General features: G+C 57.0%; 79 protein-coding genes and 3 pseudogenes. 28 read left to right on the top strand and 54 right to left on the bottom strand.

Annotated features, from left to right (window positions below; translation table 11 throughout):
* Window positions 1-1,083, top strand: a 1,083-nt coding sequence (locus ABEH28_RS25280; RefSeq protein WP_346631397.1) for a M10 family metallopeptidase C-terminal domain-containing protein, incomplete at its 5' end; no start/stop codon positions are given.
* Window positions 1,084-1,618: 535 nt separating this feature from the next.
* Here the strand turns inward: ABEH28_RS25280 and ABEH28_RS25285 are convergent.
* The 3 genes from ABEH28_RS25285 to ABEH28_RS25295 form a co-directional block, all read right to left on the bottom strand.
* Window positions 1,619-2,158 carry a hypothetical protein gene (locus tag ABEH28_RS25285; protein WP_346631398.1) on the bottom strand — a complete coding sequence of 180 codons (540 nt, stop codon included), beginning with the start codon at window positions 2,156-2,158 and terminating at the stop codon, window positions 1,619-1,621.
* Between the two features lie 178 nt (window positions 2,159-2,336).
* Entirely contained in the window at window positions 2,337-3,434 is a 1,098-nt protein-coding gene (locus tag ABEH28_RS25290) for an alpha/beta hydrolase (RefSeq protein ID WP_133777130.1), read from the bottom strand.
* Between the two features lie 265 nt (window positions 3,435-3,699).
* Window positions 3,700-5,703, bottom strand: a complete 2,004-nt coding sequence (locus tag ABEH28_RS25295; RefSeq protein WP_346631399.1) for a bifunctional diguanylate cyclase/phosphodiesterase — start codon at window positions 5,701-5,703, stop codon at window positions 3,700-3,702.
* Window positions 5,704-6,041: 338 nt separating this feature from the next.
* Between ABEH28_RS25295 and ABEH28_RS25300 the strand changes: the two are divergent.
* Both ABEH28_RS25300 and ABEH28_RS25305 read left to right on the top strand, forming a co-directional pair.
* A pseudogene (locus tag ABEH28_RS25300) lies at window positions 6,042-6,275 on the top strand (methyl-accepting chemotaxis protein); the annotation flags it as partial.
* 236 nt (window positions 6,276-6,511) lie between these two features.
* Entirely contained in the window at window positions 6,512-6,775 is a 264-nt protein-coding gene (locus ABEH28_RS25305; protein ID WP_346631400.1) for a hypothetical protein, read from the top strand.
* 106 nt (window positions 6,776-6,881) lie between these two features.
* On the opposite strand, the gene ABEH28_RS25310 is transcribed toward ABEH28_RS25305, so the two are convergent.
* Both ABEH28_RS25310 and ABEH28_RS25315 read right to left on the bottom strand, forming a co-directional pair.
* Window positions 6,882-7,229: a hypothetical protein gene (locus ABEH28_RS25310; protein ID WP_346631401.1), complete on the bottom strand. Its 348-nt coding sequence runs from the start codon at window positions 7,227-7,229 to the stop codon at window positions 6,882-6,884.
* Window positions 7,230-7,591: 362 nt separating this feature from the next.
* Window positions 7,592-8,905, bottom strand: a pseudogene (locus ABEH28_RS25315) (PAS domain-containing methyl-accepting chemotaxis protein).
* Window positions 8,906-9,525: 620 nt separating this feature from the next.
* Here ABEH28_RS25315 and ABEH28_RS25320 point away from each other — a divergent pair.
* Both ABEH28_RS25320 and ABEH28_RS25325 read left to right on the top strand, forming a co-directional pair.
* The gene (locus ABEH28_RS25320; RefSeq protein ID WP_133777124.1) at window positions 9,526-9,888 is read left to right on the top strand and encodes a response regulator; all 363 of its coding nucleotides are present in this window, start codon (window positions 9,526-9,528) and stop codon (window positions 9,886-9,888) included.
* Window positions 9,889-9,951: 63 nt separating this feature from the next.
* The gene (locus ABEH28_RS25325; protein WP_346631402.1) at window positions 9,952-11,547 is read left to right on the top strand and encodes a histidine kinase famiy protein; all 1,596 of its coding nucleotides are present in this window, start codon (window positions 9,952-9,954) and stop codon (window positions 11,545-11,547) included.
* 152 nt (window positions 11,548-11,699) lie between these two features.
* On the opposite strand, the gene ABEH28_RS25330 is transcribed toward ABEH28_RS25325, so the two are convergent.
* The 4 genes and pseudogenes from ABEH28_RS25330 to bdcA all read right to left on the bottom strand — a co-directional run bounded on the left by ABEH28_RS25330 (window position 11,700) and on the right by bdcA (window position 16,365).
* Window positions 11,700-11,831, bottom strand: a complete 132-nt coding sequence (locus ABEH28_RS25330) for a DUF6555 family protein (RefSeq protein ID WP_346631435.1) — start codon at window positions 11,829-11,831, stop codon at window positions 11,700-11,702.
* A pseudogene (locus ABEH28_RS25335) lies at window positions 11,817-12,455 on the bottom strand (transposase); the annotation flags it as partial. The pseudogene ABEH28_RS25335 and the gene ABEH28_RS25330, both read right to left, overlap by 15 nt.
* 573 nt (window positions 12,456-13,028) lie before the next feature.
* Window positions 13,029-15,449, bottom strand: coding sequence for an AAA family ATPase (locus ABEH28_RS25340; protein WP_346631403.1), 2,421 nt, complete (start codon window positions 15,447-15,449; stop codon window positions 13,029-13,031).
* Between the two features lie 202 nt (window positions 15,450-15,651).
* A complete protein-coding gene (bdcA, locus tag ABEH28_RS25345; RefSeq protein ID WP_346631404.1) occupies window positions 15,652-16,365 on the bottom strand; it encodes an SDR family oxidoreductase in 714 nt (237 codons plus the stop codon).
* A 72-nt stretch (window positions 16,366-16,437) separates the two neighbouring features.
* Here bdcA and ABEH28_RS25350 point away from each other — a divergent pair, with 72 nt between their 5' ends.
* Window positions 16,438-17,031, top strand: coding sequence for a helix-turn-helix domain-containing protein (locus ABEH28_RS25350; RefSeq protein ID WP_346631405.1), 594 nt, complete (start codon window positions 16,438-16,440; stop codon window positions 17,029-17,031).
* Between the two features lie 252 nt (window positions 17,032-17,283).
* A complete protein-coding gene (locus ABEH28_RS25355) occupies window positions 17,284-17,526 on the top strand; it encodes a type II toxin-antitoxin system ParD family antitoxin (RefSeq protein WP_346631406.1) in 243 nt (80 codons plus the stop codon).
* A 2,790-nt stretch (window positions 17,527-20,316) separates the two neighbouring features.
* Here ABEH28_RS25355 and ABEH28_RS25360 read toward each other — a convergent pair.
* From ABEH28_RS25360 to rpmH, 24 genes are all read right to left on the bottom strand, one after another.
* Complete coding sequence (locus tag ABEH28_RS25360) at window positions 20,317-21,762, bottom strand: ATP-binding protein (protein ID WP_346631407.1); 1,446 nt, start codon at window positions 21,760-21,762, stop codon at window positions 20,317-20,319.
* Window positions 21,755-23,773 (bottom strand): Mu transposase C-terminal domain-containing protein, encoded by a 2,019-nt coding sequence (locus ABEH28_RS25365; protein WP_346631408.1) that lies wholly within the window; start codon window positions 23,771-23,773, stop codon window positions 21,755-21,757. Before ABEH28_RS25365 ends, ABEH28_RS25360 begins: the two co-directional genes overlap by 8 nt.
* Window positions 23,774-23,918: 145 nt before the next feature.
* Entirely contained in the window at window positions 23,919-24,818 is a 900-nt protein-coding gene (locus ABEH28_RS25370; RefSeq protein ID WP_346631409.1) for a TnsA endonuclease N-terminal domain-containing protein, read from the bottom strand.
* Between the two features lie 266 nt (window positions 24,819-25,084).
* Window positions 25,085-26,920, bottom strand: a complete 1,836-nt coding sequence (gene glmS, locus ABEH28_RS25375) for a glutamine--fructose-6-phosphate transaminase (isomerizing) (RefSeq protein WP_346631410.1) — start codon at window positions 26,918-26,920, stop codon at window positions 25,085-25,087.
* A 10-nt stretch (window positions 26,921-26,930) separates the two neighbouring features.
* Window positions 26,931-27,701 (bottom strand): DeoR family transcriptional regulator, encoded by a 771-nt coding sequence (locus tag ABEH28_RS25380; RefSeq protein WP_346631436.1) that lies wholly within the window; start codon window positions 27,699-27,701, stop codon window positions 26,931-26,933.
* Window positions 27,702-27,880: 179 nt separating this feature from the next.
* Entirely contained in the window at window positions 27,881-29,248 is a 1,368-nt protein-coding gene (gene glmU, locus ABEH28_RS25385; protein ID WP_346631411.1) for a bifunctional UDP-N-acetylglucosamine diphosphorylase/glucosamine-1-phosphate N-acetyltransferase GlmU, read from the bottom strand.
* Between the two features lie 121 nt (window positions 29,249-29,369).
* Window positions 29,370-29,795 (bottom strand): F0F1 ATP synthase subunit epsilon, encoded by a 426-nt coding sequence (locus ABEH28_RS25390; protein ID WP_133774003.1) that lies wholly within the window; start codon window positions 29,793-29,795, stop codon window positions 29,370-29,372.
* A 44-nt stretch (window positions 29,796-29,839) separates the two neighbouring features.
* Entirely contained in the window at window positions 29,840-31,216 is a 1,377-nt protein-coding gene (gene atpD / locus ABEH28_RS25395) for a F0F1 ATP synthase subunit beta (protein ID WP_037016914.1), read from the bottom strand.
* A gap of 28 nt (window positions 31,217-31,244) precedes the next feature.
* Window positions 31,245-32,105: a F0F1 ATP synthase subunit gamma gene (gene atpG / locus ABEH28_RS25400; protein WP_037016916.1), complete on the bottom strand. Its 861-nt coding sequence runs from the start codon at window positions 32,103-32,105 to the stop codon at window positions 31,245-31,247.
* Between the two features lie 50 nt (window positions 32,106-32,155).
* Window positions 32,156-33,700, bottom strand: a complete 1,545-nt coding sequence (gene atpA / locus ABEH28_RS25405) for a F0F1 ATP synthase subunit alpha (protein ID WP_065988057.1) — start codon at window positions 33,698-33,700, stop codon at window positions 32,156-32,158.
* 21 nt (window positions 33,701-33,721) lie between these two features.
* Window positions 33,722-34,258 carry a F0F1 ATP synthase subunit delta gene (locus ABEH28_RS25410; protein WP_037016920.1) on the bottom strand — a complete coding sequence of 179 codons (537 nt, stop codon included), beginning with the start codon at window positions 34,256-34,258 and terminating at the stop codon, window positions 33,722-33,724.
* 12 nt (window positions 34,259-34,270) lie between these two features.
* The gene (locus ABEH28_RS25415) at window positions 34,271-34,741 is read right to left on the bottom strand and encodes a F0F1 ATP synthase subunit B (RefSeq protein WP_065988056.1); all 471 of its coding nucleotides are present in this window, start codon (window positions 34,739-34,741) and stop codon (window positions 34,271-34,273) included.
* A gap of 57 nt (window positions 34,742-34,798) precedes the next feature.
* Window positions 34,799-35,056 carry a F0F1 ATP synthase subunit C gene (atpE, locus tag ABEH28_RS25420; protein WP_002555987.1) on the bottom strand — a complete coding sequence of 86 codons (258 nt, stop codon included), beginning with the start codon at window positions 35,054-35,056 and terminating at the stop codon, window positions 34,799-34,801.
* 137 nt (window positions 35,057-35,193) lie between these two features.
* Window positions 35,194-36,063, bottom strand: a complete 870-nt coding sequence (gene atpB, locus ABEH28_RS25425) for a F0F1 ATP synthase subunit A (RefSeq protein WP_074886103.1) — start codon at window positions 36,061-36,063, stop codon at window positions 35,194-35,196.
* A gap of 16 nt (window positions 36,064-36,079) precedes the next feature.
* On the bottom strand, window positions 36,080-36,487 hold the full coding sequence (locus ABEH28_RS25430) for a F0F1 ATP synthase subunit I (protein ID WP_192174384.1): 408 nt from the start codon (window positions 36,485-36,487) through the stop codon (window positions 36,080-36,082).
* Between the two features lie 146 nt (window positions 36,488-36,633).
* A complete protein-coding gene (locus ABEH28_RS25435; RefSeq protein WP_346631412.1) occupies window positions 36,634-37,506 on the bottom strand; it encodes a ParB/RepB/Spo0J family partition protein in 873 nt (290 codons plus the stop codon).
* 9 nt (window positions 37,507-37,515) lie between these two features.
* The gene (locus ABEH28_RS25440) at window positions 37,516-38,310 is read right to left on the bottom strand and encodes a ParA family protein (RefSeq protein ID WP_346631413.1); all 795 of its coding nucleotides are present in this window, start codon (window positions 38,308-38,310) and stop codon (window positions 37,516-37,518) included.
* Window positions 38,311-38,328: 18 nt separating this feature from the next.
* On the bottom strand, window positions 38,329-38,964 hold the full coding sequence (rsmG, locus tag ABEH28_RS25445; protein WP_346631437.1) for a 16S rRNA (guanine(527)-N(7))-methyltransferase RsmG: 636 nt from the start codon (window positions 38,962-38,964) through the stop codon (window positions 38,329-38,331).
* Between the two features lie 5 nt (window positions 38,965-38,969).
* Entirely contained in the window at window positions 38,970-40,868 is a 1,899-nt protein-coding gene (mnmG, locus tag ABEH28_RS25450; RefSeq protein ID WP_346631414.1) for a tRNA uridine-5-carboxymethylaminomethyl(34) synthesis enzyme MnmG, read from the bottom strand.
* 524 nt (window positions 40,869-41,392) lie between these two features.
* Window positions 41,393-42,763 (bottom strand): tRNA uridine-5-carboxymethylaminomethyl(34) synthesis GTPase MnmE, encoded by a 1,371-nt coding sequence (gene mnmE / locus ABEH28_RS25455; RefSeq protein ID WP_346631415.1) that lies wholly within the window; start codon window positions 42,761-42,763, stop codon window positions 41,393-41,395.
* 78 nt (window positions 42,764-42,841) lie between these two features.
* Window positions 42,842-44,521 carry a membrane protein insertase YidC gene (gene yidC / locus ABEH28_RS25460; protein WP_192174389.1) on the bottom strand — a complete coding sequence of 560 codons (1,680 nt, stop codon included), beginning with the start codon at window positions 44,519-44,521 and terminating at the stop codon, window positions 42,842-42,844.
* Between the two features lie 2 nt (window positions 44,522-44,523).
* The gene (gene yidD / locus ABEH28_RS25465) at window positions 44,524-44,769 is read right to left on the bottom strand and encodes a membrane protein insertion efficiency factor YidD (RefSeq protein WP_074886126.1); all 246 of its coding nucleotides are present in this window, start codon (window positions 44,767-44,769) and stop codon (window positions 44,524-44,526) included.
* The gene (gene rnpA / locus ABEH28_RS25470; RefSeq protein WP_192174390.1) at window positions 44,762-45,163 is read right to left on the bottom strand and encodes a ribonuclease P protein component; all 402 of its coding nucleotides are present in this window, start codon (window positions 45,161-45,163) and stop codon (window positions 44,762-44,764) included. The genes yidD and rnpA overlap by 8 nt, the downstream gene beginning before the upstream one ends.
* Before the next feature lie 16 nt (window positions 45,164-45,179).
* Entirely contained in the window at window positions 45,180-45,314 is a 135-nt protein-coding gene (gene rpmH / locus ABEH28_RS25475) for a 50S ribosomal protein L34 (RefSeq protein ID WP_002551315.1), read from the bottom strand.
* Between the two features lie 584 nt (window positions 45,315-45,898).
* Between rpmH and dnaA the strand changes: the two genes are divergently transcribed.
* The 4 genes from dnaA to gyrB are packed head-to-tail and all read left to right on the top strand — an operon-like array spanning window position 45,899 to window position 52,112.
* Window positions 45,899-47,434 carry a chromosomal replication initiator protein DnaA gene (gene dnaA, locus ABEH28_RS25480; RefSeq protein WP_282365444.1) on the top strand — a complete coding sequence of 512 codons (1,536 nt, stop codon included), beginning with the start codon at window positions 45,899-45,901 and terminating at the stop codon, window positions 47,432-47,434.
* A 35-nt stretch (window positions 47,435-47,469) separates the two neighbouring features.
* The gene (gene dnaN / locus ABEH28_RS25485; protein ID WP_192174392.1) at window positions 47,470-48,573 is read left to right on the top strand and encodes a DNA polymerase III subunit beta; all 1,104 of its coding nucleotides are present in this window, start codon (window positions 47,470-47,472) and stop codon (window positions 48,571-48,573) included.
* Between the two features lie 13 nt (window positions 48,574-48,586).
* Window positions 48,587-49,690 (top strand): DNA replication/repair protein RecF, encoded by a 1,104-nt coding sequence (gene recF / locus ABEH28_RS25490; protein WP_192174393.1) that lies wholly within the window; start codon window positions 48,587-48,589, stop codon window positions 49,688-49,690.
* Between the two features lie 4 nt (window positions 49,691-49,694).
* A complete protein-coding gene (gene gyrB, locus ABEH28_RS25495) occupies window positions 49,695-52,112 on the top strand; it encodes a DNA topoisomerase (ATP-hydrolyzing) subunit B (RefSeq protein WP_282365446.1) in 2,418 nt (805 codons plus the stop codon).
* A gap of 65 nt (window positions 52,113-52,177) precedes the next feature.
* Here the strand turns inward: gyrB and ABEH28_RS25500 are convergent, their stop codons facing one another.
* Together ABEH28_RS25500 and ABEH28_RS25505 are read right to left on the bottom strand one after the other, a co-directional pair.
* Entirely contained in the window at window positions 52,178-53,326 is a 1,149-nt protein-coding gene (locus tag ABEH28_RS25500; protein WP_346631416.1) for an acyltransferase, read from the bottom strand.
* A 61-nt stretch (window positions 53,327-53,387) separates the two neighbouring features.
* Entirely contained in the window at window positions 53,388-54,530 is a 1,143-nt protein-coding gene (locus tag ABEH28_RS25505; protein WP_346631417.1) for an acyltransferase, read from the bottom strand.
* A 314-nt stretch (window positions 54,531-54,844) separates the two neighbouring features.
* Between ABEH28_RS25505 and ABEH28_RS25510 the strand changes: the two genes are divergently transcribed.
* Complete coding sequence (locus tag ABEH28_RS25510) at window positions 54,845-56,032, top strand: MFS transporter (protein WP_197984121.1); 1,188 nt, start codon at window positions 54,845-54,847, stop codon at window positions 56,030-56,032.
* 182 nt (window positions 56,033-56,214) lie between these two features.
* On the opposite strand, the gene ABEH28_RS25515 is transcribed toward ABEH28_RS25510, so the two are convergent.
* The 4 genes from ABEH28_RS25515 to glyQ are packed head-to-tail and all read right to left on the bottom strand — an operon-like array spanning window position 56,215 to window position 60,610.
* Window positions 56,215-56,985 carry a lysophospholipid acyltransferase family protein gene (locus ABEH28_RS25515; protein WP_346631418.1) on the bottom strand — a complete coding sequence of 257 codons (771 nt, stop codon included), beginning with the start codon at window positions 56,983-56,985 and terminating at the stop codon, window positions 56,215-56,217.
* A 57-nt stretch (window positions 56,986-57,042) separates the two neighbouring features.
* Window positions 57,043-57,615, bottom strand: a complete 573-nt coding sequence (gmhB, locus tag ABEH28_RS25520) for a D-glycero-beta-D-manno-heptose 1,7-bisphosphate 7-phosphatase (protein ID WP_346631438.1) — start codon at window positions 57,613-57,615, stop codon at window positions 57,043-57,045.
* Complete coding sequence (gene glyS, locus ABEH28_RS25525) at window positions 57,612-59,666, bottom strand: glycine--tRNA ligase subunit beta (RefSeq protein ID WP_282365450.1); 2,055 nt, start codon at window positions 59,664-59,666, stop codon at window positions 57,612-57,614. Before glyS ends, gmhB begins: the two co-directional genes overlap by 4 nt.
* Window positions 59,663-60,610 carry a glycine--tRNA ligase subunit alpha gene (gene glyQ / locus ABEH28_RS25530; protein WP_065988033.1) on the bottom strand — a complete coding sequence of 316 codons (948 nt, stop codon included), beginning with the start codon at window positions 60,608-60,610 and terminating at the stop codon, window positions 59,663-59,665. The genes glyS and glyQ overlap by 4 nt, the downstream gene beginning before the upstream one ends.
* An 82-nt stretch (window positions 60,611-60,692) precedes the next feature.
* Between glyQ and ABEH28_RS25535 the strand changes: the two genes are divergently transcribed.
* Complete coding sequence (locus tag ABEH28_RS25535) at window positions 60,693-61,265, top strand: DNA-3-methyladenine glycosylase I (RefSeq protein ID WP_192174401.1); 573 nt, start codon at window positions 60,693-60,695, stop codon at window positions 61,263-61,265.
* A 39-nt stretch (window positions 61,266-61,304) separates the two neighbouring features.
* On the top strand, window positions 61,305-62,192 hold the full coding sequence (locus ABEH28_RS25540; RefSeq protein ID WP_282365452.1) for a lysophospholipid acyltransferase: 888 nt from the start codon (window positions 61,305-61,307) through the stop codon (window positions 62,190-62,192).
* 4 nt (window positions 62,193-62,196) lie between these two features.
* Here ABEH28_RS25540 and trkA read toward each other — a convergent pair whose 3' ends face one another.
* From trkA to def, 4 genes are all read right to left on the bottom strand, one after another.
* Window positions 62,197-63,570 carry a Trk system potassium transporter TrkA gene (trkA, locus tag ABEH28_RS25545; RefSeq protein WP_172610176.1) on the bottom strand — a complete coding sequence of 458 codons (1,374 nt, stop codon included), beginning with the start codon at window positions 63,568-63,570 and terminating at the stop codon, window positions 62,197-62,199.
* Window positions 63,571-63,617: 47 nt separating this feature from the next.
* Entirely contained in the window at window positions 63,618-64,937 is a 1,320-nt protein-coding gene (gene rsmB / locus ABEH28_RS25550) for a 16S rRNA (cytosine(967)-C(5))-methyltransferase RsmB (RefSeq protein ID WP_346631419.1), read from the bottom strand.
* The gene (gene fmt / locus ABEH28_RS25555; protein ID WP_346631420.1) at window positions 64,934-65,893 is read right to left on the bottom strand and encodes a methionyl-tRNA formyltransferase; all 960 of its coding nucleotides are present in this window, start codon (window positions 65,891-65,893) and stop codon (window positions 64,934-64,936) included. The genes rsmB and fmt overlap by 4 nt, the downstream gene beginning before the upstream one ends.
* Window positions 65,894-66,024: 131 nt before the next feature.
* Window positions 66,025-66,531: a peptide deformylase gene (gene def, locus ABEH28_RS25560; protein ID WP_172610173.1), complete on the bottom strand. Its 507-nt coding sequence runs from the start codon at window positions 66,529-66,531 to the stop codon at window positions 66,025-66,027.
* A 141-nt stretch (window positions 66,532-66,672) separates the two neighbouring features.
* On the opposite strand from def, the gene ABEH28_RS25565 reads away from it, so the two are divergent.
* The 3 genes from ABEH28_RS25565 (at window position 66,673) to ABEH28_RS25575 (ending at window position 69,532) form a co-directional block, all read left to right on the top strand.
* Window positions 66,673-67,698 carry a LysM domain-containing protein gene (locus ABEH28_RS25565; RefSeq protein WP_282365455.1) on the top strand — a complete coding sequence of 342 codons (1,026 nt, stop codon included), beginning with the start codon at window positions 66,673-66,675 and terminating at the stop codon, window positions 67,696-67,698.
* Between the two features lie 124 nt (window positions 67,699-67,822).
* Complete coding sequence (gene dprA / locus ABEH28_RS25570) at window positions 67,823-68,935, top strand: DNA-processing protein DprA (RefSeq protein ID WP_346631421.1); 1,113 nt, start codon at window positions 67,823-67,825, stop codon at window positions 68,933-68,935.
* A gap of 39 nt (window positions 68,936-68,974) precedes the next feature.
* Entirely contained in the window at window positions 68,975-69,532 is a 558-nt protein-coding gene (locus ABEH28_RS25575) for a Sua5/YciO/YrdC/YwlC family protein (RefSeq protein WP_133774050.1), read from the top strand.
* Window positions 69,533-69,560: 28 nt separating this feature from the next.
* On the opposite strand, the gene ABEH28_RS25580 is transcribed toward ABEH28_RS25575, so the two are convergent.
* Window positions 69,561-70,538, bottom strand: a complete 978-nt coding sequence (locus tag ABEH28_RS25580) for an NADPH:quinone reductase (protein WP_346627339.1) — start codon at window positions 70,536-70,538, stop codon at window positions 69,561-69,563.
* Between the two features lie 225 nt (window positions 70,539-70,763).
* Here ABEH28_RS25580 and hemF point away from each other — a divergent pair, with 225 nt between their 5' ends.
* Window positions 70,764-71,684, top strand: a complete 921-nt coding sequence (hemF, locus tag ABEH28_RS25585) for an oxygen-dependent coproporphyrinogen oxidase (protein ID WP_346631422.1) — start codon at window positions 70,764-70,766, stop codon at window positions 71,682-71,684.
* Complete coding sequence (gene aroE / locus ABEH28_RS25590; RefSeq protein WP_346631423.1) at window positions 71,684-72,514, top strand: shikimate dehydrogenase; 831 nt, start codon at window positions 71,684-71,686, stop codon at window positions 72,512-72,514. Before hemF ends, aroE begins: the two co-directional genes overlap by 1 nt.
* A 141-nt stretch (window positions 72,515-72,655) precedes the next feature.
* Here the strand turns inward: aroE and choX are convergent, their stop codons facing one another.
* Complete coding sequence (gene choX / locus ABEH28_RS25595; protein ID WP_192174411.1) at window positions 72,656-73,582, bottom strand: choline ABC transporter substrate-binding protein; 927 nt, start codon at window positions 73,580-73,582, stop codon at window positions 72,656-72,658.
* Window positions 73,583-73,620: 38 nt separating this feature from the next.
* Window positions 73,621-75,126, bottom strand: coding sequence for a choline-sulfatase (gene betC / locus ABEH28_RS25600; protein WP_346631424.1), 1,506 nt, complete (start codon window positions 75,124-75,126; stop codon window positions 73,621-73,623).
* A 114-nt stretch (window positions 75,127-75,240) separates the two neighbouring features.
* On the opposite strand from betC, the gene ABEH28_RS25605 reads away from it, so the two are divergent.
* Complete coding sequence (locus ABEH28_RS25605) at window positions 75,241-76,191, top strand: LysR family transcriptional regulator (protein WP_346631425.1); 951 nt, start codon at window positions 75,241-75,243, stop codon at window positions 76,189-76,191.
* A gap of 193 nt (window positions 76,192-76,384) precedes the next feature.
* Here the strand turns inward: ABEH28_RS25605 and ABEH28_RS25610 are convergent, their stop codons facing one another.
* From ABEH28_RS25610 to trpB, 3 genes are all read right to left on the bottom strand, one after another.
* Window positions 76,385-76,888 carry an anti-virulence regulator CigR family protein gene (locus ABEH28_RS25610; RefSeq protein ID WP_346631426.1) on the bottom strand — a complete coding sequence of 168 codons (504 nt, stop codon included), beginning with the start codon at window positions 76,886-76,888 and terminating at the stop codon, window positions 76,385-76,387.
* 75 nt (window positions 76,889-76,963) lie between these two features.
* Window positions 76,964-77,824 carry a tryptophan synthase subunit alpha gene (trpA, locus tag ABEH28_RS25615; RefSeq protein WP_346631427.1) on the bottom strand — a complete coding sequence of 287 codons (861 nt, stop codon included), beginning with the start codon at window positions 77,822-77,824 and terminating at the stop codon, window positions 76,964-76,966.
* Window positions 77,824-79,050, bottom strand: a complete 1,227-nt coding sequence (gene trpB / locus ABEH28_RS25620) for a tryptophan synthase subunit beta (protein ID WP_192174416.1) — start codon at window positions 79,048-79,050, stop codon at window positions 77,824-77,826. The genes trpA and trpB overlap by 1 nt, the downstream gene beginning before the upstream one ends.
* Before the next feature lie 120 nt (window positions 79,051-79,170).
* On the opposite strand from trpB, the gene ABEH28_RS25625 reads away from it, so the two are divergent.
* A complete protein-coding gene (locus tag ABEH28_RS25625; RefSeq protein WP_346631428.1) occupies window positions 79,171-80,070 on the top strand; it encodes a LysR family transcriptional regulator in 900 nt (299 codons plus the stop codon).
* On the opposite strand, the gene ABEH28_RS25630 is transcribed toward ABEH28_RS25625, so the two are convergent.
* Window positions 80,071-80,394: a DUF883 family protein gene (locus ABEH28_RS25630; RefSeq protein ID WP_037017008.1), complete on the bottom strand. Its 324-nt coding sequence runs from the start codon at window positions 80,392-80,394 to the stop codon at window positions 80,071-80,073.
* A 182-nt stretch (window positions 80,395-80,576) separates the two neighbouring features.
* Here ABEH28_RS25630 and ABEH28_RS25635 point away from each other — a divergent pair, with 182 nt between their 5' ends.
* Window positions 80,577-80,792: a dodecin gene (locus tag ABEH28_RS25635; protein ID WP_065987998.1), complete on the top strand. Its 216-nt coding sequence runs from the start codon at window positions 80,577-80,579 to the stop codon at window positions 80,790-80,792.
* A 161-nt stretch (window positions 80,793-80,953) separates the two neighbouring features.
* On the top strand, window positions 80,954-81,178 hold the full coding sequence (locus ABEH28_RS25640) for a DUF1161 domain-containing protein (RefSeq protein WP_346631429.1): 225 nt from the start codon (window positions 80,954-80,956) through the stop codon (window positions 81,176-81,178).
* 87 nt (window positions 81,179-81,265) lie between these two features.
* Here the strand turns inward: ABEH28_RS25640 and ABEH28_RS25645 are convergent, their stop codons facing one another.
* Window positions 81,266-82,267: an LLM class flavin-dependent oxidoreductase gene (locus ABEH28_RS25645; RefSeq protein WP_192174419.1), complete on the bottom strand. Its 1,002-nt coding sequence runs from the start codon at window positions 82,265-82,267 to the stop codon at window positions 81,266-81,268.
* Window positions 82,268-82,551: 284 nt separating this feature from the next.
* Here ABEH28_RS25645 and ABEH28_RS25650 point away from each other — a divergent pair, with 284 nt between their 5' ends.
* Together ABEH28_RS25650 and ABEH28_RS25655 are read left to right on the top strand one after the other, a co-directional pair.
* Window positions 82,552-82,983: an OsmC family protein gene (locus ABEH28_RS25650; RefSeq protein ID WP_037017022.1), complete on the top strand. Its 432-nt coding sequence runs from the start codon at window positions 82,552-82,554 to the stop codon at window positions 82,981-82,983.
* Window positions 82,984-83,114: 131 nt separating this feature from the next.
* Complete coding sequence (locus tag ABEH28_RS25655) at window positions 83,115-83,348, top strand: DUF1161 domain-containing protein (protein ID WP_192174420.1); 234 nt, start codon at window positions 83,115-83,117, stop codon at window positions 83,346-83,348.
* 75 nt (window positions 83,349-83,423) lie between these two features.
* Here the strand turns inward: ABEH28_RS25655 and ABEH28_RS25660 are convergent, their stop codons facing one another.
* Window positions 83,424-83,840, bottom strand: coding sequence for a hypothetical protein (locus ABEH28_RS25660; protein ID WP_346631430.1), 417 nt, complete (start codon window positions 83,838-83,840; stop codon window positions 83,424-83,426).
* A gap of 109 nt (window positions 83,841-83,949) precedes the next feature.
* Here ABEH28_RS25660 and ABEH28_RS25665 point away from each other — a divergent pair, with 109 nt between their 5' ends.
* Complete coding sequence (locus tag ABEH28_RS25665; protein ID WP_346631431.1) at window positions 83,950-85,014, top strand: aminopeptidase; 1,065 nt, start codon at window positions 83,950-83,952, stop codon at window positions 85,012-85,014.
* A gap of 61 nt (window positions 85,015-85,075) precedes the next feature.
* Here the strand turns inward: ABEH28_RS25665 and ABEH28_RS25670 are convergent, their stop codons facing one another.
* Both ABEH28_RS25670 and ABEH28_RS25675 read right to left on the bottom strand, forming a co-directional pair.
* Entirely contained in the window at window positions 85,076-85,726 is a 651-nt protein-coding gene (locus ABEH28_RS25670) for an HAD family hydrolase (protein ID WP_346631432.1), read from the bottom strand.
* A gap of 8 nt (window positions 85,727-85,734) precedes the next feature.
* Window positions 85,735-86,283 (bottom strand): gamma carbonic anhydrase family protein, encoded by a 549-nt coding sequence (locus ABEH28_RS25675; RefSeq protein WP_346631433.1) that lies wholly within the window; start codon window positions 86,281-86,283, stop codon window positions 85,735-85,737.
* 90 nt (window positions 86,284-86,373) lie between these two features.
* Here ABEH28_RS25675 and prlC point away from each other — a divergent pair, with 90 nt between their 5' ends.
* Complete coding sequence (gene prlC, locus ABEH28_RS25680; RefSeq protein WP_346631434.1) at window positions 86,374-88,425, top strand: oligopeptidase A; 2,052 nt, start codon at window positions 86,374-86,376, stop codon at window positions 88,423-88,425.
* Window positions 88,422-88,709: a YheV family putative zinc ribbon protein gene (locus ABEH28_RS25685; RefSeq protein ID WP_346627330.1), complete on the top strand. Its 288-nt coding sequence runs from the start codon at window positions 88,422-88,424 to the stop codon at window positions 88,707-88,709. Before prlC ends, ABEH28_RS25685 begins: the two co-directional genes overlap by 4 nt.
* Window positions 88,710-88,915 lie beyond the last annotated feature (206 nt).

Genomic DNA, 88,915 nt, shown 5'->3' on the forward strand with positions numbered 1-88,915 from the left:
GACGGTAATGGCAAACATTTTGCCGTGCAGTTTCTGGCCAATAGCGGCCTTATTACCGATGCCAACTTCCAGCCGCTGATCAACGGCACTTCGCACAACGATCTGCTCGAAGGCACACACGCCAGCGAATCCCTGAAGGCCGGCACTGGCCGCGATACCGTCGAAGCAAGTGCGGGCAATGACCGGCTATTCGGCGGCGCCGGCGGCGATACCCTGAGCGGCGGAGCAGGTGCCGACAATTTCGTGTATACCCGGCTCAGCGACAGCTACCGTAATGATGCCAGTGGTAGCTACAGCAGCCGCGACCTAATCACCGACTTCAGTGGCAGCGGCCATGACATGATCGACGTGTCAGCGTTGAGCTTCACCGGGCTGGGCAACGGCTACAATGGTACGCTGAAGGTGGTCCTCAACTTGGCCGGCGATACCACCGCGCTTAAATCGCTGGAGCCCGATGCCAACGGCAACCGCTTCGAAGTTCTGCTCAGCGGGAACCACGTCAGTGAGCTCAATGCCAGCACCGTGCTGTTCGCCCCGCCCAGTGACGCGACCACCGTGACCACCCCGCAGCCGATCACACCCGTGAATCTGGCCGGCGACGACAAGGCGAACATCCTGTATGGCTACTGGGGAAACGACACGCTGGCCGGCGGCGCCGGAAACGACACGCTGGAGGGTAACGCCGGCGACGATGTGCTGACCGGTGGGTTAGGCGCGGACAAGCTCACTGGCGGTACAGGCAACGACCGGTTCGTGTTCACGAGCAGCGCCGACAGCTATGCCGGTAGCAGCGACCTGATCACTGACTTCATCTGGGGCCAGGACAAGCTCGACGTCGCCGCGCTCGGCGTGACCGGTTTGGGAGACGGCCGTGACGGTACCTTGCGCATGACCTACGATGAAAACACTGATCGTACCTACCTGCGCAGCAGCGAAGCGGGGGCCGATGGGCACGCTTTCCAGGTCACGCTAGCCGGATTCGACTACACGCAGTTGATCACCAATGCCGATTTGGTGGTTGCTGATAAGGCAGAGGTGGTCCTCATTGGCCACGCCACTATTGACATTGACCACGTGGGCTAACGCTGCCTGAGCAACTGAGCTATCAGCACGCAACTTTAGCTTACGCAACCGCTACGGTGTGCGTGCTGAACGGCAGCTGTGGGGCGAAAGCGGTCACCCATGACCGACCGCTTTCGACCGTAAGCAGCCACCAGCCGGGGCTGCTGCACGATATCAAGCCAAGGATGATCGTAGGTGCATCAGTATCCTTGTGCATTTGCTACGCAGTTTGCCCCTTGCCAATATCACCACGGCGCGAATCTACGATTGCCGGTAGAACCGACGGAGGAATGACCGGATTACCGACTCTAAAAGGCTAACTACTAATAGAGGAAAACAGTGGTGCCAGCACCTGCTGATGTAAGCAGTTTCCAAAAAGTCCTGTTTATGATTCGCCCAAAGCCAGCCGCTCAGCTATACATTAGAAGAGAAACAGTGCCATCACCGGCACACCTACTGGAGGCTCAATATGGCTAGCAATGAAAAAACCAGCAAAGGCGTAGCGTCAAAAGCAGGTAAGCAATTGAAGGACGATAAATCTTCTGCTGCAGAAAAATCAGTCGCTGGTTCGGCACTGACTCAAACCCCAGACAAAAAGAAAAAGTAGACATTTGCTACTGAACGCGTCTGACCCCAGCATTTTCCCATGTCCGAGTAATCGCTGTAATCCAAGGACACTTGAGCCCTGGATTACAGCGGCCAGCAAGAGGAGCGACACCTTGGGTACCCCTCCCCGGCCTCCCACAATCCCGCAAGAGTGATTGCCAGCTTCGGCCTTGTCATCGTTGTCGGCGAACCGGGCAATCAGATCCACAAAGCTCTGGCTCCGGTAGCTGTCAGTCGCCGCCGTGTAGCGGAACACGTCAGCGTCGTTGGTGCCATTGCGGCGATAGACCGAGAGATTGGGGTCGCCGCCGGCGATCAACAGGTGAGCACCTGTGCCTCCGATGATCAGATCCGAGCCTATGCCGCCGTCTATATGGTCCTTGCCGGCCAAGCCGTAAATGACTTCCGACGTAGCGGTCCCTATGATCACGTCCCTGCCGGCCGTTCCTTCGACGGTGGGGGCCGTGAACACCAGGTTGGGGCTGTTCAACTGCCCCGTCAGGTAGCCTTCGAGCGCCAGTTCATCGCACCTCCTGTTTGGGCCTCATGATGAGGCTTGGAGGTGTCTATGAAACCGGAGGCGACTCATATGGTAGCTACGATCTTACCCAGCTGTAAGCCAAGGTGCTGACTGCTACGGTTTGACATCGCAGCAGCCAGAGGGCTGGTTAGAATGCTGCCTTCAGGCGAGCGCCGGCATAGGCCTGTGCTTCCTGAGCCTTTTCCACCACCGCAGCGGTGCCGAAAAACTCGTGGGTCACGCCGTCATACAGCTTGCGCTCCACGCTTACGCCCTGGTTTCGCAACGCCTGCTCCAGTTGCGCACCGTCATCACGCAGCGGGTCGATCTCGGCATTGATCAGAGTCACTGGCGGCAGACCGTGAAGGTTGGCGTGCACAAGATCCAGACGTGGATCCTTCAGATCGGCAGAGCTTTTGGTCACATTGGCCACGAACCAAAGCATCATGGGGCGATTGAGTGGCTTGGCGTCAGCGTACTTCAAGTACGACTCGGTGTTGGTCGTGGTCTGCCCCACTGGGTACACAGCAATCACACTCTTAGGCGAGGTCAGGCCCTGATCGCGTGCTGCCACAGCAGTGGCGAGCGCCAGATTGCCGCCGGCGCTTTCGCCGGCCAACGCTAGGCGTTTAGGGTCTCCGCCAATGCTAGCAGCGTTGGTAGTGAGCCAGCGGTAGGCAGCAACAGCGTCTAGATGCGCTGCCGGGAATTTATATTCAGGCGCGCGACGGTAGTCCACTGACACCACGATAGCATTGGCCTGCTTGGCCAGGCCGCGGGCGCCACCGTCATACACGGTGCGGTCCGCGATCACCCAACCGCCGCCGTGGAAATACAGCACTACCGGGAATGGTCCGTTACCAGCAGGGGTATAGACGGTTGCTGGCAAGTTCCCTGCAGCACCGGCTACCGTGATCTCATGGGTTGCCACGCCCGGGACCAGTGCTGTGGGGCTGCTGTCACGCTTCTGGTCGGCCAGTACCCGCTTTACGCCATCAGCCACAGTAGGCTGTTTACGGGCTTCCTCCGGCGTGGTTTTTTCAATAGCTTTAGGATCGAACGCCGCTTGGGCGTTAAGCACTTTCTGCATGTCGCTGTCAGTGCGGAACATGCTTTTGGTCGAGCTGACAGCTAATTCCGACAAGGTAGGTTTTTCCGGATCGCGAGCGCAACCGGCCAAGGTTGCCAAGCTGACGGCAGTTACGGTAGCAACCAATGCACAACGTATTGGGTGGGACGAACGCATGGTGAATCCTCGATGGGTGCAGCTATCTCGACGAATGTGGTGGCAGGCGCTGCACAAGCCGCTCCTACGCTTTGTCCGAGGAAAACACGTAGTGTTCAAAGCAAGCAGCAGTCATCCGGATCAGCGGCAGGAAGCTGAATCCAACACTGCGCGAGTCGGGCGATATTAGCTGTACATCTTTATTACGGGCTGCGCTGCGAAGAAGCGTCTAGGACCATTCAAGTTAATGGGTAGTTGGTTTCCGGTTTTGTAAGAGCAAGTCCAGTCAGTTGCCCGAAACTATATGAAGATGACAGTAGGGGTCCAGGGTTTGGGTGGGCGGCAACGTGTTACATGAAAATGTATTGGGTTGAGGACGTCCAAGATAATAGCCTTGAGCGTAGTCATAGCCTATATCACGCAGTAATTCGAGATCCTGGGCGGTCTCAACGCCTTCAGCCAGCACCTTGAGACCAAAAGCATGCCCTAATTTCAAAAGAGCCATCAACACCTGCTCGCGCTGGGATTTGTCTTCGATTCTCAATACCTGACGGTCAACCTTCAAAGAATGGAATGGAAGCTTCAGGAGATAAGCCAGGTTGGCATGACCTTGACCGAAGTCATCCAGAGCCAGTCGCACGCCCAAGTTGCTGAGGCCTGAAACTGTTTTCAATAGTTGATCATCTATGCGCAAAGGCACTCCTTCGGTTATTTCCAATATGAGGCGATGCCCTGCAAGACCCTGCTTGAGTAATGCACCCGCCACTTTCATTGGAAAATCAGGGTTGGCAAGCTGTATAGGTGAAAGGTTTACCGATATGCTCACAGCGTCGTGCCACCGGCTGGCGTGCTCACAGGCTTTATCCAGAACCCAGTCACCTACAGCATGAATCAATCCGCTACGCTCTGCCATTGCGATGAATAGATCAGGCGGAACATTTCCGAGCTTGGGATGCTGCCAGCGAATAAGGCTTTCGTATCCAGTGAGCTGATAAGGTTCGAGCTGATACAGCGGTTGGAAGTACAAACAGAATTGGTCTGTTGCTAAAGCCTCTCGGATATCCTCCGGGGTCAGAAGCGATTCATCGTTCTGTGAAAATATAAATCCCGTGTCCTCCAAACGGTTACGGCCACCTCTTTTAGCTCGATACAGCGCTTTGTCAGCCTGATCCAGGAGTGAGGAGCTATCGGTTAGCTCGATACTCGCACTGTGCGCTAATCCGATGCTGACAGTGATAATGGAGATACCGTCTGTACGTCCGAGGTGGGCGATGTTTAGTTCACGTATGGTCTGCAGTACATGGTGAGCGATCCTACGGGCCTCATCATGAGAGGTATCTGGCAAAACGGCAATAAACTCTTCTCCGCCGAATCGTGCTACGGTACAGGGCGATATGAAGCAACTGCCTAGAGCAGTGGCAACAACTCTCAGGCACTCATCGCCAAGGAGATGTCCATAATGATCGTTATAGCGTTTAAAATGGTCTATATCGATCAATAATACTGCACCCTCGGACTGTCGATTCAAATGGTTTGTCGTAATTGCGTCCAGTTGCGGTTGTATGTGCCTACGGTTAGCCAGTCCTGTCAGCGAGTCGGTCTCTGAAAGACGTTGCAAGTCACTGTTGGCATCGGTGAGACTAGAGGCTCTGGTTTCCTCACGGAGCCAATAAAGATAACGTCGTCTGGCTTCGGCGTTGGACCAGTAGTTACCAAGCAATGAGAAAAAAGATGAAGAGCCTATAGCGGTCATTATCAGGCCCCCGGCACTCAGGGAAATCGGGGCTGTATGCACTCCCCAAGCCGTGATGATCAAGCAAAATATGTTATAGACTAAGGCCACATTGAAAGGGCTTTTCATGCACGTATTAACATACATAAGCATCAGCGGCCAGCAGAACATAAACAGTGACTGCTCGCCCGAAGCAGGCTGTTCACCATTGACCACTACGTTGTAGGCAACTATAAATCCTGTGTATGACGGCAACATGGAGGCGTACTCTCTCCAGCGCTCAGATAATTTCTTTAGAAGCAACACCCCCATTAGAGTGCTAGGTACACATGTTCCGACCATCTGCAAAATTGCTGATACCAGTTCCTTTGGATTTATGACAGCTGTCCATAGTGAAAAACTACTGAATGTGAATCCTCCCAAGATCAAGCATAAGATCAGGTGGCGCCGGCGGGCAGCATGGATATCGCTCTGATAACGTAGTTCCAATTGATCGGAGAAGCGTACAGCGCTGGGTTTTTTCTCGAGTTCTCGGTCAATCTGGCTAGCGTCTAACATAGGGATTCCACAGCTTGCACTAGTGAAGCCTTGGTGATGGCTATAAGCCACCATTCTACCTTGCCGCGAACGTTGAGCCACCAGAATCTGCCCAGCGGTGATTTCTCGAGGTTTGCTGGTGGAAGCTAACCCTCTAGACGATTTCGTGGATCAGCTTGTCGTCTAGGTGTGGACATTCGCGAAAATGCGACGGTTACTTGAGCACCTCGGTGGAGTTGCTGTTGCTCTCGGTCTGTTGGGCCCATTAGCCTGATCCAACAAAGGGGATCCTTACGACGGCTGATCTCCATCTATCGTACAACCCTCGCGCTGCATCTCTCTACTTGCACAAACGCCTTGCTCTGGCCGCCATTGCCCAGTCTTTGTCAGGTATTGACGACCGAAACCTGGTGATCGCCAGCGCGGCCGAAAAGCAGGCTCAGGTGGCCCGCGAGGTTGACCGCAACCTGGTTAGAATTCGTGGTCTCTCGGTCCAGGCGGCAGCCGGGGCTGAACAGACGCGAGCGGCCAGCCAGCAATTGTCGGAACTGGCGTTCGGACTCAACGAACAAACCCGTCGTTTTCGCGTATAGCCTTGGCCTCTTATCCAGACTTTATTTCAAAATCCCCTTCACCGGCAGTGCCAAACAGCCATTTTTAAGAGATTCACAACATGGACAGCTTTCCCGCTGGGACTGAGCAGTTTGTCGTGATCAGTGCCAACGGGTTGAAGTGCCTGACGAACTAAAGACCTTTCGTTTTAGCACAATCGTCTAGCCTCAAAGCGATGAGGTTTTGGAAACCTCGCCTTTCACTCAGGAGTTTCACCATGCGCAAGCTCGTTTCATCTGCCATGATCGCCTTTCTACTAACCGGCTCTCTTATCCCATTTGCATCTGCCGAAGACGATGTGACCAAAGGTATTCGCCATGACAACCGAGAGCTGGACAAAGGCGTCGACCACGACGCTGGGGAAGTCGATAAAGGCGTCAAGAACGACGCCAGTGAGGTTGATAAAGGCGTGAAACATGACAATGACGAACGCCATAAGGCCGACAAGCATTTAGACAAGGAAGCCAAGAAGGATCTCTGAGCCAGGAAGTGGCCTCAAGCTCGTAAGAAGTACTGATGCGCTCACGAATGCGAAGAAGCCCTAGCCAAGTTGGAGACGGCCGTGGAGGGCTTGAGGCTTACACCTCTCAGATAGCGGCGTTAGGCACGGCCTCTCCAGAAAAAACTGCAGCCTGACGCTGGTTAGCATCGGCTTTAGCTTTGAACTGAACCTCGCATTTTTCACGTGCAGCGGCATAACACGCTACTAGATAGTCGGCTTGCCAAAGGGTTAACCGCCCGGCCACATTTAGTCCCAAAGCAAAGCCATCCGCTCGACCGTGCGTCCACTTCAGTTGCTCGAGCGAGTCTGCCATCTGGATTTTGTACAGCAGAGTATCTGCCATGCTGTGCAGCTCCGGGGCGAGCTCCAGAGCGTTGATGTGGCTGGGTGGGAGACTTGGAAAGCCCATGGGCTGTTTGATCTGGTAGGACATGTTCGACTCTCGTTGATTGCGCAGGGCAAGACTGCGGCTTAGCTCAGCTAAGATGTGGCTCGTCTGATTATCAGCATCCATAGCGCTCGAATGCTCAGAGCCATAGTGGCTATTTGATAACGCTAATAGCCAGAAAGTTTCGTCCCCAAAACGTGCAGTGAAAGATGCCCTTGGGAACAGGCGAATCCCTGCCACCGGCCCCCCGATCTCACTGCCTAAAGAGCCTAGGGAAGATTACGCTGAGCGACTGCCGTGCAAGCGAGCTGCTGAACACCGCGTGTTGCTGCGCAAGGGTATTTACCAGATGTGCGCGAAGCCCCGAATTTCCATTAGGGAGCAGGATCACGATCGCAGAATCAAGACTAGCGAGCTTGACCGGAGAACTGCTCTACAGCGGCAACAACGCTGTTGGCACCTTGCTGAATGTCCTTGATCACCTCGTCCGCCTCGCTTGCTAAATCCAATGCCGCCTTGGCCTGCTGCCTGCTTTTACCAATCATCGTCACGGCGTTGGAAGCCAAAAGCTCATTGTTCTTCACAACCTCGACGATTTCTCCAGTTGCTTTTGTGGTTCGAAGGGCCAGATTTCTGACCTCGTCGGCGACAACAGCAAAACCCCTGCCTTGTTCCCCGGCGCGTGCCGCTTCAATCGCTGCATTCAAGGCCAACAGATTGGTCTGGTCCGCGATGCTGCCGATGGTTTTGACAATGGTGCCGATTGCCTGGCTTTGGGTATTCAATGCTTCAATGCCATGGGCAGCGTCTTGCATCAAAGCCGAAAGAGTATTGAGGGTCGTGACGGTATTCTGAATAACTTCTCGGCCTTGCTGTGCGCTGGCATTGGTTTGAACCGAGGTGCCGTGGGCCATGCTGGCTGTTTCAGAGACAGCACGCTCACGGGTGACCTGGTCGGTAATAACGGTGGCTAATTTGGCAATCTTGTAGAGCTTGCCATTAGCGTCCACAATTGGATTGTAGGAAGCCTCCAGCCATACCTCTTTGCCAAGTTTATCCACTCGGCAAAACCTTCCTGTGACATACGCCCCCTGTCGCAAGGTATGCCAAAACTGCTCATATTCTCCTGATTCAGCATCGGACGGCAGACAAAAGATCCGATGATGCTGGCCCTGGATTTGGGGAAGTGTGTAGCCCATAGCGCTCAGAAAATTCTGATTGGCCGTCACCACGATTCCGTCCAGGGAAAACTCGATGACAGCTGTGGAGCGCATCACTGCTCCCACCAGCGCCTCATTCTCCCTTGAGGCTTCAATGGTCCTTGTCAGCACACTGGAATACAAAACGATCTGCTAGGCACGTCCACTTGCACCTGTAAACGGCATCACCATTGTCCTTAGCCAGACATGTCGACCATCCCGGCTGCAAAGGCGCAACGTGCCGCTGTAATGCTTGCCTTGGGCAATTGCGTCGAGAGCCCGGCGCTGATGTACATCTCCATGCAGTTCAGAGGGACTGAGTTCACGGAGGGTACGGCCGGACAGTTCTGCCCTGGTGAATCCCAACTCTTTCTCGAACAAGGCGTTCACCTGCAGGATGACACCTGCCGCGTCCAAACTAACGGACACGGTTTCGAGATCCAGAGTGGCCTTTATCTGCTCCAGAGCCACCAGCCGTTTCTCCAATTGCTGGATTTTATTTTTTAACCGGTTATTGAACATAAAGGCCGCTCGCGTTGATATTCAAGGCTATCGACAACCTGAAAAAAACCTTGAAAGGCAGTTGTTTTCAGACAGTATAAAGTTCGCAAGTACCTCCCAGCGACGGACGTGAGCTTTAGTACATGAACACTGCAAGACGAACGTCGAAAGCTCGCGAGTAGGCTTCAGCTAATACCTTGAACTGCTCCGGAGTTACAGCATGCGCTAAACGAGACCAGTGCTGACACCGAGGGCGCGGCCATGAGCTTGACTTAGACCGATAATGGAGTCCGCAGACCAGATTTGCTCCAGACACGTAAGCAGTCCCTGCTGTAGGTCTTGCTTCAGCCTCAAAGCACGAATGAGACGCTGCGGATCGGAGGCTGAGTTGAGCAGACGGTTGGCCATAGCGCTTCTCTCTATAGCAAAGAGACTGAACGGAAAATGCCTTAGCCTAACTGACTGACCCGCCGTGCATAAGTCGGTAACCGTTTTTTCTATACAGGCATCCGGACTGTCGGAACTCCATGAGTTTAACCGCAGCACTGGACTGACCGGCCGGCAAATTCCACTCGATTATTAGGAATCAACCACTGAAGATTCTGTCGGAGCAGAAACACTCTTCTGTAGAGCTACTGCGAATGGACTCCATCCTGGTTGTTGAAGACGAGCGTCTGATCCTGAATCTGGTAATCGACGTTTTGGAAATGTATGGCTACACGGCTACGCCTTTCAGCAATGCCGATGCTGCCTGGAGATTTATCGAAAACTGCGGCTATCCTCCGCGGCTACTGATTACGGATCTGCAGATGCCAGGAGAGATTGATGGCATTGAGTTGGTTAGGCGCGTCCGTCGGCTTCAGCCTTCGACGCCCGTTGTCGTCGCTTCCGGCTACCACTCCACTGCTGAATCACTGGCTGATCATCGCGTGCACTGGTTACCCAAACCGTTTGAAATCGATCAGTTGCACGCGATCTGTCAAAAACTTGCACCACAGCATTAAAGACTGTTCATATATACAGACTATTCACAGATAGCGTACTGTTTGATACAGGCCGGAGCAGCGATGGCGAGTCACCCAACACGTGTAAACGATAGCTCCACCGGAGACATCAGCGGATCAGATCACAACATCTTCTTCGCTGCCGTGGAGACCACGCGCATGCCGATGATCGTCACAGACCCCAAACGGCCTGATAACCCGATAATCTTCGCGAACAACGCATTCATCGACATGACCGGTTACAGCCGCGATGAAATCGTGGGCTCTAACTGTCGATTTCTGCAGGGGCCCGAAACCGATCCAGCTGCCGTCAAGCAGGTCCGTGAGGCCATTGCTTCCAATGTCGAAGTGGCTGTGGAGCTGGTGAACTACAAGAAAGACGGTTCAGCCTTCTGGAACGCGCTTTTTATTTCGCCGGTGCACAACGAGTCCGGTGAGCTGATCTATTTTTTTGCCTCGCAGCTGGATGTCAGCCGCCGGCGTGATGCCGAGGACGGGTTGCGCCAGGCTCAGAAAATGGAAGCGCTGGGCCAGCTCACGGGCGGTATTGCACACGACTTCAACAATCTGCTGCAGGTGATGATTGGCTATCTGGACATGATCCAGCGTACCGCCGATAAACCGCATTACGATCAGCAGCGGATTCTGCGCAGCGCAGGTAACGCACGAGACGCTGCTGAACGGGCGAAAACGCTCACTCAACAGCTGCTCGCCTTTTCGCGCAAGCAGAAGCTTCAGGGCCGTGTGGTGAACCTGAATGCCATCATCACCTCATCGCAGGAGATGGCCGAGCGCACGTTGATAAGTACCGACATCAGGCTGGCTCTGGCAAGCGATCTATGGAATTGCAGGGTGGACACGACCCAAACAGAGGTCGCGTTGCTGAATATATTCATCAATGCCCGTGATGCCATGGAATCACGACAGCAGCGACTCCTGACCATGGAGACCAAGAACGTACAAATTCAGAACCTCGCCTCAATGTCATATGACGGGTTGATGCCTGGACGTTATGTCAGCGTGGCTATTACTGACAACGGCGCTGGTATGCCGGCTTCCATCGTCAGCCGGGTGATGGACCCCTTCTTCACCACAAAAGATGAAGGAAAGGGCTCCGGATTAGGGCTTTCCATGGTGTACGGATTTATGAAGCAATCCGGAGGAACGGCCCGGATTTATTCCGAAGAGGGCATCGGCACAACCATTCGGATGTATTTCCCCGCGGATGACAGCCAGCTCTACACCCTGCCCGTCATGGAGGCGATCGTCGAGCAATCAGGCCGAGAACGGGTTTTGATTGTGGAAGACCGTCCGGACGTCGCGGAACTGGCCAGAATGGTCTTGGAAGAATATGGCTATACGTGCGGACTGGCCTACAGCGGCCAGGAAGCACTTGCCATTCTCAAAGGAGAACAATTTGATCTGCTTTTTACCGACCTGATCATGCCTGGTGGAATGAACGGCGTGATGCTGGCCCGGGAAGCCAAGCGCTTTTGCCCCACCTTAAAGGTGCTGCTGACAACTGGTTATTCCGAGAACTCGCTAGAGCGTACGGATGCCGGGGGCAACGAGTTTGATGTGATATCCAAACCCTACGTGCCCACCGACCTGGCGAAGAAGGTACGGCAGGTGCTGGAGGGTCCCAATGGGGTCAGCTGACTATTCATTCTTGTTCAGTGCAATCTTGAAAGCCCGCCGGCCTACTCCGTTGGTGCATTGAAACACCCTGCGAGATTTGAGCTGATCCTCTAAGCGTGCGACTACTGCACCTGGACAATACCGTGCCGCTCTGCGAGTGGCTTGCTAACAGTCTAGACCCTGTCTCGGCGATGTTTCGGCATCTGCGCAACCCACGAATGCACTGCAGCCCAGTGCCAGGCCTCAGCATTGCTCATGGTTTCTCCGCGATTACTACCAGTGCGAGCAGCCTGAAGCTGCTTCATTTGCACTTTGAGCTTGGCGATTTTCTCTTCCAGCCGCACCGTCTTGGCTCCAGAGGATGTGGGCTCTTGCCGATCCGCATTATCAAGTGCCGTTAGGTAACGGTTGATGCTCGATTCGATTTCTTCCATGCGCCGCTTCAGTTTGGCGCTGGTGAAATTTCGGTCGCGGCTGTTGACGGCTTTAAACTTGCTGCCATCAATGGCAACCAGATTTTCACCGAATAATCCCAACTGCTGACATAGCACTACGAACTGGCGACAGACGCCTCGGATGGCCTTGCTGTTGTCTTTTCGGAAGTTGGCGATGGTCTTGAAATCGGGCATCAAACGCCCTGTCAGCCACATCAACTCGACGTTGCGTTGGGCTTCTCGTCCAAGACGCCGGCTCGATTGAATGCGGTTGAGATAGCCGTGGATGTAGATCTTCAGCAAGATTGCGGGGTGGTAAGCAGGTCGGCCGGTATCAGCTGGAATGACGCCTTCAAAACGTAGATTGACCAGGTCGAGTTCGTCGACGAAAACGTCGACTACTCGCACCGGATTTGTGTCACTGACGTAGTCGTCAAGGCTTTCGGGAAGCAAAGTGCTTCGGCCGCGATGCTCACCTTGAATGAAACGTTTCATGGGCAATCCTGCGTTAACACTTTGGGTAATCATAGCAACGTTAGCCGGGTCTTCACGTACTCTGACGTAAGCACGATATGCTACTGAATTTGAAGTTGAAGGGCTTACCCATGGATGTAATTTCAGCGCACCGATTTTGTAAAAATCACCGAGCCCAAATTGAAGCAAGTGATCGTTGTGGCTGTTTTTACTGCTTACGTGTGTTTTCGTCCGCAGGAATCACAGAGTGGGTCGATCTGGATACCACCGCTTTGTGTCCGAAGTGTGGGATTGACGCGGTCATCGGCTCAGCATCCAGCGCGCTGGTTAACCCAGAGTTTCTTTCGAAAATGAACGAGCACTGGTTTTAGACGATCCCATCGTTCGATGGTTTTCGGTCTGTCGGGCATCTACACAGAACGTGGTTTGACCCAGCGCCTTACGATGCTGCTAATCGAATACGTTTTTACACACTCTGGGCCAAAAGCAGACCCTCGAAGGAATCTACAAAATTAGGTCGAGTCACGGCCCACGCTATAATATTTCAGATATGCTTTGCACCCTAAATCGTATATGGTCTAGCATTCTCTCACATCAAGCTACTCGTTCGGGCTCACCAATGCTTTTTAATAGGGCATTATATTGGACCGCATCGGAAGCATATATTTTATCCAATACATATTTTGCTACTTTAGCAATCTCAGGGATTTCTACTGGCTTAAAGCTTCTGTCTGGAACAGCTTCTAGGTGAGAAAACTCATTGTTAAGACGATTAACAAGAGCAATGGCCGTATCCTCCTCTCCAAAGAACTTTTTTATCCGTTCAAAAGCGTCACTTCTGTCATCATGATATGGGTACTTGAAGAAAAGAAAAGCTTCTAGAAATTTTCGCAAATTGTTGCCGAAACCAAAGAAAGGTTCGTGACTAATCTGTGCAGCAGACTGGTCTTTACATTTATAGATCTGATGAAACAGGTAGTGAAATTCAGTGATGTAATCTTTGAGGTAAGACGGCATAAGTAAGATGTTGCTTGCGGCTCCGTTGCGCTCAATCATGAAATGCTCGTGATCGTAAACACTTTTGGTCTTACCTTCACCCGCAGGTATTTTCTTTGTTGGAATGGATAGACGCTTGAGGTATTTCAGAAAATCCAAATTATGTGTTGAAATGAAAAGCTGCTGGTAGCGATAACCGTTTGAACCATCGGGCTGTTTTATTGGCTTAGCGATCAAGCTCTCAATCAGGCTGAACATAAAAAATATATGATTGCTATCAAGGCTTGATATTGGGTCATCAATGTAGATTATCAGTTGTTTATCTTTGCTTTCTGGATCGTCTAATTTAGCAATAAAGTAGCAGAAGGCAATCAAACTGCATTCGCCCTCGCTTAAGTTGTACGCGGCCTTGCCGTCTCGTGTGATCTCGAACTTGACAGTTACCTTGTCAGCACCGTCACGAGGCTCAAGCTTGAGGCCGTCGTGACCGAAGAAGTTGTTGAGCAGTGAGTTAACTCGCCCGGCCCCTTTACGCTCGTCCTTCTGTCTGGCTCTTAGGGTTTGGACTTCTTTCTCTGCGTCACGAATTTCCTTTTCTGCGTCCGTATATGCCGTGCCTGCGGTATCGGCGCTGGTTTTGAGGGTCGCTATGCGGGCAGATTCCGTTTCATAGGTAATAGCGTCCGCAAAAGCAAACACGTCAGCCAAGCGGAGCGCATCTCTGGCGGCAGTCTTGTCTTTTTCTAGGGTCTTTGTCTTCCCATTGCTTTTGGCAATCAAATTATTGATGGCATCCACATGCTTCTGAATTTCATCGGGGTCGTGCAGTGACGGCGGAAATGCAACGGCACGGAACAGATTGCTTTTTCGCGTTTCCAGCGACTTTTTGAGTGTTTCCACATCGTTCTTATAGACGCCCAATGCATCGGCAAGCGCCTTGCTGCTCGTGTAAAAGTCAGAACGTTCCTCCGTGTAAAACTGATCACTGCTCAGCGGGACAAACCCACCGACGGCGGCAATCTCGGCATTAATTGAGGTAATGGCATTGTCCAAAGCGGTTTCAAGATCACCGGACTCCTTGCTGAAGTGCTCGTCTAACGTCTGCCAAACTTCATGAGGCAAGCTCTGTCGGCAGAAGGCACAGATTTCGCGTTTGTCACGGTGAAGTGCGATACCTTGCTTGACCCACAGTTGTAATACGCTGTCGTTAATTAGTTCTTGAATGGGCCTGGTCGGCGTGATCACTTTGGACAGAATTGGCTCAACTTGGCCTTTCAGGGAATCAAACTTGAGGGTAATAACAATCGTGTCCGTTATGTCAGGCAAAGCTTCTTGCTTGAGCAGTGCAAGCTTGCCAGCCTGCTCCTGAAGCGTCGGCAGGACGAATTCAACTTTTCTAGAAGCTGCAATGTCACGTCTGATGTGGTCGATGTTGTACACGGGAACGCCGTACTGGAGGTTCTTTTTGATCTTTTCAGCAGCATGCGAACGCAGCTTGCTTTCCAGTGCAGTGATAGCAGTACTGTGTTCGGTCTTGGTCCGGTCGCGCGCTTTTCTCATTGCTTCAAGGTCAAAGCGGATGCCAGTCTTGGCCTCAACGCTACCAAGCTTCGTCTCGATGGAAGCGATAGCGTCGTCAATCTCCTTGTTCCGCTCACCGACTATGGCGAAGGTTTTGATCTCACCGCCATCCTGATTGACCAAAAAGCTGAGGTTATCAGTGACAAAATCGCGGTTGTAGACCCTCACGTCATAGTGGTGGGTTAGTAGGTCCGAGCAGTTGACTAGCCCTTTGTCTCCGGTAACGGTGAAGGACGAGTCAAGATAGTTCAAAGGAAGTCTATGCGTCTCCAATGCGCGAAAGACACGAGAAAGGGTCGTCTTGCCCGAGTAGTTGCGTCCGTAGAGGATATTGAGACGCTGGAAGGTCTTAACGTTTTTTCCGCTGTCCTTAACGGATTTCTTCCACTCTAGCCCGCAAAAGCTACCGAAGTTTGCGATGTCTATCTGGTTGATCATTGATCCATTCCCACCCTGGTGGTCTTGAGATTCTTGCCACAGATTGAATCGCCTCCAGTGTAGTGGATGCGTCGAGTGTCTGCTCTTGGCCGAAAGCAGTCATCAGGACTGCCAACACCGCGCCAGCAAATCAGCCTCTCGCTGGCGACTGTGGAGGCTGAGCGCGTAGTAGGCCGGGCAGTTGAACCTGCCTGGCTGCATGTCAGGCGCCGAAGGCGCCGTCAATGGTGTGCATTGCGCCGGTAACAAAGCCTGCTTCCGGACCGGCTAACCAGGCCACCATTCCCGCTACTTCCTCAGAGCGACCGTGTCTTTTGATCGCCATGAAGCTGTGCATCAGGTCTTTCATGGGACCGTTCGCTGGATTGGCTTCAGTATCGATGGGCCCTGGCTGCACAATATTTATCGTGATTCCACGCGGGCCGAAATCACGGGATAGCCCCCGGGCCATTCCTTGAAGGGCGGATTTACTCAACGCGTAGGACGCCATGCCGGGAATCGGCATGCGGTCACCATTCACCGAACCGATTACGATGATCCGTCCGCCGTCAGGCATCTGTCGCGCTGCCTCCACCGAGGCGTGGTAAGGCGCTTGCACATTGATGCGGAACAGCCGATCAATCGCGTCCGGGTCCTGCTCGAGCGCGTCGCCGAAGATGGCAATGCCGGAATTTACGATCAATATGTCCAACGGACCGCTGTCGCGAACACGAGCGATGACGGCATCACCGTCGGCACTGTCTGTTAAGTAAGCACTGGCGCCGGTTTCGGTAGCCAGTGATTGTGCCGCTTCCGGCGAACCTGAATAAGTAAAAGCTACTTTGGCACCATCGGCGGCGAAACGTCTGACGATAGCTGCACCAATTCCACGGCTTCCGCCAAGCACCAGCACTGACTTGTTCTTGAAATTCGACATGAACGCACCCCTTGATTAATGTAGCGCATGTTACATTTATTAATCGCCACCCTGTCAAAGGATTTTGTAATAGTGACTACAGATAAACCCGCACGTGGGCGTCCTCGCCGGTTCGACCCTGACCAGGCTATTGCTACCGCCCAGAGCCTGTTCCATGCCAGAGGCTATGACGACGTAAGCGTCGCCGACCTCACCAAAGCCTTCGGGATCAATCCGCCGAGCTTTTACGCGGCATTTGGCAGCAAAGCGCAGTTGTACAGAAGGGTGCTTGATCGGTATGCCCTGACCGGCGCCATTCCGTTATTGGAGATACTCGGAACGAGTCGACCGCTGGCTGTTTCGCTTGCGCAGGTGTTGGAGCAAGCCGCGCGCGCCTACGCTGCCGATCCTTCAGCCACCGGCTGTATGGTGCTGGAGGGGACTCGATGCAACGATGTGGAAGCGCGCGAGGCCGCTTGCACCTTCCATGTCGCTGCACAGGATGTGATCAAAAACATCATTGCCGAGCGCTACCCGCGAGAGGCTGACCAGCTAGCGGATTATGTCAGCACCACGATGGCTGGCCTTTCAGCCAGCGCGCGTCACGGACAAAGCCTGGATCGTCTCCTGACCACCGCCCAACTGGCCAGTGTTGCCCTCGCCCACGCTATTCCAGCTGAAATGTGAGGAGGACGCGGGTAGTTCTGCAACTACCGAGGAGAGACAGTTCGATGCCGACAATACTCACTGTATAGCCAATAGCCCACGGCTACTAAGCGCGTCTGCAGTCGGCCAAAATCGGTCGTTTGAAAAGCGAGAACGTCGTGCACGTATAGTGATGGGGCAACTTGTGAGCACGGCATCAAAAGGGAACATCACCGAAAGGCGCCACTGGTATGATTGGGTTAGCATCTCAGTACCTCACCAGGAGGCTCTAAAATGGCTGCTGTGCGCAAAAACATCGTCATATCAGATGCACAAGACCGCTGGATAAAGACTCAGATTGAGTCCGGTCGGTACGCGAGCTACAGCGAATGCATCCGTGCGCTCATCCACCGTGACCAGGAGCGATCTGATATTACCGAGGCGATCCGCTCTGCACTGATAGCCGGCGAGGACAGCGGCGAACCTATCCCATTCGACCCGGACGCATTCAACGAATTCATGTCGAAGACGAACTGATAGCGTGTTGATTTCAGCGAGGCATTAGCGATGCATCGGATGGCCTCATCCCGTCAGCCAAGAGCGAATCTGTCGCAATGACCGGAGCTGTGCTGACTACTCTGAAATGTCAGGCCGCGGGATGGTAGCTGGGACGTCATTACGACCACTTCGAAAGCATAAACCCTCTTTCTATTGATGCGCCGAGTATCTCGTTGATTGCCCAGCACATAGCGCTCAAGCCGATGCTTGATGGACGTACAAGCGCAAAGTCAGCTGTTGATGCAAAGTCGGGACCGACATCACTAACGCCGTGACACGTTGACATGCCGACCGCGAAGGCTAACCTAAGCACAAGTGGGGCAACCTTGGGTAATGGGCATGGCTACGAAAGAAAGTGAAAAAGTAAAGTCGGCTGCGCGTGCAAAGCTAAAAAAAATCCAGCAATCGCCTGGCTACAATAGCTTCTTCAAGGAATCTGCAGTTGAGGCGTTCGGTACCGTTGAGACGACCGCGTTTGCTGGAAAGTCTTTGAGCGGAAAAGCTCAGGCAGCCGCGGCCCGAGTGTCCCACTTATCTGAACCGTCTGAACCCCCTCAATAGGTCAGTGGCAATAACGATGTTATAGCCGCAAGCAACGGCCGCTTGGGCAATACTTGGGCAGACCGGCCGTTGACATTTCGCTCTCTCAAATATTGGAGCAAGTCGCGCGTGCTTACGTCACCGATCCGCCAGCCACTGGCTGTATGATGGTTGAAAGCACTCGATGCAACGACATAGAAGCGCCGGAGGCTGCTCTTGCGGCCTCCATATCGCTGCGCAAGAGGTGATTAGAAACACTGTCGCCGAACGCTACCAACAAGAAGCTGACCGGTTGACAGACTTCGGCAGCACCACGATGCCGGACCTTTCGGCCAGCGCACGTCACGGTCAACGCTTGGATCGACTATTAGTCACTGCACAACTTGCCGGCGCTGCGCTCGCTCAAGCGATTCCGGTCCGAGCATAACCAGGATGCTGTGTGCAGCATTCGTTACATGGGCGGCCAGCGAACCAATATCTGGCTTGCATGTTCGCGCTGGTGCCAAATTGACCCATGTGCTGGAGCAAGGTTGACCCTCCACCAGAAGCGCATAACCTCAGTACAGCTGATGGTTCAGGAAGTATCAGACTGGGTCTGGACCTCCTCGGCAACTGGGTCAATTCAACATCGGTGTCCACACATATGGGTGACGACAGGCTAGGCAAGAGCCGTTTGGTGAGATCCCACCGGGTCCTGCGACAGCTTTAATTCCCTAAAATCAACTACCGCGCATACGAGAGAATGTGATAAATCTCGGCGTTGGAAACGCGGGGAATTCTAATTCCAGCAAAACGGAATACAACGCTCAACGCGCACTCCATAGTCAATTGATAGTTTGTAGCTGCCCACTGTATTTTTCTTATTTGGTGATCATGGTCAGATTCGACGAGGTCGTTCAACAGATTGATACTTATTGGAAATAGAGCTGGCCGCCTCAAAAAATCGTGGTCATTCGGTACCTGTCGGGCTAACGCGGCGCGGGTTATCTTCTGCGGTTTACCCTCAGCGGACCGCAGTAGATCATTTGCCTCCGCCAGGTCTCGTGCTAAGACTGAGTCTCTCGCTCTCCAATCGACTAAAGGTCCTCGTATTCTGAGAATTGGATGAGCCTCCACATATTGCGATAACCAGTCTCTATCGTGACGGTAAAGCCAAGTATAGCTAGGCTTGTCATGACACTTGGGTTCAGTACCCCTCAAAAAGGCTGATCGATGCGCCTCAACAGCGATCTCGTCAACGCCGCTAATCCCATAATCGTCCCTCGACCTGTCTTTAAATGATGGATCAGGATCAAGTCCAGGGTGGAAGTGTCTGAGTTGTTCCAGATCTGCACCCAGCAGCCAGCAAAGAGCATAATATTTAAACGGCTGTACGACATTACCGCGCGGGCGCAACAGTCGTAGGACCCAGTCACAGGATTGGGCGATTTCCTGAAACTCATTCACTAGAGGGCAGCACCGGAGTCGTCCAGTGACGAATGCTTTCAGTGCGGTCTCCCTGATTCGTCCGGCCCGTGTAAACCCCAAGTCATGCAGACGGTGACTTAGAAAACTTCCTGCCAGAAGAGCTTGAACCTCCGATGGGTGCTCTAGCCCCCAGAGCTGCATCTTCGAAATGGTTATAGATGCTGCATCGCAAGCAGATTCCATTACCGGCACTCCGTGCGCCTCGGTCGGAAACATCATGCAACGCCAGTCAGCCCTGTCTGGAAACGTTATTGCGTGAAGTACCTCCTCGTGATGGGGGCAGCTGCAACTCCCAATGGCTTGGTGAATCCGATGCCAGTAAGGCACCCCGTATTTCTGAATGTCCTCCCGTGTACAGCTCTCACAGTAACGGAATGAGTCGTGCTTGAGAAATCGCGACGCTGTGATACCCAAGCTCATTTTCAAACCCGAACCGGAGTTGCCAGCCATCGTCGCCCTGACGACTCGGTTCTTCGGTTCGTCTATGAACGGCCGGTAGAGCGGGAAGAGCGTGAAGCGTTCAATCAATTCATCAACAGAGTACGCTGCGTCTAGTCTTTGCGATAACGAACCTAAACAACACGGCAATACGGAGCCACAGGTCCTAGAATACCCGCCAAACAGCTCTTGGCTAGTCTGGCGGTAGCTCTCGTGCGCAATCAGCTTGTGGTACCGAACCGCCAGACTGTAGAGCGATTCATCGGGGTAGGGCTGGGGAAAAAACAACAAGCGCTCCATTGATCTGAGCTCCCGCGATTCGAGTCACCAGCTGGCATCTTTGTTCACCCAGCCACGCCGTTCAAGCTGAGTCTGCACGTCATCGTTTTCAGAAAAAAAGGCGCTTGGAGCATAGTCATTGGCAACTGGGACCACCGGTTTGCTGACAAGCTCTGCTGCGGCCTTTTCTACAGCCTCAACTGGCTCCACTGAGGCTTGCGTAATCAACGAAAGATGCGCTCGGCTTGCGCGGCGCGCTAGATCGTAATTCATCATCTGAACGATCTGGTCCTTCGTGGGCATCATGTCTTCGAAATCAGCAATCTGCAGTGGATCACCACTGCGTAGCGCCTCAATGGGCTTGTGCAGGAGCCTCATCTGGCTGTCGTACACCTGCTGCAATACTCCCGGCGTCACCGAATCGATGTTCTCCCAAATGGCATGGCGCTGAGCAAGCATGAGCAGCTTCACCAGAAAATCAGTGTTTCCTTGTGTGAGGTCATAGATCTTGGCGTGAAGTTCTAATGTCAATGGAGCCGGAACATTAGTCCAGTTGTAGGCCCAAAGCTGTGACACAAGATGAACCCAAAACGGGTCATCCCCAGAGAACCTGTCGAACGTGATCGGCCCCATCCCTGCAGCTCGCCGAGCGTTACGCAAAACCCCGGAAAACAACGGAAGCATAGCGTTGGTACCAACGTAGACCATCGGCACACCAGCGTCGTTTGATAGCGTTACGAAAAAGTTGAGCAGCTTTTCGCGGTCCTGACCACCTCGGGAAGAGCAGAGATGCTGCATCTCATCAATGATGAGTGCGCCTATGTAGTACGTCTTACATAGCTGACTGATGTGTTGGAGCATCACACTGATGCTGCGACCTGTGGCTCTCTTGGTTGAGTATTTCTCGACGCCTAAGGCTGCATCCAGAGAAGAGAAGAATGCAGCACAAAAGCCTCGTAGCGAGCCATCATGTGGGCATTCGATCTTGAGCCATACCACCTGCGTCTCAATGAGAATCTGCTGTTTATACTTTCTGTGGCTGATCACCTGTGGATACAATTTTGCAATGGAGTTGAGTGCGGTTGTTTTACCCATTCCGCTCAATCCGATCAGGGTCACAGTTTCTGCTGTGGACATGAACCCATGACCCTTGATCTCGGCAGAGGAAAGCAACCTGTGCCTTACGGACGATGCGTCCAGCGGGTTGCGCCCCGTATACCCATACCGGATCAGTTGACTGAATAAATCCTCTAATCGCAGGTGAACCTCGAAAGGTACGACGACATCCTTCAACCTATTTAAGCCATGACCACGGAGCTTCGTGTCCAGCCCCCGCTCAGCTTCATCAGGACGTGCAGGGATGTTCCCGATTCGTCGGACGACATCTACGTCTGAAAGAATCTTCGGAAGGCACTCAATGAGTGGATTTCCATCGTATTGAGAGATCCCCGACGGAGTGTATTCGGCAGTTGCAAATCTACGGTCACTCATGATTGGCCTCGTGGTCTGCATTAACCACCAGTTTCAGGAAAGCAGCACTCCGGCCCGAACCAGTTTTCCCGGCCAACGGCTTAGGCATGTCCTCCGCAACCGGTAGGCTGTCCACAAGGCGTAGTTGATTAAGATCAGCAGTGTCGAGATCGCGCTCGTTCTGAATTTCAGCCGCCCGTTTCGAACGCTTGTCACGCTTGAATTCTGCCTTGGATTTAGGGTCCCCCTGAGCCTTGCGCTTGGCTTTGGCACGGTCAATGATTTCCTGTTGACGTTCCTGGAGAAGAGCACCGGTGTTGGCACTCTCGTACAGGGTGTCAGGGGAGACCTGCTTCAGAATACTGATCATATCCAGGACCTCCTCCATGCGAAGTCCACTATACTTAGCCTTTTGCTGAGGAACGATGGTTAACGACTCGAAACCTGCGTCAGACTTGATCCAACAATTTTCCGCAGCGTTTGGATCGTAATAAACCCTAACGTACTTGGTCTTAAAGTTATGAGACCGCTCCAACCATCCTGAACGGATGGCTGTCTCACAAGTGTACTGCACACCCTGAAAATAGATGCCGTTCCTGCTGATTCGACATTCCTGCGAAGGCAGCAGCGCAATCTTAAGCTCTGCAGGTGATACTACCTTTGAGTTCAGCAAACTGTTGGCCATAGACCATTTCCACACGGCGATTGGCGTAGGCTCTACTTCTGCGGCAATCATCTCTCGGTTCAGGAGATGAGGTATCCGAAGGCTGTTGTTGTGTGCTAGGACTCCTAAGATGACCATCTCGGTGAACTCATCAATATCGAAGATCGCGTCGAGTTGGTAGTCGCGATCACCACGCTCCATTTTTCGCGCATCAACTCCGCCAGGGACAAACTTCAAGTCAAGCCTGTCATTGATCAGCCGGAACCGACTCTCAACGATGCTTTTCCAATCCGGCCGAAACGGTGGAAGAATCTTAACTGCGGTACCGAGAGTTTTTGTCATAGTCTCCCCTGCCTCGCTGAGCAACTCGGCGCGGTCCGCAACGATTTCGACCGGCAGATGAGAGCAAGGCCAATCAGCCTCATCAATCTCAACGTTGTAACGCTTACAAAATTCTTTCTTGGGCGTGCAGGCATTGTAAATGGCATGCCTAGCGCCATTCCAACTGGGCCCTTCCAAGCCAACATGCACTCCTACGATCATCCTAGTAAAGGTATCGACCACCACGTACAGAACTGGCCTACCGATCAACCATAAACGGTTTACACGATGAACCAAATAAACATCAGCTATTGTCGAATCGATTTCGTACCGTTGACCAGCGCCGACCAAACCGTGCGCGGCCGACCCCACGATCGGACGGTGATCTTTGTTGTAGCGAACGGCTCCACCACGGGTCTTAAGTTTGTAAAGTTCATCAAAAAATAGCTTTCCGTGATGACTTAGTTGATGGACCGACGGATAGGTCCCGCGCACTAGATTCCCCTTAGAGCCATCAGGTTTGATGGACATGTAAAACTTATTGAGCATCCATTCATGAGCTTTCTTTAAAGTTCCACACCTGCCACTGGCAACGCGTCCATAAGCCAGCCGGATATGTGCCATATGCCGCGATTCGAGCATGATTGCACCGCCGTCATCCGCAACCACGCCACGATATTTCAGAGGTCGACCCGGAATAATCCCAGACGCACGGCTTTTTTCCTTACCGGGACCTCCACACACACTTGTATTCCACAAGAAGGCATTACGTGTTTGCCCCATGCTCCAGTATCGGTAGAGAAGTCGATAAATCTGTTTTCGATCAACCCCCATCAACATCGCGTGTTGAGCAACTAGTGCGCCGAAGTTTGAAGACAAAATATCGAGAGGCGCTTGGTTTTCCACCAGATCCCTCACCAATGCCCAGTTTTTTTCCCTGCTTGCTTTTTCATTCGCACCTATATCATCCTCGCTGCGAAGCAGATGCTTCGGCACCATCTCCAGATTGATGACTGCCGCTCCGTTTTCCAACTCTTCGATGAGCAAGGATCTCTCAACTTTCCGAGGCTTAGCCGGATTTGTCCGCAACTCAATTACTAGGACAAAATCATCCGTAAAGCCCAGAACTCTGACCGGATTACTGAATAGCTCTGATCCTTCACCTGGGCAAACGATGCAGTTAACTCCCAGACTAAGCATGACGCGGCACCTCGAGGGATGGTGTAGCAGGGAAAAATGATTTGCTGCCCCAAACGGGTAAAGGGCTTGTTAGACTGATCAAGCCAGCGTTGAGGTCCGCTTCCAATCTGCCGATCCAAAGGAGGTGATGAAAGAGACGTTTAACGCCCATATAGTCGACAAATATTGCGCGCGAGGCTTTTTCTAACAACGCTTTTAACGGCAGTTTATCAGTCTCAGACCCAGCGATGAATTCGAGCAGATTATTTATGTTCTTATCCGTGGGCAGCGAGGGATGGATGAACGCATAGGTTCTAAGGACACCCAAGTTTGCCATCTTGAACTGTGGAAGATTTTCATGAAGAACTAACTTCCATTCAACCTTTCTTATCGCCCAATATTTTTCCTCGATCTCAAGCTTCTCCGCGATCCGATTTTGCTCCTTGACACTAGCGTCCTCGAATTCCTTCCTATACTTCACAGAACGGGCGGCCAACCTTTCCTTTCCGGTGGAATCGATGAACGTGATAAGAAAGTCGGTGGTCATGACGAAAGGGACTTGAGTACCAGGGTAAACCGGATGGCGATAATTCAGACTCGATGCGATCGCCCGCGTGTCGGATTGCGTTAGAAGTGGGAATTGCTCCCGGATGTCGATGATGGAAGGATCTTGCTCAAGGATCATCAGATAGTCACGCTCGGCGTTCGAAAGCAAATGATGGGTGCGATGAAATTTCACCCCAGGTACAAGATGGGAAACCCCTCTCGATTTGATGTCCCATATTTTGATCCAGGGGAGATAGGATTCTCTAACCCCTTCGCCTCGCCCTAATTTAATTTTTCTATCGATTTGCAGCTGAGTCACCAGCTTCGAAGTGGCGGGCTTCACACGTGCATCTGGTAGAGATGTCATTTTACGAGTCGCTTATCAGAGGGCGACCCGCTCGGTCAGGACGACACTGGACGAATGTCGCGTTAGGAAATGAAGAGCGGGTTGAGCCTGGACTGCAGTCACAGCAGTGCCTAGAGGATTGTGAGCCTATATTTTGAAAGCGGCCTCTACTCCGACAAACGGTCGGGCAGAGGCCTGTGACAACCTTTATTACCTTGTGACAACCTTTATTGTTTTGTGACAACCTTTGTTGTTTGGAAACACCAGCGCAGTACGCTGTGGATAACTTATTCCACCGTCACGGACTTCGCCAAATTACGCGGCTGATCCACATCCGTACCCTTGAGCACTGCCACGTAATACGAAAGCAGTTGCAGCGGAATCGTGTAAAGGATCGGCGTCAATGCGTCGAGGATGTGGGGCATGGAAACCACGTGGGTCCCCTCTCCGTTGACCAGCCCGGCCTGTTCGTCAGCGAAGACGATCAGCTCGCCGCCCCGTGCACGCACTTCCTGCAGGTTGGATTTCAGTTTCTCCAGCAGCTCGTTGTTAGGTGCCACGGTGACGACAGGCATGTCGCTGTCCACCAGTGCCAACGGGCCGTGTTTCAGTTCGCCGGCCGGGTAGGCTTCGGCGTGGATGTAGGAGATCTCCTTGAGCTTCAACGCCCCTTCCATCGCCACCGGGAATTGCGCGCCACGACCCAGGAACAGGGTGTGATTCTTCTCGGCGAACAGTTCGGCGATTTTCTCCACCGTCGTGTCCATCGCCAGTGCTTCACCCAGGCGGGTCGGCAGGCGGCGCAGCTCTTCAACCAGTTCAGCTTCCACGCCAGCGCCCAGCGTGCCCTTGACCTGACCCAGTGACAGCGTCAGCAGCATCAGTGCGACCAGCTGCGTGGTGAACGCCTTGGTCGACGCGACGCCGATTTCCGGGCCGGCCTGAGTGAGCAGGGTCAGATCGGATTCACGCACCAGCGAACTGATGCCCACGTTGCAGATCGCCAGGCTGGCAAGGAAACCCAGTTCCTTGGCATTGCGCAGCGCGGCCAGGGTGTCGGCGGTCTCGCCGGACTGCGAGATCGAAACGAACAGCGTGTCCGGCTGGACCACGACCTTGCGGTAGCGGAATTCGCTGGCGACTTCGACCTGGCAGGGAATGCCGGCCAGGCCTTCGAGCCAGTAACGCGCGACCATCCCGGCGTGATAGCTGGTGCCGCAGGCGACGATTTGCACGTTGCGTACTTTGGCGAACAGCTCCGCCGCTTGCGGTCCGAATGCCTGCACCAGGACCTGCTGCTGACCGAGGCGGCCTTCCAGGGTGCGCTGCACGACTTTTGGCTGCTCGTGAATTTCCTTGAGCATGAAGTGGCGGTACTCGCCTTTGTCCGCCGCTTCTGCGCCCTCGTGATACTGAACGATCTCACGCTCGACGGGCAAGCCGGATGCGTCCCAGATCTGCACGCTGTCGCGACGGATCTCGGCGATGTCACCCTCTTCCAGGTACATGAAGCGGTCAGTGACCTGACGCAAGGCCAGTTGATCGGAGGCGAGGAAGTTTTCCCCAAGGCCCAGACCCACAACCAGCGGGCTGCCACTGCGAGCAGCAATCAGGCGATCCGGTTGTTGTGCGCTGATGACCGCAAGGCCATACGCGCCGTGCAGTTCCTTGACCGTAGCCTTCAGAGCCGCAGCCAGATCGGGCGTGTCCTGCAGTTTATGGTGCAGCAGGTGGACAATGACCTCCGTGTCCGTGTCAGACGTGAACACATAACCCAGACCCTTCAAGCGCTCGCGAAGCGGCTCATGGTTTTCAATGATGCCGTTGTGCACCACCGCCAGTTGCTCGTTGGAGAAATGTGGGTGAGCGTTGCGCTCCAACGGTGCGCCATGGGTCGCCCAACGGGTGTGGGCGATGCCGAGGCGGCCTGTGACAGGTTCGCCGGCGAGCGCCCGCTCCAGTTCGCTGACCTTGCCGACCCGACGACGACGCTCAAGCACGCCAGCATTGTTGAATAACGCCACGCCGGCGCTGTCGTAGCCGCGGTATTCCAGGCGCTTGAGGCCCTCCAGCAGGATGGCAGTAACATTCCGTTCAGCAACAGCGCCGACAATTCCACACATGGTTCTTCTCCTAGGAAACAGCAGCGCAAATCAAGGTTACGCCGCGAGCCTGAATTTGTTCGCGTGCCTCTTGAGGCAGGCGGTCATCGGTAATGAGGGTATGGACGCTGCTCCAGGGCAGCTCCAGATTGGGAATCTTGCGACCGACCTTGTCGGCCTCGACCATCACGATCACTTCCCTGGCAACTTCGGCCATCACCCGGCTGAGCCCAAGAAGCTCGTTGAATGTGGTTGTACCGCGGGTCAGATCAATGCCGTCGGCGCCGATGAACAGCTGATCAAAGTCGTAGGAACGCAGCACCTGCTCCGCCACTTGGCCCTGAAACGACTCTGAATGCGGGTCCCATGTGCCGCCGGTCATCAGCAGGACCGGTTCGTGCTCCAGTTCACCCAGCGCGTTGGCGACATGCAGGGAATTGGTCATCACAACGAGACCCGGCTGCAAACCCAGCTCCGGAATCATTGCAGCCGTGGTACTGCCGCTGTCGATGATGATCCGTGCGTGTTCCCGGATGCGGGCAACAGCAGCGCGGGCAATGGCTTGTTTGAACCTGGAAACCGGCTGGCCGGGTTCGCCAATCAATTCCTGGGGCATGCGGATGGCGCCGCCATAACGACGAAGCAGCAACCCATTGCTTTCGAGCGCAGCCAGATCCTTACGGACCGTCACCTCGGAGGTTTCGAAGCGTTTGGCCAACTCGTCCACGCTTACCTCCCCCTGCTCGTTGAGCAGAGCAAGAATGTTGTGGCGGCGTTGAGGCGTATTACGTTTCGACATGATTGGCTTAAGTTTCGTTTCGAAAGTTAACGAACGCAATGAGAGCTCATCGAAAGATATACGTCAAGGGGGGAGTTGGATTTTTGGGGAGGATGGTTAAGCGATTTTGTAGAGGGGTTGTTGTTTAGCGACTCGGGATCAGCTGCCTGCCTGGCAAGCAGCCGATGTGACCTGTGGATAACTTAGTCTTTCTTGATTTTCACGGGTCGTTTCCAGCCTTCGATGTTGCGTTGGCGCGCACGGGCAACCGCAAGTTGTTCGGCCGGCACATCCTGATTGATGGTAGAGCCAGCGGCAGTGCTAGCGCCTGACGCGATATGCACAGGGGCGACCAGCGAGTTGTTCGAGCCGATGAACACGTCTTCGCCCATCACCGTCTTATGCTTGTTCGCGCCATCGTAGTTACAGGTGATGGTGCCAGCGCCAATGTTGGTGCGCGCGCCGATCACTGCGTCACCCAAATAGGTCAGATGACCTGCCTTGGCGCCCTCGCCCAGATGAGCATTCTTCAATTCGACGAAGTTACCCACATGGGCACGGGCGTCGAGCACGCTGCCAGGGCGCAAACGAGCAAAAGGTCCTGCATCCGCGCCTTCGCCAACGATCGCCCCTTCAAGGTGGCTGTTCGCCTTGATGATTGCGCCCTTGCGCAAGGTGCTGTCCTTGATCACGCAGTTCGGCCCGATGGAGACGTCGTCTTCGATGACGACTCGCCCCTCAAGGATGACGTTCACGTCGATCATCACGTCGCGGCCAACAGTGACGTCGCCACGAACGTCAAAACGCGCCGGGTCGCGCAACGTGACACCCAGCGCCATGAGTCGGCGGGCCTCCCGCTGCTGGTAATGACGCTCGAGCTCGGCAAGCTGTTTACGGTCATTGGCGCCCTGCACTTCCATGGCGTCGTCGGGCTGAGCAGTCGCGACCACGAGGCCATCATTGACGGCCATGGCAATAACGTCAGTCAGGTAATACTCACCCTGAGCGTTTTTATTGGAGAGGCGGCCCAGCCAGTCGGCAAGGCACTTGCCCGGTACCGCGAGGATTCCGGTGTTACCTTCCTTGATAGCCTTCTGCTCTTCAGTTGCATCCTTGTGTTCGACGATGGCGCTGACGCGATGCTGCACGTCACGGACGATACGGCCATAACCGGTCGGGTCTTCCAGCTTGACCGTCAGCAGACCCAATTGCTGATCATTTACCAGCGCGAGGAGGCGGTGCAGGGTCTCTACTTGTATGAGCGGGACGTCGCCATAAAGAATGAGTACCGTCTCGGCCGTCAGCGCTGGCAACGCCTGAGCAACGGCGTGGCCAGTGCCCAATTGTTTGTCTTGGAGCACGAAATTCAGATCATCGCTCGCCAATTGCTCTCGGACCCGCTCTGCTCCATGGCCTATGACCACGTGAATGCCCTGGGGCGAAAGCTGGCGTGCGCTGTGGATAACATGGCCGAGCATCGATTTACCGGCTACAGGATGCAAGACCTTGGGCAGAGCGGAACGCATGCGAGTGCCCTGACCCGCGGCGAGAATGACGATATCGAGAGACATGAAGGGATTCCAGACGAGCAGGCCACATTAGCCGGGCTGATGTTTCAGGCGAGAAAGCCGAAAAAAGAAAAAGGGTAGCCGAGGCTACCCTTTTACTCAATCGCGCAACGGATCGCCGGGGTTAGCCGCCGAACTTCTTGCGAATTTGCTGGACGGTGCGCAGCTGAGCTGCGGCCTCCGCCAGACGTGCAGCAGCAGCTCCGTAATCGAAATCTGCGCCTTTTTCATTCAGAGCACGCTCGGCAGCCTTGACGGCTTCCTGAGCTGAGGCTTCGTCCAGATCAGCAGCGCGTTGCACGGTATCGGCAAGCACTTTGACCATGTTCGGTTGAACCTCAAGGAAACCACCGGAGATGTAAAACACCTCGGCTTCGCCACCCTGCTTGATCAGGCGGATCGGACCTGGCTTCAGATCGGTGATCAACGGTGCGTGACCTGGAGCAATACCGATATCACCCAGGTTACCGTGTGCAATCACCATCTCGACCAGACCGGAGAAAATCTCTCCTTCCGCGCTGACGATATCGCAATGGACTGTCATAGCCATTTGCATGCCTCAACCTGATTAGCGCCCGTTGCCGGGCGCCTGGATTACAGTTTCTTGGCTTTCTCGATCGCTTCTTCGATGCCGCCGACCATGTAGAACGCCTGTTCAGGCAGATGGTCGTAGTCACCGGCGAGGATGCCTTTGAAGCCAGCAATGGTGTCTTTCAGGGAAACGTATTTACCCGAGGCACCGGTGAAGACTTCAGCCACGAAGAACGGCTGCGACAGGAAGCGCTGAATCTTACGAGCGCGGGATACCAACTGCTTGTCGGTTTCCGACAGCTCGTCCATACCCAGGATCGCGATGATGTCTTTCAGCTCTTTGTAACGCTGCAGAACATACTGAACGCCGCGAGCGGTGTCGTAGTGGTCCTGACCGATCACGTTCGGGTCCAGCTGGCGCGAAGTCGAGTCCAGTGGATCGACCGCCGGGTAGATACCCAGAGAAGCGATGTCACGGGACAGAACGACGGTGGCGTCCAGGTGAGCAAACGTTGTGGCTGGCGATGGGTCGGTCAAGTCGTCCGCCGGTACGTATACCGCCTGGATCGAAGTGATCGAGCCTTCCTTGGTCGAAGTGATGCGCTCTTGCAGCACGCCCATCTCTTCAGCCAGCGTCGGCTGGTAACCTACTGCAGAAGGCATACGGCCCAGCAGTGCGGATACTTCAGTACCGGCCAGTGTGTAACGGTAAATGTTGTCGACGAACAACAGAACGTCGTTACCTTCGTCACGGAACTTCTCAGCCATGGTCAGGCCAGTCAGGGCGACGCGCAGACGGTTACCCGGCGGCTCGTTCATCTGACCGTAGACCAGTGCTACTTTGTCCAGAACGTTGGAGTCCTTCATCTCGTGGTAGAAGTCGTTACCCTCACGGGTACGCTCGCCCACACCGGCGAACACGGAATAACCGCTGTGCTCGATGGCGATGTTACGGATCAGTTCCATCATGTTTACGGTCTTGCCGACACCGGCACCACCGAACAGACCGACTTTACCGCCCTTGGCAAACGGGCAAACCAGGTCGATGACCTTGATGCCGGTTTCCAGGAGGTCGTTGCCGCCAGCCTGATCAGCGAACGAAGGTGCAGGACGGTGAATGCCCCAGCGCTCTTCGGTTTCGATCGGGCCCGCTTCGTCGATCGGGTTGCCCAGTACGTCCATGATCCGGCCCAGCGTCGCTTTACCGACTGGTACGGAGATGGCTGCGCCGCTGTCGATAACGTCCAGACCGCGCTTCAAGCCTTCGGTGGAACCCATCGCAATGGTACGAACTACGCCGTCGCCCAGCTGTTGCTGAACTTCCAGAGTAGTTTCCGCGCCTTGTACTTTCAGCGCGTTGTAGATGCTCGGTACGCTGTCGCGTGGAAATTCCACGTCGATCACGGCGCCGATGATTTGAACGATACGTCCGCTACTCATTAGCTGGATCCTCTGAATATTTGAACCGTTAAACCGCGGCAGCGCCGCCGACGATTTCCGAGATCTCTTGGGTGATCGCTGCCTGACGCGCCTTGTTGTAGATCAGCTGCAAATCGCTGATCAGGTCACCGGCGTTGTCGGTGGCGTTCTTCATCGCGATCATCCGCGCAGCCTGTTCAGCCGCGTTGTTCTCGACCACCGCCTGATAGACCTGCGACTCCACATAACGGACCATCAAGCCGTCCAGCAGCTCTTTGGCGTCGGGTTCGTACAGGTAATCCCAGTGGTGCTTGAGTTCTTGATCCTGGGTCGCGACCAACGGAATCAACTGCTCGACCGTTGGTTGCTGAGTCATGGTGTTGATGAATTTGTTGGACACCACGGACAGGCGATCAATACGGCCCTCCAGGTAGGCATCCAGCATCACCTTGACGCTGCCGATCAAATCGTTGATCGACGGCTCTTCGCCCAAGTGGCTGATCGCAGCGACAACGTTACCGCCGAAGTTGCGGAAAAACGCCGCACCTTTGCTGCCGACCACGCACAGATCGATCTCTACGCCGTTTTCACGGTTCTTCGCCATGTCCTTGACCAAAGCCTTGAACAGGTTGGTATTCAAGCCACCACACAGACCACGGTCACTGCTCACCACGACGTAACCGACGCGCTTTACTTCGCGTTCGATCATGAAGGGATGACGGTATTCCGGGTTAGCGTTGGCGAGATGACCAATCACCTGGCGGATGCGCTCCGCGTAAGGACGGCTAGCAGCCATGCGCATTTGAGCCTTGCGCATTTTACTGACCGCCACTTTTTCCATGGCGCTGGTGATCTTTTGCGTGCTTTTGATGCTCGCAATCTTGCTGCGAATCTCTTTTGCGCCTGCCATGTAACACCTATCAGGTTAGCAAGCGGGAGCCTCGCGACTCCCGCTGCGGCTTACCAGGTTTGGGTGGCCTTGAACTTCTCGATGCCGGCTTTCAGGCCAGAATCGATTTCGTCATTGAAGTCACCCTTCACGTTGATCTTCGCCATCAAATCGGCGTGATCTCGGTTGAAGTAAGCAATCAGCGCTTGTTCAAAGCTGCCAACCTTGGCGATTTCGACGTCAGTCAGGAACCCACGCTCAGCGGCATACAGCGACAGCGACATGTCAGCGATCGACATTGGCGCATATTGCTTCTGCTTCATCAGCTCGGTAACGCGCTGACCATGTTCAAGTTGCTTACGGGTCGCTTCGTCCAGGTCAGAGGCGAACTGGGCAAACGCTGCCAGTTCACGGTACTGAGCCAGAGCGGTACGGATACCACCGGAGAGCTTCTTGATGATCTTGGTCTGAGCAGCACCACCCACACGGGATACCGAAACACCGGCGTTCACTGCCGGGCGAATGCCGGAGTTGAACATGGCCGATTCCAGGAAGATCTGACCGTCAGTGATGGAAATCACGTTGGTCGGAACGAACGCGGAAACGTCGCCAGCCTGGGTTTCGATGATCGGCAATGCGGTCAGGGAGCCGGTTTTGCCGGTCACTGCGCCATTGGTGAACTTCTCTACGTACTCTTCCGAAACGCGGGATGCACGCTCCAGCAGACGGGAGTGGAGATAGAACACGTCGCCTGGGTAAGCTTCACGGCCTGGTGGACGACGCAGCAGCAGGGAAATCTGGCGATAAGCCACAGCCTGCTTGGACAGATCGTCATAGACAATCAGTGCGTCTTCACCGCGGTCGCGGAAGTATTCGCCCATGGTGCAACCGGCATACGGAGCCAGGAATTGCAGCGCAGGCGATTCCGAAGCACTGGCCGCCACGATGATCGTGTTGGCCAGAGCGCCGTTTTCTTCCAGTTTGCGAACAACGTTGGCGATGGTCGATTGCTTCTGACCGATTGCAACGTAGACGCAGAAAATACCGCTGTTTTTCTGGTTGATGATCGCGTCGATCGCCAGAGCGGTTTTACCGATCTGACGGTCACCGATGATCAGCTCGCGCTGGCCACGGCCGACAGGGATCATCGCGTCGACAGCCTTGTAGCCAGTCTGTACAGGCTGGTCTACCGACTTACGCCAGATCACGCCTGGAGCAACTTTCTCGACCGCGTCGGTCTCGGTGTTGTTCAGCGGACCTTTGCCGTCGACAGGGTTACCCAGTGCGTCGACTACGCGACCCAGGAGTTCCTTACCAACCGGAACTTCGAGGATGCGGCCGGTGCACTTGGCACTCATGCCTTCAGCCAGAGAGGTGTAAGCGCCCAGTACGACAGCACCCACGGAATCTTGCTCCAGGTTCAGTGCCATACCGTAAACGCCGCCCGGGAACTCGATCATTTCGCCGTACATAGCGTCGGCGAGACCGTGAATCCGCACGATACCGTCAGACACGCTGACGACTGTGCCTTCGTTTCGGGCTTGGGAGGCAACATCGAGGTTCTCGATGCGGCCCTTGATGATTTCACTTATTTCGGAAGGATTGAGTTGCTGCATTGCTCTGCTGCCCCTTCAAACTCAAGATTTCAATGCTTCGGCTAGTTGCGCGAGTTTGCCGCGAACTGAGCCATCGATAACCAGGTCGCCGGCGCGGATGATGACACCACCTATCAGGGCGGCATCCTCCGCAGCGTGCAGGCGCACTTCCCGGCCGAGCCGTGCACTGAGAACCTTGGCGAGTTTGTCTTGCTGTTCTTGGTTCAATGCAAAAGCACTGGTCACATCCACATCTACCGATTTTTCCTGCTCGGCCTTGTAAAGCTCGAACAGTTCGGAAATCTCCGGCAGAAGCTGGAGACGGTCGTTTTCAGCAACGACGTGAATGAAATTCTGTGCCTTGGCATCGAACTTGTCGCCGCACACTTCAATAAAAGTGGCGGCCTTGTCTGCGCTCGTCAGTCGCGGGGCCTTGAGCATGCGCTGCATCGTGTCGTCTTGCGACACTGCAGCAGCCAGGCCGAGCATGGCTGACCAATTGGCCAGTTGCTGGTGCGCCTGTGCATGCTCGAAGGCTGCCTTAGCGTAAGGTCGGGCCAACGTGGTCAGTTCTGCCATGATCGCCCTCGCTTAAATTTCAGCAGCCAGTTTGTTTACCAGCTCCGCGTGCGCGTTTTGATCGATTGTGGCACCCAGGATCTTCTCTGCGCCGTTGACTGCCAGGCTACCCAATTGGGCGCGCAGCGCGTCTTTGACGCCGTTCAGTTCCTGTTCGATCTCGGCCTGAGCCTGAGCCTTGATGCGGTCAGCTTCAACGCGAGCCTGTTCACGGGCTTCGTCGACAATCTGGGTACCGCGTTTCTTGGCTTGCTCAATGATCTCAGCTGCCTGAGCCTTAGCTTCGCGCAGTTGCTGACCCACTTTGTCTTGGGCCAGCTCCAGGTCGCGAGCTGCTCGTGTAGCAGCGTCCAGTCCATCCGCAATCTTCTTCTGACGTTCGTGCAAAGCCGCGATGACCGGAGGCCACACGAACTTCATGCAGAACAGCACAAAAATGAAGAACGCAACGGACTGGCCAATCAGGGTTGCATTAATGTTCACGCCAACACCTCGCTCGTTCGTTGTCCATCACACCAATCAACTCGAAAATTCGAGTGATCAGCCAGCGAGTTGACCAACGAAGGGGTTCGCAAAAGTGAAGAACAGAGCGATACCAACACCGATCATGGTCACGGCGTCGAGCAGACCAGCCACGATGAACATTTTAACTTGCAGCATTGGAACCATTTCCGGTTGACGCGCAGCGCCTTCCAGGAACTTACCGCCCAGCAGGCCGAAACCGATTGCAGTACCCAGTGCGCCCAGGCCGATCAGCAGTGCAACAGCGATAGCAGTTAGACCAACTACAGTTTCCATCTTTCCTCCCGACTTTTACGTCGTATTGGTTAGGTTTTCTTAGATTAAAGCGGTAAAGCAAAATCGTTTCTTACATCAAGCCCTCGCGGGCACCCCCTCACCTAAGCGAGGGGATCATCAGACTCGCCAGGCGGGTCTCAATGGTTATCTTCGTGAGCCATCGACAGGTAGACGATGGTCAGCATCATGAAGATGAACGCTTGCAGGGTGATGATCAGGATGTGGAACACAGCCCACGCCCATTGCAGGACCACGCCCAGACCGCTGAGCCACAGCAGGCCGCTGCCGAACATGACCGCGATCAGAATGAACACCAGTTCACCCGCGTACATGTTGCCGAACAGCCGCAGTGCCAGAGAGATCGGCTTGGCCACCAGCGTCACGAATTCAAGCAGGAAGTTCACCGGAATCAACAGCGCCTGAACGAAAATGTTCTTGCTGCCGAACGGGTGCAGGGTCAATTCGCCGATGAAGCCGCCGATACCCTTGATTTTGATGCTGTAGAAAATGATCAGGGCAAACACGGACAGTGCCATACCCAGCGTCGCGTTCGGATCGGTGGTCGATACGGCGCGGAAAGGAATGTGGTGATCACCGGTGATCATGATCGCCAGTTGCGGGATCCAGTCGACGGGAATCAAGTCGACGGCGTTCATGAGGAACACCCAGGCGAAGATGGTCAATGCCAGAGGAGCGATCACGGCGCTACGGCCATGGAAGCTATCCCGGACGCTGCCGTCGACGAACTCTACGAGCACTTCAACGAAGTTCTGCAACGCGCCCGGCTGACCGGAAGTCGCCTTTTTTGCGGCCATGCGGAAGATGAGGACGAAGATCAGACCCAGTGCGACCGACCAGCCGAGGGTATCGACGTGGAAAGCCCAAAAGCCCATTTCTTTTGCTTCCGCTGCGGAATGCGCGAAGCCCCAACTGCCGTCAGGCAAATGACCAAAGGTCAAGTTCTGCAAGTGGTGCTGGATATAGCCCGAAGCTGTTTGCTCTGCCATGGTTGCCTCAAACGCCCTAAGGTCTCGAAAGTCTTGTTCTCATTAGCAGGGGCGCAAACCAACTGACCAGTTGGGTCAGTATGAAAACGCCAAAAACCGCCAGTGGAGCCAGCGGCTTTACTCCTGCAAACGTCAGTGCAAAGAGCACTGCCGTAAAAATCAACTTGCCTGCCTCGCCGGCGTAGAACGACCGAACGATAGCCTGCGCTGCCCTGGCCCCGGAGTACCGGAATGCCTTATGAGCAAAATACACATTCGGCAGCCAGGCTATCAGGCCACCGCAAAGCCCCGAATACCCGGCTACAACGCCGTGCCACTGCCAAAGCGCCAGCGCTGCCCCCAAGAGGACAATCAACTGAGCCAGCAAGATCGGGAAAACAGCCAGGCGATGGAATGGCAGGCGGTTTGGCGTGCGTGTCTCCATCACATGGGCTCCTCGTGAGCCGGCCGCCAAAATCAACAACTTGGCATAAATTGTGCCGACAAAATGCGCGCAGAGTATAGGGGCGGTTCAGCCCCTATTCAACTGCCAGGTAGTGATTTCCGACTACGCGCTACGCATGATTTGTTTCAGCGAATGTGAGCGAGCACACCCTGCAGCTCATCCAGCGAGTTATAACGGATGACCAACTGACCTTTGCCCTTCTGTCCATGGCGGATTTGCACCGCGGAGCCCAGCCGCTCGGCCAGGCGCTGCTCCAGGCGAGTGATATCAGGATCGGCCTTCACAGGTTCCGCAGCCTCCTGTTTGCCGCTCAGCCACTGGCGAACCAGTGCTTCAGTCTGGCGCACGGTCAAACCGCGTGCGACAACATGTCGCGCCCCTTCAACCTGCTGATCTTCGGGCAGTCCCAACAACGCACGGGCATGGCCCATTTCCAGATCTCCATGGGAGAGCATGGTCTTGATCACTTCCGGCAATGCGATCAGTCGCAGCAAATTGGCGACGCTGACTCGCGACTTGCCCACCGCCTCGGCAACTTGCTGCTGGGTCAGCTGAAATTCCTGCTGCAGACGCTGCAGGGCAATCGCCTCCTCGATCGGATTCAGGTCTTCGCGCTGAATGTTCTCAATCAGCGCCATCGCGATGGCCGCTTCATCGGGCACATCACGCACCATGGCAGGAATCGACTCGATCCCTACCTGCTGGCTGGCGCGCCAGCGGCGTTCACCGGCGATGATCTCGAAGCGGTTGTCGGCAATCGGGCGCACCACGATCGGCTGCATAACCCCTTGCGCCTTGATCGAGTTAGCCAGTTCTTCCAGCGCCTGGGGATCCATATCACGACGCGGCTGGTATTTGCCTCGTTGAATCAGGTCCAGCGGAATGTGTTGAAGCTCGCGCTCACTCGCCTTCACCGCCTGTTCTTCCAGTGCGGTGACGGTGGGGCTGCTCAGCAGTGCGTCCAGCCCACGTCCGAGTCCACGTTTCTTGACGGCCATGGAATTTCCTTAAGTGGGCTGAGCCGCGGTGCGATTGCCGCGACGTTGGCGACGGACCATTTCGCCCGCAAGCGCCAGGTAAGCCAGCGCGCCGCGAGAAGTCTTGTCGTACGCCAATGCCGGCATACCGAAGCTAGGCGCCTCGGCCAGGCGAATATTGCGCGGAATAACGGTGTCGTACAGCTGCTCGCCGAAATGTTCTTTGAGCTGCGCCGAAACATCGTTGATCAGGCTAAGCCGCGGGTCATACATGGTCCGCAACAAACCTTCGATCTTGAGTTGAGGATTGAGCAGTTCACCGATGCGCTTGATGTTATCCACAAGGTCGCTCAGACCTTCGAGCGCAAAGTATTCGCACTGCATGGGGATAATCACGCCGTCGGCCGCGACCAGCGCGTTGAGCGTCAGCATCGACAAAGATGGAGGGCAGTCGATGAGAATGTAATCGTAGTTCTCGCGGATGGGTGCAAGTGCTGCTCGCAGACGCGATTCCTTCATCTGCATTTCCAGCAGGACCACCTCGGCAGCGGTCAGATCGCGGTTTGCCGGTAGCAGCTGATAACCGCCGTGCTCAGAAAAGTGCATGGCCTCATTCAGGTCGCACTCGCCGATCAGCAAGTCGTAAACCGAATGCTCAAGCCCGTGCTTGTCCACACCGCTGCCCATGGTGGCATTGCCTTGCGGATCGAGATCGATCAACAGCACCCGACGCTTGGTTGCCACCAGCGAAGCCGCGAGGTTGATGCAGGTTGTGGTTTTACCCACACCCCCTTTTTGGTTCGCTATCGCGAATACCTTAGCCATTCTTGCGTGTGTTCCCTGTCATGCCGTGCGGCGCAGTATCAGCAGATGCCGTTGACCTTGGCAACCGGGTACGGCCAAGGCTTGCGCGCTTTCCAGATGAAAATCTGCGGGCAATGCTACCAGTTCATCCACTGGATGCAGACCCTTCATTGCCAACCAGCGTGTTTCGCCGTCGCCCATGTGCCGAGTCCACTGGGTAAAGTCTTCCAGACTGCTGAAGGCGCGGGAGATGATGCCGTTGAACGGCAGCTCGGGCTGGAATGCTTCGGCACGGCTGTGGATAACTTTCAGGTTGGCTAGCGCTAGCTCGAGTTTGACCTGCGTCAGAAACCGGGTCTTCTTGCCGTTGCTGTCCAGCACCGTGACTTTCATCTCCGGAAACAGGATGGCCAGCGGAATGCCGGGCATCCCGCCGCCGCTGCCGACATCCAGCTGACGCTCACCCTCGATAAAACGCACCACGCTCAAGCTGTCCAGCAGATGGCGAGACACCATCTCATCCGGATCACGAACGGCAGTCAGGTTGTAGGCCTTGTTCCACTTGATCAGCAAAGCCAGATACGCCAGCAACTGACGGTGTTGACTCTCGCTCAACTCGACGCCTAGCTCTCGAGCGCCAAGGGTCAGTTCTTCTGCATGCTGCGGGGTAACCATCGAACTCAAGCGCTTTGCTCCAACTGACGGCCCGCGCCGCGTTTTTTCAAATGAATCATCAGCAGAGAAATCGCCGCTGGCGTGACGCCGGGAATCCTCGAGGCCTGGCCCAGCGTCTCCGGACGAGTTATCCCCAGCTTGCTCTGGATTTCCTTGGACAGACCGGAAATCCCGGTGTAATCGATATCCGCAGGGAGCAGGGTGTTTTCGCTGGCCCGCAGACGAGTGATCTCGTCTTGCTGACGGTCGATGTAACCGGCGTACTTGGTCTTGATTTCGACTTGTTCAGCGACCTGCGGGTCAGGCGAGCCGTTACCGGTCAGCGCAACCAGACTGGCGTAGTCCACTTCGGGACGGCTCAGCAGATTCAGCAGATTGTATTCGTGGGTCAACGGCGTACCAAAGTGAGCCGAGACTGCGTCGCCCTGCTCGGTACCCGGACGAATCCAGGTGGATTTCAGACGCTGTTCTTCCAACTCGATGCCTTCACGCTTGGCACAGAACGCCGCCCAGCGGGCATCGTCGACCAAGCCGAGCGCCCGACCTTGTTCGGTCAAACGCAAGTCCGCATTGTCTTCCCGCAAAATCAAGCGGTACTCGGCACGCGAGGTGAACATCCGGTACGGCTCCTGGGTGCCCAGGGTAATCAGGTCATCCACCAAAACGCCGATGTATGCCTCATCGCGACGCGGACACCAGCTGTCCTTGCCTTGAGCCCGAAGCGCTGCGTTGGCGCCCGCGAGTAAACCTTGAGCACCGGCCTCTTCGTAACCGGTTGTGCCGTTGATCTGTCCTGCGAAAAACAACCCACCGATAACCTTGGTTTCCAGGCTGTACTTCAGGTCGCGCGGATCGAAGTAGTCGTACTCGATGGCATAGCCAGGCCGCACGATGTGGGCGTTTTCCATTCCGCGGATAGACCGAACGATCTGCAGTTGGACGTCAAACGGCAGCGAGGTCGATATACCGTTTGGATAAAGCTCATGGGTCGTCAAACCTTCCGGTTCGATAAACACCTGATGGCTTTCCTTGTCGGCAAAACGATGGATCTTGTCTTCAATCGACGGGCAATAACGCGGCCCGACCCCTTCGATTTCCCCGGCAGCGGAGTACATCGGCGACCGATCAAGATTGGCCGCGATGATTTCGTGGGTCCGAGCGTTGGTGTGGGTAATCCAGCAGCTGACCTGGCTCGGGTGCTGAGCCTTGGAACCCATGAACGACATCACGGGAATCGGCGTATCACCCGGTTGTTCAGTCATCACCGAGAAATCCACAGATCGGCCATCGATGCGCGGAGGTGTGCCCGTTTTCAGGCGGCCCACTCTCAGCGGTAGTTCACGCAGCCTGCGTGCAAGCGCAATGGACGGCGGATCACCGGCGCGGCCGCCCGAATAGTTCTGCAGACCGATGTGGATAAGTCCGCCCAGAAAGGTACCGGTGGTGAGAACCACAGAGTCGGCCAGAAAACGCAGGCCCATCTGGGTAACGACGCCGCGCACCTGGTCCTGCTCGACGATCAGGTCGTCGCATGCCTGCTGGAATATCCACAGGTTGGGCTGGTCTTCGATGATTTCTCTGACCGCTGCCTTGTACAGCACGCGGTCCGCCTGGGCACGGGTCGCCCGGACTGCTGGGCCTTTGCGGCTGTTGAGCACACGAAACTGGATGCCGCTTTTGTCAGTGGCCGTTGCCATCGCACCGCCCAGTGCATCGATCTCTTTGACCAGATGACTTTTACCGATGCCACCAATGGCCGGGTTGCAACTCATTTGGCCGAGGGTTTCCACGTTGTGCGTAAGCAGCAGGGTGGTAGCACCCATACGTGCGGACGCCAGTGCTGCCTCGGTACCGGCATGACCGCCGCCGATGACGATCACTTGAAAACGGGAAGGGAAATCCACCACGCACCTCGTGCCTGTTATTTGGGGGGAATAGGAATGGCGGCAAGTATAGGGACTTACCCCCCCTTAAGAAACCCGTTGCGCAAAATCTAACCAGCTGTGGATGAGTGGCGGTTATAGAAATTAAAAAGAAAGAAATTTATAAGATCTTTGTTTTTATGTTTATTTCTACTGAGCCACATTTCTGTGGATAAAGCTCTGAAAGCTTTATATTGCCTGATGTACAGGGAATCAAAAGCCTGTGTCCATGTGCCAAAGAGACCCTTGGATAACCTGCCGGAGCCTGTGGATTAAATCGATGGTTGTCCACAGGGCGAATTATCCTCAGCTCAGATGCCTGCTTATCAACCGCGCTTAGCCGCGGTTATGCACAGGGCTTATCGGTGCAAACAGGTGCTGAAGAGTGGAACTTGAGGCGCAATTGCGCCCTCCCGCCATTGATTGAGAGCCTGGAAAAGTCAGAAGAATGAATCGAGATGGGGCAGATCCGGAGAGATTGACCTGCCTGGGGATAGAGCGAGGCGTTATTTGCCGATGCAGAAGCTGGAGAAAATTCGTCCCAGCAAATCGTCCGAGCTGAATGCACCGGTAATTTCGCCCAAGGACTGCTGCGCCTGGCGCAAATCTTCGGCTAGCAACTCACCGGCGCCCGCCAGGGTCAGCTGCGAGCGACCATGCTCAAGAGAGGCGCTTGCCTTGTGCAGCGCCTCGAGGTGGCGACGTCTTGCACTGAAGCTTCCTTCAGCGGTTTGCTGATACCCCATGCACGCCTTTAGATGCTCGCGCAGAAGCTCCACGCCATCACCACCAGCCTTGGCGCTGAGACTGATGGTCACGTGGCCATCGATGCTGGTCACCAGTTCCACCGGCTCATCACTCAGGTCGACCTTGTTACGAATCAAGGTGACATGGGCAGGATCAGGTCGTTGATCAAGAAACTCCGGCCACAACGCGAAGGGATCGACCGCCTCTGGCGCTGTCGCATCCACCACCAGCAAGATGCGGTCTGCCTGACCTATCGCCTGAAGTGCGCGTTGTACGCCTATCTTCTCCACCTGATCGTCGGTGTCGCGCAAACCGGCCGTGTCCACGACGTGGAGAGGCATGCCATCAATGTGGATATGTTCGCGCAGGACATCACGGGTTGTGCCGGCGATCTCAGTCACAATCGCCGCCTCTCTGCCTGCAAGTGCGTTCAGCAGACTGGATTTGCCAGCATTGGGTCTGCCCGCGATGACTACATTCATGCCATCTCTGAGCAAAGCGCCCTGGTTGGCTTCGCGCAGCACTGTGGATAACTGACTGCGAACGTTGTCCAGCATGGCCAGAACATGACCGTCCGCGAGAAAGTCGATCTCTTCCTCAGGGAAGTCGATTGCTGCCTCGACATAAATGCGCAGGCTGATCAGTTTCTCCGTGAGCTCATGCACTCGCTGGGAAAATGCCCCCTGCAGCGATTTCAACGCGTTACGTGCGGCCTGTGCAGAACTCGCTTCGATAAGGTCAGCGATGGCCTCGGCTTGGGCAAGGTCGAGCTTGTCGTTGAGAAATGCGCGCTCACTGAATTCCCCTGGCCGTGCCAGACGGCACCCCAACTGCACACAACGTTGCAGTAACATGTCCAGAACCACGGGCCCGCCATGCCCTTGAAGCTCGAGCACATCTTCTCCGGTGAATGAGTTAGGGCCGGAAAAGTAGAGACCAATGCCTTCGTCGATAACTGCGCCGTTTTCTCCCTTGAAGGCGCCGTAATGCGCGTACCGAGGTTGTGGCAGTTTGCCGAGAATCGCCTCTGCACACTTGCCGGCCTGGGGACCGGAAATGCGGACGATACCGACGCCTCCTCGTCCGGGAGCCGTTGCAATGGCCGCAATGGTTTCAAAACGTACGTTCATGGGCCGACTCCTGGACAACCGACGGATAGCAAAACGCCCCACGAGGGGGCGTTTTGAATGACTTGTTAACAGGGTAGATCAGGCTTCAGCTTTCTTGGCTTTCGCTTCGATGCTGCGGGTGATGTACCACTGTTGAGTGATGGACAAGGTGTTGTTCACCACCCAGTACAGCACCAGACCGGCCGGGAACCACAGGAAGAAGAACGTGAAGATGATTGGCATCAGCTTCATGACCTTGGCCTGCATAGGATCCGGAGGTGTCGGGTTCAAACGCTGCTGGATGAACATGGTAGCGCCCATGATGATCGGCAGGATAAAGAACGGGTCCTTGATCGACAGGTCGGTTATCCACAGCAGCCAGGGTGCCTGGCGCATTTCGACGCTTTCAAGCAGTACCCAGTACAGCGACAGAAACACCGGCATCTGTACAAGGATCGGCAAGCATCCACCCAACGGGTTGATCTTCTCTTTCTTGTACAGCTCCATCATCGACTGAGAAAGCTTCTGACGATCGTCGCCATGTTGTTCTTTCAGCGCGGCCAACCGCGGAGCGACAGCACGCATGCGTGCCATGGATTTGTAACTGGCCGCCGACAGAGGGAAGAAAAGCCCCTTGATCAGCATGGTCAGGAAGATGATCGACCAGCCCCAGTTACCCACGATGCTGTGGATATGTTGCAGCAGCCAGAAAATAGGCTGGGCAATGAACCACAGAATCCCGTAATCCACTGTCAATTCCAGACCTGGGGACAACTCCTTCAGGACTGCCTGACTCTTCGGACCGGCGTAAAGCGTTGCAGTCGTCTCGGCTTTCGCGCCAGGTGCGACCGTCAATGCCGGGCCTGTGAAACCGATGATGTAATTGCCGGCACTGTCCTTACGGGTGGTGACGGTGTTGCTGTCAGTCTTGTTCGGAATCCAGGCGGTCACGAAGTAATGCTGCAACCAGGCAACCCAGCCACCCTGAACAGTATCCTTCACCGACCCTTTGTCGATGTCCTTCATGGAAACCTTTTTGTAGGGTTCCGAAGGTGTCCACATGGCAGCACCCAGATAGGTTGCGGTACCAGTGGCAGTCGTCGAAGAAGGATCAGCGCTCGCATCGCGTTTCAGCTGTGCGAACAGGTTACCGTTCCACGGCTGAGCGCTCTGGTTGTCAATCACGTAAGAAACGGTCAGGTCATACAGGCCGCGTTTGAACGTGAAACGCTTGATGTAGTTAACGCCGCCGTCGCTGAATTTCAGGTCGACGACCAAGTCGTTCTGACCGTCAGCCAGTTGAAAACTTTTCTGCGTAGCCGAATAAACAGGACGACCGGCGGCACGGGCATCAGGACCGTTCGCGCCAGTCAGACCGCTCTGAGCCAGGAAAATCCGCTCGCCGCCGTTATCGAACAGTTGGAAAGGAATCTCGGGGTGATCCTGACGGCGTGGATAAAGTGGCAAACGAAGCTGCACCACGTCGCCGCCTACCGGATCAATCTCCAGATTGAGGACGTCTGTCTTCACCTGGATCAAATCTTTGCTGGTAGCCACCGGCATTTCCGCCGGCGCAGCCACTTCGCCGGTCGCGCTAGGAACGTCCGCATTGGCAGTCGCTGAACCTTGCGGAGCATCAGGAATAGCGGATGTGTTGGTGTTGGCAGCAACATTCTGAGTCGGCAAGGCAGCCTGACCGTAGTCCTGGTTCCATTTCAGGACACCGACATAGGTCACGATTGCCAGGGCGACGATCAGGATCGTGCGTTTAATATCCATGATTACTCGGCCATCGAAGAGGAACGGGAGGTGGGAGCAGGTGGAACCGGGTCATAACCACCGGGATTCCACGGATGACACCGACCTAAGCGACGTAAGGTCAGCCAGCCACCGCGCACCAGACCATAATTTTCAATGGCCTCGTACGCGTAGCAGGAGCAACTGGGGTAGAAACGACAGTGACTGGCCATCAGAGGACTGATGGCATAGCGGTAAAACTGGATCGGAACGAGCGCCAGTTTACGCATCAGGACTGTCTACCCCCGCAGTTTCGGTTTTAAGTTCGGGATCGGGCCGGCTGCGCGCCAGACGTTTCCAGAGCTTGCCGAAATGCTGAATCAATTCGGGGTTTTCAATGTCACCCAAGCCTTTGCGTGCGACGACGACGATATCCCATCCGACCAGTTTGTCCTGGTGAAGGCGAAACGACTCACGCATCAGGCGTTTCAAACGGTTGCGCTCGACGGAGAGCTTCACGCTCTTCTTCCCGATCACCAGCCCGAGACGGGGATGATCAAGGTCGTTGTTGCGCACAAGGAGCAGGAGATTTTTCCCCGGAACCTTGCCGGTGGGGGAGTCAAAGACTGCCTTGAAATGCCGGGGTGTCAGCAAACGCTTTTCCCGACTGAAGTCCTGACTCACCACCTGTGCCGATTAATCAAACTGCCAGACGCTTACGGCCTTTGGCGCGACGACGCGACAGAACTGCGCGACCGTTTTTGGTGGCCATACGAGCACGGAAACCGTGGGTGCGAGCGCGCTTGATAGTGCTGGGTTGGAAAGTACGTTTCATGGCGTGTTACCTGGTTCGTCCACAACGGGCCGGAATGGCCCCCGTTTTAAGAGACCGGGGATTCTAGAGAAAGCGGGCACGCAGGTCAATTTCCAACCAACGTTTCTTGCATTTACTTGCTGAGTGCATTCCATCGACAGCGAGTGATCGGACGAGGCATTCTTGAAACGTAAATATAGAAATAAAGAAGGAAGGTATTTAAAGCTTCTTTGTAAAGCTTATAAAAGCTTAGGGCGAGAATTTCTGTGGATAAGGTTCTGCAGGCCACGTAGCGCTTGATGTACAGAGCGAATAAAGTCTGTCCACAAGCGGTGCTGCGGTTGTGCGGCAGCTGGCTACAACCTGTGTATAGAATGTGTAGTTATGCACAGGTGCTTTATCCACAGGTTTCAGGCGGGGGTTATGCAACGAGCTGAGGATGGGTTATCCACAGACCTTAACTATCCACCGGCGATCGTTTTTTCCAGGGATTTTTGTCGGGTTTGATGCCTTAGCGCCCTACCTTCATGTGGATAAGTCCGCTACGGGTGGTTACAATGGCCGCTTGTTTTTGCCGCGCCGGCTTCAGAATCTAGGGGATATTTGTGTCAGTGGAACTTTGGCAGCAATGCGTTGAGCTTTTGCGCGATGAGCTGCCTGCCCAGCAATTCAACACCTGGATCCGTCCGCTACAGGTTGAAGCCGAAGGTGATGAACTGCGCGTGTATGCGCCCAACCGATTTGTGCTGGACTGGGTCAATGAGAAGTACCTGGGTCGATTGCTCGAGCTGCTGGGCGAGCACGGCCAGGGAGTCACACCGGCGCTTTCCTTATTAATAGGCAGCAAGCGTAGCTCGGCGCCACGTGCGGCCCCGAATGCACCGCTCGCTGCAGCCGCCGCCGCATCTCAGGCCGCTCAGCTGGCAACCACCAGCGAAGCGCCGGTGGCCTCACGGGCACCGCAGTCCGTCGTGACGCCTGCTCCGATGATTCAGACCTCTTTGAATGTCGAAGACGAGCCCTCCCGGGCGAGCTTCGATCCAATGGCTGGCGCCAGTTCCCAGCAAGCCCCTGCTCGCGCCGAGCAGCGTAATGTTCAGGTTGAAGGCGCGCTGAAGCACACCAGCTATCTGAACAGGACATTCACGTTCGAAAACTTTGTCGAAGGTAAATCCAACCAACTGGCCCGGGCGGCCGCCTGGCAGGTAGCGGACAATCCCAAGCATGGCTATAACCCTCTCTTCCTGTATGGCGGCGTGGGCTTGGGTAAAACTCACTTGATGCACGCTGTGGGTAACCACCTGCTCAAGAAAAATCCGAATGCCAAGGTTGTGTATTTGCACTCCGAGCGTTTTGTCGCGGATATGGTCAAGGCGTTGCAGCTCAATGCAATCAATGAGTTCAAGCGCTTCTATCGCTCAGTCGATGCACTGCTGATCGATGACATTCAATTCTTTGCCCGCAAAGAGCGTTCCCAGGAAGAATTTTTCCACACCTTTAACGCCCTTCTCGAAGGGGGTCAGCAGGTTATTCTAACGAGTGACCGCTACCCTAAAGAGATTGAAGGCCTGGAAGAGCGCCTGAAGTCTCGTTTCGGTTGGGGCCTGACGGTCGCGGTCGAGCCGCCTGAGCTGGAAACACGGGTGGCGATTTTGATGAAGAAGGCGGATCAGGCGAAGGTCGACCTCCCTCATGACGCCGCGTTCTTCATCGCGCAGCGCATCCGATCCAATGTGCGTGAGCTCGAGGGTGCGCTGAAGCGCGTCATCGCTCACTCACACTTCATGGGCCGGGACATCACGATCGAGCTCATCCGGGAGTCGTTGAAGGACTTGCTCGCGCTCCAGGACAAGCTGGTGAGTGTGGATAACATTCAGCGGACTGTTGCTGAGTACTACAAGATCAAGATCTCCGACCTGCTGTCCAAACGCCGTTCCAGATCTGTAGCGCGACCGCGACAAGTGGCGATGGCATTGTCCAAGGAACTGACCAACCACAGCCTTCCCGAAATTGGCGATGTGTTTGGCGGCCGCGATCACACAACCGTGTTGCATGCGTGCCGGAAGATCAACGAATTGAAAGAATCCGATGCGGACATCCGCGAGGACTACAAGAACCTGCTGCGGACTTTGACAACGTGATGCCAACGCAGCTTATCGAGGCAAGGGACTAGACCATGCATTTCACCATTCAACGCGAAGCCCTGTTGAAACCCCTGCAACTGGTCGCGGGCGTTGTCGAACGCCGTCAGACCTTGCCGGTTCTGTCAAACGTGCTCCTGGTCGTAGAGGGCCAGCAGTTGTCTTTGACGGGTACTGACCTGGAAGTCGAGCTGGTCGGCCGCGTCCATCTGGAAGAACCTGCAGAGCCGGGCGAAATCACCGTTCCTGCGCGCAAGCTGATGGACATCTGCAAAAGCATTCCCAATGACGCCCTTATCGACATCAAGCTCGATGAGCAGAAGCTGATCGTTAAAGCAGGCCGTAGTCGCTTCACGCTGTCCACCCTGCCTGCCAACGACTTCCCAACCGTCGAGGAAGGCCCGGGTTCGCTTACGTTCAGCCTTGTTCAAAGCAAACTGCGCCGGTTGATCGAGCGCACCAGCTTTGCCATGGCTCAGCAGGACGTACGCTACTATCTAAACGGCATGCTGCTTGAGGTCCAGTCTGGCATTCTCCGCGCGGTCGCAACTGATGGTCACCGTCTGGCGATGTGTTCCATGGCTGCAGAGATCGAGCAGGCTGACCGTCACCAGGTGATCGTCCCGCGTAAGGGCATCCTTGAACTGGCACGACTGCTGACCGAGCAAGATGGTCTGGTCAGTATCGTGCTAGGTCAGCATCATATTCGTGCGACCACCGGTGAATTCACGTTCACATCGAAACTGGTTGACGGTAAATTCCCTGACTATGAGCGAGTCTTGCCCAAGGGCGGCGACAAGCTGGTTGTAGGCGATCGTCAGGCGCTGCGCGAGGCGTTCAGCCGGACCGCGATTCTCTCTAACGAGAAGTATCGGGGTATCCGCCTTCAGTTGGCGAACGGTCAGCTGAAGATTCAAGCGAACAACCCGGAGCAGGAAGAAGCCGAGGAAGAAATCAGCGTCGACTACAACGGCAGCTCACTCGAGATCGGATTCAACGTTAGCTATCTGCTCGACGTATTGGGTGTCATGACCACAGAGCAAGTCCGTCTGATTCTATCGGATTCGAACAGCAGCGCCTTGGTGCAGGAGTCCGGCAATGACGACTCGGCCTATGTCGTTATGCCGATGCGTCTGTAACAGCAGTTGATTAATGTCTCTTAGCCGCGTCTCGGTCACCGGGGTGCGCAATCTGCACCCGGTGACCTTCTCCCCTTCTCCCCGCATTAACATCTTGTACGGCGCTAACGGCAGTGGGAAAACCAGTGTCCTGGAAGCCATCTATCTACTCGGTTTGGCGCGCTCCTTCCGCAGCGTTCGGCTGCAACCGGTCATTCAATACGAACAACCTGCATGCACGGTCTTTGGCCAGGTTGAACTCGCTGAAGGTGGCCACAGTAGTCTTGGCGTCTCACGTGACCGTCAGGGGGATTTTCAGATTCGCATCGATGGTCAGAATGCGAAAAGTGCCGCGCAACTCGCCGAGACGTTGCCACTGCAGCTGATCAATCCCGACAGCTTCCGGCTGCTTGAAGGTGCTCCCAAGATCCGGCGTCAGTTTCTGGATTGGGGAGTGTTCCACGTGGAACCTCGTTTTATGTCGACTTGGCAGCGGCTTCAGAAGGCCCTCAGGCAGCGGAACTCGTGGCTTCGCCATGGTACACTTGACGCCGCTTCACAGGCCGCATGGGACCGTGAGCTGTGCCTTGCGAGCGATGAAATTGACGAGTTTCGGCGCGCCTATATCAAGGCGCTGAAGCCGGTGTTCGAGCAAACCCTGAGTGAGCTTGTTCAGATCGATGGGCTGACGCTTAGTTACTATCGAGGATGGGACAAGGAAAAAAACCTGAGTGACGTACTCGCATCGTCCCTCTACCGTGATCAGCAGATGGGTCACACCCAGGCAGGGCCTCAACGCGCAGATTTACGGCTGCGACTCGGCGGTCACAACGCGGCGGACATTCTTTCTCGCGGGCAACAGAAACTCGTGGTCTGCGCCCTCCGCATTGCTCAGGGACATTTAGTCAGTACGGCCCGTCGTGGCCAATGTATTTACCTCGTCGACGATCTGCCATCAGAGCTCGATGAGAATCACCGCAGTGCGCTATGTCGCCTGTTGGAAGAATTACGCTGCCAGGTATTCATCACCTGCGTAGATCATGAATTGTTGAGGGAAGGCTGGCAGACGGAAACGCCAGTTGCTTTGTTCCACGTGGAACACGGCAATATCACCCAGACCCACGACCACCGGGAGTGAAGGCATGAGCGAAAACCAAACGTACGACTCGACCAGTATTAAAGTGCTGAAAGGGCTCGATGCCGTACGCAAACGTCCTGGTATGTATATCGGCGACACAGACGACGGCAGCGGCCTGCACCATATGGTGTTCGAGGTTGTGGACAACTCGATCGACGAGGCGTTGGCCGGTCACTGTGACGATATCAGCATCATCATTCACCCGGATGAGTCGATCACTGTTCGCGACAACGGTCGTGGCATTCCGGTTGATGTGCACAAAGAAGAAGGCGTGTCCGCTGCCGAAGTCATCATGACTGTGTTGCACGCCGGCGGTAAGTTTGACGATAACTCCTACAAGGTATCTGGCGGTCTGCACGGTGTGGGCGTGTCAGTCGTCAACGCGCTGTCCGAGGTTTTGAATCTCACCGTTCGCCGTAGTGGAAAAGTCTGGGAACAGACCTACGTACACGGTGTTCCACAAGAACCGATGCAAATCGTTGGCGAAAGTGACACCACGGGAACAGAGATCCACTTCAAGCCCTCCTCTGAAACCTTCAAGAACATTCACTTCAGCTGGGACATTCTGGCCAAGCGGATTCGTGAGCTGTCTTTCCTGAACTCCGGCGTGGGTATCGTCCTTAAAGACGAGCGTAGCGGCAAGGAAGAGCTGTTCAAATATGAAGGTGGTCTGCGGGCATTCGTTGAATACCTGAACACCAACAAGACGCCGGTGAACCAGGTCTTTCACTTCAACATCCAGCGTGAAGACGGCATCGGCGTAGAGATTGCTCTGCAGTGGAATGACAGCTTCAACGAAAACCTGCTGTGCTTCACCAACAACATTCCGCAGCGCGACGGCGGTACCCACCTCGTGGGTTTCCGTTCTGCCCTGACGCGTAACCTGAACAACTACATCGAGCAGGAAGGTCTGGCGAAGAAGCACAAAGTCGCCACCACCGGCGACGATGCGCGTGAAGGCCTGACGGCGATTATCTCCGTCAAAGTCCCTGATCCAAAGTTCAGCTCGCAGACGAAAGACAAGCTGGTGTCTTCGGAAGTGAAGACCGCGGTTGAACAGGAGATGGGCAAATACTTCTCTGATTTCTTGCTCGAGAACCCGAACGAAGCGAAAGCCGTCGTCGGCAAGATGATCGACGCAGCACGTGCTCGTGAAGCTGCGCGTAAAGCCCGTGAGATGACTCGCCGCAAAGGTGCGCTGGATATTGCAGGCCTGCCCGGCAAACTGGCTGACTGCCAGGAAAAGGACCCTGCCCTTTCCGAACTCTATCTCGTGGAAGGTGACTCTGCTGGCGGCTCCGCCAAGCAGGGACGGAACCGTAAGACTCAGGCCATCCTGCCACTCAAGGGCAAGATCCTGAACGTGGAAAAGGCGCGCTTCGACAAGATGATCTCGTCCCAGGAAGTGGGCACGTTGATCACGGCACTGGGCTGCGGTATCGGCCGTGACGAATACAACATCGAGAAGCTGCGCTACCACAACATCATCATCATGACCGATGCCGACGTCGACGGTTCGCACATCCGTACCCTGTTGCTGACCTTCTTCTTCCGTCAATTGCCGGAACTGGTTGAGCGTGGCTACATCTACATTGCCCAGCCGCCGCTGTACAAGGTGAAGAAAGGCAAGCAAGAGCAGTACATCAAAGACGACGAGGCCATGGAAGAGTACATGACCCAGTCGGCCCTTGAAGATGCGAGCCTGCACCTGAACGAATCAGCCCCTGGCATTTCCGGTGCAGCACTGGAGAAACTGGTTCACGATTTCCGTATGGTCATGAAGACCTTGAAACGTCTGTCCCGCCTGTACCCGCAAGAGCTGACCGAGCACTTCGTCTACCTGCCGGCTGTACCAATGGAGCAGTTGTCGGATCATGCCGCTATGCAAGAGTGGCTGGCGAAGTTCGATGAACGTTTGCGTGTGGGTGAGAAATCCGGCCTGGTCTACAAGGCCAGCTTGCGTGAAGACCGCGAGCGTAACGTGTGGCTGCCAGAGGTCGAACTGATCTCCCATGGTCTGTCCAACTACGTGACGTTCAACCGCGATTTCTTTGGTAGCAATGACTACAAAACAGTCACTGCGCTGGGTGCGCAGATCAGCACGCTGCTGGAAGAAGGCGCTTACGTGCAACGTGGCGAGCGCAAGAAAGCGGTCACCGAGTTCAAGGAAGCGCTGGCCTGGCTAATGGCAGAGAGCACCAAGCGTCACACCATCCAGCGCTATAAGGGTCTTGGTGAGATGAACCCTGATCAGTTGTGGGAAACCACGATGGATCCGAGCGTGCGACGTATGCTTAAGGTGACGATCGAAGACGCCATCGGCGCTGATCAGATCTTCAACACCCTGATGGGTGATGCAGTAGAACCACGCCGCGACTTCATTGAAGCCAACGCACTGGCGGTGTCGAACCTGGATTTCTAAGGTTCACCCGCTATCAAAACAGCCCCAACGATGCGAATCGATTGGGGCTTTTCTTGTCTAGAGTTTCAGCTCACGGTCTTGACTGGACTAATCGGCGATCGGCCCCGCCCTCTCCTGCTCAAGCGTTTGCCCCATTCGATACCGCGCTGTTCAATGAGTGGGTAGCTGACCGCAGAGATGCCCACGATGATGATTAACAGGCCAAGCAGCAGGAAGTTATCGGCCATTGCGTTATTGAATGAAAGCGTCGGGCCTGGCGCCGCAGCAGCGTAAGTGACAAAGGTGTGGCCGACGACTTTTCCTAAAAGAAGCATGGCCAGGGTGAAAGCGAACAGTACCATCGCATGGGTCATGTAGATCGAGTAGGACAGCACGCCCAGCTTCTCGAACGGGCGAGCTTTCAGCAAGGTCGAGATCACCCCTCCCTCGAAGGAGAAAATCAACATGACCGCGCAGAACACCAGCATCAGACCGATCTGTTTGTGATCGATGTTGCTCACCAGCACACTCACTGTGAGGCAAATCCCGACTACTTCCAGGCCAGTGTGCAGCCAGCGCGAAATGCTCTTGGTGTGGATAACCTGATAGAGGTGATAGGTCATCACCCCTGCAAAGAAACAGGACAGTCCCTGCAATGCGGGCTCCACCAGAGAGCCAAGTCCCAAGGACAAACAGACCACAGCTACCAACGAAATCATCAGAAATATCAGCGTGGCAAGGCGTGGCGTACACAAGAGTATCCCCGCGAAGATCATGTAGATGTAGTACTCGACACTGATGCTCCACGCCGGAAAGTTGAATGACTGCGGATTGAATCCCGGCCACCACGATTGCAACAGAAGCAGGTTGGGGATGATTTCCCGGGGCGCGCGCTGTCCGGTGAAGCTCGGCTGATTGAACGCTATGCCAGCATGCTCTGCGGCCAGCTTCACCACCTCCAATGCGATGGCGAGCACGAGCACAAAGACGTGCAGGGGGTACAGTCGGAAGGTGCGGGTGATAAAGAACTGCCTGAACTGGTCCGTCGTTGCGAGCCGCTGTCCGTAGGTGTGGACCATGACGAATCCGCTCAGGACAAAGAAAAAGCTCACCAGGTAATGAGCATTCCTGAAGAACGCCCACTCGCCGAAGCTCTGTGGAATGTGGATGTGATAGACCGCAACGCTGAGCGCGCAGATGCCCCTAAAGCCGTCCAGCACTTGAAACCTCTTCATCCCCAACTCCCTGTTGAATCGATACTGGATGCGTTAATCGGTTCTTTCGGTACGCAGGTCGTTATGCAGTGCGCTTCCCGGTCCTTTCCCAGCGGGTTTTCAAGGTGTCCATTCCACTACCCAGAACCGTAGTCAGCCCACGGCGCCAGGCCATAGCTGGCTTCTCGATGAAATGCCAGGAGAAGACCGCTGCCACTAACGCAAGCGGGAACGCGAGCAGCATCATGCTGGCGGGGCCGATACCTTTGAGCAGGTGGGCGAGGATTTCCTGAATCGGGAAGGCATAGATATAAACGCCGTACGAGTAATCACCCAGCTGGTTGTAACGGTCGACCACGGGGTGGGTTGCAAACCCGAGGTAGAAAATCAGATACGTCCACGCCACGGTAAAGCACTCGAAGAAATACGGCGTGCGCCATGTGCAGGCGGCTAGTACGGCAAAAGGCAGAAAGCCGATAAATCGATGCGCGATGTGATGACGATATCGATAGAAGGACATGCCCAGCACAAACGGTAAACTCCACCTGAAGAAAAACTCGGCACGGTGGAAGTCATTGAGCAGAGCGCTGCTCAACATCAAGCATTTGAAGGCGACGTACAGCGCCGCGTAACACAGTAGAAAGCCGGCGAACTTACGCCCTTCGCTGAAAAAGGCTAATGCGCCAAGCGCGCCGACCAGAATGTAGAGAGCGACCTCATAGAAGAGCGTCCACAGTGACCCATTGATGCCGGGCCAAGGGGTATTCTCGAACACGCCCGGGAGCTGGAATTTCATGCTGAAGAGCGTCAAATTGTGGGTCAGATAACCGTATGTTTCACCTGACCGGAAATATTCCGACGCACTCAGTGTCGTAAACAACGGCCCGATCAGAAACGCGCTGAGCAGCAGCACGAGTGTCAGACCAGGGTAGATGCGCAGAAACCGAGCAGTGAAGAAATCCACCGTACTGCCGGCACGATCACGGCTAAGCGAGATAAAAAAGCCGGAGACGCAGAAGAATGTGATTACTGCCAGTTCCCCGAGGGAAAGGCCAATCCAGTCCGAGAGCGGCTCGACCGCATCATGGCCGAGTGCGAGAGGGTAACTGTGGGAGATCAGTACCGCAGTGGCGGCAAGCATTCTGATCAGGTTGAAGTTGTTGTTTCGTCTGGACGCCAGGTTACCCAACGTATTCATACTGCCTCCGCGCGCGATCAGGGTCATGTCGGTTCGATCCATTCACCGCTGTGACGCTCACGCTGTCGGAGACGCGCGATATCGCGAGGGTTGGAAATGGTGTTGAGCCTGAACGATACACTGGGCGTGGCGCGCGTCTAATTGGCATCCCTAATCGGGACGCGGATTACCTGCATGCCCTGTCAGCCAATAATTTGGCCCTGAAACTCGAACGATAGTTTTTGTTGGGCAGGACAGTGTCACTGCGCCTCGATTGGGCGATGACAGCGGCAAAAACTTAAAGAACCCGTCGAATGACCCGTTGCATCAGGACAGATGTAAGACCAAGGAGCCTCAGTTATATGTCGATTCGCAAATACCAGAGAGTGCTGGCCATCCCACGAGTGCTGCCCGCGACATTGTTCATGTTCGTTGCGGGTTTGCCGCTGACCATCATGGGGCTAACGCTCAGCCTGCATGTACTCAACGAAATGGGCGGTAGTTATTTTGATGCGGGCGTGGTGGGGACAGCGACCGCCCTCGGGTTTGCGGTGGGCTCTCCCCTCCTCGGCCGAATGATTGACCGTCATGGCCTGCGTCCGGTGGTGGCCGTGTGCGGGACACTGTCGACCCTCGCCTGGGTGTTGCTGCCGATGGTGAGTTACTGGCTCTACGTCTTTCTGGCTTTTGTTGCCGGTCTCTTTACCGTGCCAACGGGCTCGCTCGCCAGGCAGTTCATCGCCAGTCTGGTGCCGGAGGATCAGCGCCGGCCTGCGTATTCTCTCAACATGATGCTTATGGAACTCTCATTCGTCATCGGGCCGGCGAGCGGCATTTTGCTCATCACCACGTATTCGGCGACGGCCACGCTGGCGGGCATCGGCCTCTGGCGGGCGCTCTCCTATGTCGTGCTCTATGTGTTGAACTGGCCGACGCGCAACGTTGACGAAGTCGCTGCAAATCCTGATCGCGTGCGGCCCAAACTTCGCACCTGGATGAGCGGCCGTCTGCTGGCCGTGATGTTTGTCAGTGCGGGTGCGTTGTTCGTGCTCTACGGCACCGAGCTGGCACTGATCGCTGTGCTGCGCGCCAGTGACCAGCTTGCCTTCACTGGGTATGTCATCGCCGCCATGTCCATCGCGTCCATTGTGGGCGGATACGTTCACGGAATTGTCCACCGGTCGTGGTCGCAGATGAAACTCGCCTTGGCAATGAGTCTCCTGCTGCTGCCCGTGGTTTTCTTTGATGACGTCTGGTGGTGGCTGATGCTCGCGCTGCTGCCCACCAATCTGTTGTGCACACCGACGCTGGCCGCAGGTTCTGAAGCCGTCGCCAAGCTAGCGCCTTCCAGCGTGAGAGGTGAAGTAATGGGGCTGCACGATTCGGCGTATCGAATAGGCCAAACATTGTCCGCGCCGATTGTGGGATTCGCGATCGACAGTGTGTCCCCTGCCATGGGATTTGTCGCAGCGGCGTGTGGAGGGATTGTGCTGGTGGGTCTAGGAGCGCTCTGCAATCTGCGGATATCAGCGCCGGCCAGAGCGGCTTGATCCACAGATCGGTCTCGGCCGCACAGGCTCAAGACCGGTCTTTTCAGGTCGTCGGCAGACGATGAGAAAAAACTTATGCACGTATTGGCGTTTTAAGCGCTCGAAGAAATAAGCATTAAAATTAATGAGTTAGAAGTGAATTTCTCGAATTTCTACTTATTCGTGCACAGGTTATCCACAATTCACACCGGTGATTTCTCGGGCGCAGGCGCAGGCATTGCGGGCGATCCCAAATTACGCTGGGTTTGCTCGTTCCAGGCCGAGACGCGATCGTTCAGCGCAGCGATTGCGCGAGGGCCAGTGCCCTCTGCGTACATCGGTTTGCCAATCACGACTTCGATGGTCCCCGGCTTTTTACCCCAGCCCTCTTTAGGCCAATAGCGGCCGGCATTGTGGGAGATGGGCAGGACGGGTAGGTCCGCGTTAACAGCCAGTGCCGATCCGCTGCGCGAGAACTTTCCGATCTGGCCGTACGGCACGCGTGTGCCTTCTGGGAAGATCAGCACCCAGACGCGATCTTTGAGCAACTCATCGCCTTTCTTCGCCACGACCTTCAGCGCCGCTTTGGGGTTATTGCGATCAATGGCGATGGGACGCAGCATCGCCATCGCCCAGCCGAAGAAAGGCACGTACAACAACTCCCGCTTGAGCACTTGGCTCAACGGTTGAAAGTGGGCCGAGAGAAAAAACGTTTCCCACGTGCTCTGGTGATTGGAGACGATCACGCACGGCGTCTCGGGAATGTTTTCCTGGCCGGTAACATTGACCTTGATGTTGAGGAACACGCGAGTCAGCCACAAGGCGCAGCGGCACCAGTACACATTGATGAAGCGATAACGAAGACGGAACGGCAGGAAAGGTGCAATAAAGAAACTCAGCGAACACCACAGCAGGGCGGTAGTGCCCAGCAGCAGGTAAAAGAAGAAAATCCTGATGGCCTGCACAATCGACATAGCTGCTTTTACCGTTACGGGGCAATTGCCCGAATTGAGCGAGCCGTTGAATAGCCGTTAGCCGTTCAACGGGGCGCTGTTGTGGATTAGTTCTGCGGCAACCGCCGCCAGATCATCGAAAACCAACGTGCCTGCGGGCAATGCACCGCTTCGCGTCTTCTGACCTTTACCGGTCATGACCAGAACAGGTTGTGAGTCGACGGCCACCGCCGCCTCCAGGTCACCCTTGCTGTCGCCCACAAACCACACGCCGCGTAAATCGACGGCGTAATGGCGGGCAATGGTCTTCAGCATGCCCGGTTTTGGCTTGCGGCAATCGCAGCCGGCGTCCGGGCCGTGGGGGCAATAAACAATCAGTCCGATCTCACCACCCTCCTCCGCCACGAGTTCACGCAAGCGTGCGTGCATGGCATCAAGGGTGGCGAGATCGTAGTAACCGCGAGCAATGCCGGACTGGTTGGTGGCCACTGCCACCGTCCAGCCGGCTTTACTTAGTTGCGCAATGGCCTCGATGGAGCCGGGAATCGGAACCCACTCGTCCACCGACTTGATGTAGGCGTCGGAGTCGTGGTTGATCACCCCGTCTCGATCGAGAATCAGCAACTTCACTGGCATGCGCTCCGCTGTCAGCCCAACAAGGAGATGTCGGCGACGCCGAGGAACAGATTGCGCAAACGAGCGAGCAAGGCGTAACGGTTGGCCCGCACGCTGGCATCTTCCGCGTTGACCATCACGGCCTCGAAAAACGCATCCACAGGCTCGCGAAGTGCCGCAAGACGCGTCAGCGCTTCGTTGTACTGACGGCTGGCGGACATCGGCGCGACGGCCTGATCTGCCTGCTGAATCGCCGAGTACAGCGAGAACTCGTTGGCGTTATCGAAGTACTTCGGCTCGACGGTCTGGGCGATGTTGCCATCTGCCTTGCTCAGCAGATTGGAAACCCGCTTGTTCACGGCGGCCAATGCTGCAGCCTCAGGCAATTTGCGAAAGGCCTGAACAGCCTGAACACGTTGATCGAAGTCCAGCGCCGAAGCGGGCTGCAAAGCGCGCACCGACAGGTAGACAGAAACGTCGACGCCTTCGTCTTCATAGCGCGCGCGCAGACGATCGAAGATGAATTCGAGAACCTGCTCTGGCAGACCAGCAGGCTTGATCTTCACACCGAACTGAGCGACGGCGAACTGCACGGTTTTGACCAGGTCCAGATCCAGTTTTTTCTCGATCAGGATGCGCAGGATGCCCAGCGCGGCCCGGCGCAGCGCGTACGGGTCTTTGCTACCGGTCGGCAGCATGCCGATGCCGAAGATGCCCACGAGTGTGTCGAGCTTGTCGGCAATGGCAACAGCGGCGCCAGTCAGAGTGCCCGGCAATTCAGCACCAGCGCCACGTGGCATGTACTGTTCGTTCAACGCCAGCGCGACGTCTTCGGGTTCGCCGTCGGCCAAGGCGTAGTAGTAGCCTGCAACGCCCTGCATCTCGGGAAACTCGCCAACCATTTCGGTCGCCAGGTCGCACTTGGAGAGCAAGCCTGCACGCGCGGCGCGCTGAGCATCGCCGCCAATGCGGGGCGCGATGAACGCAGCGAGCTTGGAAACACGTTCGGCTTTGTCGAATACCGTGCCCAGTTGCGCCTGGAACACCACGTTCTGCAGACGCTGGTTGAATGTCTCCAGCTTCTGCTTCTTGTCCTGCTTAAAGAAGAACTCAGCGTCGGTCAGACGCGGGCGAACGACTTTCTCGTTACCGTGGACGATCTGGGAAGGGTCCTTGCTGTCGATGTTCGCGACAGTAATGAAGCGCGGCAGCAGCTTGCCTTCGGCATCCAGCAGGCAGAAGTACTTCTGGTTGTCCTGCATCGTGGTGATAAGGGCTTCCTGCGGTACTTCAAGGAAACGCTCCTCGAACGAGCACACCAGCGGCACGGGCCACTCGACCAGCGCAGTCACTTCATCGAGCAATGCCGGCGGCACGATGGCGGTGCCTTCGTGTTGCGTGGCGAGCTCTTCAACGCGCTTGCTGATCAGCTGACGACGCTCGTTGAAGTCCGCGAGCACGTAGGCCGCGCGCAAGTCGCTGGCGTAGTTGGCCGGCGAGGTAATGCGCACGCTGTCCGGATGATGGAAGCGATGGCCACGGGATTCACGGCCGGACGTCTGGGCAAGAAGGGTGCAATCGACGACTTGATCGCCAAACAGCATGACCAGCCACTGGGTCGGACGTACGAACTCTTCCTTGCGCGCGCCCCAGCGCATGCGCTTCGGAATCGGCAGGTCGTTGAGCGAATCTTCGACGATGGTCGGCAGCAGGCTCAACGTTGGCTTGCCAGGGATGCTCTGGCTGTAACGCAGCTTCGGGCCGCTCTGGTCGATCTCACTCAGGTCGACGCCGCACTTCTTGGCGAAGCCCAAGGCAGCCTGGGTCGGATTGCCCTCGGCATCAAACGCGGCCTGGCGTGGCGGGCCGTCCAGATTGACGCTGCGATCCGGCTGCTCGGTGGCGAGCTGAGTAATCAGCACGGCCAGACGACGTGGCGCGGCATAAACCTGCTTGGCGCTGTAGGTCAGACCCGCAGCCTGCAGGCCTTTTTCGATACCAGCCATAAACGCATCGGCCAGGGTATTCAATGCTTTGGGTGGCAGTTCTTCAGTGCCCAGTTCAACCAGAAAATCTTGAGCACTCATTGCGCAGCCTCCAGCTTGGCCAACACTTCATCGCGGATATCGGGCGCGGCCATCGGGAAGCCGAGCTTGGCCCGGGCCATCAGGTACGCCTGGGCCACGGAGCGAGCCAGGGTGCGGACGCGCAGGATGTACTGCTGACGCGCCGTCACGGAAATCGCGCGACGGGCATCCAGCAAGTTAAAGGTGTGAGAGGCCTTGAGGACCATTTCGTAGCTCGGCAATGGCAGCTCGACTTCGATCAGGCGTACGGCTTCGCTTTCATAGAAATCGAACAGCTCGAACAGCTTGTCGACGTTGGCGTGCTCGAAGTTATAGGTCGATTGCTCCACTTCGTTCTGATGGAACACATCGCCGTAGGTGACTTTGCCGAACGGGCCGTCAGTCCAGACCAGGTCGTAGACCGACTCGACGCCTTGCAGGTACATCGCCAGACGCTCGAGGCCGTAGGTGATTTCGCCGGTGACCGGGTAACACTCGATGCCGCCGACTTGTTGGAAATAGGTGAATTGCGACACTTCCATGCCGTTCAGCCAGATCTCCCAGCCCAGGCCCCAGGCGCCGAGGGTCGGAGATTCCCAGTTGTCTTCGACAAAGCGGACGTCGTGCACGAGCGGGTCGAGGCCCACGTGCTTCAGGGAGCCGAGGTACAGCTCTTGGAAATTGTCCGGGTTGGGCTTGAGGACGACCTGGAATTGATAGTAGTGCTGCAGGCGATTCGGGTTCTCGCCATAACGGCCATCGGTAGGACGACGGCTTGGTTGTACGTAGGCGGCGTTCCAGGTTTCCGGGCCGATGGCGCGCAGAAACGTAGCGGTGTGGAAAGTGCCGGCGCCCACTTCCATATCGTAGGGCTGAAGTACCACACAACCTTGCTCAGCCCAGTATTGCTGGAGGGCGAGGATCAAGTCTTGGAAGGTACGCACGGCTGGCGTAGGCTGGCTCACGAAATTCACCTGTACTGGGGGGCTGCGATTTAAAGAGCGGGAGTATACCCGATTCGGCCGCGCCTCCACCCTTGGGAGCCCTATGCCACGCTGCTTTTGGTGCAACGAAGATCCGCTTTACATGGACTACCACGACCAAGAGTGGGGTGTGCCGTTGCGCGATGCGCAGATGCTGTTCGAGTTCCTGTTGCTCGAAGGGTTCCAGGCCGGGCTGTCGTGGATCACCATCCTGAAAAAGCGTGAGCGCTACCGCGAAGTGATGTTCGGCTTCGACGTCCAGCGCATCGCCGCGATGACCGATGCGGAAATCGAAGCCCTGATGCTGGAGCCCGGCATTGTGCGCAACCGTCTCAAGCTAAACGCCGCGCGCAAGAACGCTCTGGCCTGGTTGCGGCTCGAGGATCCGGTCGCGTTTGTCTGGTCTTTTGTCGGAGGCGAGCCGAAGGTCAATCACTTCAAGGACCGCAGCGAGGTTCCGGCCATTACGCCTGAGGCCGAAGCGATGAGCAAAGCGCTGAAGAAAGCCGGCTTCACCTTCGTCGGCCCGACCATCTGTTATGCCTACATGCAGGCCACCGGCATGGTGATGGACCATACGGTTGATTGCGATCGATACGCCGAGCTGGTGGGTGATGTGGATAATCGGCTCCCATGAATGGTTACAATGGCCGCCTCATGTATTCGGGAGTGATCTGTGGATAAGTTCAAAGGCGCCTTGATGGTCGGGGCACTGCGTCTGTTTGCCCTGTTGCCGTGGCGCGCAGTGCAATGGGTCGGCACCTGCATTGGCTGGCTGATGTGGAAGTTGCCTAACCGGTCTCGCGACGTCGCGCGCATCAACCTGTCCAAGTGCTTCCCTGAACTTAGCCCTGAAGAACTCGAAGCACTGGTCGGCCGCAGTCTGATGGACATCGGCAAGACCCTGACCGAAAGCGCCTGCGCGTGGATCTGGCCGGCGCAGAAGTCGATCAATCTGGTTCGCGAAGTCGAAGGGCTTCAGGTGTTGAAAGACGCTTTGGCGTCGGGGAAGGGCGTCGTCGGTATTACCAGCCATCTCGGCAACTGGGAAGTGCTCAACCACTTCTACTGCAGCCAGTGCAAACCGATCATTTTCTACCGGCCACCCAAGCTCAAGGCCGTGGACGATCTGCTGCGCAAGCAGCGCGTACAGTTGGGGAACCGCGTCGCAGCGTCCACCAAGGAAGGCATTCTCAGCGTCATCAAGGAAGTGCGCAAAGGTGGCTCGGTCGGCATTCCGGCGGACCCGGAACCCGCTGAGTCAGCAGGCGTCTTCGTGCCCTTCTGCGGGACGATGGCGCTGACCAGCAAGTTCGTCCCGAACATGCTGGCGGGCGGCAAAGCGGTGGGCGTGTTTCTTCACGCGATGCGTCTGGAGGATGGCTCTGGTTACAAAGTCGTACTCGAAGCCGCGCCGGATGACATGTACAGCACCGATACCGCTACGTCGGCAGCTGCCATGAGCAAGGTGGTTGAGAAGTACGTGCGGGCCTATCCAAGCCAATACATGTGGACCATGAAGCGCTTCAAGAAACGCCCCGAGGGTGAGAAGCGCTGGTATTGAGCTTTTAAAAAAAGCTCAAACCCACCTGAAACAGTCGCTCGACGTCGCGGATGTACTTTTTATCCACAAGGAACATGACCACGTGATCGCCTGATTCGATCACTGTGCTGTCATGGGCGATGATCACCTGATCGGCGCGGGTGATAGCGCCAATGGTCGTGCCGGGCGGCAGGTTGATGTGCATGATGGCTTTGCCGATCACCTTGCTGGATTTGGCATCGCCATGGGCGACGATTTCGATGGCTTCCGCCGCGCCCCGACGCAATGAATGCACGCTGACGATATCGCCGCGCCGCACGTGCGCCAGCAGCGTACCAATGGTGGCGAGCTGAGGACTGACCGCGACATCTATCTCTCCCCCTTGCACCAGGTCGACATAGGCCGGGTTGTTGATGATCGTCATCACCTTCTTTGCACCGAGACGTTTGGCCAGCAACGACGACATGATGTTCGCCTCGTCGTCGTTGGTCAGCGCCAGAAACAGGTCGGCGTTATCGATGTTCTCTTCCACGAGAAGGTCGCGATCGGAAGAGCTGCCTTGCAGGATCACCGTGTTGTTGAGCGTGTCAGAGAGGTGACGGCATCGGGCGGGATTCATCTCGATGATCTTGACCTGATAGCGGTTCTCGATGGCCTCCGCCAGCCGCTCGCCGATCTGCCCGCCGCCGGCAATCACGATGCGCTTGTAGCTCACATCCAGACGACGCATCTCGCCCATAACGGCGCGAATATCCGCTTTGGCAGCGATGAAAAAGACCTCGTCGTCAGCCTCGATAACCGTATCGCCCTGAGGAATGATCGGACGGTCGCGACGGAAAATAGCCGCGACGCGAGTCTCGACATTGGGCATGTGCGTGCGCAGTTGACGCAGCTGCTGCCCCACCAGAGGGCCGCCGTAGTACGCCTTGACCGCCACCATCTGCACCTTGCCGCCGGCGAAGTCGATGACTTGCAGCGCGCTGGGGTATTCGATGAGCCGCTTGATGTAATGGGTGACCACTTGCTCAGGGCTGATCAGCACGTCCACGGGAATGGCGCCGTTGGCGAACAGGCCTGAGCGGGTCAGGTACGCCGACTCGCGAACACGGGCAATCTTGGTCGGGGTCTGGAACAGCGTGTACGCGACCTGGCAGGCCACCATGTTGGTCTCGTCGCTGCTGGTGACGGCCACCAGCATGTCGGCGTCGTCGGCGCCGGCCTGACGCAGCACGGTTGGAAATGAGCCGCGACCGTGAACGGTGCGGATATCGAGGCGATCACCCAACGCTCGCAGACGATCCTGATCGGTGTCCACGACGGTGATGTCGTTGGCTTCGCTGGCCAGGTGCTCGGCCAGCGTACCGCCGACCTGCCCTGCGCCGAGAATGATGATCTTCAATCAGTCTCTCCTTGAAATGATGATTCCGTCACACCGGGTACTTGTCTTCACGCCGCCGCAATCTTGATCAGTTTGGCGTAGTAAAACCCGTCATGCCCGCCTTCCTGGGCCAGCAACTGACGGCCGTGGGGTTGCTTTAGACCGGGAGGCGGATTGCCTTGCTGACCGGCAATGTCCAGCTCCCGGGCCCCCGACGTACGCGCCAGGAATGCATCAATGACTTCGGTGTTTTCAGTCGGCAGGGTCGAGCATGTGGCGTACAGCAAGATCCCGCCGACCTGCAGCGTCGGCCACAGCGCGTCGAGCAGTTCGCCCTGCAGCACGGCGAGGGCAGGAATGTCATCGGCCTGACGGGTCAGCTTGATGTCGGGGTGGCGGCGAATCACGCCAGTCGCCGAGCAAGGCGCGTCCAGTAGAATGCGCTGGAACGGTTTGCCGTCCCACCATAGATCCGTGGCGCGGGCGTCGGCGGCGATGAGTTCGGCACTCAGGCCCAGGCGATCCAGGTTCTCTTTGACCCGCACCATGCGCTTGGCTTCAAGGTCCACCGCAACGACGCCTGCCAGGCCCGGTTGGACTTCCAGCAGATGGCAGGTCTTGCCACCCGGTGCGCAACAGGCATCCAGCACACGTTGACCCGGGGCCAGCTCCAACAAGTCGGCGGCCAGTTGCGCTGCCTCATCCTGAACGCTGATCCAGCCCTCGGCGAAACCCGGCAGCGAGCGAACATCGCCCGGTTCGGTAAGCACGATGCCGTCCTGGCTGAACGTGCTCGGCGCCGCTGCGGTGCCTGCGTCCAGTAACAGCTGAAGGTATTGCTCGCGGGTTTTGTGCCGACGGTTGACCCGTAAAATCATCGGCGGGTGGGCGTTGTTTGCCGCACAAATCGCTTCCCAATGCTCAGGCCAGGCGGCTTTCAACGCTTTTTGCAGCCAGCGTGGATGAGCAGTGCGCACCACCGGATCGTGTTCCAGTTCTGTCAGCAGTGCCTCACCTTCCCGTTGGGCTCGACGCAGCACGGCGTTGAGCAGCGCTTTTGCCCACGGTTTTTTCAGTTTGTCGGCGCAGCCTACGGTTTCGCCGATAGCGGCGTGGGCAGGAATCCGCGAATAGAACAGCTGATACAGGCCCACCAGCAATAAAGCCTGCACGTCGTTATCAGCGGTTTTGAAGGGTTTCTGCAGCAGCTTGGCCGCCAGCGCGGAGAGCCTTGGCTCCCAACGCGCGGTGCCAAATGCCAGATCCTGGGTCAGGCCGCGGTCGCGGTCTTCAACCTTTTCCAGTTGCGTGGGCAAGGAGCTGTTCAGCGATGCCTTGCCACTCAGTACGGCAGCCAGGGCCTTGGCAGCGGCCAGACGCGGGTTCATTGAGCATCCACCGCTTGGCCGAGGACGGTGCCGACGGCGAACTTCTCGCGGCGGCTGTTGAACAGGTCAGCGAAGCCCAGCGGTTTGCCGCCGGGGAGTTGCAGACGCGTCAGACGCAGCGCGCCGTCACCGCACGCGACCAGCAGGCCGTCTTTGCTTGCGTCGATGATGCTGCCGGGCGTGCCCTCCCCGTCGGCGATCTGCGCGGCCAGAACCTTCAGCGCTTCGCCGTTGAGCGTGGTGTGGCAGATCGGCCATGGGTTGAAGGCGCGTACCAGTCGCTCCAGCTCAACGGCCGGGCGGGTCCAGTCGATACGTGCTTCATCTTTGTTCAGTTTGTGCGCATAGGTGGCGAGGCTGTCGTCCTGTACTTCGCCCACCAGCGTACCGTCTGCCAGGCCGGCAATGGCATGAATCACCGCAGGCGGGCCGAGCTCAGCGAGACGATCGTGCAGCGTACCGCCGGTGTCGTCGGCCGTGATCGGGGTCGTCACCTTGAGCAGCATCGGGCCGGTGTCCAGCCCCGCTTCCATACGCATGACCGTCACGCCGCTCTCGGCATCGCCGGCCTGCACCGCGCGCTGGATCGGCGCAGCACCGCGCCAGCGTGGGAGCAACGAGGCGTGGCTGTTGATGCAGCCCAGACGCGGAATATCCAGTACGGCCTGCGGAAGGATCAGGCCATAGGCGACCACGACCAGCAGGTCCGGTTGCAACGCGGCTAGCTCGGCCTGGGCTTCGGGTGCGCGCAAGGTGGGCGGCTGCATGACAGGAATAGTGTGCTGAAGGGCAAGCTGCTTGACCGGGCTCGGCATCAGCTTCTGACCACGACCGGCCGGGCGATCTGGCTGGGTGTACACCGCAATGACGTCGTGGGGACTGTCGAGCAGGGCTTTCAAATGCTCGGCGGCGAATTCCGGAGTGCCGGCGAACACGATGCGCAGTGGCTCAGTCATGGGCTTCTCTTGAGTATGACGGTAGAAACGCGCTTGCCCGCGATGGCGTGGTTTCAGCCGACAAATGCGGCAGAGGACAGGTCGCTATCGCGGGCAAACGGGCTCCTACGGTAGAAAGGAGGATGGCGGGATCAGGCGTTTTGCTTGTGGAGTTTTTCCAGCTTCTTCTTGATCCGGTCGCGCTTGAGATTGGACAGGTAATCAACGAACAGCTTGCCGTTCAGGTGATCGCATTCGTGCTGGATGCACACGGCGAGCAGGCCTTCGGCGATGAACTCGTAGGGCTGGCCCTCACGGTCCAGCGCCTTGACCTTGACCCGTTGCGGGCGATCCACGTTTTCGTAGAAACCTGGAACAGACAGGCAGCCTTCCTGGTACTGGTCCATCTCGTCGGTGAGCGGCTCGATCTCGGGGTTGATGAACACCCGCGGCTCGCTGCGATCTTCGGAGAGATCCATCACCACCACGCGCTTGTGTACGTTAACCTGCGTCGCGGCCAGACCGATGCCAGGCGCTTCGTACATGGTTTCAAACATGTCGTCGACCAACTGGCGAATGCCGTCGTCCACTTCAGCCACCGGCTTGGCGATGGTGCGCAGGCGCGAATCGGGAAATTCGAGGATGTTTAGAATGGCCATATACGTAAGGGATGCACTGTAGGGTAAAGTCAAAATCGGCTGCTAGGCTTGGGACGTCACAAGCTGCAGCCCTAGTAAAACCGGAAGTCTCGCAAGACTCAGCGTTTCACGCGAAGCCAACATGATAAAGGGATTCACCGCATGAGGAAATCACTACTCGCCCTGCTGCTGTTGGCCGCGACAGGCCTTGTCCAGGCGCAAGTACAGCTCAGGGATGGCCATCCACAGAGTTACACCGTCGTCGCCGGTGACACACTTTGGGACATTTCCGGAAAATTTCTTAACCAGCCGTGGAAGTGGCCCCAACTCTGGCGCGCCAATCCGCAGGTTCACGACCCTGATCTGATCTACCCCGGCGACACGCTCAACCTGATTTACGTCGATGGTCAGCCACGCATCGTCGTCAATCGCGGTGAGTCTCGCGGCACCATCAAACTCTCCCCGCGTGTGCGCAGTACGCCGATTGCCGAGGCGATTCCCACCATCCCGCTGGGCGCGATCAATGCGTTTCTGCTGAACAACCGAATCATCGACAACGCCAGCCAGTTTGAAGTCGCGCCTCATGTCGTGGCCGGCCCCGGCGAGCGGGTGCTGAGTGGTGCGGGTGATCGCATCTATGCCCGGGGCCAGTTCGAGCCGAGCCATGTGTCGTACGGCATCTATCGCAAGGGCAAGACCTACGTCGATCCGGTGAGCGGCGTGGTGCTGGGCATCAATGCCGATGACATCGGCAGCGGCCAAATCGTTGCCAGCGAAGGTGACGTGGCGACGTTGCAACTGCAGCGCTCGACCCAGGAAGTACGCCTCGGCGATCGGCTCTTCGTCAGTGAAGAACGCGGAATCAATTCCACCTTTGTCCCTAGTGAGCCCCAGCAACCGATCAGCGGCACTATCATCGATGTGCCCCGGGGCGTGACCCAGATCGGCGAGTTCGACGTGGTGACCATCGACCGTGGCCGACTGGATGGCTTGGCCGAAGGCAACGTGCTGGCCATCTACAAGACCGGCGAAACGGTGCGTGACCGGGTCAACGGTGATCAGGTCAAAATTCCCGACGAGCGCTCAGGGCTGCTGATGGTCTTCCGCACGTACGAGCGACTGAGCTACGGCATGGTGCTGCACGCAACCCGATCTCTGGCGGTTCAGGACAAAGTCCGCAATCCGTAATGCTATGTATCAGCTGCAAATCACTTTTCTCCACCGGCATGCTTCACTTATCAAATTGTTGTTAACAGACTTATCCACAGCTTGATCCACTGATTAAAGTGGGTCTCGGATCAAGGAAGATGACATGCCGTTGTTCGAAAAGGCCGGTCAGTCGCCGGCTGAGCTTGAAGCCCGTTTGCGTCTGCATCGGCTGCCGGAAGTCGGTCCAAAACGTTTTCACACCCTCATCGATGCGTTCGGCAGCGCCTCTGCCGCGTTGAGTGCGCCCGCTTCGGCATGGCGATCTCTGCGGCTGCCGGCGGCCAGTGCCGAGGCCCGTCGCAGTGCCGAAGTGCGCGACGGTGCCAGTGCTGCACTGGCCTGGTTAGAGCGTCCGGGCCAGCATTTGCTGATGTGGGACGACCCTGACTACCCTGCGCTGTTGGCAGAAATCCCGGATCCACCGCCCCTGCTCTTCATCGCCGGAAACCGTGCATTGCTTGATCGTCCGCAGTTGGGAATGGTGGGCAGTCGACGCGCTTCCAAGCCTGGACTCGACACCGCTGCGGCGTTCGCGCGGAGCCTGGCCGGTGCCGGTTTTGTCATCACCAGCGGGCTGGCGCTGGGTATCGACGGCGCCGCGCATCAAGGTGCTCTGGACGTAAAAGGCGGGACAATCGGCGTACTGGGCACCGGCATCGAAAAACTTTATCCACAGCGGCATCGTCAACTTGCAGCGCGTATGGTGGCCGAGGACGGCGCAGTGATTTCCGAGCTGCCGCTGGACGCAGGTCCCCACGCTAGCAACTTTCCCCGGCGCAATCGAATCATCAGCGGTTTGTCCCTGGGCGTGTTGGTGGTCGAGGCCAGCGTTGCCAGCGGATCATTGATCACGGCACGGCTTGCCGCCGAGCAGGGCCGTGAGGTCTATGCCATCCCCGGCTCGATCCATCATCCGGGCGCCAGGGGTTGTCACCAGCTGATCCGTGAGGGGGCCGTGCTGGTGGAAACCATCGACCATATTCTTGAAGCGCTGCAGGGTTGGAAAAATATCGCCCCGAGTCATGACGTCGTTGATAAACCGTCGCCCCCGCTTCATCCGCTGCTCGCCCTCTTGCACGCAGCGCCGCAAACCGGCGAGGCGCTGGCCCACAACAGCGGTTGGCCGTTGCCAAAGGTCCTGGCGGCGCTGACCGAGCTTGAACTCGACAGCAGCGTGGCCTGTGAAGCCGGGCGATGGTTTGCCCGGGCACGCTGAGGTTAAACTGCCCGCCTGCGTAATTTGGGAGAACGGACGATGGTCAGCAGTTGGCGAGTGCAGCAAGCCGCACGAGAAATTCGGGCCGGGGCGGTGATTGCCTATCCAACCGAAGCGGTGTGGGGGTTGGGTTGTGACCCCTGGGATGCAGAGGCGGTGTATCGCCTGCTGGCAATCAAGGCGCGGCCTGTTGATAAGGGCTTGATCCTGATCGCAGACAACATCCGTCAGTTCGATTTCCTCTTCGAGGACTTCCCTGAGCTGTGGATCGACCGCATGGCCAGTACCTGGCCGGGACCGAACACCTGGCTGGTGCCACATCAAGGCCTGTTGCCGGACTGGATCACCGGAAAGCACGACACCGTCGCCCTTCGGGTCAGCGATCACCCGACCGTACGCGAGCTGTGCGCCTTGACCGGTCCACTGGTGTCGACCTCCGCCAACCCGACCGGCCGCCCCGCAGCCCGCTCACGACTGCGCGTTGAGCAGTATTTCCACGAGCAACTGGACATGGTGCTGAGCGGCAGCCTTGGCGGGCGTCGCAACCCGAGTGTGATACGGGATCTGGTCACCGCTGAGGTGGTAAGGGCAGGTTAATGCCCTTCCACTGTTTCGCAGGTTGAGATCAAGGCACCAGAATGATCGACCCAACCGTTCTGCGCCCTGCCAGTTCGGTATGGGCCTTCGCGGCATCCTTGAGGGGAAACTTCTGGATGTCGTCGACCTTCACCTTGCCGCTGGCGACCATTTCAAACACCTCATCCGCCATCGCCTGCAAGGCTTCCGGGGTGTTCGCGTAGGAGCCCAACGTCGGCCGGGTGACGTACAGCGAGCCTTTCTGAGCGAGAACCCCCAGGTTCACGCCGGTTACTGCGCCTGACGCATTGCCGAAGCTGACCAGCAGGCCTCGCAATTCCAGGCAATTCAGCGACGTTTCCCACGTGTCTTTGCCCACGCCGTCATAGACCACCGGGACCTTCTTGCCGTCGGTCAATTCCAGTACACGCTGGACCACGTCTTCCTTGCTGTAATCAATCACTTCCCACGCGCCGAGCGCTTTGGCGTGCGCGGCCTTCTCTGCCGAGCTCACCGTGCCGATGAGCTTGACGCCCAAGGCGTTGGCCCACTGGCAGGCGATCGATCCCACGCCGCCGGCAGCGGCATGGAACAGGATGGTTTCTTCAGGGCGGATTTCGTAGGTCTGACGAAACAGGTATTGCACGGTCAGGCCCTTGAGCATGACGGCGGCGCCCTGCTCGAAGCTGATACCGTCAGGCAGTTTGGCGATGTTCGCGGCCGGCGTTACGTGAACGTCCCCGTAGGCACCCAATGGACCGGTGCCGTACACCACCCGGTCGCCGACTTTGACGTGGGTGACTTCGCTGCCGACCGCTTCAACCAGTCCGGCGCCTTCGTTGCCCAACCCCGACGGGAACGAAGGCGCCGGGTACAGGCCGCTGCGAAAGTAGGTCTCGATGAAGTTGACGCCAATCGCCTTGTTACGCACAAGCACGTCTTTCGGCCCTGGTGTCGGGGGTTCGAAGTCTACGTACTCGAGCACTTCGGGACCGCCATACGCCTTGAACTGGATACGTTTTGCCATTTGCTTTCTCCGTCATGGATCGGACTTGCAGAGGATGACTGTCGATGCGAAAGGGCTCTATCGGACTCCTTCGTTGGCGCTTCGTCAACTGCGGCAGCCGCCGTGCCGGTGATATGCTACGGGCCGAATTTCGCCGACGGGGTTTGCTGAGCGAGGCGTGCTATCAACGCCAAGCCCGGTCGAATCCCGCTCCCGACGCACGTTTCAGTTTATGCAGGTACCGCCATGTCCTTTCGCACCGATGCCGTCAAAGCCTACTTGCTCGATCTTCAGGACCGCATTTGCGCCGCGCTGGAAACCGAAGATGGCAGCGCCCGTTTCGTCGAGGACGCCTGGGAGCGGCCTGCCGGGGGTGGCGGACGGACCCGCGTGATCGAGAATGGCCATATCCTCGAAAAGGGCGGGGTCAATTTTTCCCACGTCTTCGGCGCCGGCCTCCCCCCATCGGCCAGCGCCCATCGACCGGAGCTGGCAGGACGTGGTTTCGAAGCACTCGGCGTGTCGCTGGTGATGCACCCGCACAATCCTCATGTGCCGACTGCCCACGCCAATGTGCGTTTCTTCATTGCAGAGAAAGAAGGCGAAGAACCAGTGTGGTGGTTCGGAGGCGGCTTTGACCTGACGCCCTATTACGGCGTCGAGGAAGACTGCGTTCATTGGCACCGCGTCGCCGAGCAGGCCTGCGCGCCGTTCGGCGCCGACGTCTATCCCCGTTACAAGGCGTGGTGCGATCGCTACTTCCATATCAAGCACCGCAATGAACCGCGCGGCGTGGGCGGCCTGTTTTTCGATGACCTCAACGAGTGGGATTTCGACACCAGCTTCGCCTTCATTCGCGCCATCGGTGATGCGTTCGTCGAGGCGTATGTGCCCATCGTTCAGCGCCGCAAAGACACGCCGTACACGCCGCAGCAACGGGAGTTTCAGGAGTTCCGCCGTGGGCGTTACGTTGAATTCAATCTGGTGTACGACCGTGGCACCTTGTTCGGGCTGCAATCGGGTGGCCGGACCGAATCGATCCTCATGTCGCTGCCGCCACAAGTGCGCTGGGGCTATGACTGGAAAGCCGAGCCGGGCAGCGAGGAAGCACGCCTGACGGAGTATTTTCTGCAGGATCGCGACTGGCTGGCTGAGGCGGCACAGTGATGACTGATCAGTACGTTGTCTTCGGTAACCCCATCGCCCATAGCAAGTCGCCGCTGATCCATCGCCTGTTCGCCGAGCAAACCGGTCAGGCGCTCGATTACCAGACCTCACTGGCGCCGCTGGACGGCTTCACCGCGTTCGCCAAGGCATTCTTCCAGACCGGCCGTGGCGCCAACGTCACCGTGCCGTTCAAGGAAGAAGCGTACCGGATGGCTGATCAGCTGACCGAGCGCGGCCGTCGTGCCGGGGCGGTCAATACGCTGGCGCTGCAGGCGGATGGCAGCCTGCTGGGTGACAACACGGACGGAGCCGGTCTGGTTCGGGACCTGACGGTCAATCATGGCGTAACGCTCAAGGACAAACGCATCCTTGTGCTCGGAGCTGGCGGCGCGGTGCGTGGCGCGCTGGAACCCTTGCTGGCGGAAGATCCCTACGTGCTGGTGGTCGCCAATCGCACAGTGGAAAAGGCCGAGCGATTGGCCGAGGAGTTTGCCGACATTGGCCCGGTGCTGCCCGCCGGCTATGACTGGCTGGAAGAGCCGGTGGACATCATCATCAACGCCACGTCGGCGAGCCTGTCGGGCGAAGTACCGCCCATTGCGCCCAGTCTGATTCAGCCGGGCGTGACCATTTGCTACGACATGATGTACGCCAAGGAGCCGACCGCCTTTTGCCGCTGGGCCACGGAGCACAGCGCCGGACAGGCAGTGGATGGTTTGGGGATGTTGGTCGAGCAGGCCGCCGAGGCGTTTTACCTGTGGCGCGGCGTGCGACCGGAGTCAGCGCCGGTTCTGGCGGAACTGCGACGGTTGATGGTGCAGAACGGATAACGCTCACGTTCCAGGCTGACACTTATTTTGTGGTGGATGCCTGGTCGTCCAGACGCCGCACTGTCACGCTGCAAGCGCGCTCCCACAGACTGATATTGGTCCTGTAGGAGTGAGCTTGCTCGCGATGCTTCTTGTCGGCGCTTACAACTTGGCCTTAACCGCTGGCAGCGCGTCTTTGTCGTCAACGGTTTTCACGCCGTCGAGCCATTTGTCCAGCACCGCCGGATTGGCTTTCAGCCACGCTTTCACCGCCTCGGTGTTGCTGACCTTCTTGTCCACCACGGTCTGCATGATCGAGTTTTCCATGTCCTGGGTGAACACCAGGTTGGAAAGCAGCTTGGCCACATTCGGGCAGGCGTCGGCGTAACCTTTGCGCGTCACGGTGTAAACGCTGCCGGTATCACCGAAGTATTTCTCGCCGCCTTTCAGGTAGTGCATGCCTTTGATCTGCACGTTCATCGGGTGTGGCGTCCACCCGAGGAACACCACGAATTCCTTCTTCTTCACGTTGCGCTGCACTTCGGCCAGCATCGCCTGCTCGCTAGACTCAACCAACTTCCAGTCACCCAGCTCGAACTCGTTCTTCTTGATGATTTCCTGAATCGACGCGTTGGCCGGAGCGCCCGAGCCGATGCCGTAGATCTTCTTGTGGAACTTGTCGGCAAATTTGTTCAGGTCGGCGAAGTCGTGAACGCCCGCGTCATAGACGTAATCGGGAACCGCGAGGGTGAACTCGGTGCCTTCCAGGTTCTTCGCGTATTGCGTCACGTCACCGGTGGCGATGAATTTGTCGTAGAAGCCCTGCTGCGCCGGCATCCAGTTGCCCAGAAAGACGTCGAGCTGCCCGTCCTTCAGACCGCCATAGGCGATGGGCACCGCCAGGGTGTCGATCTTGGTTTTGTAGCCCATGCCGTCGAGCAAAAAGCCTGCGGTGGCGTTGGTCGCAGCGATATCGCTCCAGCCTGGATCGGCCATCCGCACAGTGCTGCAGCTCGCGTCGGCGGCATAGGCCACGACGCTGCTCAAGCCCAAGACCCCAACCGCCAGCGTGGTGAACAGCTTATTCATGGTGTGCCCCTTTTTGATTTTCTAGGTGTTGGCAGGGTTCAAGGTTGCGGATAACGGGCCTTGCGCTCCAGATCGTCCAGATCAATATGGTTGCGCATGTACTGCTGACTGGCGTCGACCAGCGGCTGGTGATCCCAACTCTTCAGCTTGCCGATGGCCAGCGACTCGGCGACAAAACGCCGGCGCCGCTGACTGGCGAGCACCTGGTGGTGTATCGCCGGAATGTCCCACTTGGCCTGTGCTTCGGCCAGGAACGCAGCGAACAGGTCGCGATGAGCCTCGGATCGACTCAGCTCTTCCTGCTCCTCCGGATCGTTGCGCACGTCATACAGCAGACATGGGTCCCGTTCCGAATAAATGAATTTGTACGCGCCGCGACGAATCATCATCAGCGGACTGTTGGTGCCCTCGGCCATGTACTCGCCGAACACCTCGTCATGGCCGCCTTCGCCTTGCAAGTGCGGCAACAGTGAACGGCCATCAAGCGGCAAACCGGCGTCCAGTTGACCCTCAGCCAATGCCACAAAAGTCGGCAACAGGTCAGCGGTGGACACTGCGGCCTGCACACGGCCGGCCTTGAATTGCCCCGGAGCGTACACCAGCAGCGGGACCCGCGCCGACATCTCGAACCAGTGCATTTTGTACCAGAGCCCGCGCTCACCCAGCATGTCGCCATGGTCGCCGGAGAACACAATGATCGTGTCGTCAGCCAAGCCTGTTTCTTCCAGGGTTTTCAGCAGTTTGCCGACGTTGTCATCAATGTAGCTGCATGCGCCGAAATAGGCGCGGCGCGCATCGCGAATCTTTTGCTCGGGCAGCGGCTTGTCCCACAGGTCATAGACTTTCAGCAGGCGTTGAGAATGCGGGTCCAGTTCGGACTGGGCCAACCGCGCGTGGGGCACCGGGATGTCGTCGTCGCTGTACAGATTCCAGTAGGACTTGGGGATGGTGTACGGATCGTGGGGATGGGTCATCGACACCGTCAGGCAAAATGGCTGATCGCCGTCTTCGCGCACATGGTCGAACAGATACTGCTGCGCCTTGAACACCACTTCTTCGTCGAAATCGAGCTGATTGGTGCGTACGCAAGGACCGGCCTGCAGCACCGAAGACATATTGTGGTACCAGGTCGGGCGCACGTCCGGCTCGTCCCAGTTCACAGCCCAACCATAATCGGCCGGATAAATGTCGCTGGTCAGGCGCTCTTCGTAGCCGTGCAGTTGATCAGGGCCACAGAAATGCATCTTGCCGGACAGCGCCGTGCGATAGCCGAGACGACGCAGGTAGTGGGCGTAGGTCGGCACATCAGCGGGAAAATCAGCAGCGTTGTCATAGGCGCCGATCTTGCTCGGCAACTGACCGCTGACCAAGGTGAAACGCGACGGCGCGCACAGCGGACTGTTGCAGTAGGCGGCGTCGAACACCACGCCTTCAGCGGCGAGGCGACTCAAGTGGGGCATCTTGATCGGAGAAGAGGCGTACATCGGCAACATGGGCGCGGCCATCTGATCGGCCATGATGAAAAGAATGTTCTTGCGCTTCATGTTTTCGCGGCATCCCATAGTCATTATTTATGCGAAAGTGCTCCGGCCGAGGATGGTGCCCATGCCGTCCGCGGTAAAGCCCATATGCGGCAATGCTTAGGATAAGTACAGCTTATGTTTGAAGCCCTTGGTGCCATGTCACTGGATTTGCTTCGCGGCTTTGAGGCCGCCGCACGGTTGCGCAGTTTTACCGCTGCGGCTATCGAGCTCGGCACTACTCAGCCGGCCATCAGCCAGCAAATCAAGCGACTGGAAGAGCAACTGGGGACGCGGCTGTTTGATCGCATCTATCGCGGCATTGAGCTGACGGACGCCGGGCAGATTCTCTTCAATCACGTACAGACCGGGCTCGAATCGATGGACGCGGGCCTCAGCGCAATCACCGAGCAGCATCAGCACGAGGTTTTGCAGGTGGCGACCGATTTCGCCTTCGCCGCCTATTGGCTGATGCCGCGCCTGCACCGTTTCCACAAGGACAACCCCGACGTCGACGTCAGCCTGGTCACCAGCGAGCGCAGTCACAGCATGCTGCGCGCGGATATCGATGTGGCCGTGTTGTTCGGCGACGGGCGATTCAAGCAGGGAGAAAGCCATTGGTTGTTCAGCGAGGAAGTGTTCCCGGTCTGCAGCCCGCGATTGCTGAAGGGGCGCGACCTGCCCTTGCCCACCAAGGCGCTGAAAGACTTCGCTCTACTGCACCTTCGTGGCGAAGGCGGCAATAACTGGTTTGACTGGAGTGGCGTGTTTCGCGCCCTGAATATTCCCCAGGCACCCGCGCCGGGGCAGCTGAGATTCGATAACTACACGCTGCTGATTCAGGCGGCGATCGGCGGCCAGGGCGTGGCCATCGGCTGGCGACATCTGGTGGATGATTTGCTGGAGCAGGGTTTGCTATGCCGCCCGATCGAAGCGAGCGCCGTCTCCGGATACGGGTATTACATCGTCCTGCCGCAACGCAAACGGCGCGTGCAGATCGTGCAGCGGTTCGTGGACTGGTTAAGAAGTGAACAGGCGTTGAGTGGAGATCTTTTGAAGGCCAAGTCGCTGCCGTCGATTGCGGTTTAGGGCCTTCGTGACAAACATTGTCGCTGATCTGGCGGCCTATCGATGGTGCCGCAGTTGTAGCTGCGACGCACGACTTGTGGGAGCGAGCTTGCTCGCGAAGAGTCCGGTAGATCCGCTAGATATCCAGCACCGGAAATGCCGTATTCGCGAGCAAGACGAAGCGCCACCCCGGTCACTCCCACACGGGCCTGCCTTAATTCAGCACGCCATCCAGGATTTCATAAACGATCCCGCTGCCAATGGCGATCAGCACAACGTCCGGGCCCAGGCGGCGCCATTCGTAGCCATCGTATTGAGGCAGATATTGCAGCGAGCGTTGGTCCAGTCGACGGCCATAACCGCGTGGCAGCGGGTGGCCTTTGACGATGTGGACGCCGGGAGGCAGTGGCTGACCGCGACCGATGACTTCCCGGTGCTCGCTGATGGTCCGGCGCACATCGCCGAAGTCGGCAGGAGGACGCCCGCCACGCTGGTTGTTGCCACGGTTATCCGCACGCGGTTCGTTGCGATGGTCGTTGCCGTTGCCGCGATCGCCCTGCGGACCGCCTTGCGGACCATTGGGTTGGCCGTGATCCTGATGCTGGCCCGGGCCATTGTTATCTCCGCCGCGTTGATCCGGTGGTGCAGCCTGAACCAGCGCGCTGGCGCTGAGCATCAACACGCCCAACCCGGCGATCAAACGATTCGAGACTTTCATGTAGCGCACTCCTGAGCAAATACGGGCAGCAAAAAGGGGTTCAGGACGTGGTCCTGAACCCCTTCGCTGTACGGCTTAGTGTGCTGCCAGAGACCGAGATTCCTCTGTATCAGAAACTTTACCTTCGGCTACGCGGGCTTTACGCACGCCTTGGGACAACTGCGCGCACAAACCCAGCACGCCGCTGACCGCATGTTCCGGCGAAGACGCGTTGGCGATCTGATCGATCAGTGCCGAACCGACGACGACACCGTCGGCCACGCGCGCAATGGCGGCCGCTTGTTCAGCTGTGCGAATACCGAAGCCGACACTGATTGGCAGATCGGTATGGCGGCGAAGGCGTTGCACGGCGTCCTTAACGTGATCAATCGTTGCAGAGCCCGCGCCTGTCACGCCCGCCACCGACACGTAGTAAACGAAACCGGAGCTGCCGTTGAGCACGGTCGGTAAACGAACGTCATCAGTGGTCGGCGTGGTCAGGCGGATGAAGTCCAGACCTGCGTCCTGCGCTGGGTCGCACAACTCGGCGTTGTGCTCCGGCGGCAGGTCCACCACGATCAGTCCGTCGACGCCCGACGAATGAGCTTCGGAGATGAAGCGCTCGATGCCGTAGTTGTGGGTGGGATTGTAGTAACCCATCAGCACCAGCGGCGTGACGCTGTCTTCTTCACGGAATTCGCGAACCATCTGCAGCGTCTTCGCCAGGTTTTGCTTGGCGTTAAGCGCGCGAATGTTGGCCAGCTGAATTGCCGGGCCGTCCGCCATCGGGTCAGTGAACGGCATACCCAGCTCGATTACATCGGCACCTGCCTTCGGCAATCCCTTGAGGATCGCCAGCGAGGTGTCGTAGCCCGGGTCGCCTGCCGTGATGAACGTCACCAGGGCTGCGCGGTTTTGTTCTTTCAGTTCAGCAAAACGCGTTTGCAGGCGGCTCATCAGTGTTTCTCCTGCTGGGACAGATCCAGGTGGTGCATTACGGTTTGCATGTCCTTGTCGCCACGACCGGACAGGTTGACCACCATCAGGTGATCCTTCGGCAGGTTTGGAGCGCGTTTGAACACTTCAGCCAGGGCGTGGGCGGTTTCCAGCGCCGGGATGATGCCTTCGAGGCGGCAGCATTGGTGGAACGCAGCCAGTGCTTCATCGTCGGTGACCGAGGTGTATTCGACGCGACCGATGTCATGCAACCAAGCGTGCTCAGGGCCAATGCCTGGGTAGTCGAGGCCGGCTGAAATCGAGTGGGCGTCGATAATCTGACCGTCGTTGTCCTGCAACAGGAAGGTGCGGTTGCCGTGCAGTACGCCCGGAACGCCGCCGTTCAGGCTGGCGGCGTGCTTGCCGGTCTCGATGCCGTGGCCGGCCGCTTCGACACCGATGATGCGCACACTCGTGTCATCCAGAAACGGATGAAACAGTCCCATTGCGTTCGAGCCACCGCCGATGCACGCCACCAGACTGTCCGGCAGACGGCCTTCGTGCTCTTGCATCTGAACGCGGGTTTCCTTGCCGATCACGGACTGGAAGTCACGAACCATTGCAGGGTAAGGGTGCGGACCTGCGACGGTGCCGATCAGGTAGAAGGTGCTGTCGACGTTGGTAACCCAGTCACGCAGTGCCTCGTTCATGGCGTCCTTCAGCGTGCCAGTACCAGCGACCACCGGAATGATCGTGGCGCCCAACAGCTTCATGCGGAACACGTTGGCTTGCTGACGCTCGATGTCAGTGGTGCCCATGTAGATGACGCACTCCAGGCCAAAGCGTGCCGCCACGGTAGCGGTGGCAACGCCGTGCATGCCGGCGCCGGTCTCGGCGATGATGCGCTTTTTGCCCATGCGCCGCGCCAGCAGGATCTGGCCGATACAGTTATTGATTTTGTGCGCGCCGGTATGGTTGAGCTCTTCGCGCTTCAGGTAAATCTTGGCGCCGCCACAATGCTCGGTCAGGCGCTCCGCGAAATACAGCGGGTTTGGACGACCCACGTAATCGCGCTGGAAGTACTCCAGATCTTTCAGGAACGAAGGATCATTCTTCGCGATTTCGTACTCGCGGTTTAGATCAAGGATCAGCGGCATCAAGGTTTCAGCGACGTAACGTCCGCCGAAAGCGCCGAACATGCCACGGTCGTCCGGGCCTTCGCGGTATGCAGTTTGGGTCTGGGTCATGCGGACCTCCGGAGATACGAATAGAGTTAGCCGTCAGGCAGTGATCACACTCTAACCAGCGCCAGCGACGATGAAAACCGATAAGATCGGGGCAACCTGTCAGGAAAACTCACACATCCCATGAGCCGAGACCTTCCGCCCCTCAACGCATTGCGTGCTTTTGAAGCCACCGCCCGGCTGAACAGTGTCAGTCAGGCGGCTGAGCAATTGCACGTGACCCATGGTGCCGTGAGTCGCCAGCTGAAAGTGCTGGAGGAACACCTGGGTGTGAGCCTGTTCAGCAAAGATGGACGTGGCCTGAAACTCACAGATGCAGGCATTCAGTTGCGGGATGCGAGTGCCGAAGCATTTGATCGTCTGCGCGGTGTCTGTGCTGAGCTTAGCCAGGGCAGCGCGAATGCGCCGTTCGTATTGGGCTGCTCTGGAAGCCTATTGGCACGCTGGTTCATTCCAAGGCTGGGGCGCCTTAACGCGGATCTCCCCGACCTGCGCCTGCACCTCTCTGCAGGAGAAGGCGACCTTGACCCGCGACGTCCCGGGCTGGATGCACTGCTGATATTCGCCGAACCGCCATGGCCTACGGACATGCAGGTCTTCGAGCTTGCCAGCGAGCGCATCGGGCCGGTGATGAGTCCACGATTCGCGCGGTTCGACGAGCTGCGACACGCCCCGGTCCATGCGCTGTTGGGCGAGCCATTGCTGCAGACCACATCGCGGCTGCAAGCCTGGCCGGCATGGGCGACGCAAAACGGCATCGAGCCCAACGCGCTGAGCTACGGACAGGATTTCGAGCATTTGTATTATTTACTGGAGGCGGCTGTTGCAGGGCTTGGCGTGGCGATCGCGCCGGAGCCGTTGGTGGCTGACGACTTGAAAGCCGGGCGCCTGGCCGCGCCATGGGGTTTCAGTGAAACCCCGGCGCAGCTGGCGTTATGGGTACCAAAGCGCGCCGCGGATGAGCGCGCTCAGCACCTGGCTCGATGGCTCAAGCAGGAACTCGAGCGATCGGGGCAGGCTTGATCAGCCGCGCTTGCACAGCAGGTAAGCTGCCAGCAGGCCGATTGCGCCAACGGCGACGCCTGCGGTAGTCCAAGGGTGCTCTTGGGCGTAGTCACGGGTCGCAACGCTGGTTTCGCGAGTTTTGACTTTGACGTCTTCGTAGACATCGCTCAACAGGCTGCGCGAATGGCTCAGCGCGCTTTCAGCGTTGGCTTTCAGGTTTTTCAGAGTCTTGCGCGACTCGTCGGAAGCGTCGGACTTCAAGCCTTCCAGCGACTTGAGCAGACTCTCGATCTCGGCTTCCATGCTTTGCAACGACGCTTTACGGGATGACGTGAATGCCATGATTTGACTCTCCTGCTGTGATGAGTGGCGTGTGTTGTTTCCGACTACAGGGTTTCGAGAAAGTGCAGTGCGTAATGCGAAGTGCCGTTTCTTCTGAACTTTTAGGCCGCATTTCGGCACAGAGATAGTGAACACAATCACTGCGGCGCTGCCACCGCGCAACACCTTTCAGGAGAACTGCCATGTCTGATCATCACACCTACAAAATGCTGGAGCTGGTCGGGTCATCGACCGTGAGCACCGACGACGCGATCCAGAACGCTATTGCCCAGGCTGCCAAGTCCGTGAAGCTCATGGAATGGTTCGAAGTGCTGGAAACCCGCGGCCACATCGAAGACGGCAAAGTCGGTCACTTCCAGGTGACCATCAAGGTTGGCTTCCGCATCGACAACAGCTGAGTCGCTGAACTTTTAGAGTGGCCGAGTGCCACAACCTTCGCTATACATACCGCGCAGTCGTGACTTTTTCCAAGGTTCATGACGCTGGTTCATGTAGTCAGGCCGCCCCGATTGGAGCGGCCTTGTTGATCCGAAAATGCGCCTGACGAGGGGATGTACCGATGAAAAAAGTTCTGTTGGCCATAGGCTTGTTGAGCATTGCGGGCACTACGATGGCCGCTGGTAAATCGTGCGGTGACGTGAAAGCCGACATCGACGCGAAGATCAAAGCCAAGGGCGTCGCCTCCTACACGCTGGAAGCTGTAGAAAAAGGCAGCTCGGCGGACGGTAAGGTTGTTGGCACCTGCGAAGGCGGCAACAAGGAAATCGTTTACAAGCGCGGCTGATCTCGGCCCGCTGATACAAAAAAACCGGCGCATATGGCGTCGGTTTTTTTGTTTATGGCAGGACAGGTTTCAGCGAAAGGCCGTGACTCAGCCCCTCGCCGCTTGCGCCAAGATCTCGTAAGAGCGTAGGCGATCGGCATGTTCGTACATGTCACAGGTGAAGATCAGCTCATCTGCGTCGGTCTGCTCAAGCAGCACATCCAGCTTCGCGCGAATCTTCTCCGGACCGCCGACGACCGCCAGCCCCAGGAAATCCATCACCGCATCACGTTCATGGGGCAGCCACAAACCATTCATGCTCTCGACGGGCGGCTTCTGCATCAGACTCTGCCCACGCATCAGGCTCAGGATGCGTTGGTACACCGACGTCACCAGGTATTCAGCTCGCTCGTCGGTCTCTGCGGCGGCCAACGGGACGCCGAGCATCACGTAGGGCTTGTCGAGGACGTCCGAAGGTTTGAAGTGACTGCGGTAGACCCGAATCGCTTCGTGCATGAAGCGTGGCGCGAAGTGCGACGCGAATGCATAGGGCAGCCCCCGCTCACCGGCCAGTTGAGCACTGAACAGGCTCGAACCCAGCAACCAGATCGGCACATTGGTATTGGTGCCGGGCACAGCGAGAACGCGCTGATGGGGCTGACGCGGCCCGAGGTAGTTGACCAGTTCGGTCACGTCATCCGGGAAATCATCGGCACTGCCTGAGCGCTCGCGACGCAGGGCGCGGGCCGTCATCTGATCGGAACCCGGCGCGCGGCCAAGACCGAGGTCGATCCGCCCCGGAAACAAGCTTTCCAGCGTGCCGAACTGCTCGGCGATTACCAGCGGCGCGTGGTTGGGCAGCATGATCCCGCCCGACCCGACCCGAATGGTCGACGTGCCGCCGGCCAGATAGGCCAGCAGAACAGAAGTTGCCGAACTGGCGATGCCGTCCATGTTGTGGTGCTCGGCCACCCAGAAACGGTTGTAGCCCCATTTCTCGACGTGTTGCGCCAGGTCCAGCGCATTACGCAGCGATTCCGCCGGGCCTTTGTCTTCGCGGACGGGCACCAGATCGAGCGTCGAAATCTTCACATCAGCTAATCGTTTCATAGGCCGTTGTTGATCCTCTTGAGGCTTGAATCGGCGCATCCGTCGGGGACATCACGCGAGCAAACCGGCATTAAGACTAAATATTTGCGTTAAGCCATAGGATAAGGGCGGATTTCAGAGTTGCAATGGGTAAGGCGAAATTTCCTACTAATTTGGTCGGATTTAACGTTGCGCCCGTCCGCAAAAAAGCACATGGGGCATAAGCGTTGAACTAAGTCCCGCCTACACTCCTCAGAACTTTGGTCCGCGTGCGGGCGAAATCGCACTTTTCATGAGGAGACACCATGAGCATCGTCAAGAAAGCATCCGCCCACTGGGAAGGTGACCTGAAGTCGGGTATCGGCAGCATCTCTACTGAAACCGGCGTCCTGCGCGAAGCGCCGTACGGCTTCAAGGCCCGCTTCGAAGGCGGCAAGGGCACCAACCCGGAAGAACTGATCGGCGCAGCCCACGCTGGCTGCTTCTCGATGGCACTGTCGATGATCCTCGGCAATGCGAATCTGAAAGCTGACAGCATCGACACCACCGCTGACGTCACCCTGGATCAAGTTGATGGCGGCTTCGCGATCACTGCCGTGCACCTGACACTGAAAGCCAAAATCCCTGGCGCAACTCAGGAGCAGTTCGAGAAACTGACCAACGATGCGAAGGAAGGCTGCCCGGTTTCGAAAGTGCTCAACGCCAAGATCACGCTCGATGCCACGCTGGTGAGCTGATTCGCGTTACTGTTGCACTCGATGGCCCGCTATTGCGGGCCATCTTCGTTATGGACGCGCCAGAACCGGCGTGCGCCCCCACGGTCACATGCTAGGCCGATGCGTATCGCACGGTGCCGAAGGAGTCGAATATGAAACGTATCGCCGCAATCCTGATTCTTGGTGCTCTGACCACCAGTGCCTTCGCTGCGCCCAAGCCGTGTGAAGAGCTTAAAGCTGAAATCGAAACGAAGATCCAGGCTCAGAGCGTCAGCTCATATACGTTGGAGATCGTGGCCAATAAAGATGTCACCGACCAGAGCATGGTCGTCGGTACTTGCGAAAACGACACGAAAAAAATCATCTACCAGAATAACGGTCGCTAGTCCGGGCGTGAGCTGAAGTAGTTCGTAGGCTGTGTGTAAGCCATCTTGTGTGGGTGGCGAGGCCGAGATAACGCGTCACGGAATACAGAAAATGTCCCCCTCCTCCGCGAGCACGTTGCGTTGCTCGTCCCGCAACTGTGCGTCGATGCTGTTGGTAATATTGCGCACGTCGAGACGGTAGCGGTGGCCGGCTTCGAAGCGGTCGTAGTTGATCGTTACGTAGCAGGTTCGCTCGTTGTAGATGTCCATCGACAAGCCCATCGCGCCGGGAGCGTAGTCGTAGTCATACCGCACTTCGAGCTTGTGTTTGCCGGGCGTCACCTGAAAGAAGCGTCCGTCGTAGGTGCGCACGCCGTCCAGCTTGTCCGCCATCAGGGTTTTGCCGGTAAAGGTATGCAGATCGACCCACGCCTGCTGGGGATCAACCGCAGGCAGCGGCCCCGCGCATCCGGCCAGAAGACTCAGGGCAACGAGGGACAGAGGCAAGCGCATGATGAACTCCGCAGCAGGACAAATGGCGATGATGGTTGCGTCAGAGGCAGGCTGTCCGGCATAACGCTGAATGTTTGGACTTCATGAATATCGACGTTAAGGCTGCTGCATGATTCGATCGAAAAAGGCCTGGTTGCAACGCGGCCTGCCGGTGCTGGCGACTTTACTCCTCGGCGGCTGCTCCAGTCTTTCCTATTACTCGCAACTGGCCGGCGGCCAAATGGCCCTGTTGCGGGCGCGCGAACCGGTTGCCGACGTCATCGCTGACCCCAATCGCGACCCTACGCTGCGCGATCATCTGCGCACATCTCAGCAGGCCCGTGCCTTTGCGACCGAGCATCTGCATCTGCCGGATAACCGCAGCTACCGCCTTTACGCCGATATCCATCGCCCGTATGTCGTCTGGAACGTATTCGCGACCGGCGAATTTTCCCTTGATCCTGTCACCCATTGCTTCCCCATCGCCGGGTGCGTGGCCTACCGCGGCTACTACACCCAGGGCGCCGCGCGGGGGGATGCGGCTGTTCAGAAGCTGGAGGGTAAAGACGTGTATGTCAGCGGCGTGGAAGCGTACTCAACGCTCGGCTGGTTCGATGATCCGATTATCAGCTCGATGATGAACTGGGGCGATGAGCGTCTGGCCACGCTGATCTTTCATGAGTTGGCGCACCAGCGGTTTTACGTGAAGGACGACAGCGAGTTCAACGAGTCCTACGCCAGTTTCGTGGAGCAGGAAGGCACACGTCAGTGGCGCGCGGCGCGGGGTTTGCCTGCGGACGGCGGGTCTTCGGAAGCGCGGCGACGCGATCAACTCACACAGTTGGCGCTCGACACCCGGGATCGGCTGAAGGCGCTGTACGCCGAGCCGCTGAGTCCGCAGGTCATGCGCGCACGCAAGGCCGCTGAGTTCGAGCGTCTGCGCAGCGAGTATCGGCAGCTGCGCGACAGTCAGTGGGGCGGCGATAAGCGCTTTGACGGCTGGGTGTATGCACCGATGAACAACGCACGCCTGCTGCCCATTGGTCTGTACGATCAGTGGGTACCGGCGTTTGAAGCGTTGTTCAGGCAGGTGAACGGCGATTGGCCCGCATTCTATTCGGCGGTGGAAAAGCTGGGCGGACTGCCCAAGGATGAACGCAAGGCGGCGCTGCAGCGGCTGGCCCAAAAAGCCTAAGCGGCATGATCGTTCCCCCGTTCTGCGTGGGAACGATCATCGCTTGCCTGATTGAGTGCTCTCAGCTTTTGAGAAACGCCCGATGCAGCGCGCTGACAGACTCAAAGTGATAGGTTGGCGCCTCGGCCTCCAGCTCTTCGCGACTGCCAAACCCGTAACCCACCGCTACCACATCCAACCCGTTGCGCTTGCCGCCAATCAAATCGTGTTTGCGGTCGCCGATCATCAGCGTCTGTTTCGGGTCGAGCTGCTCTTCATCCAGCAAATGCCGAATCAGCTCAACCTTGTCAGTGCGGGTACCGTCCAGCTCGCTGCCGTAGATCAGCTTGAAATGGCGCGCGAAATCGAAATGCCGGGCTATTTCATGGGCGAACACCCAGGGTTTTGACGTCGCGATGAACAGCGTCCGGCCCTGATCCGAGAGCATGTCCAGCAATTCGAACACGCCATCAAACACCAGATTCTCGTAAAGGCCCGTCACCTTGAAGCGCTCGCGGTAAAAGCCCACGGCCTCCCAGGCCTTCGCTTCGTCGAAGTCGTAGGCGCGCATGAATTGCTGCAACAGCGGCGGGCCAATGAAGTGCTCAAGCCGGGTGGTGTCGGGTTCGTCGATGCCCAGCTTGCTCAAGGCAAACTGGATGGACCGGGTGATGCCTTCGCGCGGATCGGTCAGGGTGCCGTCCAGGTCGAACAGGATATTCTGGTAATGCATGGGTGCTCTCAGCAGGGTTTGTCGAAGCCTTCGGCCAGGTGCTGGTCTTTCAGCTTTACGTAATTGGTCGCGCTGTAGGGGAAGAAGGCGATCTCTTTCTCGGTCAGCGGACGCATTTGTTTCACCGGACGCCCGACGTAGAGGAACCCGCTCTCAAGGCGTTTGCCGGGCGGCACCAGACTGCCCGCGCCGATGATCACCTCGTCCTCCACCACCGCACCGTCCATGATCGTGGTGCCCATGCCGATCAGGATGCGATTGCCGACGGTGCAGCCGTGCAGCATGACCTTGTGGCCGATGGTCACTTCGTCGCCGATCAACAGCGGAAAACCGTCCGGGTTGAACGGCCCGGCGTGGGTGATGTGCAGCACGCTGCCGTCCTGCACGCTGGTGCGCGCGCCGATGCGGATGCGGTGCATGTCGCCACGGATGACGGTCAGCGGCCAGACCGAACTGTCGACGCCGATTTCGACATCGCCGATCACAACCGCCGAATGGTCGACAAACGCCCGCTCGCCAAGGGCCGGGGTGTGCTGCTGGAACGTGCGAATGGCCACGATAGGCTCCTTCTCTGGCGCCGATAGCTGCGGCCGACGCCGATTGTAATTAAGATGCGTGGGTGTTTCTTTTAGCCAAGGTGCCAAACCGTGAGCGCGAACAACCCTCTGTTGCAATCCTACGACCTGCCACCTTTCTCGGCGATTCGCGCCGAGCATGTAAAACCTGCCATCGAACAGATTCTCGCCGACAACCGCGCCGCGATTGCCGACATCCTCGCCAAGCAAGGTTCTCAGCCTACATGGGCTGGCCTGGTGCTGGCGATGGACGAACTCAATGATCGCCTGGGCGCCGCCTGGAGCCCGGTCAGCCACCTGAACGCCGTGTGCAACAGCCCGGAACTGCGCGAGGCCTATGAGTCTTGCCTGCCGGCACTGAGCGCCTATTCGACCGAGATGGGTCAGAACCGCGAACTGTTCCAGGCCTTCGAAGCCTTGGCCAACAGCCCGGAAGCGGCCAATTTCGACGTCGCCCAGAAGACCATTCTTGAACAATCGCTGCGTGATTTCCGCCTGTCGGGCATCGACCTGCCGCCAGAACAGCAAAAACGCTACGCCGAGGTGCAGAGCAAGCTGTCCGAGCTGGGCAGCCAGTTCTCTAACCAACTGCTCGACGCGACCCAAGCCTGGAGCAAGCACGTCACTGACGAAGCTGCCCTCGCCGGCCTGACCGATTCGGCCAAGGCGCAAATGGCCGCCGCAGCCCAAGCGAAAGATCTCGAAGGCTACCTGATCACGCTCGAGTTCCCGAGTTACTACGCCGTCATGACCTACGCCGAAGACCGCGCGCTGCGCGAAGAAGTCTACGCCGCGTACTGCACCCGCGCGTCTGACCAGGGCCCGAACGCTGGCAAAAACGACAACGGCCCGATCATGGAGCAGATTCTCGATCTGCGTCAGGAACTGGCCAAACTGCTGGGTTTCGCCAGCTTCTCCGAGCTGAGCCTGGCCACCAAAATGGCCGAGTCCAGCGATCAGGTCCTCAGCTTCCTGCGTGATCTGGCCAAGCGCAGCAAGCCCTTTGCTGTTCAGGATCTGCAGCAGCTGAAAGCCTATGCTGCCGAACAAGGCTGCCCGGACCTGCAAAGCTGGGACAGCGGTTTCTACGGCGAGAAGCTGCGCGAACAGCGCTACAGCGTTTCCCAGGAAGCGCTGCGCGCCTACTTCCCGGTCGACAAAGTGCTGACCGGCCTGTTCGCGATCGTACAAAAACTGTACGGCATCGAAATCGCCGAGCAGAAGGGCTTCGACACCTGGCACCCGGACGTCCGCCTGTTCGAAATCAAGGAAAACGGCCAGCACGTCGGGCGCTTCTTCTTTGATCTCTACGCCCGCGCCAACAAGCGTGGCGGTGCGTGGATGGACGGCGCCCGCGATCGTCGTCGCACCGCTGAAGGCACGCTGCAAAGCCCGGTGGCCAATCTGGTCTGTAACTTCACCCCAGCGGTCAGCGGCATGCCGGCGCTGCTCACCCACGATGAAGTCACCACCCTGTTCCATGAATTCGGCCATGGCCTGCACCACCTGCTGACCCGCGTCGAACATGCGGGCGCGTCGGGCATCAACGGCGTGGCGTGGGATGCGGTCGAGCTGCCGAGCCAGTTCATGGAAAACTGGTGCTGGGAGCCGGAAGGCCTCGCGCTGATCTCCGGCCATTACGAAACCGGCGAGCCGCTGCCTCAGGACCTGCTGGAGAAAATGCTGGCGGCGAAGAATTTCCAGTCCGGCCTGATGATGGTCCGCCAGCTGGAATTCTCGCTGTTCGACTTCGAACTGCACGCCACCCACGGCGACGGCCGCACCACGCTGCAAGTGCTGGAAGGCGTGCGTGACGAGGTGTCGGTGATGCGTCCGCCTGCGTACAACCGCTTCCCGAACAGCTTTGCCCACATCTTTGCCGGCGGTTACGCGGCGGGCTACTACAGCTACAAATGGGCCGAAGTGCTGTCTGCCGATGCATTCTCGAAGTTCGAGGAAGAAGGCGTGTTCAACGAGCAGACCGGCCGGGCGTTCCGTGAAGCCATTTTGGCGCGGGGCGGGTCACAGGCGCCGATGGTGCTGTTCGTCGACTTCCGCGGACGCGAGCCTTCGATTGACGCACTCTTGCGCCATTCGGGCTTGAGTGAGGAAGCGGCAGCATGACCGAGACACCACGGGTGATTACCAAGAAGCGCTTCATCGCCGGGGCGGTTTGCCCGGCGTGCAGCGAGCCTGACAAGTTGATGATGTGGAACGAAGACGACGTGCCGCACCGTGAGTGCGTGCACTGTGGTTATTCCGACACCCTCAATGCGCAGGGGCAATCGATCCCGACAGAACTTGGCACGCGGGTGAACAAGCCTGTGGTAAAGCCGGCCGATCCCAAGGTGCAGGGCGTGCAGTTCTTCCCGAATCCGAAGCTGAAGAGGCCGGTTGATCCAAGCTGATATCGCTGCATTTCAGTGGGACCGGCTTTAGCCGGGAAGAGGCCGGTGCGAACACCCTCAATTTTGCGGCGTGGCGCGCTGTAGTGGTCAACTAATTCCGGACACCTCGATAGGTGGTTTCAAGGCCATCGTCCGTTCGTAAACGGTCGGTGGCAGATAACCCAGTTTCGAGTGCAGCCGCTCATTGTTGTAATACCCAACGATGT

The sequence above is a fragment of the Pseudomonas sp. Ps21-P2 genome, assembly GCF_039672565.1.
In the GTDB taxonomy this organism is placed as follows: Bacteria; Pseudomonadota; Gammaproteobacteria; order Pseudomonadales; family Pseudomonadaceae; genus Aquipseudomonas.

Excerpts from the sequence above, each read along its gene's own strand:
- ABEH28_RS25290 (WP_133777130.1), bottom strand. The coding sequence starts at position 3,434 with ATGCGTTCGTCCCACCCAATACGTTGTGCATTGGTTGCTACCGTAACT.
- ABEH28_RS25295 (WP_346631399.1), bottom strand. The coding sequence starts at position 5,703 with ATGTTAGACGCTAGCCAGATTGACCGAGAACTCGAGAAAAAACCCAGC.
- ABEH28_RS25305 (WP_346631400.1), top strand. The coding sequence starts at position 6,512 with ATGCGCAAGCTCGTTTCATCTGCCATGATCGCCTTTCTACTAACCGGC.
- ABEH28_RS25310 (WP_346631401.1), bottom strand. The coding sequence starts at position 7,229 with ATGTCCTACCAGATCAAACAGCCCATGGGCTTTCCAAGTCTCCCACCC.
- ABEH28_RS25320 (WP_133777124.1), top strand. The coding sequence starts at position 9,526 with ATGGACTCCATCCTGGTTGTTGAAGACGAGCGTCTGATCCTGAATCTG.
- ABEH28_RS25325 (WP_346631402.1), top strand. The coding sequence starts at position 9,952 with ATGGCGAGTCACCCAACACGTGTAAACGATAGCTCCACCGGAGACATC.
- ABEH28_RS25330 (WP_346631435.1), bottom strand. The coding sequence starts at position 11,831 with ATGAAGCAGCTTCAGGCTGCTCGCACTGGTAGTAATCGCGGAGAAACC.
- ABEH28_RS25340 (WP_346631403.1), bottom strand. The coding sequence starts at position 15,449 with ATGATCAACCAGATAGACATCGCAAACTTCGGTAGCTTTTGCGGGCTA.
- bdcA (WP_346631404.1), bottom strand. The coding sequence starts at position 16,365 with ATGTCGAATTTCAAGAACAAGTCAGTGCTGGTGCTTGGCGGAAGCCGT.
- ABEH28_RS25355 (WP_346631406.1), top strand. The coding sequence starts at position 17,284 with ATGGCTGCTGTGCGCAAAAACATCGTCATATCAGATGCACAAGACCGC.
- ABEH28_RS25360 (WP_346631407.1), bottom strand. The coding sequence starts at position 21,762 with ATGAGTGACCGTAGATTTGCAACTGCCGAATACACTCCGTCGGGGATC.
- ABEH28_RS25370 (WP_346631409.1), bottom strand. The coding sequence starts at position 24,818 with ATGACATCTCTACCAGATGCACGTGTGAAGCCCGCCACTTCGAAGCTG.
- glmS (WP_346631410.1), bottom strand. The coding sequence starts at position 26,920 with ATGTGTGGAATTGTCGGCGCTGTTGCTGAACGGAATGTTACTGCCATC.
- glmU (WP_346631411.1), bottom strand. The coding sequence starts at position 29,248 with ATGTCTCTCGATATCGTCATTCTCGCCGCGGGTCAGGGCACTCGCATG.
- ABEH28_RS25390 (WP_133774003.1), bottom strand. The coding sequence starts at position 29,795 with ATGGCTATGACAGTCCATTGCGATATCGTCAGCGCGGAAGGAGAGATT.
- atpD (WP_037016914.1), bottom strand. The coding sequence starts at position 31,216 with ATGAGTAGCGGACGTATCGTTCAAATCATCGGCGCCGTGATCGACGTG.
- atpG (WP_037016916.1), bottom strand. The coding sequence starts at position 32,105 with ATGGCAGGCGCAAAAGAGATTCGCAGCAAGATTGCGAGCATCAAAAGC.
- atpA (WP_065988057.1), bottom strand. The coding sequence starts at position 33,700 with ATGCAGCAACTCAATCCTTCCGAAATAAGTGAAATCATCAAGGGCCGC.
- ABEH28_RS25410 (WP_037016920.1), bottom strand. The coding sequence starts at position 34,258 with ATGGCAGAACTGACCACGTTGGCCCGACCTTACGCTAAGGCAGCCTTC.
- atpE (WP_002555987.1), bottom strand. The coding sequence starts at position 35,056 with ATGGAAACTGTAGTTGGTCTAACTGCTATCGCTGTTGCACTGCTGATC.
- atpB (WP_074886103.1), bottom strand. The coding sequence starts at position 36,063 with ATGGCAGAGCAAACAGCTTCGGGCTATATCCAGCACCACTTGCAGAAC.
- ABEH28_RS25430 (WP_192174384.1), bottom strand. The coding sequence starts at position 36,487 with ATGGAGACACGCACGCCAAACCGCCTGCCATTCCATCGCCTGGCTGTT.
- ABEH28_RS25435 (WP_346631412.1), bottom strand. The coding sequence starts at position 37,506 with ATGGCCGTCAAGAAACGTGGACTCGGACGTGGGCTGGACGCACTGCTG.
- ABEH28_RS25440 (WP_346631413.1), bottom strand. The coding sequence starts at position 38,310 with ATGGCTAAGGTATTCGCGATAGCGAACCAAAAAGGGGGTGTGGGTAAA.
- rsmG (WP_346631437.1), bottom strand. The coding sequence starts at position 38,964 with ATGGTTACCCCGCAGCATGCAGAAGAACTGACCCTTGGCGCTCGAGAG.
- mnmE (WP_346631415.1), bottom strand. The coding sequence starts at position 42,763 with ATGAACGTACGTTTTGAAACCATTGCGGCCATTGCAACGGCTCCCGGA.
- yidC (WP_192174389.1), bottom strand. The coding sequence starts at position 44,521 with ATGGATATTAAACGCACGATCCTGATCGTCGCCCTGGCAATCGTGACC.
- yidD (WP_074886126.1), bottom strand. The coding sequence starts at position 44,769 with ATGCGTAAACTGGCGCTCGTTCCGATCCAGTTTTACCGCTATGCCATC.
- rpmH (WP_002551315.1), bottom strand. The coding sequence starts at position 45,314 with ATGAAACGTACTTTCCAACCCAGCACTATCAAGCGCGCTCGCACCCAC.
- dnaN (WP_192174392.1), top strand. The coding sequence starts at position 47,470 with ATGCATTTCACCATTCAACGCGAAGCCCTGTTGAAACCCCTGCAACTG.
- recF (WP_192174393.1), top strand. The coding sequence starts at position 48,587 with ATGTCTCTTAGCCGCGTCTCGGTCACCGGGGTGCGCAATCTGCACCCG.
- gyrB (WP_282365446.1), top strand. The coding sequence starts at position 49,695 with ATGAGCGAAAACCAAACGTACGACTCGACCAGTATTAAAGTGCTGAAA.
- ABEH28_RS25500 (WP_346631416.1), bottom strand. The coding sequence starts at position 53,326 with ATGAAGAGGTTTCAAGTGCTGGACGGCTTTAGGGGCATCTGCGCGCTC.
- ABEH28_RS25505 (WP_346631417.1), bottom strand. The coding sequence starts at position 54,530 with ATGACCCTGATCGCGCGCGGAGGCAGTATGAATACGTTGGGTAACCTG.
- ABEH28_RS25510 (WP_197984121.1), top strand. The coding sequence starts at position 54,845 with ATGTCGATTCGCAAATACCAGAGAGTGCTGGCCATCCCACGAGTGCTG.
- ABEH28_RS25515 (WP_346631418.1), bottom strand. The coding sequence starts at position 56,985 with ATGTCGATTGTGCAGGCCATCAGGATTTTCTTCTTTTACCTGCTGCTG.
- glyS (WP_282365450.1), bottom strand. The coding sequence starts at position 59,666 with ATGAGTGCTCAAGATTTTCTGGTTGAACTGGGCACTGAAGAACTGCCA.
- ABEH28_RS25535 (WP_192174401.1), top strand. The coding sequence starts at position 60,693 with ATGCCACGCTGCTTTTGGTGCAACGAAGATCCGCTTTACATGGACTAC.
- rsmB (WP_346631419.1), bottom strand. The coding sequence starts at position 64,937 with ATGAACCCGCGTCTGGCCGCTGCCAAGGCCCTGGCTGCCGTACTGAGT.
- fmt (WP_346631420.1), bottom strand. The coding sequence starts at position 65,893 with ATGACTGAGCCACTGCGCATCGTGTTCGCCGGCACTCCGGAATTCGCC.
- def (WP_172610173.1), bottom strand. The coding sequence starts at position 66,531 with ATGGCCATTCTAAACATCCTCGAATTTCCCGATTCGCGCCTGCGCACC.
- ABEH28_RS25565 (WP_282365455.1), top strand. The coding sequence starts at position 66,673 with ATGAGGAAATCACTACTCGCCCTGCTGCTGTTGGCCGCGACAGGCCTT.
- dprA (WP_346631421.1), top strand. The coding sequence starts at position 67,823 with ATGCCGTTGTTCGAAAAGGCCGGTCAGTCGCCGGCTGAGCTTGAAGCC.
- ABEH28_RS25575 (WP_133774050.1), top strand. The coding sequence starts at position 68,975 with ATGGTCAGCAGTTGGCGAGTGCAGCAAGCCGCACGAGAAATTCGGGCC.
- ABEH28_RS25580 (WP_346627339.1), bottom strand. The coding sequence starts at position 70,538 with ATGGCAAAACGTATCCAGTTCAAGGCGTATGGCGGTCCCGAAGTGCTC.
- hemF (WP_346631422.1), top strand. The coding sequence starts at position 70,764 with ATGTCCTTTCGCACCGATGCCGTCAAAGCCTACTTGCTCGATCTTCAG.
- aroE (WP_346631423.1), top strand. The coding sequence starts at position 71,684 with ATGACTGATCAGTACGTTGTCTTCGGTAACCCCATCGCCCATAGCAAG.
- choX (WP_192174411.1), bottom strand. The coding sequence starts at position 73,582 with ATGAATAAGCTGTTCACCACGCTGGCGGTTGGGGTCTTGGGCTTGAGC.
- betC (WP_346631424.1), bottom strand. The coding sequence starts at position 75,126 with ATGAAGCGCAAGAACATTCTTTTCATCATGGCCGATCAGATGGCCGCG.
- ABEH28_RS25605 (WP_346631425.1), top strand. The coding sequence starts at position 75,241 with ATGTTTGAAGCCCTTGGTGCCATGTCACTGGATTTGCTTCGCGGCTTT.
- ABEH28_RS25610 (WP_346631426.1), bottom strand. The coding sequence starts at position 76,888 with ATGAAAGTCTCGAATCGTTTGATCGCCGGGTTGGGCGTGTTGATGCTC.
- trpA (WP_346631427.1), bottom strand. The coding sequence starts at position 77,824 with ATGAGCCGCCTGCAAACGCGTTTTGCTGAACTGAAAGAACAAAACCGC.
- trpB (WP_192174416.1), bottom strand. The coding sequence starts at position 79,050 with ATGACCCAGACCCAAACTGCATACCGCGAAGGCCCGGACGACCGTGGC.
- ABEH28_RS25625 (WP_346631428.1), top strand. The coding sequence starts at position 79,171 with ATGAGCCGAGACCTTCCGCCCCTCAACGCATTGCGTGCTTTTGAAGCC.
- ABEH28_RS25630 (WP_037017008.1), bottom strand. The coding sequence starts at position 80,394 with ATGGCATTCACGTCATCCCGTAAAGCGTCGTTGCAAAGCATGGAAGCC.
- ABEH28_RS25635 (WP_065987998.1), top strand. The coding sequence starts at position 80,577 with ATGTCTGATCATCACACCTACAAAATGCTGGAGCTGGTCGGGTCATCG.
- ABEH28_RS25640 (WP_346631429.1), top strand. The coding sequence starts at position 80,954 with ATGAAAAAAGTTCTGTTGGCCATAGGCTTGTTGAGCATTGCGGGCACT.
- ABEH28_RS25645 (WP_192174419.1), bottom strand. The coding sequence starts at position 82,267 with ATGAAACGATTAGCTGATGTGAAGATTTCGACGCTCGATCTGGTGCCC.
- ABEH28_RS25650 (WP_037017022.1), top strand. The coding sequence starts at position 82,552 with ATGAGCATCGTCAAGAAAGCATCCGCCCACTGGGAAGGTGACCTGAAG.
- ABEH28_RS25655 (WP_192174420.1), top strand. The coding sequence starts at position 83,115 with ATGAAACGTATCGCCGCAATCCTGATTCTTGGTGCTCTGACCACCAGT.
- ABEH28_RS25660 (WP_346631430.1), bottom strand. The coding sequence starts at position 83,840 with ATGCGCTTGCCTCTGTCCCTCGTTGCCCTGAGTCTTCTGGCCGGATGC.
- ABEH28_RS25665 (WP_346631431.1), top strand. The coding sequence starts at position 83,950 with ATGATTCGATCGAAAAAGGCCTGGTTGCAACGCGGCCTGCCGGTGCTG.
- ABEH28_RS25670 (WP_346631432.1), bottom strand. The coding sequence starts at position 85,726 with ATGCATTACCAGAATATCCTGTTCGACCTGGACGGCACCCTGACCGAT.
- ABEH28_RS25685 (WP_346627330.1), top strand. The coding sequence starts at position 88,422 with ATGACCGAGACACCACGGGTGATTACCAAGAAGCGCTTCATCGCCGGG.